We start from the raw sequence: 114833 nt of genomic DNA on the forward strand, positions 1-114833 counted from the left end.
GACATCATAGCCCGTACCGGCGCTGTACTGGTGCATCCATTCGACGACGATCGGGTTATTGCCGGACAGGCTACAGCGGCTAAGGAACTGATTGAAGATGCGGGGCAGGCAACTCCGTTTCAGGTGATCATGGCGCCGGTGGGCGGGGGCGGGTTGCTGAGCGGCACGGCGCTGGCCACGCACTACCTGTCTCCGGGCAGCCGCGTTGTGGCGGGAGAGCCGGCCGGCGCTGCCGATGCGGTGCTGTCGTTTCAGTCCGGAAAGGTCGAGAAGGCTCCGTTTATCGATACGATTGCCGATGGGTTGCTGACCAGCCTGAGCGAGCGGACTTTATCCATTATACGTGCGCATGTATCGGAGATTCTGACCGTGTCCGACGCGGAGATTGTGGCAGCTATGCGGCTGGTCTGGGAGCGGATGAAGATCATCATCGAGCCTTCGTGTGCGGTGCCGCTGGCAGTCGTGCTAAAACACCCAGATCGGTTTGCGGGCCAGAAAATTGGCATCATCCTGACCGGTGGTAATGTGGACCTGGGTAAACTGCCTTTCTGATGCTTACGATCCAGCCCATAGCCTACGAGCAGACCTACCCGCTCCGCCACGAAGTACTCTGGCCCGACAAACCCGTCGAGTACGTTCAGATTGATAACGATGCCGAGGGTTACCACTACGGGGCCTTTCTGGCCGATGAGCTGGTCGCGGTTATTTCGTTGTTTATCGAACCCGGCGAGGGCGGTCCCGTTCGGGCACGGTTTCGCAAATTTGCAACCCGGCCCGACCGCCAGCGGCAGGGAATCGGTACCCAGCTGATGAACCACGTCATTGCCGAAGCCCGGCGCCTGGGGGCGGAAACCCTCTGGTGCGACGCGCGACTCGATGCGGCCGACTTTTACCAGCGTTTTGGTATGGAACCCTACGGCGAAGGTTTTTACAAGGGTGCGATCCCGTACAACAAGTTTTCGCTGATGCTGTACCCGGCGCTCAACCCCTGAAACGGGAACAGGCTGACTTATCTGCCGAACAGTGCAGGATTCCCGGCCGAAAACGGGGGTAAAAACCCAGAATCCGTAACCGGGCCGCTGTATTAATGGTTACTATAGAATGAGTCGGGTAGCAGACATGCCGGTAACTGATCGCCTGCGGGCCCTGGTTAGTTGATTCTATGCTGTCACATGGCTCGTCATCCGTTAATACGTCTTGCTCAACAATGAAAACAACACCCATTTTAATGCTGGGGTTAGCCTCAGCCCTGCTGGCCTGTGGTCAGAAAAAAGAAGAAAACGCGGCTGCCGGGGCCGATACGGTATCCACGGCCAGCACGGACCTGAAACTTCCGGCGCCCTATGCCACCAAATCGGCGGCTCATTTCAGCAACGTGGTTGGCTGGTCGGAAGGCCAGATGCCCAAAGCACCCGCCGGCTTCACCGTGTCAGAATATGCTCGTGATTTCGATAGCCCACGCTGGATCTATGTGGCACCTAATGGCGACATCTTCGTGGCCGAGTCGAAGACGGAGCGTAAGGGAATCAAAACGAAGGTCGTAAACGCCGTTTCGGGGAAAAACAAGTCCGAGCCCGGTGGAGAAAGCCCCAACCGAATCACGATCCTGCGCGATACCAATAAAGATGGTAAGCCCGATCTGCGTCAGGCGTTCGTAACGGGCCTCAACCAGCCATTTGGTATGCTGGTGCTGGGCGATAAATTCTACATAGCCAATACCGATGGGCTGCTGATGTTCCCGTACAAGGCCGGGCAAACTACCCTGACCGGTCAGGGCAAAAAGATACTGGAGCTACCCGCCGGCGGTTATAACAACCACTGGACGCGCAACCTGCTGGCCAGCCTCGATGGCAAGAAGATTTACATATCCGTCGGATCGGGTAGTAACGTAGGCGAAAACGGGATGGAACATGAGGTTCGGCGGGCCAATATTCTGGAGATCAACCCAGACGGCTCAGGGGAGCGTATCTACGCCAGCGGTCTGCGGAACCCGGTTGGTATGGACTGGCAGCCGGGCAACGGCAGTCCGGTGCTGTTTACGGCCGTGAACGAGCGCGACGAACTGGGCGATGATCTGGTGCCTGATTACCTGACGAGCGTAAAAGCCGGTGCTTTTTATGGCTGGCCCTACAGTTACTTCGGCGCCAACGAAGACCCCCGCCGGAAAGGCGAACGGCCCGATCTGGTCGAGAAAACGGTCGTTCCCGATGTGCCGCTGGGCTCGCACACGGCTTCATTGGGACTGGCTTTCTATGACCAGAAAGCCTTCCCGGAACGCTATCACAACGGCGCTTTCATTGGGCAGCATGGCTCCTGGAACCGCTCTGAGTTTTCGGGTTACAAGGTTGTATTCGTTCCCTTCGAAAATGGGAAGCCGGGTAAGCCAGAAGATTTCCTGACGGGTTTCGTGGCCGGTAAAGACAAAGATGTCTATGGCCGTCCGGTTGGGGTTAGTGTACTACCCGACGGGTCGATGCTCGTTGCAGACGATGCCGCCGGCCGCATCTGGCGGGTTGCCGCCGGCCAGTAGGTACTGGCTCATCAGACAAACAGACCGGCCTGTCGACAGTAAGTATGTCGACAGGCCGGTCTGTTTGTAGGGAACGTCAAAGCTGATAGAACAGGCGGAGCCGCGCGCCGAAGGCGGGTTCGCTGGTCCAGTTCATAGTAGCCTGCAACGGTTTGGTTAACAACAGCCCCCCTTGCGCTGCCCAGTGGCCCTGCTGCCATTCAAGGGTGGCGCTGGCCGTATAGGAGCTGATCAGATCGACGGGCAATTTCTTTGTGAACTCGACGGACTCGAAGCCATTGTAGCCCCCAAACATGGGTTTCGGATAGCTGAACGAAACGTGAGCTGTACTCGTCAGATTTAGATAGGTACCCAGCGCCGGGGTCAGCGACAGGTGCTGATTCAGCGGTACCCGATAGCCAATCTGCAATGGAATCTGATACCGGGTGGTTTTCAGGCTGATGCTGTAGATCTCGCGTTTAGGGTCAAAACCCGGCGGGGGAGCGTACTCGTACCGGAAATTACGGCGCGTCTGGTACTTGAAATCTTCGTCGTTGGCGTAGGAACCTACTTTGTAAGTAGACTGCGCCAAACCAAGGCTCAGGGCCCAGCGGTTGGCGAAGACAAACTCCGACACGGCCCCCAGGCTGAAGAGCTGTGGCTGAAGATCCATCCCCACACCCAGCCGAACGTTGACCGCTATCGGATCGACGCGCTGGCTCTCCGGCGCCTGAGCCACTGCCGGTCCCGCTGGCTGGGTTACGGCCGGACGCGTACGCTTGAGCCGACGGCTGAGAAGCCCATTCCAGTCGACCGGTTCCTGTGTAAGAGGGCGGGTATTGACCGGCTGGTAGGCCGTCTCGACGGGAGCCACTGGATCCCCTTCGGCCGACTGGCCCGTGGCTAATGACCCGCCTGGTTCAGCCGTGTTTGTAGCCGCCACCCCGGTCGTGCCCGGTAGGTCGGTCCGGCTGCCGTCGGAGCCGTCGGCTGACGAGGCAGGGTTTCGGGCTGGCGACGAGTTTGCCGACGGACGGGCAGACGCTCGTTCCTGGCTATTTTTACGTTTGGTGGTTAACAGGGTACGTGTAGACGTTGGGTCATACGAGGGTAGGTTAGATTGATCGCTGGTTGACGGGGTCGGTCGATTTTCTGAGCCGCCTACTTCCTGCCGGGCAAGCGGGTCGGCAGACGGGGACTCGGGGGGCAGCGAAGGCGTCGATTGGGGCCGCGATCGGTCAATACCGGCATACCGCTCCGTACCCGGCTGGCTTCGGCCGGCGGGCAGTTCGGTGCCTGGCTGCGCAGGCACCGGCACGTAACGGGTAATGTATACCGTGTCGATCCGTGAGAGAACTGACGAGTGGGCAGACTCACGTCTCGATACAGTGGGGTCGGCGGGCTGGGACTGCGATGCGGTAGGGGGAGCCGCCAGTTTGTCTACAGGCAGGCCCGAGCCGGGTTGCGGCTGCCGAATAGTGGATGACGGCGACTGGCGCAGTTGCGAAACCGCCTGCCGAAGCTGATTGATTTCAGCATGTTGCCAGACACTCAGGGCCAGCAAAACAATAGAGCTGATACTGGCCGCGGCTACCAGCCAGGGCCGGGCATACCAGCCCGCGCCATGCAGGGGCTGAACGGTGCCGGAACCGCCCGGGTCCGATAAGCCGGCCTGTTGCAGCGATGCCTGCATGCGCTGCCAGTCTTTATCTTGAAACTCCGGACGAATACTTTCCAGTTTTCGCCGGATTAGTTCGGTGAATCGGTCAGTTCTCATGAGATCGTATAAGGAGCCTGCGGATTGTTTTTTTCATGGAATGGATAAGCCTGCCGGATCATGTCCTGCAGTTTGTACCGGGCGCGGGCAAAATTGGAGCGCACCGTAGCTTCGTTCTGGTTCAGTATGCCAGCTATTTCGTGCAGGCTGTATCCATCTACTACGTGCATCATAAACACGGTTCGGTGGGTGGGGGTTAACTTCTGAACCAGGGCCAGAATCTCGTCGGCGGCCATCTGATCGACCACATCGTCGTCGAAGGCTACCTGTTCGCTGGTTTCGAGGGATGAATGCTGGTCAAAACGCTGGTTTTTGCGGTAATGGCTGATGGCCGTATTGACCATGATTGTACGAAGCCAGGCTTTGAAAGGCAGCGTCTCATCGAAATTGTCGAGGTGTTGAAAGGCCTTCAGGAAGCCTTCATTCAGCACATCTTCGGCTTCTTCCGTACTGGAGGTGTAGCGCAGGCAGATACTTTTAGCGTAGCCGAAGAACTGTTTAAAGAGCGTCCGCTGCGCCCGTGGATCTTTGGCGCGACAGGCCCGAATGACGCTCAGCAGGTCATTATCGGAGAACGAGGACGATTTTCTGAAGAACAAAGTCAAACCAGGTTATCGTGGACGCAAGGGGGATATCAACAGCAATACGCACCTGGCCGGTGAAGCGTTGCACGGTACTGAATTTTTGTCTTTTTTTTTACCGGATGCCACGTTTTATCCGCTCATCACGTACGGGCGGGTAACGAAATTACTCACTTTGTTATTGTGCGCTAATGAATGTGTTGGTGATTGGTGATGAACACACCTACGGCTACGGACTGCGTTCGGGACAGCTCAGCTACATAAACCAGTTTATCCGGTTTATGGGTCGCTTGGGCAAAGGCGACTCTATATCGGTGGAGGCTTACGCGCATCTTACCATGCCCAGACTGCTCAATGCGCTGAGCCAGCTGCCACTCGGCCGGTATGATCTGATCATACTCCAGCTCGACGAATCGATGCGCCGGGCAGTCGTCGACGAGCCGGGTGAAGCGGGGCAGGCGACCTCCTGTCTGCCAACCTTATACCCACCTGCTTCCCGAAAGCGGTCGCGTTGGAAGAGTGAGCTTCGGGCGTTGGGTAGAAATTTACTGTCCGACGGGCTGAATCGGCTGCGTCGCAGACCGACGGGGCTTTCCAGGTTGCTGACGTTGCTGAAGCCTTACCGGCATACGGTTGTCTTACTGACCCCTTTTCCGCACCAGCAGAGGCTTGTCAACTGGGGGCGCCAGCGGCTGCGACACCGGATGGTTGAACAGGCCAGTCGGGCTGCGTTCAGCCTGTTCGATACAAGCCAGATAATAGGGACAGGAGATGAGTACTTTCTGACTGATGACCCGGAGCATCTGAACGCAGTCAGCCACGAACTGCTGGGCCAGGCCCTGTTCGATTTTTACCAGTCGGCCCCGGCTATCGTTACCATCCAGACGTTTCGGCGTAATAAGCAGTAACCAGGTAAACGGTTTGTACGAGCAAGGGCGCCGGACTGTGGAGTCCGGCGCCCTTGCTCGTATCGGAAGAAGGCACTAGAGCCGTACGGCCATTTCTTCTGGCTTCGTCGTATCGCCGGTTGGGCGACCTTCGGGCTGGGGTAGCGGCCGCTTTTCGCCGTCGGCACCCGTTCCGTCTTTCCGGCGCGAGAGATAGGTGTAAATAACCGGTACAACATACAGGGTCAGCACCAGCGAGAACAACAGCCCACCTACAATAACGATCCCGAGCGGTACCCGGCTTTTAGATGCGGAGCCGAGCGCCAGCGCCAGCGGCAAGGCGCCAAACGCAGCTACGAGGGTTGTCATCAGAATGGGGCGCAGACGCATGGCCGCTGATTCTGTGGCAGCCTCAAACTTGTTCTTGCCGACTAGCCGCTGTTCGTTCGCGAACTCAACAATCAGGATACCGTTCTTGGTAACCAGCCCCACCAGCATAATGATACCGATCTGGCTGAAGATGTTCAGCGTCTGATTAAACATCCAGAGCGAGAACACGGCTCCGGCCAGCGCCAGCGGTACGGTGATCATGATGATAAACGGATCAACGAACGAGTCGAACTGGGCGGCCAGTACCAGATAAACCAGCACCAGTGCCAGGGCAAAGGCGAAAAGGGTGTTGGACGAGCTCTCGGCATAATCGCGCGAAGGGCCTGACAGGGCCGTCTGGAAGCTCTCGTCGAGGGTGCGGGCCGCAATGGCCTGCATGGCCGCTACGCCATCGCCAACGGTTTTGCCGGGGGCGAGTCCGGCCGATACGGTCGCCGATTTGAAGCGGTTGTAGTGGTACACCTGCGGGGGACTGCTGACTTCCTGGAACCGAACGAGGTTATCGAGCTGAATCAGCTCACCCTGATTGGTACGAACGTAGAACGAAGCCAGATCGACGGGGGCGTCGCGGTCAGCGCGGTCAACCTGCCCGATCACCTGATACTGTTTACCGTTCATCAGGAAGTAGGCCAGGCGCCGGTTGCTGAGCGCCAGCTGAAGCGTTTGCGCCACATCCTGAACTGAAACCCCCAGATTGGTCGCTTTTTCGCGGTCGATACTGATGTTCAGCTCGGGTTTGTTAAACTTCAGATCGACGTCGGAGTTCTGAAACGTTGGGTCTTTCTGAACCTCATCGAGGAACGTGGGCAGTTTCTCACGCAGTTTCTCGAAGTTGAGATTCTGAATAACGAACTGCACCGGTAAGCCACCACCCCGGCCTACCTGAATCGTCTGATCCTGGGTGGCAAAGATGCGGGCCTCGCTAAACCGTTTGGTTCCTTTGTTGAGGAAATCGACAATTTCCTGCTGGGAGCGTTTCCGCTCGGTAGGGTCGACCATGTTTACCATCACAAACGAGCTGTTGACGGCCCCGGCGCCTGAGAATCCAGGCGCTACCACGCTAAAGGCCAGCTTCGTTTCCGGCACCGAATCCAGCACGAACTGCATGATCCGGTCGGTGGTGTTGGCCTGAGCCTCGAAACTGGTTCCCTCGGGCGAGGTAATCGACAAGCGCGTGCGGCTACGGTCTTCCAGCGGAGCCAGCTCCGACTTCAGGAGAGAACCCAGTCCGAAGATGAGCAGCAGACAGGCGCCAATCATGACGAAGGCCCAGCCCCGTTTGCCCATAAACGTCGTCAGCGAGCTGCGGTACGACTGATCGAGCCACTGGAAGAAAGGTTCGGTCTTCTTATAGAACCAGGAATCTTTGCCGTGATTCTTGCTGGTCAGTTTCACGCTGAGAACGGGGGTGAGGGTCAGCGAGACGAAGGCCGAAATCAGAACGGCGCCGGCTACGACAATGCCGAACTCGCGGAAAAGCCGACCCACGAACCCTTCCAGGAAGATAATGGGCAGAAACACAATGGCCAGCGTAATCGACGTGGCCAGTACCGCGAAGAATATCTCGTTGGACCCTTCTTTGGCGGCCTGCTTGGTCTCCATACCATCTTCAATCTTCTTGAAGATGTTCTCCGTAACAACGATACCGTCATCCACCACCAGACCGGTGGCCAGAACGATGGCCAGCAACGTCAGTACGTTAATGCTGAAGTCGGCCATGTACATGATGAAGAAAGCCCCGATCAGTGATACCGGTATGTCGATCAGCGGACGGAACGCAATCAGCCAGTCGCGGAAAAAGAAGTAGATGACCAGAACGACCAGGACGAACGAGATCAGCAGGGTTTCGCCCACTTCTTCGATCGCGCGCCGGATAAACGTAGACCGGTCAATACCCAGGCTCACGATAATATCGTCGGGCAGGTCTTTCTTGATCTGGTCGAACCGCTTGTAAAACTCATCGGCAATGCTGACGTAGTTAGCACCCGGCTGCGGAATCAGCACGAGAATAACGCCGACAGCGCCGTTCTGCTTCGAGCTGGTTTCTTCGTTTTCGGCCCCGAGTGTAGCGTAACCCACGTCTTTGAAGCGAATGATCTGGTTGCTGGTCTGCCGAAGGATGAGGTTATTGAAATCATCTTCCGAGACAAGGCGACCCACTGCTTTTACGGTTAGCTCGGTGCTGTTGCCATATACTTTACCGCTGGGCAGCTCAACGTTCTGGGCGTTCAGAGCGGTCTGTATATCCTGGGTAGTCAGTCGGTAGGCCGACAGTTTGATGGGGTCGATCCAGAGCCGCATCGCCTGACGCTTGAGGCCGTAGATATTGGCCTGGCTCACCCCGGGAATGGTCTGAAGCCGCTCCTGAAGTACGTTTTCGGCGTAGTCGGACAGCTGCGTCGGGTTGCGCGTCGTACTCTGCACCGTCATGAAAATGATCGGGTCGGAGTTGGCGTCGGCCTTGGTCACGACCGGGGGAGCGTCGATATCCTGAGGAAGCTGACGCTGCGCCTGGGCCACTTTGTCGCGAACATCGTTAGCGGCCTGTTCCAGATCGGCGTCCAGGTTGAACTCGACGGTGATGGTGCTGGCACCCAGGGCGGAGTTCGACGAGATGGTCCGTATGCCTTCGATGCTGTTCAGCGACTTCTCGATCGGCTCGGTAATCTGCGACTCGATGATATCGGGGTTGGCACCGGTATAGTTGGTCCGCACCGAAATAACGGGCGGGTCAATGGCCGGATATTCCCGAACGCCGAGAAACGTAAAGCCAATAATGCCGAACAGCACAATGACGATGGACATCACCATGGCAAAAACGGGCCGGTTCAGACTAAGTTCAGGAAGACTCATTTGTGGTTGAGATTATGGTTTTGGTCTTCTGGTTTTGAATTGGGTGCACTGGGTTCAGGGTCTGGTTTACCGCGTTGCCACTTTCGGAGCGGTATTGGCAGTCTTGGCCGAACTAGTACTAGGCAGGGTGATGACACGCCCGATCTTAACCGGCGTATCCTGCTTCAAAAACAACAAGCCGGTCGTTGCTACCGTATCGCCCGCCGACAGACCCGACAGAATCTGGATGGCCCCGGCCGTGCGTAATCCGGTCGTGACATCCTTAAACTGGGCTTTTCCATCTTTCACAACCACAACCTGGTTGGTTCGCGTTTGCGGGATGATGGCCTGCGTTGGTACGACCAGACTTTTCTCATTCTGAATGGTTAAGGTAACCCGGGCAAACGTTCCTGGTCGATACGCCAACGTGGTATTGCTGACGCGGGCCCGAATACGCAGGTTCCGGGTTTGCTCTTCCACGCCTGGCTCAATAGCGTATACGATGCCCTGGCTGGGTTGTCTGGCTCCGTCTACTAAAAACGAAATAGCGCTGCCAACCCGTACGGCAGAGCCATATTTTTCAGGAATTGAAAAGTCAAGTTTCAGCGATGATACCTGCTGGAGACGGGCAATCAGGGTGTTGGGCGTAACCACCGCGCCGGAACTGACGTTCCGCAACCCGATCACGCCCGAAAAAGGCGCCCGAATCTCGGTCCGCTGCAAGTTGGCTTTGACCAGTTCAATATCGGCCAGCGACGACCGCAGGTTGGTGGTTACGATGTCGTACTCCTGCTGGCTGATGCCACCCCGGTCCAGTAACTGCTTGTTTCGTTCTTCAGTACGCCGGGCGTTGTCGGCCTGAGCCTGTAGTTTCTGCAGCTGGGCGCGCAGATCAGCGTCGAAGAGTTTTACCAGTAAGGCACCTTTGGCTACGGGTTGGCCCTCGCGGATGTTGAGCTGGGTAATACGGGCCGACAGTTCAGGGTAGATGTCAACCTGTTCGGCAGCGAGCAACGATCCGCTCGATACCACATCTTCGCGCAGGTTCTGGGCAACAACAATGAATCCATTTACGGCGGGGGTAGGGCCTCGTCCGGGGCCGCCCGGGCCGCCTTTGCCGCCATCTTTACCACCACCGGCTCCGCCACCCCCCGGCGCTCCCGATGTGGCTCCGGGAGCCGGGTGTAATACCTTGTTATACACGATAATCCCGCCGAGTACCAGGACGACGAGGCCGATAGCAATCCATCTTTTCACAGGCTAACGTTTTGCAGGGAGGAACTTGATTTTAACGGCACAATGCGCGTTTTTGTTTCTTAACCTACAAAGCTATGACCGTAGATGATTATATCAATCAACAGCCTGCTGATCTACAGCGAATTTTACGCTGGCTTCGGAAAATAATCGTGTCGTCAGACCCGTCTATCCGCGAAAAGATAGCCTGGCAGATCCCTGTCTTTACGTATCGGCAGGTGAACGTATTCTATCTGAATGTGGTGCGTAGCCGACGTGGCATGCCACCCGGTGTCGGTATCGAACTGGGCTTCATGGCCGGGCACCACCTGCCCGATGAGTTGGGCATGCTGATGAGCGCAGGCCGTAAACAGGTTAGGTCGCTGCCGATCCGTGGCGTTGACGACCCGGAGGCTGATATCGTACGGACCTATATACAGGAAGCCCTGCTGTTAATCGAGAATCGGCATGGCGAGTGATGAGAACAACAGGTGCCGCACAAAGGCCAGCAGTTTGCTTTGGTCTTTAGGCTGGCCGAAGTCGGTGAGGGAGGGCAGGTTTTCCATAAAGAACGCCTGGTGGTGGATAGTCTCGATCAGCGAACTGGCCCGCGACCGGGCGTAGGGGTAGCCGGGGCGTAGTTCGAGAATGATACCCGCAATACGACCGACCAGGTCCTTGTACGGTTTGAACAACTGCTGCCGGTTGTCTTCCGTGACGTGTCGGGTCAGGTAGGCTTTGCTGGCTTCGCAGATTACGATATTGTGCAGCGCCCGCAGGTCGATGTCGTCGGTAAGGGGGTTCTCAAGATCGGTTAGCAGCAACAGATGCAGGAGCCGCTCCAGCTTTTCGTGAGGATCGGCCAGGTTGTTGGTCCGAAAAACCAGCTGGAAGTCGAGCCACTGCCAATACCAGGCAACCAGATAAACCAGCAGCCGGTGTTTATTCTCGAAATAGCGATAGATACTGGCTTCCTTGGTACCCATGCGATCGGCCAGCTTCCGGAAGGTGGCATCTTCAAAGCCAATTTCGTCGAACAGTAAGATGCCCTGCCGGACAATCCGCCGACCTAATTCAGACCCTTCCGGATCACGCAAGAAAAGCCGCTCGTTCATGCGGACGTGTACTGAATACTCCATTGATCCGGCTATTTAACCACCTGGACTAAAAATTAAAAGCAAAGTAAGCAGATAACCCTGAATAAGAGTTATGTTTGCAAGGTAGATAGTAATACTATCAAAATAGATATAATTGCTATCTTTTTAAGTAGTTACATACACAAATCTAACCATGAACCGTTTAATTAATCGAACATATATTATCCTGTGTCAAATCAGAAACTGGATTGGTACCAGCCTGCTCTATATATTCTCGGATACGGCCGCTGAGGCCCAGTCGCTGATTGCCGGTATTCCGAGTGCCGATGTAGCTCGCAGAGGTCATGTTGAATATACGCACGAAAGTCAGTGGGCGTCTGAAGCTGGCAAGCTGAAATGGAACAGCTTCAACTTTCTGACCTACGGCATCGCCAAACGGACAGAACTAGCTGTTTCTGTTGTAAATGTGGGGTCGCCGGGAACCGAAAACGTGGCGGTAGGGATTGGTTATAAAACCATCATACCTTTGCAACAGGGAGAGGATGCCGGCTTGTTTCGTGAACGAAAGCTGTCGATCGGGCAAATGGCTTATGTGGCGGTAGGACCTGAACGAAACATTGTTCGCGATCGGGTAGGCGGGTGGCTATACAGCCATGTTAGTACCCGTCTGTCACCTACGCGAACCCGTTTAACAGCGGGCATGAGTTATGGCTCATCGCACGTGTTCGGTTTCAGGAGAGTCAGGATGCAGGGGGTAGGTGGGTTGCCGGAAACCAGCCCCCAGCGGATTCCGTTGACACCCCTGAGCTTTATAGGCGGTATTGAACAGCCCATAACCCGCCACGTTGGTCTGCTGGCTGACTGGATTTCGGGGCGTCACGACATTGCCGCTCTCATCACCGGGGTGCAGCTCAACATTGGTCACCAGGTGCTGATTCTGGCTTACAAACGGGCTAACGATCAGGTTTCAGACACAAATGCATTAGTAACTGAAGTGATGATTCACTTCTAAAACCCAACAGAAATTAAACAATGGCAACTTCAACGTCATCTGATCCAACACCAACACCAACACAACGACTGATCCGGCTGCTCAGTAATGATAAAAAAGACATTGGCTACATCTACCTGTACGCGCTGGTTACGGGACTGATCAGTCTGTCGCTGCCGCTGGGTATCCAGGCCGTATTCAACCTGGTATCGGGTGGGTTAGTCTTCAGCTCGGTTTATTTGCTGATAGGCCTCGTTATTCTGGGGGTACTGTTGTCTGGTTTACTGCTCGTGAGCCAGATGATGCTGGTCGAAGTGCTGCAGCAGCGGGTGTTCGCCAAGGCGGCCTTCGAATTTACCTACCGACTGCCCCGCATCCAGCCCGACGCGTTTGCGGGGTATTATCCGCCCGAGCTGATGAACCGTTTTTTCGATGTGCTGACCATTCAGAAAGGGATGCCCAAGCTGTTGATCGACCTGACAGCTGCTGCGGTGCAGATTCTGTTCGGTATCATTCTGCTGTCGGCCTACCACCCGGTCTTTCTGGCTTTTGGTTTGTTTACCATGCTGGCTATCGTCGGCATTTGCTGGATATACGGGCCGGTCGGGTTGAAAACCAGCCTGAACGAGTCGAAATACAAGTACAAGGTAGTGGCCTGGCTCGAAGATGTAGCCCGTGATCTGCCCATTCACCGGCACCGGACCGATTCGCTGGAAACCATCGACCGAATGGATGAACTGGTGGCGAGCTACGTGACTTACCGGAATCAGCATTTTAGCGTACTGCGCCGGTTCTTTTACAGTGGTGTCGCATTCAAGACCATCGTAACCGGGGGGCTGCTGATTCTGGGGACTACCCTGGTAGTTGGCCGCGAAATGTCGCTTGGGCAGTTTGTTGCCGCCGAGTTGGTGATCGTTCTGATTACGAGCTCGGTCGATAAACTCATGTCAGGCATCGATACCGTATTCGACATGCTGACGGCCGTCGAAAAAATTGGTTACGTAACCGATCTTCCTTTATCTGATTTACACCTTACCGATTAATGAAAACGAAGCAGGGCCGCAGAACGGGGTCAATCAGGTCCCATGAAGTAGCTTGGGATTTTCCCACGACGATTATCGTTACTGGCTTGGTACTCATTATCCACTACGTACAGACACTATGCTAAACATATCGAATCAACGGGTCGATGAAGAACTCTTCAACCACTATCCGCTCAAAACGCTGCGTACCCTGCCCCATACGGACGCCGGCCGCCGGTTAGGCCGTTGGATGGCGTTTATTCTGCTGGTCGGCCTGGCTGTCATGTTTCTGCCCTGGCAGCAGAATATCAACGGAGAAGGTAAGCTAACGGCCCTGACGCCAAAAGATCGTCCGCAGACGGTACAGAATGCCATCGCAGGCCGGATTGAACGCTGGAACGTGCAGGAAGGCCAGTACGTCAAGGCGGGGGATACGCTGCTGGTGATCTCCGAGATCAAGGACGAATACTTTGATCCCAACCTGCCCCAGCGGCTCGACGAGCAACTGGGTGCCAAACAGGGAACCAGTGATGCGACCGTCGCCAAAATTCAGGCGCTCGACAACCAGATTACAGCGCTTCGGGCGGGCCTGAAAGTGAAGCTGGAGGCTGCGCGCAACAAGGTCAAGCAAAGTGAGTTCAAGGTACAGGCCGATCGGGCCGACCTGACGGCCATTCGTAAAAACTACCAGATTGCGCTCGACCGGCTCGATCGTTTCGAGAAAGGGTATAAAAACGGGCTGTTTTCGCTGACCGATCTTGAGTCGCGCCGACTGAAGGTGCAGGAAGACTATGCTAAGGTTGTTTCGCAGGAGAACAAGCTAAATGTCTCGCAGCAGGAGCTCGTCAACGCGCGGCTGGACCTGACAACCATTGAGGCCGATTATCAGGAGAAGCTGGCCAAGGCCGAATCGGACCGAAGTTCGGCGGTGTCCTACCTGGCCGAAGCCGGGGGCGAAATATCCAAACTGCGGAATAAAATCAGTAGTGTCGACGTACGCCGGGGACTGTACATTGTGCGGGCCCCGCAGAACGGCTACGTGGTGCGCTCACTGAAGGCCGGTATCGGCGAGACCATCAAAGAAGGCGAATCCATTGCTACCCTCCAGCCGGACAACCCGGCGCTGGCCGTTGAGCTATACGTGCGGGCTATGGACGTACCCCTGATTCAGCGGGGCCGCACCGTTCGGTTACAGTTCGATGGCTGGCCGGCGATTCAGTTCTCGGGCTGGCCAGCCGTAGCAGTTGGTACGTTTGGTGGCGAAGTGGTCGTAATTGATGCCGTCAGTAGTGTAGGCGGGAAATACCGACTGCTGGTCAGCCCCAAAGTACAGAAGGGCGATCAGCCCTGGCCAAGTCAGCTGCGGGTCGGATCGGGCGTGTATGGTTGGGTCATGCTCGACGACGTACCAGTCTGGTACGAACTCTGGCGTCAGTTAAACGGCTTCCCGCCCAGTTTGCAGGAAGAACCCACCGAGGAGAAAGGAGCTAAAAAATGATGCGTTTGACGTTTCGCTGGCAGTCTTCGGTATTCCGAAGGCTGATGCTGGTGGCCGGTGTCGTGTTCCTGTCAACGGTCCAGGCCGTCTGTCAGCCCGACACAACCGTTTTTCCGGCTCAGGCCTTTTACGAACTTATTCGGCTCCACCACCCCATTGTTAAACAGGCTGGCTTGTTTGGTCAGGAAGCCGAACAGGTACTGATGCAGGCCAGAGGGGCTTTTGACCCGAAATTGAGTACCTATTATGACCGGAAAGAATTTGCCCGGACCCTGTATTACGACCACTGGCAAAATAAGCTGTCGGTTCCCCTGTGGGTGAGCGGCATCGATCTGAACGTGTCGTATGATCGCAACAACGGGAAGTACATCAACCCGCAGGAAACCACCCCGCCATCGGGACTGGCGGGTGTAGGACTGGCGATGCCGATCGGGCAGGCGATGCTGATCGATGCCCGGCGCAACGCCGTTCGTCAGGCCCGGCTGCTCATTAACCTGGCCGAAGCCGATCGGGTCAAGCAGGTCAACAAAACCCTCTTCGACGCGGCAAAGACCTATTGGGAGTGGTTCCTGGCTCATCGGCAACGGCGGTTACTCGTCGAGGGCTATGACCTGGCCGACCGCCGGTTCCGGGCGTTGCGCGAACGGGCACTCCTGGGCGATGCGGCCATGATCGATACGACCGAAGCGCTTATTACCGTGCAGGACCGACTGGTGCAGCGGCAGCAGGCCGAACTGGACGAGCAGAATGCCCGCCTGCGCGTAAATACGTTTCTCTGGAATGCCGAAGGACAACCGGTCGAGTTGCCGGTTACGGCCATTCCGCAGGAGCCCTCGCTGGCCTCTCCGGACGAAAACCTACTCCAGGCGCTACTGGATCAGGCTGCGCAACGCCATCCGGAGCTGCTGAAACTTGACATTAAGAACCAGCAACTAACCCTGGAGGAGCGTTTCCGCCGGGCCATGATTCAGCCCCAGATTCAGCTGAACGCCATGCTGCTCAGCGAAACGCCCCGCATCGATCTGCCCTATAACTGGAGTAGCTATTACGCCTTGCGGCCTCAGAACTATAAAGTAGGCCTCGACTTTGTATTCCCGTTGTTTCTGCGGAAAGAGCGCGGTAAACTGCGCGAAGTGCAGGTGAAAAACCAGCAGGTTGTCCTGGAGCGCCAGCAGACCGGCCGCGATATTACCAATACGGTGCAGTCGGCGTATAACCAGCTGCAAACGCTGCAACAGCAGATTGCCGTTCAGCAGCAGGTGATTGCCAACCAGCAGCGATTGCTGGAGGCTGAGCAGCAGAAATTCGAGATTGGCGAGAGCAGCCTCTTCCTGGTCAACTCCCGCGAGACCAAGCAGATCGACCTGCGCGTAAAGGGCGAGGAGTTGAAAACGAAGTATCAGAAAGCCATCGCCGAGCTGTATTTCGTAGCCGGAACGACCCAGTAATCAGGCACTCATGACGGTCAGCAGTTCGCTGATCATCATGGCCGTAGCGCCCCAAACCCGGTACCCCTGTATCTGGTAGAAAGGCGCATCGACCAGCACCCCCCGGACTTCGATCTGGCTATCCCCGACAATGGTTTCGTCGAGAAGGGTAGCCAGATCAACTTCTACCACCGCTTCCACTTCCCGCGGGTCAGGGTAAAACTCGGGCCGGTGGGGGAGGATGCCTACAACGGGTTGTACGTAGAAGTTGCTGGGGGGGATAAACAGCTCGGTCAGCAACCCCAGCACTTTTACGTCCGAAACCCGGATACCAATCTCTTCCTGAGCTTCGCGCAGGGCCGTACGGGTCAGATTTTCGTCGATGCGCTCCATTCGACCACCCGGAAACGCCATCTGGCCGGCATGAACGCCATCGTACTGGGGGCGCAGGATGAGGGGTAAATAAATAGAATTCTGATAGGGATAAAAACAGATCAGCACCGCGCTCCGCCGGGTACGCTCGTTGGGTTTGATACCGAGCCGAAAGCGGGAGGATGACGCCATCTTGGCGTGAGCCGCTTCGCCGGGTAAAGGTTCCCGCAGTCGTTGCCGAAGGTGTTCGGTAAAGGTATGAAACGTGGTGTCGATCATGTATCTCTGCGGATTACAGCGTTTCGTATTCGGTGGATCAGCTGGCTAACCCACCGTAAACATAAGTCCGTAACCCTATTTATATAGCTTTACTAACTGCTCCGCACACCGTTCGCCATCCATAGCGGCCGAAACGATACCGCCTGCGTAGCCAGCGCCTTCGCCACACGGAAACAGGCGCCGGACATCGACGTGCTCGCAGGAGTCGCGATCACGGGGAATCCGTACGGGCGACGATGTACGACTTTCAACACCAATAACCTGCCCGTTGTTACTCAGATAGCCGCGCATTTTCCGGCCAAAATCGCGTAGTCCCTGCCGAAGGGGCTGCGCAATATGATCGGGCAGCACGTCTGCCATATCGACCGAAGCCAGGCCGGGCTGGTAACTCGTCGGTAGCAGCATGTCGGACACGTGCCCATCTACGAAGTCGGCCACCCGCTGAGCCGGTGCGGTTTGCGATGGTACTCCTTCCGACCGGCTACCCATCCGGCAGGCCCAGCGTTCGAGTTCCTGCTGCAGGGCTAGCCCGGCCAGCGGTCCTTCGTCGTCGTAGGGCTTCAGATCGGCTTCGGTGATTGCGACGACTAAGCCCGAATTGGCATATTTCGAGTCCCGGCGCGAGGGAGACATGCCGTTGACGACCAACTCGCCGGGGGCTGTGGCGGCCGGTACGATAAATCCACCCGGACACATACAAAACGAAAAAACGCCCCGTTCTACCCCGCCATAGCGCGTCTGGGTAACCAGGCTGTACGATGCTGCCGGCAGGTAGTCGCCCCGCTCGGGCCGGTGGTACTGGAACTGGTCGATCAGCGACTGCTGGTGTTCAATCCGCACGCCCATGGCAAATGGTTTGGCTTCGATCCGGACGTCACGCTGCTGCAACAGGTAAAAGATATCCCGGGCCGAATGCCCCGTTGCCAGAATAACCCCGATGCCGTGGAGGTCCTGTCCGTCGGCGGTCACCACGCCACGCAACTCGCCCCCGCTCAGCATGAGATCCGTTACTTTGGTGTCGAAGCGGACCTCGCCCCCGGCGCGGAGAATGGTTTCGCGCAGATCGGCCACCACGTTGGGTAGTTTGTTGGTACCAATGTGCGGATGCGCATCGACCAATATCTGATCCGTTGCGCCGTGCGCGACAAATATTTCGAGTATCCGCCGAACATCGCCCCGTTTGGTTGAGCGGGTGTATAGTTTGCCATCGGAATACGTACCGGCACCGCCTTCGCCAAAACAATAGTTCGACTCGGGGTTGACGATATGGTCTTTGTTGATAGCCGCCAGATCCCGACGGCGGGCGCGTACGTCGCTGCCCCGTTCCAGCACGATGGGTTTTATACCCAGCTCAATCAGGCGTAGCGCAGCGAACAAGCCGGCTGGTCCGGCCCCGACCACAATAGCCTGGGGTGCCTGGCTAACGTCGTGTTGGGGCTTCTGGTACTGAATCAGGGGAGGAGGAGTCACACCGATGTACACCTCGGCGTCGACGTGAACCCGAACCTGCCGGCCGCGGGCATCGACCGATTGCCGGCGTTTGCGCACATGGGCAGGTACATCGGCAGGAAGTCGAAGCGCCCGAAATGCCTGCTCCTGAAAAAGTTGATCGTCGAAAGCCTGTTCCGGATCGAGCGTTAGCGAAAGCTGATGAATCATACGATGAGAAGGCCGGTGTTTATCCGGCAGGAATTGACAAAACTACGCACAAAAAAGGCTGTTGACGGATAACAGGGGCCATTTTGTTTGGGTTCGTTACCGGTAAATTACTTATACAACCCTGGCCGTAAGAAGCGGCCAGGCAGGGCATTCGCGCACTTTTTTAAACTACTGTAAATTAGTAGAGTTATATACGTCAACACGATCGACTCAACGTATGAAACAGATACTTGCCACCTTCGCCTGCGCCTGGCTAATGACCGGGACGGCTCTGGCCCAGCAGCGCACTAATTCTACCGCTACCCAATCATCGGGAACAACAACCAATGTCGGCACCGGCAATACGCTCGAGCAGAACAGCGCGGGCAGCGTAACCACTGGAGCAGCTACCAATGGCTCCGCCAACTCGACCCCGCCCAATTCGGCCAGTACGAACACCAGCAACGGGGCGACAGCAACATCGGGGCTAAATAACACCCTGGAGCAGAACAGCGCGGCAACCGTTACATCGGCCAACGGCCCTACAACAACCACGACGGATGCGCGTAGCAGCACCATGACGGGTGGTACGTCGACCAAAGCCCGCACTAAAAAAGAGAATCTGGTAAACCTGAAGCCTAATAAAGACCCGAAGAAAGACCAGTAAAACGGTTTTATAGGGCCATCAATCACGGAATCGACATGAAACAACTCCTGATCATAGCCGTCTTAGCCGCCCTGCCAACGCTGGTCAACGCCCAGCGGGAAAGTGTAAAAAGCGGTAACAAATACAACAGCGCAGCGGCCCGGGTTCCTGACGCGGAGAAAGAGCGGGTTGCGGCTGAAAAGTTTAACGGTCAGAAACCCGATCGGCCGCAGAAGCCCAAACCCAAATCGGGCAAGCAGCCCGTGCAAGGCTCTACGGAGAACGGAGGCCGGGTAAAGAATCCGACTACTAAAAGCGGGAATCGCTAGTTCCATGGCCTGATGCGAAACGGTATACAACAACCTCTCGGAAGACTGAGAGAAGGACCCGCTTCCTTACCAAGTTGTAACAGCAGCAGAGAAATTGAGCGCACCTGACGATAAGCAAAGCTGTTAATTCTCTTGCGATAGGCCATATACCTAACGAAAAAGGCTTCTGTAAATAGCAGAAGCCTTTTTCGTTGAGCCAGTGAGACGAATCAGCTGACTGGCGGCTAGCTTGGCAAGAGGGCACTAGGTGCTATAAGCAGACATTCTGTGCCAAGCGAGATTAGCTAAACAAATATTATTGATAGTATTACTATCATATTGGTTATTTTTGCTTTCCTTTGTGCGGTAATTTATACGCACATGGAAAAAACACCTATCACAGTTGCTTACGGGGACGGTATTGGTCCCGAAATCATGCAGGCTACCCTCGATATCTTACAGGCTGGCGGTGCTCAACTCGATATCGAGACGATTGAGATTGGCGAGAAAGTGTATCTCAGCGGCAACTCCGCTGGTATAGCTCCTGAGGCTTGGGAGTCGCTTCGGCGCACGAAGGTTTTTTTGAAAGCACCGATTACAACACCCCAGGGCGGAGGCTTCAAGAGCCTGAACGTAACGACGCGTAAAGTGCTCGGTCTGTTTGCCAATGTTCGGCCCTGTGTGGCCTATTCCCCCTTTGTCAGCACCAAGCATCCGGCTATGGATGTGGTTATTGTGCGGGAAAACGAAGAAGATCTGTACGCGGGCATCGAACACCAGCAAACGCAGGAAGTGGTGCAGTGTCTGAAGCTCATCTCACGGCCCGGCACTGAAAAAATCATTCGTTATGCGTTTGAGTATGCCCGCGCTTACGGGCGTAAGAAGGTGACCTGCTTCAGCAAAGACAACATCATGAAGCAGACCGATGGCCTGTTCCATAAGGTTTTTGACGAAGTAGCGGCCGAGTATCCGGAGCTGGAAAACGAACACTGGATCGTTGACATCGGAGCCGCTAAACTGGCCGACACACCGGAAGTATTCGACGTGATTGTCATGCCGAATCTCTACGGGGATATACTATCAGACGTGGCTGCCCAGATTGCGGGCTCGGTCGGTCTGGCCGGTAGCGCGAACATTGGGCAGGAAGTGGCCATGTTCGAAGCCATACACGGATCGGCTCCCCGTCGGGCGGGTCAGAACCTGGCCAACCCATCGGGGCTGTTACTCGGCTCGATCATGATGCTGGTTCATATTGGCCAGAACGAAGCGGCTGAGCGCGTACATAACGCCTGGCTCAAAACGCTGGAAGATGGCATTCATACCTACGATATCTTCGACGCCGGTGTCAGTACCGAAAAAGTAGGTACCCGCGAATTTGCGCAGGCTGTTATTGCCCGGTTGGGCCAAAAACCCCAGCAGCTAACCCCGGTTAGTTACGCGCAGGCTAAAAACGTGAGTTTCAACGTGACGCCGAAACCCCAGGCACCTGTAGCGATCGAAACGGTGGGCGTCGATATCTTCCTTCGCCATACGGATCGGGATCCGAACAAACTCGGTCAGGCCCTCAAAACACATAAAGCGGGCGCTATGAGCCTGTCGATGATCACCAACCGGGGGGTTAAAGTATGGCCGGATGGGTTTGCGGAGACGTTCTGTACGGACCACTGGCGGTGTCGTTTTAAATCGGAGGCTCTGGATCCGTCGTCGTATCAGGACATTCTGGCGCTGCAGCAATCCATCACGGAGGCTGGTTTCGAGATCATCAAAACCGAGAACCTCTGCACCTTCGATGGGCAACCCGTTTTCTCGGCCGGACAGGGAGCATAGCCAGCATCTGGCTGCTAATTAAATACCCAGGTACCCCTATAGACAGACACTATCATGACAGATCAACACGATTTTCAGCTTATTAACGGCCGATTCAGTAGCAATGAGGCCGAGTTATTGATCAGTGAACTGGCTCAGGCCAAAATACAGCACCACATGCGTCGGATTGCCTGGCACGATTATGCCGAAGAGGACATCAAGGCCCTGGAGGTCCGCATCCGCGAAATAGAAACCGACCTGCGCGAAACAATCCGGCTTATCAAGACAACCGCCGGGCCTGAGGGGTCAGTGGATATCGAGGGAGTTATCCGAATGCGTTTCGTTCGTCAGGTGTAGTGCCGATTGGCGCAGGGCCGCGTTGGTCTGAGTCGGTAAACTGATCCGGAAGGTAGTCCCCTTATTCAAGGCAGACTCTACCTCGATCCGACCCTGATGGAGGTCAATGATGCGTCGGGTTAGGGCTAGTCCAATGCCGTGCCCACGGATGGTCAGTACGTTCTCAGAGCGGAAAAACGGCTCGAAGATATGTTGAATGTCGCCGGGTGGAATTCCCTGTCCATGATCACTGATGGTCAGGTGAATTTCGCCCGGCTCGAAAGCAATTCGTACCGATACCTGCTCGTCGGTTGAATACTTGCATCCGTTTTCGAGCAGGTTCTGAAGCGCCGTCTGTAGCAGCGACTCCTCGCCCATGATCACCAGGTCTTCTTCCTGATCGGGCAGGTTTTCGAAGTCGATGTCGATCTGATAGGAAGGCTTTTTCTGGGTCATCTGGCTCTGGGCCTGCCACAATAGCTCATCGATCCGGACGGGCTGGTAACGCAACATAACCGCATCGGCGTTGGCCTGAGCCAGTTCAAGGAGGCCATTGACCAGCCGGATCATGTTCTGCACCTCGTCGAGCAAACCGTCCAGCGCGGCTTCATAATCCGGTGTGGTTCGGGGTTGCAGCCGGGTCACCTCAATCTGGCCCATCATGACCGTCAATGGAGTCCGGAGTTCGTGCGACGCATGTGAAACAAAACTTTTCTGGGTAACGAAGGCTACTTCAAGGCGACTCAGGAGGGCGTTGAAGGTGCGGGCCAGCGCAGCCAGCTCATCTCGCTGACGACCAACACGGAGCCGCTCATGAATGTTGGTGGCAGAGATGGAGTTGACCTGGGCAATAAGCTCAGCAACGGGTCGGAGCGCATCGGTCGCAAACAGATAACCGGCAATGCCGGCGATGATCAGGCTGAGCAGCCACCCCACCACCAGCAAATCGCGTAATCGGTCGAGTTTGCTAAAGCCGTAGCGATCATTGGCCGAGACAAAAATAACGAACGACTGACCCCGGCTATTCTGCGACCGTACGCCAACGGCTTCTATATCGCCCTGTCGGAGGTACTGGGGTTGTCGGGTCGTAATCCGGCGCAGGAGGCCGGGTGAAACCGGAAAGCGGGGGCGCTGGGTGCCTTTGCTGTATAGAACCAGACCCTGGTCGTTGTAAATAGTGATCTGCTCATCAATCATGAACGACAGATCTGTACGGGGAATTTCGCCAACATCTTCCCGTAACTGTATGGTAGTAAATGCGCGTTCCTCGAGTCGCTGCTGAAACTCCTGTTGTCGAAACTGATCGTAGAAATAATAGACTGACCCCGTAAACAGCAGCATGATTAACGCGACCAGAAGCACGAAAAGCAGTGTTAGGCGAGTCCGTATATTCATGGGAATAAAGGCGGGGCAGGGGGAAGTAGCGAAAGAACTGGTGAGTAGACTGGTGCGGCTTTCCTACCCTGGTTCTCCTCTGTTACTCCTCTTTGAGCATGTAGCCCATACCAATTACAGTATGAATTAACTTATGGGGGAAGTCTTTATCGACTTTTTTGCGTAAAAAGTTAACGTAAACGTCGATTACATTCGTGCCGGTATCGAAATGGATATCCCAGACTTTCTCGGCAATATCGACTCTGGAAACCACCCGGCCCCGGTTCCGCATCAGGTAATCGAGCAGGCCAAATTCCTTAGCCGTCAGTTCGATACGTTTGTTGCCCCGGCGTGCTACCTTCTCGTTCAGGTCCAGCTCCAGATCACCTACTTTCAACACGTTTGATTGGGTGCCGGGATCGGTAGCCCGTTTGGTCAGGGCGCGCAGGCGAGCCATCAGTTCCCGAAATTCGAACGGCTTGACCAGGTAGTCGTCGGCCCCGGACTCGAAGCCCGTCAATTTATCATCTACCGAACTCATGGCAGTCAGCATCAGAACCGGCGTCCTGACCTGCTCCTGCCGCAGGGCCTGAACAACGTCATACCCATTCATTTTGGGCAGGTTAACATCCATTACAATAACGTCATACGTATTGTTCAGGGCCATATTTCGACCTACTTGTCCGTCGTAGGCAATGTCTACCTCACAGGATTGCTCTTCCAGTCCTTTTTTTACGAACGAGGCCAACTTTGGCTCGTCCTCAACCATCAGAATCTTCATATCGGCAACATACGCACCTATTTTGTTATTTAAAAATGGCAAACGGTTTTATTTTGAGGTGACGAGTGCAAAAAAACGAATACCCCCAGAAACAAAAAAGCCGCTCCGAAAATCGGGGCGGCTTTCCGCTTCTATCCACACCATTTCAAGACAGGTAACCGATGGTCACCACGTCTTGATGTTCAACCTTCCCTTTGTAAAGGATTGTTATGCTAAAGTAAGCAAATTTCTTCGTAGCGCAAGATCGGTTTGGACATTTTGATTCTGCGTAATGCCCTCAACTACGTTGCGATTTAACTAGTAAACGCTACTACAGCGGTTAAAATTATCTAGCGTAGTAACTTTTGATTTCGGATCCTATAAAGGCTGAAACTGACGCCGGTAGAAGGCATAAAAAATCAGCGGAAAAACGAACAGCGTTAGCAGGGTAGCCGAAATAAGCCCGCCAATAACGACGATAGCGAGCGGTCGAGCCGTTTCTGAACCGATTCCGTGCGATACGGCCGCTGGGATCAGACCAATGCCTGCCATCATGGCCGTCATCACGACGGGTCGTATCCGGGAAATAACCCCCTCCCGGATAGAGGTATTCAGCGACAGGTTGTTTCGGAGGTTCTTCTTGAAGACGGTGATCAAAATGACGCCGTTCTGAATACAGATGCCAAACAAGGCAATGAAGCCGATACCGGCCGATATGCTGAAATTGACATGCGTCACGAGCAGCGCTGCAATACCACCGATAACCGCAAACGGTACGTTGACCAACACCAGTCCGGCGTCTTTCCCGTTGCCGAACAACACAAACAGGATCAGGAAGATACCCAGCAGGCTAATCGGTACTACCTGCTCCAGCCGGTTCGTAGCCCGCTGCTGGTTCTCAAAATCGCCCGCCCATTTAATCGTATAACCGGCTGGTAATGATACGTAGGCGGCTACTTTCTGACGGGCCTCGGCAACGGCGCTGCCCATGTCGCGTCCGCGCACCGAGAATTTAACGGCGCCGTACCGCTGGCCCCCTTCTCTGAAGATAAGGACGGGCCCTGTCTGGGTCGTTACCTTCCCAAGTTCCTGGATAGGAATCATGGCCGTCGACGCGCCCGAGCCGGATTGGGTCGGTACCATAAGCCGCCCAATTTCCTGTTCGTTGGAGCGGAACGGTCGGTCGTACCGGATGCGCAGATCGAACTTCCGCTCGCCCTCATAGATCTGGGTAGCTGCTTTCCCACCAATAGCCATCTCAATGACAGCTTCAGCCTCGGCTTTGTCGACCCCGTAGAGGGCCAGTTTACGTTCATCCAGCTCGACCCGCATTTCGGGCTGCCCAGTTGTCCGAATCACTCCCAGGTCTTCAATGCCCTGAACGGTGGCCAGCCGTTGCTGCACCTCCTGCGACTTACGTTCCAGGATGGTCTGATCCGGACCGAATATTTTAACGGCAATTGAGCCTTTCACGCCCGAAACAGCCTCTTCTACGTTGTCCATAATCTTCTACGTTGTCCATAATTGGCTGCGAAAAACCGAAATTAACGCCCGGAAAAACGCGCAGTTTTTCCTGCATCTTATCAATTAATTCTTCTTTGGTCAGCCCGCTTTTCCATTCATCCTGCGGGTAGATATCGACCAGAAACTCGATGTTGTAAAAGCCGGTGGGGTCGGTTCCGTCGTTGGGTCGGCCGGTCTGCGAAATCACCCCTTTCACTTCCGGAAACTGCTCGAATACATGCCGCATCTGAATACTTTGCTTCACCGACTCCGGCAGCGAAATACTCATGGGCATGGTGGCCCGCACGTAGATGGACCCTTCGTTCAGCTCGGGCAGAAACTCAGTACCCAGCAGGCTGAAACCCGACAAACCGATCACAACCACAAAAGCGGTAACCAGTAGGCTCAGCTTCTTGTGCGCAAAGGTGAAGCCGAACGCCTGGGTGGCATAACGGGTGACAAGATTGACGAACGGGTTGTGCTTCTCACGAACGTTTTTCTTCAGCAGCAGGCTGGTCAGCACCGGCACCAGGGTCAGGGTGAAAAAGAGCGCGCCGAGCAGCGCAAAGCCCAGGGTCCAGGCCAGCGGGCTGAACAGTTTACCTTCTACTTTCTGAAACGAAAAGATGGGGAGCAGACAGGTGATGATAATGAGCTTGGAAAAGAAGATAGCTTTTCCCATCTCGGTGCCCGTTTTGCGAAGCACGCCGAGTTTGGCCAGGCGGTTGAAGCGCGCCATGCCCTGCTCATGGGCCAGCTGATCCAGGGTAACAAAAATACCCTCGACCATGACCACCGCTCCGTCGACGATGATACCGAAGTCGATGGCGCCCATCGACAGCAGATTGGCCGACATACCCTTTAGCCGCAGACACACAAACGCAAACAGCAGCGCCAGCGGAATGACGATAGAAACGGTAATCGTAGTGCGCCAGTCGGCCATAAACAGGAAGACAATGACCGTAACGAATACAATGCCTTCGAGCAGGTTGTGCGTAACGGTATGGGTGGCAAAATGAATGAGCGACTCCCGGTTGTAAAACGTGTTGATTTGTACGTCGGAAGGCAGGATGCTGGTGTTGAGCTCGTTGATTTTGGCTTTTACCCGGTCAATGACTTCGCTGGGGTTCTCGCCCTTGCGCATGACCACGATACACTCTACCACATCGTCGCGTTTGTCGCGTCCGGCCTGACCCAGGCGGGGGAGGGCCGACTCCGATACCTGCGCTACGTTTCGTACGGTGATAGGGGTTCCGTTGACGTTTTTGATGGCAATGTTTTGGATATCATCCTGGTTTCGCAACAGACCAATACCCCGAACCACGTAGGCTTCGGCGTTTTTTTCGATGACATCTCCACCAACGTTGACGTTCGAGTTGGCCACGGCCTGATACAGCTCGAGAGGGGTAATGTGATAATCGATCAGCCGACGCGGGTCGACCGATATTTCGTAGGTTTTTACCTCGCCCCCAAAGCTGACCACATCGGCTACGCCCGGCACGCCCTTCAGCTGCCGGTCAATGACCCAGTCCTGAATGGTTTTTAGCTCGCGGGCGGTGCGGGTGGGTGACTGGAGCGTGTACCGGAAAATCTCACCGGTGGGGCCGTAGGGAGGCTGTACGTCGGGGCGGACGCCTTCGGGCAGGTCGACGCTACCGAGCAGGTTGTTGACCTGCTGGCGCGCAAAGGCATCATCGGCTCCGTCGTCGAACATGATCTTGACAACCGATAAGCCGAAAAGAGAAGTCGAGCGGATATCGGTGCGTTTCTGAACCGGGTTGAGCCCAATCTCGATCGGAATGGTTACGAATTTCTCGACCTCTTCGGCCGAGCGGCCGGGCCATTGAGTAATGAGGGTAATCTGCGTATTGGTAACGTCGGGGAAAGCCTCGATGGGCGTATTCTGATAGCTGATGATACCCGCTATCACCGCCAGGGCCGTCAGGAAAAAAACAAAGAATCTGTTTTTCAGCGAGAACGACAGGATGGATCGAATGAACGTATTCATAGCCAGTGGGCTAAGAGGTGGGAGGCCAAAAGAAAGGCTGGGTTAATTGCCCAGTGCGCTGTAAATCAGGAGTTGATTGGTAGTGACTACCCGATCGCCTACGGCCAGGCCACCCGACAGGTAAGTGGTTGACCCGATGGTTTTGTAAATCGAAATTTCGCGCACGATGGGCTGATTATGCCGGTTGACGGCCACTACGAAATTGCGGTTTTTGTCGAACACCACGGCGCTTGCCGGAATAGCTACCCGCTGGTCATGACCGGCATAGGTAACGTTTACGTTGGCAAACATCTCGGGTTTAAGCGGATAAGGGTTCGGGCCTGTCGGCTGGTTATCGAGCGTGACCCGGATTTTCATCGTTTTGCTCTCCGGGTCGAGCATGTTGAAAATCTTGTCGATTCGCCCCCGAAACACTTTGTCAGGATAGGAGAGGGTCGTAATCGTTGCCCTGTCTCCTTCGTGCACGTTAGCCAGATCGGATTCGTAGACGTTGGCCAGTACCCAGACGTGGTCGAGGTTCGAAATGGTGAACAGGTTCTCGGGGTCATCGGACCGAATTTCCAGGCCGGGTGATGCTGTTTTTTCGACGATAAACCCGCTCATGGGCGCTTTCACGACGTATACTGACCCATTGCCACCCAGAATATGCCGTCGTTCGGCTACCCGGTTTACCTCGCCCCTGGCGGCCTGAAGCTGTTGCTGGCTGGCCACGAGTTCGCGCTGGGAGCTGAGGCCGGCCTGCGCCATATCTTCGGTTACCTGCAGGTTTTTCTGCGCCACTGATAACTGGCCACGAGCCGTAACGCCCTGCTGCTCCAGGTCGGCCAGGTCGCCGGATCGGATCACGGCCAGGGTTTGACCTTTTCGGACAAAATCGCCCAGATCTGCTTTGATCGCGTCAACGTGACCACCAACCAGTGGGAATACTTTGACGACCTGATCCTGATTGACCGTAACCTTACCGGTCAGGTTAAGTTCGTTCCGGGTGGTTTCGAGCTGGGCGGTATCGAAGGTGGCGCTGGCCAGCAGATTGGTTTTGGGGGTAACGGAGGTGGCTTGGGCCGGCGAATCGGAATGACCACAGCTGCTGAGGGCGCCTATGAGCAGGAGACCCGCCAGACTCGCCAGGCCTTTGGAGCCAGGTATCCGGTTCGTCTGATGAGCTAGCCGTACAATCAGGCCAAACGAAAAACGGGTAGCCATGGCCGATTTGGGATCGGCTGTTACGCCGAGCCGGTCAGACAGGCGTAGCGGTCGGCTACAGGGAAGAATAGTGGGGTGTCGTTTCATATCGAATGTCTGTCTTACCTATTCCTGTGTGTTCAGTCAATGCCGAAACGGATTGGTGCCGATGGCGTAGTCCAGTTCCTCGAGGCTTTGCATGCGGTCGTTCTGGAGCTGCGTAACCTGGATCTGGGTGTTTTTGTACGAATCGAAGAAGTCGAGAAACTCAACGACGTCAATATTCTGCTTGCGGTAGTTGATCGTCACGCCGTTGATCAGCCTGCCAAAGTCGCCGGTAAACTGGTTGTCGAAGGTGCGATAGAGCTGCTCGGTCTGTCTGGCTTTGTCGTAGGCCCGCTGTACCTCGCCGTCGACCTGGGCCCGGTAGGCGTTCGACAGGTACTGGCTGCTTTGCGTCCGGATCTGAGCGGCCTGAATATTTCCCTGGTTTCGGTTCAGGACGGGCAGTGAGATACCCACACCTACGCCAACGTAGTTGGGAATGTAGCCAGCGTTTCGGTCATACGTACCCTGTAGGGTCAGGTCCGGTACGGCCAGCGCTTTCTGAAGGGCCAGGTTCTGCTGCTCCTGCCTGGCCAGATCGCGGTAACTTTTCGCGTCGTAGCGATAATGCTCTGCCAGCTGATACAGGGTGTCCAGATTCAGCTGCGATACGTTGAACTGGCTCACCGAGTCGGTTGATACCACCGGGCGGATCACGGTAGCCGGTTTGATGTTTACCAGAATAGCCAGGTCAGACTGAGAGTCAGTAACCTGGCGGAGACGCTGCTGACGTTCGGTGGTCAGGTTGAAGAGGTAGGCTTTCAGGCGGGTCAGGTCCTTGAGCGGAACGTTCCCTTTGTCGAACTGCTGCTGGTAGAGCTGAACCGTTTGCTGCAGGGTGGCGATTTCTTCATCGTATACAGCCAGTAATTGCTGACCGTAGTACAGATCAAGGAAACTGGTATGCAGCTGATAGGTTAACGTACGGAGGAGGTCATAAAAACGGTCAGCAGCCAGGTCGGTACCGGTTTTGGCCAGAGCCAGCTGCTTATTCCGTTTCCCGGCCAGCCTGATCAGCTGCTGAACCTGGATTACCTGCTGGGAGTTTGCTTTGCCGAAGGGTAGTGCTTCATGCGTCAGCTGGTTGTACGGCATCGTCTCGACGTAGACCGACGGATTTACCCGCAGCTGAGCCTGTAACTCATACGCCTTGTTTTCGGGAATCCCCAGCTGGGCAGCCAGCAGGCTCAGATTATGGGCCCTAAACTGATCGTCGGCCTGTTGCAACGTGAGTTGTACTGTATCAGAAGCGGGGAGTTGAGGAGGGACGATCGTCTGCGCCACGAGAACGTGGATGCTGCTGGCTGCAAACACCAGCCAGCAAGCTAGCCACTGTTTGCGCGCCCGAAGCCGGACATATAGGGATGATCTACAAAACATAGCGTTAGTGCTGGTGTGTTTCGTAGCAAATGTCACGGGGCTGTATTAAGGCCCTCTTAAACAAAAATTAAAAGGCTGTTAAATAATGTGACCCGCTGGGGGCCGCATTTGTCATGTCGGGCTATGGCTGCGACCGATCTGGTTCCCAGCGCCCGGTTCTGATAGCCAGAGGCTATAAAGCAAGCGGCCTGCCGGGAATTTCCCGGCAGGCCGCTTTTTCAATAACGTTGAGTAAATCAGGAAGGTGATATTAGTTCACCTTGAAAGAGTCTTTTGTATTCTCGATACCAGACTGAGCATCGTCGGCCAGTTCATCCACTTTGTCGTTGTACTGGCTTTTTACTTTCTCCTTGTTGTATTCTGCCTCAGCCTGACCTTTGTACTGGTTCAGTTGATCTTTGGCTTTATCGGCATACTGGTTTACCTGCGTCTTAGCCTGTTCGTAGCCTTCTTTTACCTGAGCTACGCCTTTTTCCCACTGGTCTTTCAGATCGCCACTGCGTTTGTTGGCTTCTTCGGTCAGTTTCTCGCGGGTTTCTTTACCGCTGCGGGGCGCTGTGAGGATACCGATAACTACGCCAGTAATGATGCCTGTTAAAAAATCACGTGTACTTCTCATTGCTTTATTTGTTTTAGGTGATTGGTAGATGATTACTTCGCTTTCCGTTTTGCCTGAGCGACCAGGTCCTGCGTTTTAGACGAAGCGGAGTCAACGTAATCGTTGTACTGCTCTTTGATACTGTCTAAGCCAGACTGAAGCTGATCCTGCAAATCCTTGAAGAACGAATCTGACTCAGAAGAGATTTTCCGACGAGTATTCTTGCCACTCTCCGGCGCCAGCAGAATGCCTACTACAGCACCAACCGCGAGGCCTATCAGTATTCCGGGTAACGATTTCATTGGCTGTATCTTTAGTGAATGAAACAAATACGCTAAATCACTAGAAAATTTTGTACCACATTGCCGTAAATATAGTAAATAGCTCACTGACAGTATATTAAATAACTACCGTCGTTGAGTATACGGTAGGGTGTTTGAGGAGTATTTTCTACAAGGGCGTCCACGATTTACGCAATTTGGAAAACAACACCCCCATACTTGCCAGTTAGAGAACCATGACCACCACTACACTCGTCCTGCTTGTCTACACCGGTTTTTTGGTGCTGGCTTCATTCATCCACCTCATCCGGCTCGACTACTGGTGGGTTCGTATCTGGGACTTTCCTCACCTGCAGCTTACAGCCCTCACGGTGCTGGGTCTGGTTGCCTGGCTGCTGGCCGATCAGTCGACCCAGTGGCCTCTGACCATTGCCCCAGTGGGTCTGCTGGCCGCCAGCATTTACCAGGGCTGGCTGATTCGGCCATATACGCCCCTCGCTAAAAAGCAGGTCAGGGCGGTAAGGCGTAAGGGCGGGGGGAGCCAGGTGGAAGAAAATACGCTGCGGCTGCTGACGGCGAACGTGTTTATGGAAAACACGCACGTACCAGATGTAAAGCGATTGATCGAGAAACACCAGCCTGATGTCGTGCTGTTACTGGAAACCAACGAAGCCTGGCGCCAGCAGCTGGAGGCTATTGAACAGAACTACCCGCATCGGCTGCTGTGTCCCCTCGAGAATACGTATGGTATGTTGCTGTATTCACGGCTGCCGCTGCATAACCCGCAAATCCGGTTTCTGATTCAGGACGATATTCCGTCCATGTACGTGCAGCTGGAGCTCCCGTCGGGTCAGCAGGTGCATTTCTACGGTGTTCATCCCATGCCTCCCAGCCCTACGGAACACTACCGGTCTACCGAGCGGGATGCGGAGCTGCTGCTGGTGGGTAAAGAATGTCGTAAGCATACAGGGCCAATCGTCGTAGCCGGCGATCTGAACGACGTGGCCTGGTCACATACGACCCGGCTGTTTCAGCGCGTCAGCGGGCTGCTGGACCCGCGGGTAGGGCGGGGTCTGTATAGTACGTTTCATGCGCATTACTTTTTTCTGCGCTGGCCGCTCGATCACGTTTTCGTCTCGCATCATTTCCGGCTCAAGCAGTTGCGCCGGCTACCCAACTGTGGGTCCGACCATTTTCCCATCCTGGTATCGCTTACGTACCAGCCTGATCCGGCCACAGCTACCGAAGAACCGAAACCTGAGGGCGATGACCTGAAAGAAGCACGTGACATCATTGACCGCGCTACCTAATCTGGTCATTGATCATGCCGAGATTAGGTAGCGTGGATTGCTCGGGCAGGGATAAAAAAAATCCCTGCGCTCAACTTGGCGCAGGGATTCCGTACCCACCGTAACTTGTACTTAACCTAAAATGAAACCACCTAAACCTAAACGTTTCAACGTATTAGGAATTCTGTGACCCCAACCCGTAGCTGGCTACCAGGTCGGTATATTTTTAAGGAAACCAAATCTTCACACCCCTCGTCCCTGAATCAGGCGCAGAACAATTGCAATGATTGCAATTACCAGCAAAACGTGGATCAGATTGCCCAGACCAAAGCTGCCGAATCCGATAAAGCCAAGTAGCCAGATAATGATCAGGACTACGGCAATTGTATAAAGAAGGTTTCCCATAACGTTTCGTGAGTAAATCAGAAATTAATATCTCGCACTTGTTATTCCCTCTAGAAAATTCTGTGCCAGCACCGCCCGTTCGCAGCATAAAGTAGAGCCGAAATGGCCTACATGCTTGAAAATGAGTTACTAGGTAGTAAACTTAGCCGCTAACAAGGTCAAATGAGTATAATAATGTCTACCGAAGAAGTGTGGAAAAAAATACACATCTGTAGAACAATCGGGGAAAATAAGCGCACATTGCCACAGTGCGTTACCTCATATGTTATAAGTAGTATTACCTGAAAGAATAAGTTGCTGCAGGTAATAGGCTTGTTAATCAGCCATTAACGCAGAAATTGAATGAAATTAATGGGCGTGCTATCGTTTCGGCACTAAATTTTATATAAAGAGTAGCATAGAAGTTCATAAAATGCTACGTACCGTGGTAAGCACAATGACAGGAGCCAGTGTGGGCCAGCAATACCGACCAGCCGTAATGAATGCAGTGAGTAACGCCAAACGCGTGTTAATAGTCGACGACGAAGCCGACATCTGTTTGTTACTGTCCGGTTTACTTCGTCGGTTGGGTTACCAACCGACCTGTGCCCACTTCATAGAAGAAGGCAGACAGTGCCTGAGCGCACAGCAGTTTGACGCTGTGTTTTTAGACCTAAACCTGCCCGATGGGTTGGGGTTTGATCTGCTGCCGTCTATCAAGCAGGAGCAGGCTGACACCAAGATTATCATGATCAGCGCCTTTGACGGACAGGCCGAACGCAGACGCGCTACCGAGCAGGGAGCCGACTATTTTATAGGCAAACCGTTTACCAGAAGGTCGGTTGAAATGGCTTTGCAAACCATTCAGGTTTGAGTAACTTTGTTCAAGCAGCCAACAACGCTTCGTTATTTCCTGTTAACATAGTTAGCCTTGGGCTGTCTGAGTAAGCTACTGCCTCTTCATGGAGAAAATATTAATCATTGACGATAACAACGACATATGCCTGCTGCTGGAACGGTTTCTTGGCAAACAGGGATATAAAACAGCGTCGGTGCAACGGGGAGAGGACGGGCTCGTTCTGCTTCGTAAGGAATCGTTCGAACTAGTCATCTGCGATTTCAAGCTACCGGATATCGATGGACTGGAGATGCTGCGCCGAATCAAGGTCATGCATCCAACCACGGCCGTGATCATCATTACCGGTTATTCTGACGTACGGGTGGCTGTGCAGACGGTGAAGCACGGTGCCTATGATTACGTAACCAAGCCGCTCTACCCTGACGAAATTCTTTACACCATCAAAGGCGCGCTGGAACGTCGCAGTCAGTCGCTCACCCAGCCAGCTGCAACAACCGCCAGTCCGGCAAAAGCTACTTCCACCAGAGCTGCTGGTAATAAAGGCTCGCTGGCCCCTGATGGTAAACGGTTCATCTTCGGCAAAAGCCGGGTAGCCGAACAACTCCAGAAACATATTGATCTCATTGCCCCCACAGACATGTCGGTTATTATTACCGGCGAGACAGGTACAGGCAAAGAGTTTGTAGCCAACGCCATTCACCTCAAAAGCAAACGGGCCGACAAATCCTTCGTGGCTATCGACTGCGGAGCGTTGAGCAAGGAACTGGCCGGCAGCGAATTGTTTGGCCACGTAAAGGGTGCGTTTACCGGGGCCATGTCCGATAAAGCCGGGAGCTTCGAGTTCGCCAACGGCGGAACCTTATTCCTCGATGAGATCGGCAACCTGTCCTACGACAACCAGATCAAGTTGCTTCGGGTGTTGCAGGAGCGTAAGATTCGGCGCATTGGTAGCAACCAGGATATTGCCGTCGATGTGCGGATTATCGTAGCCACGAATGAAGACCTGCGCGAAGCCGTTCGCCAGGGGCGCTTTCGCGAGGATATTTACCACCGGATCGACGAGTTCGAAATTCATCTGTCGCCCCTGCGCGAACGCAAGGCCGATATTATGATCTTTGCCGAACACTTTCTGGAACTGGCCAACCGGCAGCTCGAAAAGGATATTCTTGGCTTCGATGATGAAGCGAAGGAGAAACTGAAAGAGTACTACTGGCACGGAAACCTTCGAGAACTGCAGAACGTGGTAAAACGGGCTGTACTGCTGACATCGGGAGATTATGTGGAGGCCGATGTACTCCCCCATGAAATAATCACCCCTCAGTATTTTGCCCCCGACGATACCGCAGGCAACGTTCAGGTTTCGTTTGATCCGGCCCGACCGGGTGTGCCCGTTATGAGTCAGTCGGCCGCCAACCTGAAATCAGTGTCGGAAAACGCCGAGCGGGTCGCCATCTTGAAGGTACTTGAGAAAACCGGCTACAATAAAACCAAAGCCGCTGAAGTGCTCAACATCGATCGCAAAACGCTTTACAACAAACTCAAAGCATACGATATTCATCTCTAGCATATAGAGTGTATAAACATAAGAAAGGCCGCCTGAATCTGATTCAGGCGGCCTTTCTTATGGGCAGTTTCTTAGTTGATGCTTACACCTACCGACAGTAACCCTACGCTGTTTTTGGCATTACCCAGCAACGTACGGGCGGCTCCGCTGTTCGCAATCCGCTGTAACCCCTGCTCATAGCGAGCGCCGATAAAGGCTTTACCGAAGTAGATGTTGAGTCCGCCAGCGATACCGTAATCGACCTTGTTGAAGTTATCGCGGTTGATCGCGCTACTGCCGCTCCCGAAATCGCCGTTCGAGTTGATGTTCGAGTTCAGTAGATAGGCTGCGTAAGGGCCGGCCTGGAGTTCAACGGCCTGGCCCAGTTTGAACGTCAGTAATACGGGCAGCTCAGCGTAGTTAAGTCTGAATGTATTACGTCCGTTAAAACCCAGCAGGTTGTAATCGGCAGAAGCACCTTTGGTCGAGTAGAGCAATTCAGGCTGAATGGCCAGAAATTCGCCAAGTGGTGCCTGCGCAAACAAGCCTGCGTGGAATCCGATACGCTCATTTTTGTTGCTGACACCCTGGTTATCGTAAAAAAGTGAGCTTGCGTTCAGCCCCCCTTTGATACCTGTTCTGACCCGGCCCTGGGCGAGGGCGTCAGATGAAGGAAAAACAAGGCTGCCTACAGCCAGGGCTGCAGTAGCTACCAGTAGGTTCATCGACTTTTTCATAACGATCTAGTGATTTACGTGAAGAGCAGGTCCACCATTAACTCAGTTGCACCGACTCATGACGGCTAATATGTCAAAATCGTGCCAAAAGTCTTCTGAATGCATTTGAAGGGCCTATCGTGTTGCATTTTACCACTTTATCGGGGTAGATCGGAAAAAGAGCGGAGCGAAGTACTGACAGCTGTTGCGTAATAATCTCCCCATTTTGTAGAACATAGACAATCCTAATCTGAAATCAGGAAGCACACATCTGTTCATGAGTATCCCTGTTCTATATACGTAAAAAGCTGTCAATCAGGCTAAGTCTGCTGATTCGGTATAAATACTATCCTATGGCAGGATAGGTTACGTTATTTTAATGGATAGTCACTGCCGGGAGTTGGGCAATTTTGCTTAGTTTTGACAAGTATAATGCCGATTGCCAGGCATTATGCGGTACATGTATTATACGTTATCTGGCTGTTGACAGCGCGTATGAAGCTGTTACATTTGTCTGAGCGTATTCTACCTCTTTTTAGAACTACCGTAACGAACTACTTTACCGAATCTATGCACCGTAAGCCTACCAGTATGACTATTCTGATTGCTGACGATGACCATGATGATCGCTTGTTTATGGAGCAGGCGCTGCGTCAGAATGGATTTTCTCAAACGATACAGTTTGTTGAGGACGGTGAAGAGTTGATGGAGTACCTGCGCCACGAAGGTCGCTTCCTCGACCAGAACGTACCCTGGCCCAATCTGCTCATTCTTGATCTGAATATGCCTCGTAAGAACGGATTTCAGGCGCTGGAAGAAATTAAAGACGATCCTAAATTACGTCGCCTGCCGGTAGTTGTGATGACTACTTCGTCGGCCGACGAGGATGTGGTGAAAACGTATAACCTGGGCGTTAACTCATTTGTCACCAAGCCCTTTAACTTCAGCCGCCTGGTCGAGATGGTTGGAGCGCTGAAGACGTACTGGATGGACACGGTTAAGCTACCCTGACAGCTTGGGGCTATCCAGGAGGTCAGCTATTTGGATTGTATATTGTATGAAATTAACACAAACTGGTTCCTGTTAACTACTCACTGTTATGATGCCGGTTGTTGCTCCCCTCGACGTTACCGAAAAGAAGAATGTGATCCGGGTTCTCCTGGTTGAAGATGATGAGGATGATTACATGCTGACCAAGGCCCTGGTTTCGGCCCGGGAAAATGCAAACATCAAACTCGACTGGGTAGAAAGTTATGACCGGGCGCTGTTAGCTATAGAAGCCAATGAGCATGATGTGTATCTGGTCGATTACCGATTGGGCCATCATACGGGCATTGATCTCATCCAGGAAGCCTTTCGCGCCGGCTGCCGTGCCCCCATGATTCTGCTTACCGGGCAGGATGACCTGACGGTCGATCAGTCGGCTCTTGAGCTGGGTGCGGCCGATTACCTGGTAAAGGGACGCATCGACGCTCAGTTGTTGGGGCGTAGTATTCGATACGCCCTTCGCCAGGCCAGCGTTCTGGCCGAAGTAGCCCAGAAAGAAAACAAATACCGGTCGTTATTCGAACGGTCTATCGATGCCATCTTCGTGGCAAATAATGAGTTGCGCTTCCGGGATGCGAACCCGTCGGTAGAACGACTGCTGGGGTACAGCCGTGACGAACTGCGGCTGCTCAATCCCGCGCGGCTCTTTGCCGACCTGAACCACCTGCGCGAGCTGCGATTCAACGTTCGGGAGCATGGCCAGATCAAAGATTATGAAACAACCCTCATCAACCGAAACGGTCGTAAGCGCATCTGCCTGATTTCGGTCTGGGCGGTAGAAGATGTGGTTGGCAAACCCGAGTGGTATCAGGGTATAGTACGCGATATCACCGAGCAGAAGCGGGCGCAGCAGGATCTCATCCTGGCCGAAAAGCTTACCATGACGGGTAAGATTGCCCGGAGCATTGCCCACGAAGTTCGCAACCCGCTGACCAACCTGAGCCTGGCTCTGGAGCAGCTCAAAGATGAACTGGATACCGACAATGAGTACGTAACTATGTTCACCGATATCATCGGGCGTAACGTTGATCGGATTGGCCAGTTGATTACCGAGATGCTCAACTCCTCCAAACCCCGCGAGCTGGACCGTAAAAAGCAGGACTTCAACGCCGTTGTCAAAGCCACACTGCAGCTCATTGCCGACCGGATCAAGCTGAAACGGATGCGCCTGGAGGTATCGCTCGCCCCCGATGATTGCACAGCCCTGCTCGACCGGGATCAGGTAAAAACGGCGCTGCTCAACATACTCGTCAACGCCGTAGAGGCCATGGAAGAAGGCAAAGGTATTCTGTCCATCAAAACGAGTTGTATTGAAGACAACTGGGTTTGTGTGGAAGTGGCCGATAACGGGGGAGGCATCAGCGATGCTGACCGGCAGCGGCTCTTCGATCCGTTCTTTACGGGAAAGTCGGGCGGCATGGGGCTGGGCCTGACCGCTACGCAGAACATCATCAACAGTCACAAAGGCACCATAGAGGTAGATAGCCAGGTAGGGCAGGGAACCACCTTCCGACTGCTCTTCCCGAAGTAAACCGTCGGCAAACCATTCTGAAGTAGATACTGATCTCTTCAACAGAAGCCGCCCGTCAATTCCCCCGGGCGGAGTCGGCTTGTGGCAGTAACCCAGCGATGATACTCGCGCCCGGTCCGGGGTATTCAGGCGATGATCTAATGCTACAGTGTGCTATTCCCATTTGGGATACCAGTTGCGGTTCGACTGAGTCGGTGGGGGTTACCAACAACCTGGGAGGAGAGGGTGACGTGACTTAATCACGCTATAGCTGACTACAACCAATCCTGCCCCTTTATCAGCGAAGACGAAGGGGGGCGAGCCATGCTTAGTTATTGATTCTTGATGCGTTGGCGGGAGTGGGGTAGTGAAAACAGGGCCGGTGGTCTGTTACCAACCGATCGTTTAGCCGTAGACACAGAAAAAGGCCACTTCTCAGTTGGCCTCAGATCTGGTATTTTCCTCGTGTTCGTTGTGCGGAAAAAACTGTTTATGAGACGAAAGGTCAATTAACCGAAATTATTATTTGAAGTCAGATAACTCTCCTCCCATTTGACTCATGCTCATTGGCTTACGCTTGGCATCTAGCCTGAATAAAGTATCTGATAACGCTTTTGCCGTTAAACTCGTTGCCGTGAGTTGAATCTTCCAGCCGCGTTCATCCAGCATAAATTGCAGGGGAGTACCCGGCAGTTTACTGACCGAATTAAAAAGGGTACCCAACGGAATATCAATTGCTCTGGTGATAACGGCCTCCGGCGATGTCTGATTCGAACCTCCTTTAAGTGCTACTTTTTCGGCCGGTAGATTAAGCCAGGTTGTCTTTTGAAGTACTCGATCAACCGTGTAGAACTCCATGCCCTGAAGAGCCTGCTCCGCTAAAAGCTGTTTTTCCTCCTCGTGAGTCATAAACAGGGCAATACTATCGAGTATCCTGTTAATGGGTTTGGTGGACTCGGTATATAGATAAGCCCCCTTATCATTACGGATATAAATATCTTTCATGATGTCAGTTGAATCGAATTTATTGACTCGCCAAATTTCGATCCGCACGGCATTCCCCTTTTTGTACACTATCGTTTGAGTAGGAAAGAGGGGAGGGCCACCAGGTTCTGCCTGGGTAATCGTATCCGCTTTATAGCTGATTACTCCTTCCAGGAAGGGCCTTTGAGCCAACAGGCTGGACAAAAGGCAGAGAACAAGCAGGCAACTAAGGACGATACGTTTTACAAAATTCATGATCTGTTACTCGCTGGCTAAAAGAACTTATGGTAGAAGATTACACGGAGAGTTACCTGCAGGCGGTTTCTGAGATAGCGGTGATTGTTATAAAAGAAGGCGGGTGACAAAGAACATACGCCTTTTGGGGATAGCCTCCTTCCCGATATTGAAAGTAAAAGGTAGAATCGTTTTGAGTTAATACCGCGCCAGACGACCCCTTAAAAGTAAGGCTGTCAAGATTCGCTACCACACAATTCGGACGTAAACCATATAATGAACTTCGCCACTCTTGGCCAATAGGCGTGCCATCTACGATTTGAATCACTACCCCCTCGCAATAGCTGGTAATGTAACGGCCTCTAACGCATAACTGATTAACAGAGGAAGGGTCATGACAACTTAGCAAGGCAAGTAATATGACACTGGCTACGATTCGCATAAGCTACGTTTTAGACGTAGACCTGAAGATGTAGTCGAGAGTTGGAAACGTGCTTTTTTATTAATGAATGATCAAACATTCTTGTAAATGTAGTAACCAATTTCCAGAGTTGACACACTGTATACACACTAAATGGGAGCTACTCTGGGTTGGGCGAACAGTCGACTCAGCAGCGCCTTACTAAACCCTCTAAAGGTTGTTTGGGAAAGAGTGATTAAGACGCTAAAGCCATGCGGGTACCGATCTTATACCCCCACCCCCCCTAAGAGCTTGTTTGGGGAAGGAATTGATGTGAATTCCACTAGCCTGAGGGGCTACCGTTTCACCCCCCAGCCCCCTAAAGGGGGAGCCCATTCGGCGAAGCTAACTCCCCCTTTAGGGGGCTGGGGGGGGGAAACGGTAGCCATTCGAGCCGACTAGCGTCCACAAGTATCTTCCCTAAACTCAGGGGCCAGGTGTAATCTGACTTCCCTAAACAGGCTCTTAATGGTCAACCCGACAAACTAAGGCACACCGTTTTCGCCAGCGCCCTTGCTGACGGAGGGGCGGCAAATGGTTCTGCGCCGTTAAAACCAGTCCGGAGTCACCCGCATGGCGCACCTGTAGTGATGCCAGTATGCCTTCTGGACAGGTGGATTTTCTGCTGATGAACATTGGGTAATTTAATACACACTGACCCGGCAGAATATACACAGTCACTATACCCCTGATTCTGTCTGGAGCGGAAAATGAGTTAACCTATATTTTGTAAACTGCTGACCTTTAATAGTTTGTATTGGTTTACTAATCCTGAAGACCGGCTGGTTCATGTCGTGGCATGATATAGGCACTCTGTTCTGCGAAAAGGTAACTAACATGATGTGGACCGCTACTCACTTCCCAGCCGCAATGCGCTCGCTTAACCCCGGTACCCGGGCGAAAGCTATTGAGATTGCCAACCAGCTTTTGGAACAGGGACAGCTGGATAAACAACAGGTTATTCTGACCAGTGTGAGCGAGGCCCGTCGTCTGGCCCGCCGGCTGCACAGTGATAACGATTCACTGGTGCAGGGCACTCATTCATTCGTTTAACGACCCTAACCTCAATATAGTCATTGCGTTATGATCTGGAAGAAGAACATCTACGACACCCTTACTGGCTGTGCTACCCTCTGTGATTCGTTTGCAACCGAATGCTCACGGCATGAGGACATTGAAAACTGGTACCGGAGTATTTTCCTGAATCTCGATTGTGCCGACATGTGCCGTCAGCTGGCCATGCTTTACGTGCGCGGTTCAGAAAATACTCGTCTGCTGGCCAGCGCCTGCATTGAGGTTTGTGAGAAATGCGCCCAGGAAGTACTCCAGTTTGAAAACGATCGCTGCCAGCAGGTGTACGCCATGTGTCAGCAAACGATTCACTGCTGCGTGAGCATACTGGAGATGAGCGGCCAGACCAGTGCGGTACATCCGGCCACAACCCCCATGTCGCTCTTCTACGGAATCGACCTGCGCGAAACATTATACAACTAATTCGAGTCATATAGGGTAGATAGCAGGCGCTTTACCCGTCAACGCCGGACTCTGAGGAGCCGACGACGCTACCTGATATGACAACCTATTCGCGTTATGGAAACGAAACCACAGAAAAACGATCAACTGGAGAAAGTACGTAAGATGGTTGGCAACATTCGGATTGCCATGATGACAACCGTCGATGAAGAAGGTCATCTGCAAAGTAGGCCAATGGCTGTTTTACAAATGGATGAAGACGGCACACTCTGGTTCTTTACCCAAAAAACGTCGCCCAAAGTAGATCAGATCGAGCAGCACGACAAGCAGGTCAACATTGCCTTTGCCGACGTTAGTGATGCCGATTACGTATCTATCTCGGGTACAGCCGAAGAGCTTCACGACCAGGCCAAGATCGACGAGCTCTGGAATCCGCAGGCCAAGGCCTGGTTTCCCAACGGCAAAGACGATCCGAATCTAACGCTGCTCAAGGTGCATACCCGCATGGCCGAGTATTGGGATTCTAACGACAGCACCATGGTCCGGCTGTTTCAGCAAGCCTCGGCTGCGCTGACAGGAACGACACCCAAAATGGGCGAAAACGAAAAAGTATACAATTAACAGTAACAAAGCGAGCCGAACGGCTGGCCGAAGCAACTGCTTCAGTCGGTCGTTCGGCTCGCTTTGTGTTGCTACCAGGAAGATGATCGTTACTCAGACTGACGAAGGTTGGCGAATTATTAACCAGCAGGCGCACGGGCTGCTGGCTGTACAGGCGGCTATGCACTGGCAGGACGCGAAACGCCCCATCTATTGGGTAGAGACCCTTATTGCCCTGACTGAGCACGACGACGGGCAGGACCCCTGGCAGGGCCGTAACCACCTGACCACGGCTGGCGCCCCTCTCCATTTTCAAATTCTCCAGTACTCGGTAGACCAGTGTCGGAGTATGATCCAGATTGGCCTGCAGAAGAGCCGCTGGAATGCCCTGATGCTGTCGATGCATACGTCTTTCCTGTACGAACCCAAACGGGGGACGGATGCCGCCCTGGACGAGTTCCTGGACCAGCAGGTTGATAACCAGAAAAAGTGGCGCAGGCAGTGCGGAGCCAGTAAAGACGAAGCCCGGTATGCCTACGATTTTGTGCAGTGGTGCGATGCGCTGTCGCTGGTGCTTTGTCTGGATCAGGTGCCGCCCGAAGGCCGACGTTTAGAGGTAAGCGTAGGCCCCGATGGCGTATCGTATTACATCTCACAGCGCCCCGACGAATCGCTTTGCCTCGATCCCTGGCCCTTCGATCAGCCGGAACTAACGGTACACGTCGAAACCTTCCCGCTGAAGCAACTGGTATTCAGCTCGGACGAAGAGCTGTACAACGCTATTCAGGATGCGCCCGTGGCAGTGAAAACCTGGACGTTCAGGCAGTAATCGACCAATGCTGAGCGAGTCTGTCGTTTAAAGGGGGCGTAAATCTGATATTTACCGGCCGATGCCTTAACTTGGGAACGCTATTCCTAAGTCACACTTTTACGTTCGTTCAATAATGCAAACGGTCACGATAAACCGCCGTCGTTTCCTGCAGGGTACGTCAGCGTCGCTTGCTCTTACTACACTGGGTGCCAATAGCCTGGCTTTCTCGACCCCTCCCAAAACGTACCGCGTAGGCCTGATCGGCACGGGCTGGTACGGTAAAAGCGATTTGTTCCGGCTAATCCAGGTCGCCCCGGTCGAGGTGGTGTCACTGTGCGACGTTGATAAAAATCAGCTTTCTCAGGCCGCAAAACTTGTCAGTCAGCGTCAGAAATCGGGACAGACACCCCGGCAGTATGAAGATTATCGGAAGATGCTGGCCGAAAACAAACTCGACATCGTTCTGATCGGCTCGCCTGACCACTGGCACGCGCTTCAGGCTATCGAAGCCATGAAGTCAGGGGCACACGTCTACGTGCAGAAACCCATCAGCGTGGATGTGCTGGAAGGGGAGGCTATGGTAGCCGCTGCGCGGAAATACAACCGGGTTGTACAGGTAGGCACCCAGCGCCGGAGTACCCCCCACCTAATCGATGCCAAGAAAAACGTAGTCGATGCGGGGTTGCTGGGAAAGATATCGCACGTGGAAATGTGCTGCTATTACCACATGAAGGCCAACGGGAACCCGCCGGTAGTGCCTGTCCCGGATTTCCTTAACTATGACCTGTGGACGGGCCCGGCTCCCCTTCGTCCGTACGATGGCCTGCCGCACATTCGCTGGTGGCGCACGTTCATGGAATACGGCAACGGTATCATGGGCGATATGTGCGTACATATGTTCGATGCCGTTCGCTGGATGCTGGGTCTGGGCTGGCCCAATAAGATCAGCTCAACCGGAGGCATCTATGTGCAGACAGAAGGTAAGTCGAACATTGCCGACACGCAAACGGCCGTTTTTGAGTATGACAACCTGAACTGTGTGTGGCAGCACCGGTCCTGGGGAACGCCCGCCAATCCCGACTATCCATGGGCGTTTACGCTCTACGGTGAAAAAGGTACGCTTATGGCCAGCACGATGAGCTACGACTTTGTGCCGCAGGGGAAAGAAGGGCCGGCCAAAATTCATAAAGACGTCGTGTTCGAGAAAGAAAAGTATCCGGAAGACCTTACCGAAGAGCGTATCGAACTGAACGCGGCCCCGGCTACCCGGCAACACATGCTTAATTTCCTGGAAGCGATCGAGACGAACGGCCGCCCCGTAGCCAACATTGACGAGGCTCATATATCGACCGCCAGCTGTATACTGGCCAACATCTCCATGAAGATCGGCCGACCGGTGGTATACGATCCTAAAAAGCACGTTGTCGTGGGCGACAAGGAGGCCACCGCCCTGCTGAAACGACCCTACCGGCAGCCCTGGAAACACCCGTATCAAAGCTAGTTACAACACGTTCGAGTCGATGGCCAGGGCCTTCAGAACAGCCGGGTCACATCAGCAAAAACACCGTTTATAAAATATTCAGCCCATTTTTTGACGGTTCAGCCCGAAAAGCGTCTGAACAGACAGGTTCTTCCACTAGGCCTGTCTGTTTAGATGACTTCCTCTGCTCCTAAAAAAACAGTTCTTGGTACGTTACGAGACCTACTGGCTCAGCTGGTTCCTGTTCTCCTCCGCTGGCTTGGCTTCAGACTACTGTCCCGCTCCGAAACCTACTCATTTCTGGCTAAGTACGTGGTTTCCGAGCAGGCGGGTAATCAGCTGAAGCTACGGAACGTATACGATGCCCTTGAGCCCGATAAACTCATTTTCGCCGAAACCGTAGCGACCAGCGAAACCAGCTTCGTCTGGGATTACCATTGCCCGAATAGCAAAGCCGTTATGTTACCTCTCGGCAGTGTCAGAACCCAGGGGCGGGTACTCTGCACGGATTTCGATGACCTGCGGGGGGTGGTCAAAGCGGCCCTGTTCCCGACCAGGCGAAAAACCGTCCGGGCTAAAGTGCTGATCGCGCCCTGGAGCCACCAGCTCGACGGGGTTCGCTACGGAGGGTATTACGATTTCATGATGCTGGTAGGGGCCAAGCTTTGCCGGATCAGGGAAACCATACCGGCTCAGGTACTGGCCAATGCGGTGGTGGCTTACCCGCTGTTCAACACATCGTACGAACGGGAGTTGCTGACCCTGCTCGGGTTTCGACCGGATCAGATTATCGACAGCCGCCATACCGAAGTGATCGCCGACCGCTGTATTCTGGCTAACAACGGCGACTGGTCTTACCCCAACTCAGCCTCCATTCAGGCGTTGAAGAACCACGTTGAAAAAGCGGTATCGGCTAATGTCCAGCAACCCCAACGGATCTATATCCGCCGGTCGGGTCGCCGTCGGGTCAGCAACGAAGCAGAGCTGATAGCGTTACTGAACGACTATCAGTTTACCATCATCAACGATGAGCCCCGAACCATAGCCGAACAGGTTGCGATCTATTCGAACGCGTCGTTCATCCTGGGCCCACACGGGGCCTCGTTTACGAACCTGATCTGGTGCAAGCCAGGAACCGCTCTCTTCGAGCTGTTTTCGCCCAAGTACGTGGTCGATTATTTCTTCTACCTGTCTGCCTGGGCAGGACTGCGGTACGCGGCTACGTATTCTGGTGCGCTGGACGATGATCGCGATCTCGAAGCTGACGTTCACGTATCTATACCGGCCTTACGAGCCGCCCTTGATCAGCTGTTCGAGCCAGCTTACTAAGAAAAAAGCGGACCGTCTGGTCCGCTTTTTTTGTGTGAAGATGATCACGCCTGGTTATTTCAACCGCAGCAGGATAGACGAGCGTGCTGGTACAACAAACTCTTTCCCGCCTTTGGTTGGCGTGGCATCGGGTTTAACCTGACCGGCGTTCGTATCGACCAGTACTTCCCAGGTGGCGGTTTTCCGCTCCAGCTTGGGCAGGAGGAACGGAATGTCTTCCCAGTAAGCGTTCAGAATCCAGATCAGTTGTTCGTCGCCAATATCCTGACCGTCTTCGGTCTGTTCGTCAACGCGTTTACCGTCAATAAACAGAGCCAGACAGTGGGTGCCCGGATTGTTCAGGTCGTCGCTGGTCATTTCCTGCCCGTCGGGACGGAGGTAGGAGACCTGCTCGTTACCAAAGAACTTTCGGCGACTCAGCAGCGGAATATCCCGGCGCAGGTTTGTCAACGCACTCGAGAAGTCGAACAGCGCCTGCTGCCGATCGTCCCAGTGCCAGTTCATCCAGCTGATTTCGCTGTCCTGGTTATAGCCGTTGTTATTTCCGTGTTGCGTGCGCCCACATTCGTCACCCATCACAATCATGGGGGTACCTTGGCTCAGAAGGAGGGTAGACAGGAAATTACGCTTCTGCCGCTCGCGCAGCTCAATAATGGCCGGATCGTCGGTTGGCCCTTCGGCTCCGCAGTTCCAGCTCAGGTTATCGTTCGAGCCGTCGCGGTTGTCTTCGCCGTTGGCCTCGTTGTGCTTATCGTTATAGCTGACAAGGTCGTTGAGGGTAAACCCGTCGTGGGCCGTAATCAGGTTGACACTATTGGCCGGCGACCGGCCGTCGTTGGCATAGAGGTCGGGGCTACCCAGCAACCGCAGGGCCGTTTCGGCCGCTTTGCCATCGTCGCCTTTCCAGAAACCACGCAGCGCATCGCGGTATTTACCGTTCCATTCTGACCAGCGCACCGGGAATCCTCCTACGTGGTATGAGCCGATGTCCCAGGGTTCGGCAATTAGCTTCACCTGAGTCAGAATAGGGTCCTGCGCCACGGTGTCGAGGAACGACGAAACCCGACCTACTTCTTCGTCTGTCCGGATCAGGGCCGATGCCAGGTCGAAGCGGAAACCGTCGACGTGCATTTCCGTTACCCAGTAACGCAGGCTATCCATGACCAGCTGCAGGGCACGGGGGTGGCTGAGGTTGAACGTATTGCCAGTGCCGGTATAGTCCATGTAATAATCCGGTCGGTCGCCAACCTGGTGATAGTAGGCCCGGTTATCGATACCCTGGAACGACAGCGTTGGCCCCAGCTGATTACCTTCGGCGGTATGGTTGTAAACAACGTCCAGAATGACCTCGATACCGGCGGCATGCAGGTCTTTGACCATCTGTTTGAATTCATTGACCTGCTCGCCGTTCATGCCGGCCGAAGAGTACGTGTTCTGGGGCGCAAAAAAGCCGATGCTGTTGTAGCCCCAGTAGCTCTCGTCGGTGAACTGATGAACGGGCAGCAGCTCGACCGCCGTAACGCCCAGGCGCTTCAGATAGTCGATGCTCTCGGGCGTGGCCAGACCGGCATAAGTACCGCGGAGGGTTTCGTTGATGGTCGGATGCTGGTAGGTGAACCCTTTCACGTGCATCTCGTAAATAACCGACCGATGCATGGGTATGGTTGGTGCGGTATCTTCACCCCAGTCGAAATCTTTATCGTCGACAACCACCGACTTGGGCATGCTCGGGCCGCTGTCTGTACTGCTCATGACCAGGTGCTTGCCTTCTTCGCCTTCGGTCTCTTCGTAATCGTAGCCGAGCCAGTCGTTGTTATGATTCACGGGGGCGTTGATAGCCCGCGCGTACGGATCGAGCAGCAGTTTGTTGGGGTTGAAAAAATGACCCGCCTGCGGATCGTAAGGGCCATCGACGCGGAAGCCGTAGAGCTGCCCGGGTTGCAGGCCGTCGATGTGAATATGCCAGACCAATTCGGTGCGCTCGGTGAGCGGGATCATGGCCGTTTCCCGAGAGGGATCAGCTACGTCGTATAAGCAGAGGTAAACGCCAGTGGCATTCTCGGAGAAAAGGGCAAAGTTGATACCTTCGCCGTCAAACGTGGCTCCCAGCGGATAGGGTTTACCGGGTTTGATTTGATCGGCTGTCGGAGCCGAAACGGTAGATTTATGCTTGCTCATAACGTGTGTAAAGCAGGAATGGTGATAGCGCTGTGTAAAACAGGCTCATCAAATAACTGCCTGATTGAATCGATTGTTTAAGGCCACCCAGTGCCTTTTTCGGGGCTTCTCTACAAATATTGTTAATCAATTGAATTAGTAGACTATATACAAAAAAGCCTGCCCTCAACGAGGGCAGGCTTTCCGATCCCACCATTCACTACACTACCAAGGCCAATCGAGCCATTGAAGCATGGGCCGATTCGATGCTTTGCTTTTGACGCAGCAACAGTTCGCGGGTGCTGGCTACCAGATCCGTTTCCTGCAATACGGCGTTATAATTTTCCAGTGCTTCCTGATCGCCCCGCTGGCATTCCTGCACAGTGGCTTTATCGTCGTTGCTGGCAAAGGTTGATTTAATATTGATCCAGGCCCGGTGCAGATCAGCGGCCAGACTGGTTGTGTTGTCCGGATCGCCACCCAGGGTGCGGATCTCGCGGTCCAGCTCCAGGGCAAACTCACCCCGCTGCCGCGACTGCGCCAGGAACAGGCTTTTCAGCTCCGTATCTTTTACGCTGTCAGCCGCTTCCTGGTAGCCTTTTTCTCCGTCGCGGGTATCTGTAAGGAGTCGATTCAGTTGGTCGAGGACTTCGCCCCGTGTTTCTTTAACATTCATAACGTTTGTGTTGTGTTGGTTGTGTTGAAATGAAAAGGATTCGTAACGTTCGTAGTGTTGAGTAAATCAGAAAGCAATGGGTTCCGTTTTGAGCCGGGTGGTGCCCGCTGAATGAACTGAATGCACCACCCGGCAACAAACCGAAATTTATTTTTTGTCAGGATCGTGGCCCCAGTTCTTCAGGGAATACGCCCAGTTGGAACCAGCTACCTGTTTGGGACGCTGTGCACTATGACGCCGGACATAACTGACCACTTTGCGCATGTGTGCATAATCACTTTCAGAGAGATCGGCCGACTTTTTACCGAGGATGTCGATGATTTTTTCGCCCGACTGGTGGCCGATCGATTCATCATCACCCTCTTTCGTTTGTCCGACCGACTTTGACTCCTCCGTTTTGAGCCACTTTTCGAGTTGTGAAGCCGACATATTGACGACTTCATCGAACTCGCTTTTGATCGCCTTTTTTTCGTCGGTGTCGAGCGTTGCAGTTGCCATGGCCTAGCTCTTTTTAGTGACCTCACTGGCCGATTTTACAATTTTCTTGCTGCCCTGCTCGATCACCAGCGCGGGCTCCTCGGCAGAACCTTTCCGTTTGGTAGTGGTTCCCTGCGTCTTGCGTTCGATGTCTTCCTTATGAACCTCGGCAACTTTTCCTTCGGCTGTGCCTTTGCCGTATTTCCACGTGACTTCGTCGCCTTTTTTTACCGTTGCCATAGCTTCATTCGGGTTAGTCGTTCCGCGTTGTATTACAATCTGTTAGTTGTCCAGCTTGCCGGCTTTGGCATCACGCTGCATCTGCTTGTTAGCAAATACGGCTATGTCAACCCGGCGGTTCTGCCGACGACCTGACTCGGTCGTGTTGTCGGCCACGGGCTGTGCTTCGCCGTAACCCAGTTCATCCAGACGTGACGATTTTACGCCCTGCGTGGCCAGGTAATCACCGACTGCCTTGGCCCGGCGATCAGACAGCTTTTTGTTATAGTCGTCCGAACCGGTTGCGTCGGCATGGCCTTCAATCCGGATGTCCGTGTCTTCGTATTTGTTGAGCGTCTGGGCAAACTCCGTAAGCTGCTGCTTGGTGGCGGCTTTCAACTGGTAAGAGTCAACATCGAACAGGATGTCCGAGCCAAAGGTAATTTTGATCCCCTCGCCCACCCGTTCAATCTGCGCATTGGGTAGTTCGCGTTTCAGCTCCTCAGCCTGTTTGTCCATGCGACGACCAATCACTGCACCGGCGGCTCCACCAACGGTTGCACCGATAATAGCGCCAATGGCAGTGTTCCCTTTCGCGTATTTTTTACCGATAATACCGCCTACCAAAGCACCACCGCCTGCACCGACCGCAGCACCCTTCTGGGTTTTATTCAGGTTACCCTGTGATTTGCAACTCGTAAGCGTATTAGCGGACAAAAGACCAACCGCAGCGAATACGATCAGCGACTTTGTTCCTACTGTTTTAAATTGACGTTTCATTGTAGTGAATACTTGTTGGTACTGACTCCACAGGCCCAAAAGCTGTACCAAGATGCTCTATCGGCTGTGACGATCAGCGGATTAGTAGGATTAACTGGTTGCAGAACAAGTATTTAACCCGTATAAGGATTTTATTTCCAATCAAATGAGTTATATTAATACCAAGTAAAATAGTAGAGTAAACGGGAAGCCAGATGCCTATTCTTGTGGAGTCTGTTCTACACCCGCCCAGCGTTTCTTCTTTTCATTTTTTTCTGTCCTTAGATGGTAACCCTCAAATCAGTTTTGACGCTGATGCTTCTGGGCGTCATGCTTGTTTCAGCCCCTACCGGCTGCCAGACAACCGACCGGACCGACCCGGTAGTCCCTAACCCGCCCCCCGCCCGAACATTGGTCAGCAGTTCGCTGATCGGTGAGTATTCAGTGAGTCAGTTACAAAGCCGGTTTTCGGGGGGGAATGCGCTCTTCAAAGCCTTTATCGTACACGGAATTAAAGCCTACCGGCTCGAATACCAGACGACCAACACCGACGGAAAACCCATAACGGCATCGGGGGCGCTGCTGATCCCGGATGTGCAGACCGCGACTTCGCTGTTGAGCCTGCAGCACGGAACGATTCAGAACGATAGTGAGGCTCCATCCCGCTATGGGTCGAGTAGCGAAGCCTATACGTTTGGATCGGTGTTTGCCTCACAGGGCTATATCATTGCGGCTCCCGACTATATCGGCTATGGCGCATCGAATACGGTTCCGCACCCATACGAGCACAACAAAAGCCTAGCAACGGCTTCGCTCGACATGCTGCGGGCTACCCGCGACTTTCTGGCCGACCAGAAGGTGAACTGGGACAAACGGCTGTATGTGGCGGGCTATTCGGAAGGGGGTTACGCTACGCTGGCTCTGCAGAAGAAGCTGGAAGAAGAAACCGGATCGGAGTTTAATCTGGTAGCGTCCAGCTGCGGAGCGGGCGCTTACGATAAATCGTCGTTCATGCGAGAGATCATCAGTAAGCCGACCAGCGGTGTCGATTACATCAACCGGTTATATCTGCGGGTTTTGCTCACCTATGACCGTATCTATGGCCTCAACCGACCTGCCAGCTATTACTTTAAAGAGCCCTACGCTTCGCGGATAGCCGCTAGTGGTGCTAATACCAGTATCAACGTCAGCATGAATCAGGCGTTTACCGATAGCTTCAAACAGGCTATTACCAACGGTACCGACAAAGAATTCATTGCCGCCGTGCAGGACAACGATATCTACGACTGGAAACCCCGCACCTCAACCCGGCTTTATCATGGCGATGCGGACGATACGGTGTTTTACCTGAACTCAAAGAATGCCTATGAGGCTATGCAGAAGCGGGGGGCTACCGCCGTACAACTGCGTACCATGCGCGGAGCCAACCACGGCACCGGCGTCGTAGAATTCATCACCGGCACCTACGAGTTTTTCCGGAACGTTCAATAGCTCACGAAGGCGAACGATCGGCTGTCTGGCGACCAGCTTGCCACGTTGATCGTGCCCTGACCACCCCTGAACCGGGCCAGTTCTTGAACTGGTCCGGTCTTTTTTTGCCCCAGACTTTTTACCTCGATTAACCGCAGCACAACCTCTTTGTCGGCGGGGTGCGCTGCTTTCTGGTCTTCTACATAGCTAATGAACACAATCCAGCGGCCATCGGGTGAGGGATGCGGAAACCAGTTAGCGTAGGCATCGTCGGTGATCTGTTCGGGCTGGGATCCGTCGGGCCGCATTCGCCAGATCTGCATCCGGCCGGTCCGGTACGAGTTGAAATACAGGTATCGGCCATCGGGCGAATATTCGGGACCATCGTCGAGGCCGGGGCTGGCAGTGAGCCGGGTTTCGGGGCCGCCGGTGATCGGAACGGTATAGATATCGAAATCCGCCTGACCCGTTGGCCCAACAGCCCGTTCGCCGACATAGGCCAGCGTTTTCCCATCCGGCGAGATACCATGCCAGTACGACGGGCCCAGTGGGGTGATTTGGGTTGGCTCGCCACCGCTTATGGGTACCGTATATATTCTGGAGGGCGACTGGCCCGTAGCATCGGTGCGGGTGTTGTCGCTGATGATAAGCGTTTTACCGTCGGGCGTCAGGCCATGATCGTTATTGCAGGCTCTGGCGCTGCCGGTGTCGATCAGTTCCTTTCGTCCGTCGCTCACGGTTACCCGGTACAGGCGCCCGCGCTCGTTGATGATCAGGTGCCTGCCGTCGGGCGTCCAGTTGGGCGCTTCGAACCGCACGCTGTCCTGCCGCACAACCCGTCGGCTTTTCGTGCCCAGGGTGTAGATCTCCAGTTTGCTCAGGACAGGCTGCCGGACCGACTGGGCCACAGCAGCCCCCACCAGACAGGCTGAAAGGCCGATCGTTATGATAAGTTTATGCATAACGGAATAAAGGCCTCAGCAGGGTAACTCTAATCAGTTTACTGTAACAATACTGTACGGAGCCTGGTGAGGCTGGCGCGTTTGGTTACCCACCGGAAGCTGAAAACGATCGTCGTCGTGGATGATCAGCAGCTGATTCCGGTCGAGGGGGGTGAGGTCTTCGGCTTTGTGGTTGAAGTGCAAAGGTTGGCCCTGCGCATCCCGAACCAGAGTGAACGGTTTGTTGCTGAACAGGTCATCGGCCGAAATGCTCCACAGATAAGCGTCCAGTTTGTTTTTGGTTTCCAGCGATGTCAGCAGCCAGAACCGGTTCCGGGCCGGGTCGTATTCCAAGCTCGACAGGCTCAGCGGCTGCGGGAGGGCGGGTTCGGCTTTAGCCGGGTCAAAATCGGCCACCACGCGCCAGTCGTCGGCAAGCCGGATACGATCGCCATTAACCGAATACGATACGGCTACCACCTTATCGACTGGTTTAAAGGAGTCGAACGCTTTGCCGGCTTCGCGAATCCCGAAAAGCAGAAACTGGCTGGTAGCCGCCAGTCCTTCAATCTTAAAGTAGGGAACACCATTGGGGAACTCATCGGTCGCCAGCACGCGTGACAGTTTCTGACGATAGGCGACCGAGGTCCGGCTGGTATCGTCGGGGGCAAGCACGCGGGGCGTCTGCTCGTTGCCCGTACGCCAGTAGAGGATCGTGTTATAGCTGTTCCAGTCGGGGCTACCTTCTTTAACCCGGTCAAAGGCGGTTGTGAGCAAGACAAACTTGCGGTCGGGTGTTTGGGCAAAGTCTTCATACTTCCGACCCGTCGGGTAAGCGGGAGCCATCAGGTAAGCAGGAGCCTGTGTCGAGTCGGACAGGGTAGTGGTGGCTTTTGAAAAGACCGGGCTCAGATTGGCGGGCATGTCTTTATCGTTGGCGACCAGCACGTGATTACCATCATAGGCCACGGCCGAGGCTTCGCACCAGACCGGTTTGCCCTCCAGGGAGGTACCCGGGCTGAAGCAGTTGAGCAACCCTTCGGCGGTTATGGCGGCAGAGGCAGGAGCCTGGGTGAGCGGGCGGCTTGTCTGGCAGGACAGACTGAAAAGCGTTAGGATCAGAAAGGTAGAGGAAAGCCGGTGGTTCATGGTGTGCGGGAGGTTTTGTGGCGCAAACTACGATTATTCCTGCCTGAACACAAAACCAACACCGTGGACGTTATCGATCCGGATGGTAGGAACTTCGGCGAGCCGTTTTCGCAGCCGGGAGATGAAAACATCGAGACTGCGGCCCATGAAATAGTCATCGTCGCCCCAGACCGCGCGTAGCAGTTCATCGCGCCGAATCAGGGTATTGGGGCGTATCAGCAGGTAGGTGAGCACATCAGCCTCGCGGTGGGTGAGGGACTGCTCTTTTCCGTTCACGCACAGCGTCAGGTTGGCGCGGTCGAACCGGAACGCCGGGGCCGAATCCGGTTGGGCGGGTACCGTTGCCGCCCGCTTCAGAAAAACCCTGATCTTCAGGATCAGCTCCTCGATACTAAAGGGTTTGGCCAGGTAGTCGTCGGCGCCCAGCCGGAGCCCTTCTAAGCGGCTGTCTTTGTCGCCCAGCGCACTAAGAAACAGAATTGGAATTTGTGTGTTCAGCGCCCTGATCTGCCGCGCCAGAGTGAAGCCGTCGCTCTGGGGGAGCATGACATCGAGCAGACACAGATCAAACGAGCCAGCCTGAAAAGCCGCCCAGGCATCTGAACCGTTGGTGCAGTGGGTAATGGCAAAGGGGACCATCGAAAGGGTATCCTTCACGACGAAGCCCAGGTTGACATCGTCTTCGACAAATAAAATACGGGCGGGTGTCAAGGCTGCGGAAGGGAAAGAGGGGCGGAGGCTGGGGCCGGGTGGCTGGTCGAACGGCTGCGGGTTCCGGCCCGTTCGCCGATGGTGAACGAGCTGCCCTGCCCCGGCGAACTGCTAAGCGACAGCTGCCAGCGATGAGCCCGCGCTACCTGTTGCACATAATACAACCCAAGGCCAAACCCGGTGGCTGTGGGCGTGTGCCCGGTCGGTACCCTGAAAAACTGGCGAAATACCGCTTTGTGGTAAACCGGATCTATACCGATCCCCGTATCGCTCACCGACCAGATCAGCCGACCCTTATCAATATGCGTATGCAACACAACCGCAGGGGTTGGCTGACTGTACTTGATGGCATTGTCGATCAGATTGGTCAATGCCGTTTCGAGGTGGTACGGATCGGCCCACACCCGCCCCTCGGCCGCCCTGAGGTCGAGCGTGACATAGGGAGCAAAGGTGCTGGCGGCTGCGCGCATCAGGGCGTGGAGGTCAACGTCAGTGCAGCTAAGACGAAAGCCGGTGCGGTTGGTACGGGCTAACTGAAGCACGTTGCTCACCTGTTTCTGCAACCGGAGACTTTCTTCCATCACGATACGGGCGTATTGTTTCAGTCGCGCCGGTTGATCGATGATCAGGTCGGACTGTAGCACATCGGCCGCTATCCGGATGGTCGAGACGGGGGTTTGGAGCTCGTGGGTGATGTTATGGATGAAATCGCGCTGCACTTCCGTCAGCCGCCGTTGCCGGAGTACAACGATCAGCGTATATCCGAAAAAGAGCACAACCAGCAACACCACCAGAGTTGACCACAGCCAGCCACTTAGTTGGCCGGCCACAAACGAGGACTGATTCGGAAAGCGGATGCCGAAGTAGTAGGTATAACGGGGAAAGGTAGGCAGCACCCGCGAGGTCTGACCGGCTTTGCCGTTGGTACTGACATAGGCGCCGTATACCATCCGGTCCGTTTCGCAGTCGTAGATCCCGTACTCATAATCCGTTATCAGATTATGCTGCTGCAGAGATCGCTGAATAAAGGTTTCGAGGGCGACCGGGTCAATGGGCGCGTCGGTATTGACAATAAAATAATCGGCCGACAGCTGCGTAACGGCATACCGGTTCAGGGTAAACTGGTTGAGCCGGGCTACTTCATCGGCTACATCCTGCAGGGCAATGAACGCCGACTGTCGGAACTGCCGCTCCCGCAGGGCGTAGGCACTGCGTACCCAGACCGCCTGCATGACCAGGATGCCAATGATGCTCAAGACAGACAGGACAACAAGCAGTCGAAGCCTATTCATCGGATAAGGGGAAGGCCCGGGTAAAGGGATAAGGTTACCAGGCAAATATATCGATTCGTCGGGCTGTCGCCAATCCGTTAACAACTCATTAACACCTGTTAGGAAGGGCTTAACAGGAAGACAGAAAGACCTGATATAGGTTTGCATCGTCGCTCGGGTGAGCGGCTTTGCATCTATCACTTAATCATATTTCCCAATGAAACGCGTATTAGTTATTATGGTAGGGCTACTGGCCCTGACGGCTTCTGTAGCCATGGTTAGCCGGGCGGCTCTGTTCAACTGGGTCAAAACGGCCCACGACTTCGGGCGCATCGAACAGGGTAAGCCCGTAACGGCTGAATTCCGGTTTACCAACCAGGGCGAACTACCGCTGCTGATTAGCCAGGCGAAAGGGTCCTGCGGCTGCACCGGGGTAGAGTTTCCCAAAGCAGCCGTTATGCCGGGAGCCTCGGGGGTAATTAAAGCGACCTTCAACGCAGCAGCCGTAGGCCAGTTCAGCAAAAGCGTTTTTGTCGAGTCGAATGCCGAAGGCGGAACCATGACGCTGTACGTAAAAGGCGAAGTGCTGAAGGCCGCTCCGTAAAAGCCGGAACGCGCGGACCGAACAAAGAACCAGCCTCCTTTGGCTTGTCTCGTGTTCGCTCCGCGCGCTTTGGTAGGATCGCCGGTGTTAATACTTCATCTCGCCCCGGTCTTTCTCGACAGCTGTCCGTCCTTCTTTCATCCAGACAGGCTCGGGGGCGTCTTTCAGATAGTAGTCGAAGAACTGATACATCCGGATGCTCAGATCCTTGGCGTTGTGGCGCTGGGTCAGGTTATGACCTTCGCCGTTATACACCACCATCCACACGGGTTTGCTGAGCCGGCGCAGGGCCGTAAAAAATTCGATGCCCTGCTGCCAGGGAACGGCCCCGTCGGCGTCGTTATGCATCAGCAGGACCGGAGTCTGAATCCGGTTGGCGTAGAAAAGGGGCGAGTTTTCGAGGTAGTTCATGGGCTTGTCCCAGAGGGTACCACCAATCCGGCTTTGGGTCTTCTCGTACTGGAACTGCCGGACAACCCCCGTTTCGCCCCGTATACCGCCGTAAGCTGAGGTCATGTTGGCCACCGCAGCACCGGCCATGGCCGCCCGGAACAGGTTGGTGCGGGTAATGATGTAGGCTGTCTGGTAGCCCCCCCAACTCTGCCCCTGAATACCCAGCCGGTCGCGGTCTACAAAGCCCCGGTCGAGCAGACTCAGCACCCCGGGAACGATACAGTCGTACGCGTTCGGACCCGGCTGGCCGGTCGTATATACGATGTCGGGTACAAAAACCAGGTAACCGTTCGATACGCAGTAGGGTATGTTGATGGTTGAGCGGCTGGGCGAAGGAACCCGGTAGTCGTTCAGGGTTTCGGCGTTACGTTCGTAGAAATACGTCAGCATCGGGTATTTCTTTTTCGGGTCGAAGCCTTCCGGTTTGAACAACAGCCCTTCCAGCCTGACGCCGTTGGTACCCAGCCAGCTGACCAGTTCTACACTACCCCAGCGAACGCTATCCTGCTGCGGGTTGGTGCGGGTAAGCTGAACTGGTGCGGCAAAGGTGGTATCGGTCCTGTACAGATTGATTGGCTCCTGAAAGTTACCCCGGTAATACGTCATGGTTGGGGCTTGCTTGGCTTTCGACAGCCCGAAATACCGGTGCGGGCTATGGGCCAGCACCCGAATGGTTACCGATCCGGATGCGGGTGGTGTCGCCTGCAGTACGCCATTTTGTTTGTCGCTCTCCCAGATACCGGTTAGCCATAGCGTTTCTTTGGGATTGATGGCTTTCTCGTCGGGATTTGTATCGGCCCGGCGCAACCGGACTTTGTTGGTCCGGCCCCAGCCATTGGTCAAGGTGCGGGGCTTCTCGCGGCCGGTAGGGTCTATCTGCCAGATATCGTACCGGTCGTACAGCCATACGTAGCGGTCGTTGGTGGTCCAGCCCGCCGAGCCGTACGAACCGGGGAGGCTGGGCGTGTCGTGCTCTTCGTCGAAAAATTTGCTGGGTAAACCGCGCGTAAGGTCGATTCGTTTGCCATCGGCCACCGACCAGGCCCGCCAGAGCGAATCACGCTCATCGAACCAGTAGGCATAGGTTCCGCCCGGCGAGAGTCGGGGTTGGGAGGCCATAACGTCGTTGGCGATCCGCTTTTTGTCGCCGGTCTGGGTGTCGATCAGGTACAGATCCGTATGCCCGGGGTCCCAGGACGACTGAACCTGATAAGGCAGGTCGCTCAGACCGAGCAGGTAGCGGGTGTTTACTTTAGGGTCGAACGTAACCGTGGGTACTTCCCGACTGGCCAGCAGCGTGACCCGCGCCGGACCGGCAGGAGTCAGCTCCGCAACCGTCAGGAAACCCCGTTCTTTTTCTTCCTTGAGTCTCTTTTGCTGCATGGGCTGCAGGCGGCTGTCGGTCCAGCTCCAGACGTCCATCCGTACTTTCTCGTCGTCGGGGGTGAGGGTATCTTTGGTCGGTTTGGGCGCAATGGGGGAGGTCGAAAAATACAGCCGGCTCCCGTCGTCCGAGAACTTTGGTTCGCGGTACTCATTCACCGACCACCGGGATGGCAGGGCTTTGGTCAGGGTGTCGGCCAGCACGCGGTAGGGCACTTCGGCCGGGGCCGTTTTGGCGCGCTTTCCTTTCGCCACCGGAGCTGGCGTCAGATTCTTGTAGTAGAGCGAGAACACCCGTACGTCGGCACCGGCACTGTCGGCAGAGGCCATCCAGGCCAGTTGTTTACCGGTTTTGTCTACGGCCAGTCCTTTATACAGCTTGCGCTGCGAACTGCTGTCAACCAGTATGGTTTGGCCGTTCGTGGTGTTGATCATGAACACCCCCGGCGTAAGCGCTGCACCGGCTTTGAGGGAATCGGTAGCGGACTCACGGCTGTAAAAAATAGTCTGGCCATTATCCGACATAACCACGTTGGATACGTAGCGTACCGTTTTGCGGGTTCCGTCTGCCATGTTGAACAGCACCAGGTCGTCTCCTTTGGGCTTTTTGGCCGGGCCGCGCCGGGTCGCTACCGTAGTGGTTGATACGGGCGTAGTTGGCGTCAGCGTGTCTTTCCGGGGCGTTGTGCGGGCTTCGGCTACCAGCTTCGGGGCATTACCGTCCTGCAGGATGGCCAGCCACGACCCTGCGTCCTTCCCAAACATGAACGACTTCACGTTTGGCAGTCGGGTCGATTCGCCGGTCGCCAGATTAAGCACCAACAGGCTGTCCTTGGGCATGTCGTCGGGCTTTTTCTTTTTCAGTTTGGCTTTCCGGGTATCAGCCAGCGGGACTTTCAGTCGCATGATCAGGTACCTGCTGTCGGGGGTAAACTGGGCCATGTAGCCCCGGGCGAAGGCGTAGGCTGGCTTGGCTACTGCCTGGGCCGGTGCGGTAGGTTTCGCCCCGGGCGTCGCGTCTGTCCGGCTGACCTGCAAAAGGCCATCGCCTTCCTGCGGATCGATCTGATAGGCCACCCAGCGGCCGTCGTTACTGAGTTTTTCTGCTCGTATACTTTGCCATCGGTCGTAATCGCTGGCCTTGAGCGGTCGTTTGGGAGACTGTGCCCGGAGCGGAAGAGCCGCTGCCAGACAGAGAGAAGCCGTAATAATTCGGTTCATGTTTTCAGGTTGCTAGAAAGAAAAAACGAATATAACGGATATAGGAAAATATGTACCACTTTATATGTGTATTAACTCGGCTAAACCAACGCCTGAGTCAGCTGCACCGTAATATACCCATATTTTATTTGGGTGCGCGCTCTGAGCCGGCCACTGGATCCAGCCGTTCGAAAAGACGACATTGGGGAAGAATCCTTCCTGCTCCCAGGGCAGATCAGGCGTAAGCAGCGGACCCGCCGAGCGGTCCAGCACCTGGGTGGGGTCGTCTTTGTCCAGCAGCGCCAGCGCCAGGGCGTAGGCATGGGTGGCGTCGGCGCCGTGGTAGCAGACCAGCCAGCCCTCGTCAGTCAGCAACGGCTCCGGGCCGGCTCCGATCTTGGCACCTTCCCAGGCAAAACGGGTGTCGGCCAGGCCCCGGCCCCCAAACAGGAACCGGTGATTGCCCCAGTTGACCCCATCCTCCGATTCGGCCATCCAAACCGAGGGTTTGCCTATTTCCGATACCATCGGGCGGTGGAGCATCACGTACTTACCGTTGATTTGTTTCGGAAACAGAGCCACGTCCTTGTTGGGGGGCGGGAGAATCAGGCCAAGCCGTTCTACGGTTGTAAAATCAGTGGTACGAGCCAGTCCGACGGCGGGTCCGTGCTCCGAAACGGCCGTGTAGGTGATCCAGTACTGATTGTCCAGAAACGTAATTCGGGCATCTTCAATGCCGAACGATTCGTCCATGCGGGCCGGAAACAGAAACGGTTTATCGTCGATATCGAAATGAATCCCGTCGCGGCTCCGGGCCAGCCGTAGGTGGCTGAGCGACGTCAGATACTGCTTGCCGTCGATGGTTACCACCCGGGGGTCATAGTCTCCTTCGGGTTCTTTAAAATGCCTGACAGTCAGGGTCGGAATGCCATCTTTTTCTTCGATGAGTGGTATGGACAGGTACCCTTCCCGGGCCAGGGGGGCTTCGGCCACCCGCAGGAGCATGATCACTTCATCGCCCAATAAACAGGTAGCCGGATTAAACGCGCCGAGAACTTCAAAGCCGTCAATAGCGGGTTTTACATCAATTGTTTGTAAAATTGGCTGATCGAAAAGCCGTTTGAGCTGGTAGTTTTTCATTCGTGAATATAAAGTAACGAGCCAGTAAAAAGACGCAGCCGGGGCCAAAAGCCAACGCTGCGTCCTAACTCGTTCGCTAATTACGGAGGATGCATTGCTATTTCGGGGCCATTTGGTCAAATACTTTTTGTGTCAGTAAAACCTTCCGGCAAAGAGTCGCGTTAAGGCTACTGCAAACCCCATTGACAACCCGCATATCTTTACAATCATGTTACACCATCCCAGTTTTGAACAGGACGACGTACTGATGTTAAATCCCGATCCCGAAACGGCCGCTTTGGACGACGACGACGACGATTTCGACGGAGGAGCCGAATTTGACGAGTTAGGTTCCGGTGCCACCAGTGGCTATGGCGAAGACGACCTCGAAGACATCGATGAGGACTTCGACGACGACCTTAGCGAAGAACTGGATGACGACATTGACGACGATCTCGACGATGACAGTATGGAATAGGGAATCACCTAAAGCACGCTAACTACTCAACACATATGAATCCACAGGAATCACTACAGGACTCAGAAGAAAACCGCGAGGCAGCGGGCAACGGAGGTCCCGACAACACCGCTCCCGATAGCGAAACGCAGTCTGGCGCTGCTAGTGCCGCTGGCGGACGTACCTCCGAAGAAGGCTCCCGGGCCACAAGCGATCCTGCTGAAGGTCGGGACGAATAGGAGACATTGGACAGCCGTAGGTAGCGCACCACCCTCCCGGAAAGGCGCTGCCTACGGCTTGCTCAACACAGCCAGCAAGGTCTGGCATTTCATTTCCGTTTCCTGCCACTCGCGTTCCGGCACCGAATCTTCGGTCAGGCCGGCTCCGGCAATGAGTGTAGCCACGCGACCTTCCAGCTTCATACAGCGGATGTGCACAAACAGATCCGTGGCTGGTTGTTCTTCCGTCGAACCGATATTGACCGGTCCCAGAAAACCAGCGTAGAACTCGCGGTCGTGGGTTTCGTGGCGCCGAATAAAATTGAAGGCCCGATCGCGCGGCATGCCGCAGACGGCCGAGGTCGGATGAAGTAGCCGCAGCATGACGGTGCCCAGCTGGGGGTAATGCACCGCCTGCGTATCGACCGTAAACTGGGTGCCCAGGTGCATCAGATTACCGGCTACAATGGTCTTTGGCCCCTCTTCCAGGTATTCGCGCAGTCGAATTTTCTTAAAGCATTCGATAATATACCGGCTTACCAGCGCCTGTTCCTCAATTTCTTTCTGCGACCACATAGCTTCTGCCGGTCGTTTGGCTACGCCGTTGGCATCGGTTGCCGACTGGGTACCCGCCAGCGAGAGGGTTCTGAAGAGGCCGTCGGCGTTCTGGCTAACCAGCCGTTCAGGGGTGGCGCTCATCCAGATCTGTCCACGTTCGGGTAACGACACGGCCGAAATAAAGGCGGTAGGATAGGTGTCGCACAGTGTATCGAACAGGGCTACCGCGTCGGGGGCCTCCGAGAACTCGACGCGCTTCGTTCGGGACAGCACCACTTTTCGGAATTCACCCCGCTGCATGGCCTCAACGGCCTGAGCAACACGGTGTATGTAGTCTGCCTGCGCGTTAGGGTCGGGGAGGTCGGTTAGCAACAGCGAAGCCGGGCGCTCTGCCGTTGGTTGTTCAGCTACTGCCTGCCAGAAGCGGTTTACGGCCGGATCGTTGGCTGTCTCCACGATTTTACCCCCCTGCTCACCAAACGTTGCGTGAATGTCGGCGCGCAGGAACAGCGTGCGGGCGGGGCTGTCGGGACCGAAGTCGAGGTTGTCGAAGGGACTAATGGCAAATCCGGCGGGTAGTTCTTCCAGATCGACCGATACACGCGGCAATACGGTATCCAGCGAAACGATCAGATGTTTGTCGGCCCGGTTGGGGAGCCGCCAGAGCGCAGCGGGATACCCGAGCGAGAGCGCCGTTTGCCAGAGGTCAGTGGCCGTGGGCTGACTGGTAAGCCAGGATTTTTCAGAAAGTACGGTGTTGATGAGCGGATCAGGTTGCATAGTCAACAGCCGACCGGGCAAAAGATCGGCTGTATGGGTAACAGTTTGTAGACAGGATTTGTGCGTAACCCGGGCAATAAGTTGACAGGTACGACCGCTAGGGGGTAATAATAGCTATAGTCAACCGACTGACGCAGACCGTACGTCCCTGCTCGTCTGTGATGCGGATGTCCCAGACGTGGGTCGAGCGCCCGACGTGAATGGGCGTACACCGACCGTAAACCCAGCCCTCGCGCACCGAGCGGATGTGGTTGGCATTCACTTCTACGCCCACAGCCCGCTGGGTGGCAGGATCATCCAGCATCATGAAGGAAGCCGTACTACCCATCGACTCCGCCAGCACGACCGAGGCTCCGCCGTGCAGGATGCCGAAGGGCTGGTGCGTGCGGGCATCCACCGGCATCCGGGCCAGCAAATAGCCTTCGCCGGCTTCTGTAAACTCAATACCAAGGTGTTTAACAATAGAGTCGGCGTGGGCAAAGGAAAGGTTACTCAGGTCGAAACCAGCTTTCATAATGCAGTGGTTTATTCTTAATTTTGTAGTTGAATACAACTTAAGACAAAGCTAAGGGCTTGCAGCAAAAAACCATTTATTTAATTCGCCACGGCGAAACGGACTACAACCGACGGGGCGTAGTTCAGGGCAGTGGTGTCGACTCGGACCTCAACGACATGGGTCGGGCGCAGGCGATGGCCTTTTTTCAGGCGTATCAGCACGTACCTTTCGACAAAATCTACATCTCCGCGCTGAAGCGTACGTACCAGACGGTTGAGTCGTTTATCGAACTGGGCCTGCCCTACGAAAAGCTACCGGGTCTGAACGAGATCAGCTGGGGCGTTATGGAAGGCCGGGTGCCGGGTAACATCGAAAACGAGTACTACAGCGCACTCATCACGGCCTGGGCGTCGGGTAATACCGCCCTGCCAACCGACGGCGGAGAAAGCCCCGACCAGGTGGTGGTTCGGCAACGGGTGGCTATAGAAGCTATTCTGTCGCATCCGGACGAGAGCACGGTGCTGGTGGCCATGCATGGTCGGGCTATGCGTATCCTGCTCTGCTGGCTTACCAATCAGCCACTGGCCCATATGGATCAGTTCGAGCACAGTAATCTCTGTCTCTATAAGCTTCAGTACAACTACGAGACCGCTGCGTTCACGATCGAACAGGCCAATGATACGGCGCATCTGCTGACGCTGGCCCTGGCGCACTAGGCCTGTTTGCCGATTCCGGTAGTACCAGTGTACGCGCCAGTAATCCGCCAATAGCTCCTTTGGTAATGGGTAGCTGGGTACAGATGCCTTCTTTCTCGTACATTCGCTCATAGTCCGGTAGTGGACGCGACTGACGCATGGGTTTTCCGAAACAGAAAATATATTGGTTTTGTCAGTTATTCGGCTGGACGCTGCTGATTCTGGTCGAATACCTGGCCTACGTGCTTGAAGACGGGTTCGATGCGGATACGCTATACCTGGCCGTTGCCAATATTTTTCTGGGCATCACCCTGACGCATCTGTACCGGCTCATGATCCGGCGCTGGAGCTGGGTACGCCTGCCGTTCGTGCAGCTGGCGCCCCGGGTGCTGCTGTCGGTCTTTGTGCTGGCCCTGATCATGACCATGGTCAACATGCCGTTCGACCAGATTATTATTCCGGATAAGCTGATCGATGAGCCCTGGCCCGTTATCGGCTATATACTGAGCTGGGGTAAGGCCATGCTGGCGTGGGTACTGAGCTATACGGTTTATCATTACGTAGAGCAAACCCGAAACGCCGAAATTGAGAAAATTCTGCTGAAAACAAGCATCCGCGAGACGGAGGCCAAAGTGCTGCGCTCTCAGCTGAATCCTCATTTTGTTTTCAACGCACTCAACAGCATTCGGGCGCTGGTTTACGAAAATCCGGACAAGGCCCAGCAGGGGATCACCCAGCTTTCCAACCTGCTCCGCAACTCATTACTGGCCGACCGCCGAAAAACGGTAGAACTCCGTGAGGAGATGAAAACCGTAGAAGACTACCTGGCGCTCGAAAAAGTACGCTACGAAGACCGGCTGCGCTCCCGCATCGAACTGGATGGCCGAACGCTGTTCTGGCAGGTGCCGCCCATGATGTTGCAGACGCTGGTCGAAAATGCCATCAAACACGGAGTGTCTCAGGCAGTAGGGGGCGGCTTCGTGTCGGTTAGCTCTACCATTAAGGCGGATAAACTTCATATCACGATCCGTAATACCGGCGTGCTGGGCGACCGAACGGCGTCGGGCGGGTTCGGTCTGGCCAATACCGCACAACGACTCGAACTCCTCTACGGGCCCGAAGCTTCGTTTGAGATTGATCAGGAAGACGATGATCCCAGCGAGGGCCCGGTCGTTTGTGCGCATATCAGCATTCCCGCTCAGTCGGAGGGGTTATTCCGGCGAGCCGCTACCGCCAAAATGATGAGCGGAGAGTGAGACGGGCTGCCCGTACGCCTAATTATCATGTGACGTTATATATCTATTCCCCATGAAGACCCTCATTATCGATGACGAGCGCCTGGCTCGTAACGAACTTCGTCGACTGCTTGACAACTTTCCCAAAATTCAGGTCATTGGCGAGGCCGCTGATGCCAATGAAGCGTTACCGATGATCGAAGAACTCGAGCCAGATCTGCTGTTTCTCGATATTCAGATGCCCGGTAAAAACGGATTTGAACTACTTCAGTCGATTGAAGGAAAAACGCCGGAGGTTATTTTTACCACTGCCTACGACGAGTATGCTATCAAAGCGTTTGAGTTCAATGCGCTCGACTACCTGCTTAAACCCGTTGAGCTGGCCCGCTTGTCCGATGCCATCAACCGCATAGAAGAAGAGCAGCACACCACCGACTCAACCGGCACAAACCCGACAAACGGTTCACTCTCCAAGGTACTGGGCGAAAATGATCAGGTGTTCGTGAAGGATGGCGAAAAGTGCTGGTTCGTAAAGCTGGGAAAGGTACGCCTGTTCGAGTCGATGGGTAACTATGTCCGACTGTACTTTGACGATCAGAAACCCCTGGTTCTGAAGTCGCTCAATGCGCTCGAAGATCGGCTAAACCCGAGCACTTTCTTCCGGGCCAACCGGAAACACATCATCAACCTGCAGTGGATCGAAAAGATTGAACCGTGGTTCAGCGGTGGGCTGCTGGTGACCCTGCGCGGGGGCGATAAAATTGAAATCAGCCGGCGTCAGGCTATTCGGTTCAAAGATTTGCTAAGTTTGTAGAGGGAGAGCCGATTCGTTCAATAGATGTACAGTGCTGTTGGCAAACCGCTCGTCAACAACCGGCAAACGCTCCCTGTTTAGTTCATGAAGTACCTGATTACAGCGTTATTCCTTGGATTGCTTTGCCTGTCGCAGGCGTGTCGTACTAAACCGTCTGGTCCTCCCAAACTGAAGCAGCAGCTTTATACGTTTTCGGGAGAAAGCCGCTGCGATACAACCAGTAACCGGGGGGTCAACGTGTCGGTATCCTACGTACTTCTCTCCGATGACGAACCCGGCGCCAGTACCATCAACGGTCAGCTGAGCGATATGGCTGTAAGCAGTGTGACGGACTGGCTCGATAGTGCAACGGTTGCCGCTAATCCGGGTTCTCGCTCTGATCTGAACAAAGCGGCTGCCCTGTTTGCGGCCGATTACCAGAATATGCTTACCGAAATGGGTAGCCTGGGCGGGTGCTGGGAGCTGAAAACGACGGCCGATACGGTTTTCTCGAATGAAAATGTGCTGACGGTCAAAATGGAAACCTACGCCTATACAGGGGGGGCTCATCCGAATTCGAACCAGTCATTTTTCACCTTTAACCGGGAAACAGGGCAGCCACTGAATCTGAGTGACATGGTATCCGATACGGTTGCTCTACTCGGCGTAGTCGAAAAAGCATTTCGGAAACAGCAGCAGCTACTACCTCAGTATAATCTGGAAGAACGGGGGTACTTTCTGCATGACGGTCGGTTTTTCCTGCCCGCTAACGTGGGCCTGAGTCCGAAGGGCATGATCTTCTATTACAACCCCTACGAAATTGCCGCGTACGCCGTGGGCCCGATCGAAGTAACGGTTCCCTACGAACAGCTGAACGGTATTCTGCGCGAAGGCTGGCTGTAACGATACACACGAAAACAGGAGCGCCCCGGTCGACCTATCGACCGGGGCGCTCCTGTATAAAAGAGGCCTGTTAACGATTCATCGAGATCAGGAATTCTTCGTTGTTCCGGGTGCCCTTCATCCGATCGAGGAGGAAGTCCATGCTTTCCATTGGGTTCATATCTGACATGTGCTTACGCAGAATCCAGACCCGTTGCAGGGTTTCCTTATCGAGCAGCAGATCTTCCCGGCGGGTTCCCGAGGCCATCACGTCAACAGCGGGGTAGATGCGTTTGTTAGCCAGTTTGCGGTCCAGCTGAAGCTCCATGTTACCCGTACCTTTAAATTCTTCGAAGATCACCTCGTCCATTTTCGAACCTGTATCGATCAGGGCCGTAGCGATGATCGTCAGCGATCCGCCATTCTCCACGTTCCGGGCTGCGCCGAAGAAACGCTTGGGCCGGTGCAGCGCGTTGGCATCTACACCACCTGACAGGATTTTACCCGACGACGGAACCACGGTGTTGTAAGCCCGCGCCAGACGCGTGATCGAATCGAGCAGGATAACCACATCGTGGCCACATTCAACCATCCGCTTCGCCTTTTCTAGTACCATACTCGACACTTTTACGTGGCGGTCGGCCTGCTCATCAAAGGTCGATGAAATAACTTCGGCATTGACGCTGCGGGCCATGTCGGTTACCTCCTCGGGCCGTTCGTCGATGAGCAGCACGATCAGGTAGACCTCCGGGTGATTCCGGGTAATGGCATTGGCAATCTCTTTCAGCAATACCGTCTTACCTGTTTTCGGCTGCGCGACGATCATACCACGCTGCCCTTTTCCGATAGGAGCAAACAGATCGAGCACCCGCGACGAATAATTCTCGGGCCGGTTGCTGAGGTGAAGCTGCTCCTCGGGGAAAAGCGGAGTCAGGTACTCGAACGGAATACGATCACGAATCTCCTCGGTGGTTTTCCCGTTGACGGTCGTTACCCGCAGCAGGGCAAAGTATTTTTCCCCCTCTTTGGGTGGGCGAATGGCTCCGCGCACCGTGTCGCCGGTTTTCAGGCCGAACAGCTTGATCTGCGAGGGCGATACATAAATATCATCCGGGCTGGCGAGGTAATTGTAGTCAGCCGACCGCAGGAACCCATAGCCACCATCGGACATAATTTCCAGTACCCCTTCGTTATCGATGATACCGTCAAACTCCCGGATGTGCTGGTTGTACTGCCGACGAATGCGATTCTGATACTCCTGCGCTTCGCGGGACGGCTGCGGAACCTGGGGCATCTGCGCCGAAGCAGGCTGATCTGCCTGTTGAACATCCGTAGGCTGGTCGTTGGACTCTTCCGTAACGGGGGCCGCCGGTGCCGACTGCATATTCCCGCTGTTGTCTTCAGAAACAACGGTAGGTGTGATAAACTCGTCTTCCGGTTGAGCGTTGTAGTTTATCGCTGTATCGTCGGCAACAGGTCTTGGTATCCGCGAACGGTGACCGGGGCCTCCTTCGCGCATATTGTCACGACGGCCGCCATCGCGCGGACGGACAGAGCGGTCGGCAGATAAATCGTCACCAGCGGGCCGGTCGCTCCGGTTTTCGAACCGCTGCCGACCGTTAGGATCACGCGGACCGGCGGGTTGTCCGTCGGGGCGTTGCATACGCTGCCGATTCTGGTCGCGCTGTCCACCATCCCGGGCTGCTCCGTCGCGCTGACCGCCATCCCGATTGTTTTCGGGGCGAGTCCGGGTAGGGTCGCCGTTCGCGTTACCAACCCGCTCCCGGGTACGGAGTGGTCGCTCCGACGATCGGGCTTCCGTTGGCGTGCTGGTTGCTGCACTGGTTTCAGCGGCCGTTTGTGGTGGTGCTGCATCGATGGCTGGCTGGGCGCTTTCCAACAATTCCGGCTGGGGTTGCTGTGCTGGCTGGGCATCGGCCGGGAACGTTCCCGGCTCGGCTTCGGCTACAGGGGCTTCGGCGGTTGAGATAGTGGTCTCGCCAGTTTCAGACGTTGGGGGAGGAGTAGGGGCTGCATCGGCATCGCGACGAGTCCGCTGGCGACTTCGGGCTGGTTCTGGCTTAGCTACTGGTTCAGCCGGCTCGGCTGGTGGAGTAGCTTCGGCCGCTGGTGCTGCCTTGGGGCGACGACCACGGCGTGGCGCTTCAATGGCGGCCTCCTCACTTTCCGAAACAGGCGTTTTCGACTGTTCGTCGATGATTCTATAAATTAGTTTTTCTTTGGTGTATCTCGCGATGTCGCGAATACCGAATTGCTCGGCAATGGGTTGAAGCTCAGAAAGAAGCTTCATACTCAATTCTTCTTTGTTGTACATACAGTTCAGGTTAACAGGGAACCTTGGCAGGACCGACCGGACGGTCAGAATAGAAAATGGGGGTTGCTGATACGGAGAAGTAAATGCCCGAAGGGCAGGTGCGCGGGTCGGACGAGTGCCGTAACGAGCTGATTCTTAAAGAACCGGACAAGGTAACCGCAATAAGTTGAGTTAACTGGGCAATGGGGTTAATCTAAAAAAGTGAACGGGAAGTACTCTTACTTTATCCAAACACAAAGGTCCGGTGAGGCCAGACGCGGTGGTTATAGAGACGTTTGGAAAACGGATGGTCTGCCGTAGTACGAGCTGTGCCTCCGAAAAGAGCTACCTGCCGACCAGATTGATGTGGGCAAAGGTAACAAACCGTTCCGATTTTGTCAAGATAACGTCAGCGATCTGAAAATGTTTCCCGATCGGGCTTATTAACTGGTATTTTCCTTAAAAATGCTTAAATCTCCATCCTGCTGTAACGATTGCCTGCATCTCCGTCGTTACCTTTCCCGAACACCTTCCTCAAGACGCTGTTTCGACTGACTAATTTACATGAATCTGGTAATAGACTGGGGCAATTCAACCCTGAAGGCTGGTTGGTTTGAAAGCGCCGGGTTGATGGATGCGGGCCGTTACCACTCGGTCGATGACTTACTGGCCGACGTAGCCCAGCGCCCTTTCGATCACGGCATCGTATCGTCAACGAGCCGGCCTGCCAGCGACATTCGGGAGGGTTTGGGAGCCTTGAGTGACAAGCTGTTAGTGCTGGATGGGTACACACCCGTTCCTATTCGGAAACAGTACGATACACCCTATACGCTGGGAGCCGACCGAATAGCGGCTGCCGTAGGGGCGGTTACGCTTTTTCCGGATCAGCACTGCCTGGTTCTAGACCTGGGTACCTGCCTTACGGCCGATCTGGTCAGTAAAGAGGGTATTTTTGAGGGAGGGCTGATCTCGCCCGGGCTGCGCATGCGGTTTCGGGCTATGCACGAACAAACGGCGCGTTTGCCGTTGCTGGATCTGGAGCAGGGGCTCGTGCTGGATGATCAGCAATGGCCGGCGCTCACGGCAACTAATACGCGGCAGGCTATGATGAGTGGCGTACTGAACGGACTGTCTCTGGAAATGAACGGAATCATCGATTACTACCGGCGCGAACGTCCCGGTTTAGTGGTGGTGTTGTGCGGGGGAGACGGTCCAACCTTTGAAAGTCGTTTGAAACCCCCGATATTTGCAGTATCCGAACTGGTGCTGATTGGATTGAATCGTATTTTACAGTATAATGTTGAAAATTTATAAGCGGATACGCCAGACGTTAACGCATAGTTTGCTGGCCATTGCCGCGACCGCACCAGTGGTTCTGGCGCAGGGATTAGGAAATTCGCCATACTCCGCGCTGGGTCTTGGCGAACAATATACCTCTGGCAACGTCACGAACATGGGTATGGGGGGTATTGGCATCAGTAATGCCAGCCCGTTCTACCTGAATCTACAAAATCCGGCCCTGTTGGCCCGGCGTACACGGTTCACTGTTTTCGAAGTTGGGTTGATGGGCCAATCGAAGTCGCTCACCCAGAATCTGAACGGCAGTACGCAGAGCCAGCGCGATTTCGGTGGCAACCTGGGCTATCTGGCCCTGGCTTTTCCGGCCAACTCACGCTGGAATATGTCGCTGAGCCTGCGCCCGTATACCTACGTCGACTACAGCACCCGGCAGTACCGGCCCATTGGCAGTACGATCTACGAAGCCGAATACAACTATACTGGTCGGGGTGGTCTTAACAAAGCTGCTTTTGCCAGTGGGTTTCGCATCGGTAAAAACATTTATGCCGGTGCCGAAGCGGCCTTTGTATTTGGCAACATCACCAACACTTCGGATTCGCGCGTTCTCATCAACGAAACCAATGTGGGCGTACAGGATACCCGGGTCGCCCGCCTGAACCGGGCCAATTACAGCGATATCGTGTGGAAACTGGGAGCGGCCTGGCGCCCAAAACTCAGCACAAACTGGACCCTGAACCTGGGAGCTACGTACGATCCGCAGACGCGCATCAACGCTACCGAGACCGATATTTACCAGCAAACGACACTGACCGGGCTGGCCATCTCATCGCCCGATACCCTTCGGTACGGAGCCAATGGGCGGGCTACGCTGCCCCAGCAGTTGCATGTCGGGCTAAGTCTGGAGCGCAACAATACATTCCTGGTCGGTATCGACGTCGGATTTCAGAAATGGACCCAGTTCCGAACGGTCAGCGATCAGCCCGGAAACCTAACCGACGGCTTGACCGTAGCCACCGGGCTGGAGTACACCCCTAAAGCAAACTCTACTCGCTATCGGGATCTCATAACTTACCGGGCCGGTTTCCAGTATAATCAGATGCCTTACCGCGTGGCAGGTGAACAAATCAAAGACATCAATGGTAGTGTTGGCATCTCTTTACCCCTCGGCGCCTATTTGGTCAATCACATCACCGTTTCGGTTGTGGGTGGCCAGCGCGGGGTGCTGACGGGCAGTCAGATTCGTGAACAGTACGTCCGTATGGCGTTAGGCTTCTCGCTGAACGACTGGTGGTTCCGGAAGCAGGTAGTCGATTGATACAGCATGAATAGCGTGACAGGTAAAATGGATACCAGAAATGCAGACAAATGGTCTGGATGGACCAGACTGGCTTTCCGGTATCCATTTTACGTTTGCCTGCTGGGAGCCGTATTGCTGCTGGGCTGCGAAGACCCGAAGCCGACCAGGAAGGTATCCCCGTACAAAGGGCCAATCGAAGAGATTAACGACGTCAAACTACTGTATAGCGAAGCGGCCCTGTTGAAAGTCAAGCTGACCACGGCCAAACAGTATCGGTATGCCAACGATAACCGGACTTATCCTAAAGAGGTTAACATCGTTTTCTACGGCCCGGCTGGTGAAGAGGTGACTACCCTACGGTCTGATTCGGGACGGTACAGCAAAGAAAAGAACCTCTATACCGTTATGGGTCATGTTGTTGTAATCAACAAGCAGAAACAGGAAAAGCTGCTGACGCCCGAGCTGAACTGGAATCCGGCAACCAAAAAGGTGTACACCGAAAAGCGGGTGACAGTCATCAGCCAGCTTACCGGCGAAAACCTGTACGGGCTCGGGCTGGATGCCAATCAGGATTTTACGAACTACAGGATCCGTAAGCCAACCGGGGTCTTCAACGTAGAAACGAATCCTGCCTATTAGGGAGCGGACGCAGGAGCCGGGTTCTGCTGCGCGTTGGTTTCGCAGGCTTTTAGTATAGGCGTAACGGCCGTGACACTGGTTAGCCCGGTTTCTTTTCCCCACTCATTATAAATATAGGTGGTAATCTCGGCCACTTCCAGATCGCTGAGCTGTAGCTGAGCCGGCATCGGTCGGTTATACCGCTTTCCGTTCACAACGATTGGGCCATTCAGTCCATACTTGATGAGGCAGATAACTTTGTCCTTGTTGGCGAGATAATCGGACCCAGCAAGGGGCGGGTAGAGCGCTGCAACCCCTTTCCCGTCAGCCTGATGGCAGTTGGCGCAGTTGCTTTTGTACAGCAAGATCCCTTCGGTAATGTATTTCTGCCGCTTTATCTCTTCATCACTCTGGCACGATGCCAGGGTAAGCAGACCCGCCAGCGTAGCATATAAACCCAGCCGTATTGTCATGATTTGTATTCAGCCAATAGCCGGTTTATGTCATTCATCAGTTTATCAACGCCTTCCTGCGTGGTGCCGTCGTAAATACCGCGTATATGCCGTTGCTTATCGACAAGGATAAAAGCTCCGCTGTGTACAACACCACCCGGGGCCGATGAATCCTGTTGGGCGGTGACCATGTAGCTGTTCTGCCCGATGTCATAAATTGTTTCCCGATCGCCGGTTACGAAGAGCCATTGCCGGCCGCTTATGCCCAGGTTGTCGGCAAATTCGCGCAGTACGGCTACGGAATCGTGCGCCGGGTCAATTGTATGAGAAAGCAGCATAACATCCGGGTTGCCTTTAAACGTCTCATAAACCCGCTTCAGCTGTACTTTCATCTTGGGACAGATGGTAGGGCAGCTGGTAAAGAAAAAATCGGCCACGTAGATTTTGTTGGCAACGGCTTTCGCCGTGACCGTATCGCCATACTGGCTGACGAAGGCAAAATCGGGAATAGTCTGGTATACTGAATCGGTTACCGATTTCCCATCTACTACTTTGGTAACGGCTTCCCGCCTACTCAGGATGGGTAGTTTTTCATCCGACTGACTGCACGACAGCACCAGGCCGGCTGCGAGCAGCACCACAGCCATTCTGTTAATTCTTACCCAGAAACGAGCGGGCTTGCTCGATACTCGAATTGACTCTTGTTTTGACTTCATTGATCTGATCTTTTTGCTCCGCCAGGTAACGCAAAGCTTCTTCTGAGGAAAGTGTAGTGAGGGTGTCGCCGTTGTAATGGTTCATCCAGCTCATCATCGAGCTATCGGCATCTGAGAGGTTTTTACGCAGCCGCATGAGTTGTTCCCGGTCTTCGTCGGCCCGTAGCGTGGCCGCTGGTGAACCGGCCTCTCCCAGGCTGTCGATAGCCGTCAGGCGCTGGTTCAACTGTTTCTTCAGCCCCAGGATATCGCTCGTTTTGGGCATCACCTCGTCGTGAATCGCAAAAACTTCATTTTCGGCCTCCCGTACGGCATCGTCATTCGACTGGCAGCTTCCGAGAAAAAGGGTGGCAGTGAGCAGGCCGGTCAATAACACAACACGATTGTGCATAAATTAATTAAGCTAGGTATAATTAAGCTAGGTAGTAGAACTCAGGTAGATTGGCAGGAATTACTATAGACCGACATGACGTATACCGCCCTGTTATCTGACCGTAGCGGTGGCCCGTTGCTTCAACAGTTCGCGGGCGTTTTTGATTGCGCTGGCCGACGGGTTCTTGCCTCCTATCATCTGCGCAATTTCGCTCACTCGCTCATCAAATGACAATCTCCTGATTCGGCTGACGGTCTTGGCGGCTGTATTGTCTTTGTAAACAAAGTAGTGGGCTGTGCCTTGTCCGGCAATCTGGTGCAGGTGGGTAATGGCGATAATCTGGTGGCTGTGGGCCATGTCGCGCATCATATTACCCATCTTGATTGCAATTTCACCCGAGACACCCGTATCGATCTCGTCGAAAATAATGGTTGGCAACGAGCGCTTATTGGCCAGTATGTATTTGATGGCCATCATCAGCCGCGAGAATTCACCACCAGAAGCTACGTTTTTAAGCTGCTGGGGTTTTATACCCTTGTTGGCGCTGAACAGGAAAGTAATCACATCGATCCCCGTTGCGCTGGGCTTGCCAGTCTCGGCCTGGATTTTCAGGGATGCGTTAGGCATGCCCAGATCATGCAGCAAACCATCAATTTCTGCTTCAATCAACTCGAGTACGGCCAGGCGTGCCGCCGACAGGGCGTTAGCGCTCTCCAGCAACTGGGCGCGGGCAGCTTCGGTCTGGGTTTTGGCTTCGGCCAGCTCATCGTCCAGATTCAGCACCTTGCTTACTTTCTGCCCCAGCTCATCACGCAGCCTGATCAAAGCGGTTACGTCGGTAGCCTGGTGCTTGGTTTGCAACTGATACAGTAGGTTCAGCCGCTCCCGAATGGTTTCGGCCCGGGCATCGTCAATTTCGACATTGTCCTGTTCGGTGCTGATTTCATCCGCCAGATCCCGCAGTTCAATCAGGCTACTCTGCGCCCGCTGCTGCAACTGTTCGTACTGATCGGAAAGCTTACTGATGTAGGAGAGATTGCTGACGGTACTCTTGAGAAAATCGATGACCGACTGTTCCGCGTTGTCCAGGTATTCGTAGGCTAGCTGAAGTCTTTCTTTGATCTCTTCGGCATTCTCCAGGATGTTGAGTTCCTGCTCGAGGGCTTCCTGCTCGTCAGGGGTCAGTTGGGCTTTGACCAGTTCTTCGTACAGGAAATTGTTGTAGTCGAACTCTTTCCGCATGGCTGCAGCTTCTGCCTGTAGCTGATCGTAGATGCTCTTTTTGGCGCGGTAGGCCTGGTAGTCAGTGCGGTACTGCCGGAGTAACGTATCGTTCTGGGCGTAGGTGTCGACAATTTCCAGCTGGTAGTCGTTAGAGCCGAGCAGTATGGAATCATGCTGGGAGTGAATATCCATGATCTGGCTCGTAACCCGACGCAGCGTTTCGAGGTTAACGGGGGTATCGTTAACAAAAGCCCTCGATTTGCCACTGACGCCGATTTCCCGACGCACAATACAGCTGTCCGAGAAGTCGAGTTCTTCTTCCTCGAAAATTCGTTCGATAGCATAACCGGCCACGCCGAACGTGCCTTCAATGACACATTTCAGCTCCGGGTTGTAGAGCACTCTGGTATCGGCCCGATTACCCAGCAGCAAGCCAATGGCGCCCAGCATGATAGACTTACCAGCGCCCGTTTCGCCTGTGATGATATTCAGCTCGCGGTCAGGGGCGAGTTCGAGCTCATCGATCAGGGCGTAATTTTTTATCAATAAGTGCGATAGCATAGGTGAGGTTCCTCAAATAGCTAACAATACCAGCCAGCACTCAGTTCTGAGGAAGCCGTACGTCTTGTGCCGATTCCGATGAAAAAATGTAAAGATAATACCCGTTCACTGGCTACTGTAACTCAGCCTGTCAGGTAGCCCGGCGGCTCCCATTACTGGCCGCTGGCAACCAGTTTACGATACACTTCGGTTTTACTGGGGTCGAGATAGGAAAGCAGCTCGAAGCTTCGCTGGCGCTCGGCGGGAGTACCTTCGTACAGAATGTTGAACAACTCCTGCGATTTGGCATCGAAGAACGAATTAATCAGCACCGAATTGGGAAGTTGCAGACCGATGGTCCGAATGGTACCGAGCAGGTCGAGCGTTTGCTTCCGGGCCTGTACGGGATTGGCGGCAAAGGTGTCCAGTCCCAGGCGGTGGTACGTATACAGCCCATCCCGGAACGGCAGCAGCTGCTGGTTCTGCAAGTTCTCGATGAGCCAGTAGCGGTTACGACGGTCACCTCCGGTTTGCCAGGCCGCGTTTGGTGAGCCCTGCTGAGCCAGGTTCGTGATGGCGTACGCGCGCTGAATGAACAGATTACCGCCCTGCCGACTAAATGTGTCATAATCAACGGCCAGTATGACGTTGGCGTAAAAGGCCAGCAGTGAGGTCAGGTCATCGGAAAACTGGTTCTCGCGAAAGAAGACGGGGGTGGTGGGCAGGTAAACGAAATTGAAAGCCCGATCCACGTAGTTGAAAATTGTGGTTTCGTAGCTGGTACCGTATACGGGTCGGGTAACGGTAATCTGGGCGGTAGCTTCGAAAACCCCCTGAGCCAGTGATTTCACCAGGTTTATATTCATGGAACAGTTGATCCGCTCGTTGGGGGCGAACTGGTCGTTTGTCCATCGGCGCGCATTCATGAACTCCGAAATGATTCCCTGTAACTGATTGACGTACGAAAAGTCCGTCTTCTGGGCTGCGAAAAGCTGGTCGGAGTTAATCGTCACCGTACAGTTCAGCTCCTGGGCCCGGGCCGAATTGACCAGAACACCTACTAACAGCAAGGTTTTTAGCAATTTCATATAAAGCTTTTTTCTGACGACCAGAGTCTGATGCGCAATCGGGCTGAAACGGGAAACCTGTCAGACGGTGAGGGCCGGCTGCGAACCGAGCTTCTCAAGCACAATCTGTAACAAATCCTGCGCCACGTCTTCTTTGGATTTCAAGGCAAATTCACGCACTTGTTCGTCCCTGTCAATAACGGTAATTTTATTGGTATCGTGTCCAAAACCAGCCCCCGAATCCCGCAGTGAATTTAGCACAATCCAGTCGAGGTTTTTGGCATGGAGTTTCTTGAGCGCGTTCTCCTGTTCATTATTCGTTTCCAGCGCGAACCCCATCATCAACTGACCTTCCCGTTTTTGCTGACCCAGAGAAGCGGCAATGTCAACGGTTTTAACGAGTTCAATGGCGAACTGAGCTTCCTTCTTTTTGATCTTCTGATCAGCGGGGTGGGCCGGCGTATAATCGGCCACGGCGGCATTGAGAATCGTGATATCAGCCTGGCTAAAAGCGGCCTGTGTGGCGCTGAACATATCCTGGGCCGACCGCACGTCGATGCGCCGAATGGCGGGGTGGGGCAGAGGCAGGCTGGTAGGGCCGCTGACCAGGGTAACCAGTGCCCCAGCCTGCGCAAAGGCCGCTGCAATCGCGTACCCCATTTTGCCGGTAGAATGGTTACTGATATACCGCACCGGGTCGATAGGCTCCTGCGTGGGGCCAGCCGTAATCAGCACCTGTTTCCCGGTCAGGCTAGCCGTGGTGCTTTTGGCCCAGAACGTTTCCAGGACCTGTACAATGGCTTCGGGTTCGGCCAGGCGCCCTTCGCCCACCAGGCCACTGGCCAGTTCACCGTATTCAGCTCGTATGATGTGATTGCCGAATGACTCGAGCCGATGCAGGTTCCCGACCGTAGCCGGATGCCGGTACATGTCGAGGTCCATAGCCGGAGCGAAGAAGACGGGGCATTTTGCCGACAGATACACTGCCGACAGCAGGTCGTTGCAAATCGCATAGGCACAGCGGGCCAGGGTGTGGGCCGAAGCGGGTGCAATCACTACGGCGTCGGCCCAGAGGCCAAGCTCCACGTGATTGTTCCACTGCCCGTCTTCTGTATGGGCGAAAGCCGACAGTACGGGACGCTTCGATAAAGTAGCCAGCGTCAGCGGTGTGATGAATGTTTTGGCCGACTCGGTCATGACGACCTGCACGTCGGCCCCGGCCTTGACTAGCAGGCGAACAAGAAGCGCCGATTTATAGGCCGAAATACTGCCCGAAACACCTAAAAGAACTCGTTTACCGGCTAATACCATAGACATGATTACGTTAGCTGAACCGCCAGAACCGGCGCGGTTCGGGGCATGCGTCCAAACCAAAAAAACCGCACGGCATCTGGACCGTGCGGTTACTTGTATAGACCAGACGAAGACTACTGCGCTTCTTCGTCGTTATAACGCCAGTATACTTTACCCTCCAGAAATTCGTCGGTAGCGATCGATGTTGGCTTGGGCATACGCTCGTAGAATTTCGAAATCTCGATCTGCTCACGGTTCTCGAATACCTCTTCCAGATTATCGACGGCCGAAACGAATTCTGACAATTTGTTGCTCAGCTCTTCTTTGTTCTTAGACGAGATCTGCCGGGCGCGCTTCGAGATAATCGACACCGACTCGTACAGGTTCCCCGTCTGGGCGGCAATCTTGTCGTTGTCGCGGGTGATGATAGATTGATTGGTTGCCATAATTTTCAGTGTTACTGTTTTCTGCCTTCGGTTTGATCATCAGGCCGTTTCAGCAAGGATCTGTAAACGGCTCGTGTGCCCGAAAGCAATTATTGATTAGCCGCCGTGACCTTAGCTGGCCGACTGGCATCGGGCTGCGCATTTTGTTTTTCTTTTTCGCGTTCCTGTTCCAGCTTCGTCAGGCGCTCCAACTCTTTTTGGCTGGTTTCATACATTTTTTCCGACTCTTTCAGGAAGCGGCTCTTGGGGTATTTGTCAACAAACTCCTGATAATAATTGATTGCTTCCTGATAACGTTCCTTCTGTTTGGTCTCCAGGCTGTTCTGAGCCAGGCTGAACTCCGCGTCAACTTTCAGAAAGGCGAGTTCTTCGTTGTATTGCGAATCCGGAAACTCTTTCTGGAAGTTGTTGATCGCAATGACCGACGACTTGTACGAAGCAATGTTGAAACCGCTGGTTTTGTAATACAGTTTGGCTTTCTCGTAGGCTTTACGTTCCAGCTTTTGCCGTAACTCCAGAATCATGCGGGTACAGTCGTCGCGGTATTTGCTGTCAGGATAAGCATTAATAAAATCCTGCAGAGCCGAGGTAGCTGTCAGCGTGTTCGACTGGTCGAGGTTGAACTGGGGCGTATCTTTGTACAGGGAGAAAGCGTACATATACATCGCTTCCTGGGCGTACTCCGAGCGGGCAAAGGTTTCGTAGAATTTCTTGAACAGCGTAGCGCTAAGCAGATACTGCTGCTGATGATATTGGGTATAGGCGTAGTAGAACTGAGCCATCTCCGACTCGGTGCTTCCCTTCAGAACCGGAATGAGTTCTTCAAACAATAGCCCCGCCCGGTACCAGTCTTCTTTCTTATAATATTCTACCGCTCCTTTGTACTTCTCATCATCGGTCCCGTTCTTCTGTAGTTTCGAGAATGGACTACACGAACCCAGCACAAACACAATCCACGTTCCCAGCAGAACCTTTACAAAATGACTTTGTTGCATACGAAGGCAAAGATACAAAAAAAACAGAGGCTACACCGTTTTAACGACGATGCAGCCTGGATAGTGCCGTGCCGGTCAAGTCTGTTATGACGATTGACCGTTAATTTGTGTTAAAGAAATCTGGCTTCTTTCGGCTTCAATGTAAGCACGTTACTTATTGATGGCGAACCAGCAGGCGTTTGGTGGCCACTTTTCTGCCGTCTACCGATAGTTGATACAGATAATAACCGGTGGGTAGGTTGCGGGTACCGATGCGTAGTTTACGTTCTCCCTGCTCCAGGTTGTATTCGCCAACCGGCGCCCCCAGCACGTTCACCATGACAAGGCGGGCATCGCCCGGCGCCGTAAACTGATAATCAATTTCGGCCGCATCATCAGCGGGGTTTGGATAAGCGTTGGAAACGGAAATTTTCTCGTTGGCAAACAACCGGTCTTCTGCCTTGATTTCAGATCCTGCCAGTGGCCGCGCATCCGCAGATGCAATCGATCCCGTTTCTGAGGCCGAAGAGCGACCATTCGCCGACTTGGTCATGGGTTTAGTCATCAGCAAGGTGCGGTAGTGCTCGTTGATCGGCGTATTTTTCTGGAGGTGTACGGACCGATCCAGGCCAACCGTTGCGGGGTTAGGCACGAGCGAGAAGCGCCGTGACAACACCGGTTTTGAGGCTATTCGTGATGTCGTCGGGGTTCGGCCCAGTTCAAGCCGGCTGCCTTTTCGGGCGTCCGAATCCCGCTGAGCGACCTGCGCTCTGAGCGGGACTGTAGCCAAAAGCAAGCCCGACAACACACTCATAAGTATAAATTGTTTCATCAAGTTCGAATTCAGGTATACTCCTATTCACCACAAACGTATTCACGGAAAAAGACAAAGTCAACGACGTACTGTCTAAAAAATTGTTAAAACCATTAATTTATACTCCTTTGAACGAGTTTCTTAGCTAAAGGTTTAGTTGGTGACTTTGTTTTTAGTGTTTTTCTAGCGGGTGGCTGCTCGGCAGGCGGAGTCTCCAGCCACAGGACCTGTGCCTTGGTCGGCTTTTCGGCATCGCGCCATCGGAAGCCATCGAGTTCTTTGGCATCGTCGGTAATTTCTTTCGGCGGAATCAGCTGAGCGTCGGGCTGGCCGTAAAATCGAATGCGCCCTACTTTGTTGTCGGCAAATTCAATGTTCATGCGGCTACACTCAACGTGGTTCAGCCCAATCATCCGGTTCTTTTCATCCACAGCGTAATAAATACTCTGCCCGTTGCCCTCAACAACGACTCGTTCCAGAGCGGTCTGTTCGCGTACGGGTGCCGTCGCTGACGCGGGTGCTGTGTTATTTGCCAATACGCGCTGCCCTACGGTTTTCGTTGCAGTGGGTGTACTGGTTCGGGAAGCAATAGCCGAGGCCAGCGCAGTCGTCGACTTACCGGCTGTTGTTACCGGCGGGGCATCGACAACAGGCTTGGTTGTAAAATAGGCCGTAATAGTGCGTCCTTTTACCTGGTTGAAATTCTGAAGTGTATCGAGCGAAACCACGAACGATTTCGTTTTCATAAACATGGTGCTGATGCGATTATCTTTTAGCAGGGCCCGCATGGAGTCGGCCTCCATCTGGTACTTGTTCTGGCTCCAGACGATGGGCTTTTTGTAGAAATAGATGGTAGAGTCGGCGGTGTTGTAGATCAGCGAATCACACTTGCTCTGCAGGTCTGACTTATACACGAACACATTTTTCTGCCCCATGAGCCGACGGGTGTTGGTGACTTTATCATCGAAGGAGAACAGCGTATCGGCCCGCAGATAGAGCGTATCTTTGGTTTCTTCGTTGGCCAGGCTTTTGGCTACTGGCTTGCCCGTTACCCGCGACACCCCGGCTTTGCCGTTATAGCGAACATGCTCGCCGGTAATTACCGCCTTCCGGTCTTTGGCTACCATGATGACATTCCCCTTGGCAATTCCCAGTTCAGACACGTTATCATAATAGAGCGAATCACCCGTGAGTCGGTATTTAGGCGTTTCGACCGTGGCCCGTCGCTGAAAGTTGGAGATGCCGGAGGTTGTATTGTACTGACCTTCCCTGGCTGTCAGAACACCATCCTTGTTCGTAATTCGGGTCGGTCCCTGAAACGTCGCGATCCGACTGAGCGAATTATAGAGCAGCGAGTCGGCCGTTAACGTACCTTTGGGGTTGACGAGCTTAACATTCTGTCGAAAGGTAAAAAGCTTGCTGCGGGTATCGTAATAGCCTTCGCGACTGGTCAGCACGTTCTCTTTATCAACAATCCGGCCGGGCGTGGGATAGTGAGCGATACCCGAAATCATATCGTAGTCGAGCTGACCCGTGGTGAGCGTCATCTTGCGGTCGCGCATGGTCACGCGGCCACGCAGATTCGCCTGTCGGGTATTGCCGTAGTAGAACATGGTATCACCCCGTACGCTGATAGTATCGCCCTGGATGAGCCGAACGTTACCGTACGCTTCGATAACGTTTGTAGTTACGTTCTGAATCGCCAGGTTGCAGTACATGAGAATGCCTTTCTGTCGAAAGCGAACATTGTTGTATATTTTTCGGACAACCTGGCCCGGAACGTTTACCCCAACCAGGCTGTCGGCACCGGGTAACAACTCAACCTTATCCGTTGCTCCGGTCGACATGGGAGGACGGCCCACCTGAGCCAGCGCATCCACTGAACTGAACAGGCTGACAACAATACCCAGAAGCAACAAACAATACGTACGCATACTTACCATAACGACAAAACTACGGCAACCAGCCGAAGCCGGATGTTTAGGGAGCGATTTTTAAACTATATTAACGAAAACAAGCTCATTGCCCCGCCCAATGCCGTATTGCTGGCCGTGAGTGGTGGACTCGACTCGATGGTGATGGCTCATCTGTTTCACCAGTCGGGTTTGCCGTTTGCCGTGGCCCATGTTAATTTTGGTTTACGGGGGGCTGAGTCAGACGCTGATGCTGCTTTTGTAGAAAACAGTGCGCAGGCATACGGGGTTCCGTTCCATCTGACACGGGTCGATACCGCTACCATTGCGGCCGGGCGCGGTATGTCTATCCAGATGGCCGCCCGCGATCTTCGCTATAGCTGGTTTACGGAACTCGTTCGCCAGCATGGGTATACAGCCGTGGCTACCGCTCACCATCAGAACGATGTCCTGGAAACGATCCTGCTGAATCTGACGAGGGGTACCGGCCTAGCGGGGCTGCGCGGGATTTTGCCCCGACAGGGAGAGGTGATCCGGCCGTTGCTGTTTGCCACTCGCGATGAACTCGCTGCCTATGCCCACGAAGCGTCTACACCCTACCGGGAGGATAGCTCCAATGCCGATGATAAATATGCTCGTAATCGTATTCGGCATCGGGTGGTACCGGTTCTGACGGAGCTGAACCCGGCCTTGCTGACCGAGACCTTACCGCGCAGCCTGGAAAAACTCCGCGCTGCCGAGCGTCTGCTGGAACACCAGCTGGCCCAAAGCTGGCAGGCCGTTGCTGAGCAGCAGGCTGACCGGATCTGGCTTCCCGCTCATAAACTGATTGACGTACGCGAGTCTGCTTTCCAGTTGGGCGAATGGCTCAGCTCCTATGGATTCAGGGCTGATCAGGTAAACGCCATGCTGGCCTGCCTCAGCCAGGCTACGGGTCAGGTATTCCAGTCGGCTAGCCACCGGGTCGTTCACGATCGGTTAGCGTCAGGACAAACGGGTTTGTCACTGGAGCCACTGAGCCGGCTGGACGAGTACGCGATTGCACTGCATGACTGGCCCGTAGCCCCGATAGAGGTTGCCGAACAGTTTGAACTGGTAGTCGAACTCGTCGAGCGGACGGACGGATTTTCAATACCTGCCGACCCATCGGTAGCCTGCCTGGATGCCGACCAGCTGCGGTTTCCGCTGACCGTACGTCCCTGGCATCTCGGAGACCGGATTCAGCCATTGGGGATGAAGGGAACAAAACTAATTAGCGATCTCCTGAACAGTAATAAGCTGCCCCGCCTGGAGCGGGAACGCATCGCGGTGCTGGTATCAGATTCCGAAATAGCCTGGGTGATTGGGCATCGGATCAGTCACCGATTCCGGATAACGGAACAGACCCGGCGGATCGCACAATTTAATTGGCGTCAGAAGTGACGATTGCCCCGAATGGTCGTTCTAAAAATTGTACTTTTAATGTTCGTTATGGGCTGGTTTCGCTAACAACCACTGCTCTTTATACCGTTTGGAAATTCTGGCATTTATTTTGATAGTATCAGTCAAAAGCCCATCTTAATTAACGAAAATATACTCATGAACCGATTTATACGGGTTTTGCTGTTTGCAGGACTGGCCTTTTGGAGCCTGAACAGTCAGGCGCAAAGCGCGCGGTTGCGGGCAGCAAACAAGCAGTTCGATAACTATAGTTACGTCAGCGCAGTACGGGCCTATGAGGAGTTTTTACGGGCCGATAAGAAGAAAGAGCCTGCTGAAACCCGCGAGGCCATGACCAAGCTGGGCTACAGCTACCGCAAGCTGCAGGATATGCGTAATGCCGAACGCGTATACGGCGATCTGGTAAAAGAATATACCGACCTCGATAGTGAAGTGTACCTGTACTACGCACAGGCTCTGGCGGCCAACGGAAAATACCGCGATTCGCAGAAGATGTACAGCCAGTACGGCGAAAAACAGGCGCAGGACCTGCGTGGCCGTCGATTTACGGTTTCTTACATGGATATGGGGCGATTCTACCAGGACTCGTCGTCGTATCGTTTGTATGACTTGCCAATCAACTCCAGACAGGCCGATTTCAGTCCGATGTATTACAAGAACGGACTTGTTTTCGTGTCGGCGCGTGACGAGTCAGGGGCGGTGAAACGGGTGTTCAACTGGAACCAGACGCCCTTCCTGGATCTGTATTTTCATCCTGATACCAACCAGCTGCGTGTACCGGGCTCGGTGGTAACCCGAACAACGGGGGCTGCCGTACTGGGTGGAGGTGGAGACGGTAAAGCACCAACCACCGAGGTGATAGAGGAGCCGCAGAAGCTGACTAAAGCCGAGATATTCAGCAAGACCCTGAACACCAAGTACCACGAGGGGCCGATGACGTTCACCAAAGATCAGAACTTTATCGTCTTTACCCGGAACAACACCAGCAAAGGAAAATCTGGAAAAAGCTCAGACGGGGTAAAGAAACTGAAATTGTATTCTTCTGTGAACAAGGGTGGTAAGTGGGTTGATATTAAGGAGTTACCCTTTAACAGTAGCGAGTATTCCGTGGGCCACCCGGCATTCTCGCCAGACAATACAAAACTGTATTTCGCATCCGACATGCCCGGTGGATTCGGGGGTACTGACATCTACGTCGTTGAATTCAATCCCAGTAGTGGCGAGTGGGGCACCCCCGTCAATATGGGTAAGGAGATCAATACCGAGGGGAACGAGATGTTTCCGTTTGCCGACGAAGGCGGAAACCTTTATTTCTCATCGGACGGCCATGAAGGATTAGGTGGACTTGACGTATTCTATGCTGAACTCCGCGATGGTGTGGCCTACAAAGGGGTTCAGAACGCCGGCGCACCGATCAACTCCGAAAAAGATGATTTTGGGTTCATTACAGACCGGACCCGGACCAGTGGCTATTTCAGCAGCAACCGTAAAAAAGGCGTTAGCGACGACGATATCTATGCGTTCCGCCGTACGTGTAAACAGCTAAACATCCTGGTCTTCGATGCTAAAACGGGATCCCCGCTCGAAAACGCGGATGTTCGTATCCTGCGCAATGGCGTCAACCAGGATCTGCGGATTACCAACATAGAAGGCCGTACGGATCTGTGCATCGATACGAACACCGAATACGAGTTTAAGGCCATCAAAGAAGGGTTCGCCATGAACAGTGCCCGGTATTCGACAATGACCCAGTCGCCCCGAGCCGTGATGGAAATCAAAATCTATCTCGAACGCTCTGAGAACACGATTGTGAAGGGGGTGGTCAAGACCGAGGTGAACCAGCAGCCGGCTCCCGGGGTGAAAGTAACGCTGCGTAACGACAAGGATAAGTCGGAGCAAACGGTCATTACCGGTCCTGACGGCGGATACGAGTTTAATACCAAGCCCAACGCTCCGTATACCATTACGGCCCAGAAAGAACGCTACGCTACCAAGAAAACGCAGTACACGACGAAAGCGAAACGCAACGCAAAAGTCATTACCGATTCGCTCGGTCTGTATGGGGTTGGCGACGTGTTCCAGCTGAAAAACATCTATTATGATCTCAATAAGTTCTTCATCCGTCCTGATGCGGCACGCGAGCTCGATCACGTACTGGCCATTCTGAAAGAGTATCCGCAGATGCAGATCGAGCTGCGGTCCCATACCGACGCCCGGGCTACCGATACCTACAACATTCGGTTGTCAGAGAACCGGGCGCGGGCGGCCATGGATTATCTGGTTGCGCGGGGTATAGCCGCCAGCCGGTTAATGGCCCGCGGCTATGGCGAAGCTGAAATTCTGAACGGCTGCGTCGATGGCGTGAACTGTACGGAAAGCGAGCACCAGCAAAACCGACGAACCGAGTTCAAAGTACTGGCCGTGCAATAACGCAGTAACCAGAGACAATCTATACACGGGGTCCGCAAGCCCATCAGCCGGTTCGTCTGATGGGCTTGCGGACCCCATCGCTATTGGCAGGCTCAGTAAACACTTCTTTCGCCTGAGCGGTTAGGTCTGGTAAACTCAACAGCATGCGATTCAGGGATAAAGTGTGTATTGTTACCGGGGCAACCTCGGGTATTGGCCGGGCCACGGCCGAACGGATGGGCGAAGAGGGTGGAAAAGTGCTGGTGATCGGGCGCGACGAAGCGGATGGTCAGCAAGTTGTCGATACGATTGCAGGCAAAGGGGGCGAAGCTCGATTCGTTGCGGCTGATGTATCCGATCCGGAGGCCGTTGAGTCGGCGGTTCAGCAGGCCGTTTCGGCCTGGGGGCGGGTAGACGTGCTGGTCAATAATGCCGCTATGATGACGTTTACGCCCATCGTAGATCTGTCGCTGGAAGACTGGGATAAGGTGATGAACACCAACCTGCGCTCGGTATTCCTGTTCTGCAAGTATTGCATTCCGCATATGCAGGGAGGGGCCATTGTTAACATCAGCTCGGTACATGCCCACGAGACCACACCCAACGTTATTCCTTACGCTACGAGCAAGGGAGGGATGGAGGCTTTCACCCAGGGTGTTTCCCAGGAGTACGACCGGACCAGGGTGCGGATAAACTGCATAGCGCCCGGAGCCATCGATACGCCCATGCTCTGGGACAACCCAAACGTGAAAAATGGCCAGGAGAAAGTAGACCGCGCCAACGTGGGTCAGCCTGAAGATATCGCATCGGCGGTATGCTATCTGGCCTCCGACGAAGCCCGGTTTATCCATGGCACTACGCTGGTTGTAGACGGAGGTACCCTTAAAAAACTTTAAGACCAGCGCACAATACGCGCGGTAACGGAAAGCTGGCCGACATGCCTCATGGTATGCTCGGCCGCGTGTACGTATAACCCGATGAGGGTAGACGGAAGCTGCGCCCGGCCAACGCCCCGTACTTCGGTCAGGGTGCTTTGATCGGTTCGCCTGAGTTGCAGCAGCGCTTCGTCAACCTGCTGGTTAAACCGACGGACCAGGTCGACAGTCGTCAGAAATGACCCGGTTGGCGTGCTCTCCATCGACAAATCATTCAACTGACTCGATGACAGCTGCTCCCCCCGTGCGTACGTAAACATGCGGTCGAGAACGCCCGAAAGGTGCTGTAGATGAAAGCCTACCGAAGCGACGTTTCCGGGCTGCTCGCGCAGGAGCGCATCCGGGAAGCCGTCCATAAGCGAGTTGACTTCTTCGCGAGCCTGCAGCAGGGCATGAGCAACGGGCTGCAACAGGGCTGGCATATCGGGTAGAGGCCCGCGGAGCCAGACTTCAAGTTGGTTGAGAGGAATCATGGTTTTCATAACGTAGAGGCCCGATGACCTGACTCAAATGACGGTGCCGCCATCGGCATAGAACAAACTACCCGTGCTATAAGAAGAAGCATCGGCGGCCAGAAATAAGGCTAAGGGGCTGATTTCATCGGTTGTCCCCATGCGGGCAATGGGTAACCGTTTGGTAAAGTGGTCCAGGATCTTTTCGTCCTGCCAGAGCGCCTGGCTGAATTTGGTCCTGATCAGACCCGGACAAATGGCGTTGACGCGTATCCCATCCGGGCCCCATTCTTTGGCCAGCACCTTGGTCAGCATGTTGAGGCTGGCTTTGCTGACGCTGTACATGCCCAGACCCGGATCGGGTGTGTGGCCGGCAATGCTGCTCATCATAATGATACTGCCCCCGCCCCGGGCTTTCATGCTCGGGTAACACAGTTTACTCAATTCGAAGGGGGCTTTGACGTTAGCCTGCATAATCTTGTCGAAGGCGGCTCCGTCGCAGTCGAGCGAGGGGCCGAAGACGGGGTTCGAGGCTGCGTTGTTTACCAGTATGTCTATGCCGCCGTAGGTAGATATGGTCTTTTCTACCAGTTGCCCCAGCTGACTCATATCGCCCACATGGGCCGCCACGCCGGTGGCTTCGCCCCCCTGGGCTCTGATGTCCTCGGCAAGGGCGTCACAGGCGTCCTGCTTCCGGCTGCTGACGATGACGTGAGCGCCAAATCTGGCGTATAAACGTGCTATGTCTTCGCCGATTCCTTTGCTGGCTCCGGTAATGATGGCTACTTTATCGGTCAGGTCGAAGATGGCTTTTTCAGTAAGATGAGGTTGGGTTTGCATGGGTACCTAAGGTGAAGGGTTGGGTGGGACGTGCCCTATTTTTCGAAGAAACAGACTGTGCCGCCGACCCAGTCTTTGTTTTTGTTGAAATTGACCCCGATCATCTCACCCCGGCTCAGGCGGGCCAGGTTCGTGAGCAGGGTAGGACGTGCGTCGCCCTTAGGCCAGATAAAGAGCATCCGTATTTCGCATTTCACCAGCCCATCGGGCGATTGGATAACGGGGTCGTAGGTTACCTTGTGTTGCAGAAGGTACCCGGCACGCTGGTCGGCCGGTATAGACGCCAGATCGTCGGGGGTTATGTTGATCTTGACGCCACTGCCTGCAAAGGAGAATAGCGGTTTCAATACATAATTCTCCAGGTCTGCCGGATACTCATTTAAGTCTGACAGGTAATGGCTGGCCGGAATAAATGGACTTTTGAGCAGAGGTAGGGTGTACTTGCTGATCCGGAAGAACCAGTTGGGGTGGCCGACCCACTCAACATGGACGTCGTCAGTGAGCTTGAAATCCGTTTGAAGGTCCGGGAAATTGCGCAGGTCGTCGAAAATCAGTCTGTTATAGATGCGACGGATCGGGACCATCCGGCCGTCACGCTCGTAGAGAAGCTGTCGCCCTTCCTTGCGGATTTTGGTCAGACATACGGCCTTCACCCCAATCGCTTTTTCGGTCAGCGCAAAATCGACGCGTGTCTTTTGTTTTTCCGGGAATATTTCGAGCAGAATCACCTCCTCCGGGTTGCAGTTGCCCACGATCAGCTGCCGGAGCGCCTGCGTGTATTCGTCGTTTGTGGCAACCGAAAACAGGTGCGAGAGTTCGTCTGGTACGGGGTAATAGGCGCGGAACTGACTGGCCAGATAGGGCTGAAAAGCATACAGAGACGGAAAGCCCTGCAGTTCGATCAGCTGGGGAGTTAGTTCACCCTGCTCGTCACGGCAAACCGCAAAGTCGACCGCCAGAAACTGGGTGTGTGCGCCCGGACCATCGAGGGGCTCATGGGGAACCCGCGCTTCGTTCGGAATGGCTCCTTCGGTCTGTTCGCGAAAGCTGGGCTGAGTAATGCCATCGACGATGTCGTCACAAGCCCTAAGAAGCTTGTTGGTCAGTACCCGGGGAACGAAAATGGGCGTTTCGGCCACACGGAAGTCCAGCTGACCAGGAAAATCCGATTCGATTTGAGCTAAGAAAGCCCGGTATTTTTCCGGGCTGAAGGCTTGGTTAAAGGCTATACGGGCGGAGTGAATCATCGGTATGTCAATTCATGACAAAGTAGAGTAGCCAAAACAAGCCAGCTGGCTGGCTTGTTTTGAGCCTTAGTTCAGCTAGTTGATAACCAGTTCCTGAGTGGCTGCCTGCGAACGAACGGCCTGACGGATGAAGCCCGGCAGAATAACCGACTCGGTCAGGGCAATCTTGTTGGGATCCTGCAGGTAGGTCATCATTTCGTCGTACTTCGCCTGGCCGAAATTGGCTACGATCTGCTTTCGCTTTTCGTCAGACAGGAAGTACCGGAGCATCCCCTCGTCGTCGGCTTCGGGGTGAAACTGAGTTCCTACAATTTCGGGCGAGAACCGGATGCCCATCAGCGCCCGGGGAAGTTTTACATGGGGTCTGATTTTTTCCAGGCAGAGAATACTGGCGCCCATATCTTCGATACGCTCCAGATCGGGTTTCAGAACCTGGTAGTCGCGCGAGTCAACGGCGTAGAACGGTTCGGGCAACCCGGCAAAAACGGGATCGCTGGTGCCTTCGTCGGTTTTATGGATCGGGAAAATTCCGAACGAGGTCGATTTACGGCGGCTCAGTTCGCCCAGATTCAGATGTCTGGTCACGAGCTGGAACGAATGACAGATCAGGAACACATGCTTTTTGCGTTCGTTCTGACGGTTCCAGTCGAAAAGCTGATCAATCAGTTGGAAGTAGGGCTGCTCCCAGGCTTCTTCAGACGGGAGTGGGCTACCCGGGCCGCCAGACGAGATGTACAGGTCGTAATCCAGACCCGGTATTTCGTTATTGCCCCGAACGTTAAAGATATCGAAGGCCAGTTCAGTATGATCGTTTCCCTGCACGGTACGGATCGCGTGCAAAATACAACGCATCCCCTCATTGGGATGGTTGTTATTCATGTCCAGAACGGCAATTTTCATCGGATAAACTGTAAAATGAAGACTAAATACTGGCGCCAGGCTATGGGCCAAAAAAAGGGGGTAAGCCGCTTCTCAGCCCGCTGGCCAGGAGCCTTGTACGTGTCAATATCAACTACCTGATTCCGTAAGAAGTTTCCGAGACAATGTAATCGACCACCTGTTTAAGATCGCCGGTTTCCTGGAAAACAGCCAGTTGACGGTCGGCTCCCGTACCCATCTCCAGGATTTTAAGCACGTATTCACATTCGGCCCGACTACCCAGTTCGTCGACCACGTCGTCAATAAAAGCGAGCAGTTCGTGGATCAGCTGATGAGTGGGTACTTCTTCCTGTTTGCCGAAATCAATCAGCTTTCCTTCAATGCCATACCGGGCTGCGCGCCATTTATTTTCGTTGATCAGAATGCGCCGGTAGGGCCGGAAATTCAGATTCTGACCCATCAGCTTATGAATTTTGGCAACCAGCGCCTGCATGATAGCCGCCAGGCAGATGGTCTCATCGACCCGCATCGGCACGTCACAGATCCGGAACTCGATGGTGTCGAAAAAAGGATGAAGCCGGATGTCCCACCAGATCTTTTTACCATTGTCGATACAGCCGGTTTTGACCAGCAGGTTGATATACTCGTCGTACTCGGCCGCCGATGCGAAAAAGTCCGGAATGCCCGTGCGCGGAAACTTGTCGAATACTTTAGAGCGGTACGATTTGAAGCCGGTATTTCGCCCCCGCCAGAAAGGCGAACTGGTCGACAGGGCGTAGATATGAGGCAGAAAGTACCGCACGGCGTTCATGATCTGAATCCCCTCGTTCCGGCTTTGAATGCCTACGTGGACGTGGAGACCGAAAATCAGGTTGGAACGAGCCACGTCGCGCATTTCTTCGATAAGCCGGTCGTAGCGTTCATTAGGGGTAATGAGCTGACTTTGCCAGTCCGAAAACGGATGGGTGCCGGCCGCTGCTACCTTGAGGTTCTGCTTCTCGGCCAGTTCAATAATCTCCTGACGCAGATACGTTACTTCCTGCCGGGCCTCGTGGATGTTGTGACAGATGTTAGTGCCTACTTCTACCACGGCCTGGTGCATCTCTGCTTTTACGCGCTCCTGAAGTATGATTTTGCCACCCTCTACCAGCTTGGACATGTGTGACCGGAGCTCGCGGGTTTCTGGGTCTATCGTCTGAAATTCTTCTTCGATTCCAAGGGTAAATTCAGGCATTTGTGCGTTGGGTTTGAAAGGATCAGATTATCATGTAAGACTGGAAACGAAGAGGTAAGATAATAGTTTTTCAAAACCGAATCATACCGGCTGTGTTTTTATGATAAATAGAAATGGATTATGAAAACGGAGCGGGAAAAAAAACTGATCACCAAATACTGGCTCTACGGCGGAAGCGGGGCCATGCTACTGGGCACTGGTCTGGCGGTGCTGTTACATGGTTCAAAGATGAAAGAGGTAGGCGAAGATCCCTGGTTCTGGGTCAGTACCGGTGGTTTCGCCCTGATTATGTCGGGGCTGAGTTTTATTGGCGACGCCAACCGGTTCAGAACCATGGCTGATGTCCTGAAAGAGCTTGACCAGCGGGCCGCAGCTCAGCAATAGAGATCCGACGGGACCAGTTGCTCAAACACGGCTACATAAAAAGAGGACCGGTAGTCATGCCGGTCCTCTTTTTATGTAGCCGTGTCGACCGATCAGTGGTGTTCCAACAAGACGGTTTCTTCTACTTCTACCAGCCCGTTGTGGTTGATGGTTGTGAGCCGCACGGGCAGTGTTTCGTTTATCCGGAGCGGGTCGTACCGGGCCACTACCCGAACGTAGTTCTCGGTGAAGCCCTGCATGAATCCATCTTCCACATCTTCTTCGAACAGGACCGTTGCCTCGCGGCCCAGCTGTGACTCATAGAAGGCCCGGCGCATTTTTTCGGAGAGGATGTGAAGCATCCGGCTTCGATCAGCCCGAACGTGGCCGGGAACCACCGGTTTGATGCTCAACGCGGTGGTATTGGGGCGTTCAGAGTAGGTAAATACATGTAGATAGGAAACCGGCAGTTCGGTCAGGAACTGATAGGTTTCCAGAAACAGCTCTTCCGTTTCGCCGGGGTGCCCCACAATAACGTCGACGCCAATACAGGCATGGGGCATGAGCTCTTTGATTCGCGCCACGCGGTCGGCGTACAGGTCGCGTTTGTAACGCCGGCGCATCAGGCCGAGTACCCGATTGCTGCCCGACTGCAGCGGCACGTGAAAATGCGGCACAAATCGCTTCGACGAGGCAACAAACGCAATTATATCGTCGGTCAGCAGGTTTGGTTCGATACTCGAAATGCGGAACCGCTCGATGCCGTCTACGTCATCGAGTGCCCGGATCAGATCCAGGAAGGTTTCCTGCCGATCGGGTCCGCCAGACAGGCCGAAATCGCCAATGTTTACCCCCGTCAGAACGATTTCTTTGACCCCCCGTGCGGCAATGTCGCGGGCCGATGCCACGACATTGGCAATTGTATCGGACCGGCTCCTGCCCCGCGCCAGTGGAATGGTACAGTACGAACAGGGGTAATCGCAGCCATCCTGCACCTTCAGAAACGTACGGGTGCGGTCGTTGAGCGAATAGCTGGCGTGGTAATCGATGGCGTGTTCGATCGGGGAGTTGAAGATCCGGGCCGACTGCCCGTCCGGTACTTTCACGAACGTAGGCATCAGTTCATGCAACCGAAATTTCTCGGCTGCGCCCAGTACCGCATCGACGCCCGGAATGGCAGCAATTTCCTGTGGCTTCAACTGAGCGTAACAACCCAGGATAGCTATGTAGCCATCGGGGTTGATTTTCTGAGCCTCGCGAACAATCTTCCGGCACTTCTTGTCGGCATTATCCGTAACGGAGCAGGTATTTACAATAAAGATGTCGGGCTGCTGATTAAACTCAACCCGTTGGTACCCCTGTTGCTCCATCATCCGGGCCAGGGTCGACGTTTCCGAGAAGTTCAGCTTGCAGCCAAGCGTATAGAAAGCTACTTTTTTCACGATCAGTGGTATATCCTGCAAAAGTACAAAAAAACGCCCGGACGGGTTCCGCGTCAGCCGCTAATGAATGGCGTCGAATGGCAGGTTGTTGGATCGGATATTTTTACCTGTATAGGTTACCGTGATGCAGCAAACAGGGTTGAAAAATAGAGTTGTCTGCGCTGAAAAGTTGTAGGAACGGTAGAAAGAGGTTGTACTGATGGGCAAAGATTTTTAATGAAAAATATGGCTGTTTACTGCACTGAACGAATTAAAATTATAATATTTCCACAAAAACAGTTGAAAATATGGCTTTTGCCTCCGAGGGCTTTTATAATTTATGGTGAAGCGCGCTTATATTTGCTAAACGTATCGTAACAAAACCCAAACAATTCATTCCACCTGTACAATCATGGCAAAGTCGAAGTTAGAGTACATTTGGCTCGATGGCTATAAGCCCACCCAAAGTCTGCGTTCCAAAACAAAAATCGAAGGCGATTTCTCCGGCAAACTAGAAGATTGCCCGATGTGGTCGTTTGACGGTTCTTCGACCGAGCAGGCCGAAGGCGGTTCTTCAGACTGTCTGCTGAAACCGGTATTCATCTGCCCTGACCCACAACGTAAGAATGGTTATCTGGTGATGTGCGAAGTACTGAACGCCGACGGAACCCCCCACGTAACCAACGGTCGCGCTACGATCCAGGACGACGATAACGATTTCTGGTTCGGTTTCGAACAGGAGTATTTCCTGTGGGACATGGCCATCGATAAGCCACTGGGTTTCCCGGCCGAGGGTTTCCCCAAACGGCCACAGGGTCCTTATTACTGCTCGGTAGGTGCACAAAACGCCTATGGCCGTAATATTGTCGAAGAACATCTCGACGCCTGCCTGGAGGCTGGTCTGAACGTAGAAGGTATCAACGCCGAAGTAGCAACGGGTCAGTGGGAATTCCAGATTTTTGCCAAAGGTGCCAAAGACGCCGGGGATCAGATCTGGGTAGCCCGTTACCTCCTGGAGCGTATCGGCGAAAAATATAACGTATCGATCAACTGGCACTGCAAGCCGCTGGGCGATACCGACTGGAACGGATCGGGTATGCACGCCAACTTCTCCAACACGACGCTTCGTACGGCGGGCAGCAAGGAAGTATACGACAAAATCTGTAGCGGATTCGGTCGTACGCCCGAGATCATCAAAGCCTGCATCGATGTATACGGTGCCGATAACCACCTGCGCCTGACCGGCAAGCACGAAACCCAGTCGATCGATCAGTTCTCGTTCGGGGTGTCGGACCGGGGTGCTTCGATCCGTATTCCTATCGCTACGGTAGAGCGCGGCTGGAAAGGCTGGCTCGAAGATCGCCGGCCCAACTCGGCTGCTGATCCGTACAAAGTGGCAGCGGTAATCATCAAAACCGTTAAGGCGGCCGACGTTCTGGAAACGGCTTAATTGGCTTTTGTGTAGTTTAGATAAGCCCGGCTGCTTTGGTAGCCGGGCTTTTTTATGGGCCAGGTTGTAATCTGGGCTGAACGCATGTATGTTTGATAAACCATTTCATTCCCAAACCGCCCTGACTGTACTATGTCCAATTATCGGTTCAAAGCCCTTGAAATTGCTCAGAGCCGCCAGGCCGTGGCTGTTGCCGCCCCGACCGAGCGCGTAGGTGATTTTTTTGGTTCCAATACATTTAACAATGAGGTGATGCGGGCGCTGCTGTCGCCCGAAGCTTATCTGAAAGTTACCGAAGCCATCCAGACCAACGGCGCTATCGACCGGGCCATTGCCGACGAAGTGGCCGGTGCTATGAAATCGTGGGCAACGTCGAAAGGGGCTACGCACTACACCCACTGGTTTCAGCCCCTGACGGGCGAAACGGCCGAAAAGCACGATGCTTTTTTCGATATAACCGCCGATGGCAAGGCGATGGAGAAGTTTAAAGGCAGCGCGCTGGTGCAGCAGGAACCCGACGCGTCGTCGTTTCCGAGTGGTGGCCTGCGCAATACGTTCGAAGCGCGGGGCTATACCGGCTGGGACCCCAGCTCCCCGGCTTTTCTGATGGATAACGGCGCGGGTGGTAAAACGCTTTGTATTCCGTCAGTCTTCATCGCTTACACGGGTGAGGCCCTCGATTACAAAACCCCGCTGCTCAAAGCCTTGAATGCGCTCGATAAAGCGGCTACCGCCGTTTGCCAGTACTTTGACCGGAGCATTACCAAGGTGACACCAACGCTGGGGCCGGAACAGGAATACTTCGTTGTAGACCGCGCCCTTTTCTACGCCCGCCCGGATCTGGTGCTGGCCGGTCGTACCGTTTTTGGTCATCAGCCCGCCCGGGGGCAGCAGCTCGACGACCATTATTTCGGCTCGATACCGCCCCGGATCAACGCGTTCATGGTCGACTTCGAGTTTGAGTCCATGAAGCTGGGCATGCCCGTCCGGACGCGGCATAATGAAGTGGCACCGGGGCAGTTTGAGGTGGCCCCGACGTTTGAGGAAGTCAACCTGGCTGTCGACCATAACGCGCTGCTGATGGATCTGATGGAGAAAATTGCTGAGAAGCACAACCTGAAGGTCCTGTTCCATGAAAAGCCGTTTGCCGGCATCAACGGCTCGGGTAAGCACAACAACTGGTCGATGGGAACCAATACCGGCGTGAACCTGCTGTCACCCACTACCAAGCCGAAAGAAAACCTCCGCTTTCTGACGTTCCTGGTCAATGTGGTGAAAGCGGTTCATGACAATGCCGACCTGCTGCGGGCCAGCATTGCATCGGCGGGTAACGAGTATCGCCTGGGCGCTAACGAGGCTCCCCCGGCTATCGTCTCTATTTTTCTGGGCGAAACGCTGACCCGGGCGTTGGAAGATCTTGAGACAAAAAACGAAATCTCGCTCAACAAAGGCGACAACGTCTACTACAAACTGGGCCTGAACCGGATTCCGAGCCTGATGCGCGACAATACCGACCGTAACCGTACCTCGCCCTTTGCCTTTACCGGCAACAAATTCGAGTTTCGGGCGGTGGGCAGCTCGGCCAACTCAGCCTCGACCATGACGGTGCTGAACGCTATAGTAGCCGATCAGCTCAACCAGTTCAGAACCGAACTCGACGGTCGACTGGCGCGGGGTGAGAAGAAAGAGCTGGCCATCGTTGATATTCTGAAAGAGTATTACGCCAACGCCAAACGGATTCTGTTCGAAGGCAACGGCTATTCCGACGAGTGGGTAGCGGAGGCTGCCCGGCGGGGCCTGTCGAATATCAAATCATCGCCCGATGCGCTGGCCGTCTACGTTCAGCCCGAGTCACTGGCGCTGTTTGAGCGTACGGGGGTGCTGAGCCATGCGGAAGTCGAATCGAGGTACGAGATCGAACTGGAAAAATACATCAAAACGGTTCAGATCGAGTCGCGGGTAATGGGCGACCTGGCCATGAACCACGTTGTGTCGACGGTCCTGAAATACCAGAACAAGCTGGCCGAAACGGCCCGTCATCTGACGGAGCTGGGCATGACCGCCGAAGCCGAGCCCATCAAGGACATACTGCGCGAACTGTCGGCGCGGGTTATCGTGATCAAGAAGGGCGTAGAGGCAATGATCGAAAGCCGTAAGAAAGCCAACAACATAGCCGATACCGTTGAACGCGCCCGGCTATACGGCACCGAGGTGAAAGACTATTTCGACCTTATCAGGTATGAAGTCGATAAACTCGAACAGGTCGTCGATGACGAAGACTGGCCCCTGGTGAAGTACCGGGAGTTGCTGTTTGTTAAATAAATCAGGAAAGCCAACGCATGGGTACGGCGGCTCGCTGTACCAGCGTTTATACCATACCGTAAAGCCGGGTACTTATGAAAAAGAAACGGACGATTACCATCTACAGTGATCTGGGCGAACCCTATGAGCGAATGCTCGAACAGGGATTACAAGAGACGCCCGAAGAGCGCTATCGGCGTTTTTTTGTCATGCAATCACGGCTCTGGGCAATTAAGGGGCGTCCGTATAACGGTAAGAGGACTATCAGCGTGAGTAAACCAGCATGGATCTAGAAAATGAAGAGTTCAAGCTGTTCGTGGAGCAGGCTGAGCGAAATGAGCTTCGTTATCTGATCATTGGTGGATTTGCCATGTATCTCAACGGCTTATCCCGAAATACTGAAGATGTTGATGTGTGGATTGAGCCAACAGGTATCAACGGACAACGATTTGTAAGCACATTACTGGATATGGGTTATACAAAGGAAGAGCTTGAGCAGGTTGAAGCGCTCGATTTTACGCAGCCCCAGGTATTCGGATTAAACAATTACATTGATATATTGACCGTAGTGCATCGAAAATTTGATTTTGAGGATTGCTTTTTACGTTCGCGAACCGTTAGAAATCAATATGGATATACCGTTCGGTTTCTCCATTTGAATGATTTACGAGAGCAGAAAGTAGTTGCCCAACGTCCGCAGGATCTACGGGATATTATTATGATCGATGACTTTCTGGAAAGGCTCAAACGCCGAACTGACTAGCTGGATTAGCTAGTCAGTTTTCTGGCGAACGGTCCCTGGCTGGGTGCTTTCCAGGCTGTCTACCTCGCTGAAGGCGTGGTGCATCTGGGTCCGGTCAAAAGCCCGTTCGTGGTTGGCCAGCCAGATCGTGGCTACCCCGTTGCCGATGAAGTTAGTGATACTGCGGGCTTCTGACATGAACCGGTCTACGCCCAGCAGCAGGGCCAGCCCTTCTACCGGTATAACCTGAATAGCGGTCAGGGTACTGGCCAGCACAACAAAGCCACTGCCGGTCACGCCGGCCGCCCCTTTCGAGGTCACCATCAGGATGCCGATAATGGTCAGCATCTGGTTCAGGGTCAGTTCAATGCCGAATACCTGCGCCAGAAAAATCGTTGCCATAGACAGGTAAATGGTCGTGCCATCGAGGTTGAACGAATAGCCGGCCGGCACGACCAGCCCCACTACGGACTTGGCACAGCCCATTCGCTCTAGCTTCTCCATCAGCGATGGCAGCGCGGCTTCCGATGAGGAGGTGCCGAGAACGATGAGCAGCTCCTGACGAACATACCGGAGGTAGTCGAGCAGGTTGACGCGGGCGGTGCGGAGTATGAACCAGAGCACCCCGAATATAAAGAGCGCCATGGTCGTATAAACGGTCAGCATCAGCTTGCCGAGGGGCAGGAGCGTAGCCAGTCCATATTTGCCGATCGTATAAGCCATTCCCCCGAACGCGCCGATGGGAGCTAGCTTCATGACCATATGGAGGGCCCTGAAGATGTATTTGGATAAGCGATTCATACCGGCAACGATGGCATCCCGGCCCGAATAACGGCTTAGTACGACCCCCGTCAGTATGGCCAGTACCAGCACCTGAAGGGTAACGTTATCCAGGAAAAACTGCCACCAGCTGAACGCACCGGCGCTTTTTGTGTATTTGCTGATGTCTCCGCCCGCCACAGCCGAGGTCATAACCCCATCCCCCGGCCGGATGATATTGGCGACCAGCACCCCGATCAGGAGCGCTACGGTAGTAACAACCTCGAAATATAGCAGAGCCTTGGCGCCTACTTTTCCCACCTTCTTGAGGTCGCCCATGCTGACAATACCGAGCGTGATGGTCAGGAAAATAATCGGGCTGATGAAGAGCTTGACGGTACTGATAAACAACCCGCTCAGGAACTCGCTCAACGTAGCGCCCAGGGATAGTTCCTGTCCCATAAATCGACCTTTGATGGGGGCGTCGAGTACCGGCAGGAGGGCGATGTCGGGCCGGAAATGGCCAAGCAGAATACCGGCCGTAATAGCCGTCAGTACCCAAAACGTGAGGTTGGTCAGGAGCTTCTTCATACGATTGTAACAGCCAATATAAGAAGAAGCGCGGTAGGAAGGCGCGAAAGCGACAATGAGTGCATGAATGAACAGGCCACTTCTCTCTGTTCATTCATGCACTCATTGCTCGTTAGTTCAGGGTAGCGTCAACGTTGATGGTTGTGTTGAACAGCTTGGAGATAGGGCAGTTTTTCTCGGCATGCTCAACCAACTCGTCGAATTTTTCTTTCTCAAGGCCCGGAACGCTGGCCGTGAGTTTCAGCGTAGAGCTGCTAATGCTACCGTCTTCGAGGGTTACGGTGCACTGGACGTCGAGCGAGTCTGCGGCAAAACCTGCCTGTTGAATATTGAAGGCCAGCTGCATGGCAAAACAGCCCGCATGAGCAGCCGCTACCAGTTCTTCCGGGTTGGTACCCACGCCATCGGCGAAGCGGGTGTTGAACGAGTACTGGGTCTGGTTCAGTACCGTGCTGGCGGTGCTGAGCGTGCCTTTTCCATCTTTGCCGGTGCCGGTCCAGTGGGCAGTGGCATTACGTTTGATCTGCATGTGGTAGCGTGTTTGGGTTACAGGCTAAATAACTCGCTAAGAGCGATGGTGTTTTTCGGCGGGTTTGTTTTTGCCGGAAAATGTCTGACTAATCAGCGTCTTACGATCTTAAAGCCAATGGCACGCCCATAGCCCGAACCCATGGCCAGTTTGATCCAGCACATGGCCAGCTGCTCCAATAAACCAATGGCATCGGTCCCGCCCAGATCATAGCAATCGGTAAAACCAATGTCGATAGCCAGCTGTCGGGCCGTGGCTTTGGCAGCGTCGCTGTTGCCGGCCATGAACATATCGATGCCCTGCTCCCCGTAAACCGGGTTGAGCATGTTTTCATAACCCGTCGTGTTGAAACACTTGACGACATCGGTGGTGGCGGTATGGGCTAGTATGGCCTCGGTCGTGGTGCTGAAGCCGGTGAGACCTGCCCCGCGACCCGTGTTCATGGCATCGATGATGACTTTGCCACTGGTGTCGCCGAGTTCGTTCACCACCTCCAGGGTCTTAGCCGCCGGGGTTGCCAGTACGACGACTTCGCTCTGCTGAACGGCCAACAGGATACTCATGAAGCGGTCGTGTCCAATCTGGTTAGCCAGATTGATCGATTTGTCGGAGAGCGGAAACTGGGCCCCGATCAGCACCGTGTGGCCGACCTGAACGAAGCGCTGGGCGAGGGCACCGCCAACATGACCGGCGCCGATAATTGCAATTCGCATATGGGAAACGATAAAGAGAAAAAATTAACAGGAAGAGCGGCCAGCTACTATCATTCTCCCAGTGCGGCAACGATAGCCCGGGCTGTTTCGGCCCCGCTGAAGTTCTGCTGACCGGTAATCAGGTTACCATCCCGGATGGCAAACCCACGCCATAAACCCGCCTGTACGTAGTTGGCGCCGATTTTCTTTAACTCGTCTTCTATGCGCCACGGCATCAGATGGGTGTCCTGCGGGAGAATGCCATATGCCCAGACCGCCTGATCGGCATAATCTTCTTCCACGTTGGCAAAGCCCGTTACGGTTTTGCCGGTAGCCAGGTAGGCACCATTGCTGAGTTTGGCGTAGCGCAGAACCGCCACCCCGTGGCAGAGTGCGGCTGTTACCTTACCGCTTTCATAAAACGCCACAAACTTCTGATGCAGGTCGGTAGCGGTTTCGAAGGAGAACATGGGCGACTGTCCACCCGCCACGACGAGGGCATCAAAATCGGCTACCTCCAGGTCGCTAATGGGCCGGGTCGAATCGATTAATGCCCGCAGTTTGGGAGTGTGCATAAATCCCTGCGAAATGAGGTCACCTGCCGAGTAGCCACTCGGGTCGTTGGGATCGCTCATGGCGTCAGCCTGGCAGGGGCCGCCATTTGGACTGAATACCTCCACGGTGTAGCCTTTCTCCGTAAATTCGTGGTAGGGGTGGGCCAGCTCGCTCCACCAGAAACCGACGGGCCAGCCGGTAGTGGTCGATACGGCCGGATTGGCAATGACGATGGCAACGCGCTTCGGGCGTTCGGCATAAACACGGTTGGGATCTTTTAAGCTCATGACAGAGGATCTGGTTGTTGCTTCGGTTAAAACGTACCACAAATGTGCTGGCAAACAGGAGGATTGTCCAGTTAGGTACTTTTTTGTGCCATACTCTCTTTTTGGAGAGTGACTAACTAAGCTGACACAACATCTGCCCTACGGACAGCGCGGTAATCTGGTAGCAGGTAGTGTTTCGGAGTTGAATAAGATGGGGGAGTTGGTAAGCTTCGTCAGCCGGGATTGTTTACCGACGTACATTGGGACCGAAATCGCTGGTGCCCTACTCCATGATGGACTCGGCCCCGTTCAGGTTTAAAGTAGATACTGTTGATACTCAAATTAATACCGATATGCCCGACTTTGTTGACGACGGACGTGTGTATTACAATCCGGTCGAGTACGCCATGCACCAGATTGGCGGTACCTGGAAAATGCCGATTTTGTGGCGGCTCAGCAAAAAAGCAGTGTTGCGGTATGGTGATCTGAAAAAATATTTGCCCCATATCTCCCACAAGATGCTGACCACGCAACTGCGGGAGCTGGAGACGCATGGCTTCGTAACGCGGACAGTATACCCGGTGGTGCCGCCCAAGGTGGAGTACCGGCTTACCGAAAAAGGCCAGCGTGCCATTCCGGTTATCGACACCATTCGTCAGTACGGTATGGGCCTTATGCGTGAGGCCGGGATCGACCCCGACTTGGTGTTTCAAAAACCCGAGCATTAACCGAATTCATATGATTCAGATCGACGCTTTTCTGCGCGACCTTACGCGCTTACCCCATCGGGGCGCGGCTACCCACTACGAAACCGAAGCGGCCCGGCTGTTACAGGATCAGTTGACCGAGATGGGAGCCAGCGTCCGCACCGAAGCGTTTCAGACACCCCGTACGTATGTCACGGTCGTATACTGGATTATTGGCGGTATCCTGACCGGGCTGGCGCTGGTACCGGTAACCGGCGTAGCGGTGGGTCTGGTCTGGTATTTTGTATGGATGGCCTATCGGTATTTCAACTGGCGCTACTCGTTCATAACGCGCTTCCCGGGGCAGGGTACGGCGCGTAATGTGATAGGCCACTGGCCCGCCCAGACCGACCCGGCCGATACGAAAAAGGTGATTCTGATGGCCCATTACGATACCGCGCCGGTCTCGCTGCTCTACGGACCCAAACAGCAGGCCGGTTTCCGAACGTCGCTGATCGTCTCGCTGGGGCTGATGGTCATAGCCGCTATGCTGGCCACCGCCGAGGCAATGGGTACTGGGCTGCCCTATGTTACTTACCTACGCTATGCACTTATGGCTTATTTTGTCACACAGGCTGGGGTCGGTACGGCGGGGTACTGGCTGAAAGGATACACCAACGGAGCCAGCGACAACGCAACGGGCGTAGCTGCGGCCCTTGTTACCGCCGAACAGCTTCGACAGCAGAACCTGCCCAATCTGGATATTGAAGTCGTTCTGACCAGCGCCGAAGAAGCCGGTATGATTGGAGCTTATCACTACGTGGAGGCTCATAAACGTACCTGGAATCGGAAACAGACGCTGGCCATCAATTTTGATACGCTGGGGGCCGGGCAGTTAACCGTCGTGGAGCAGACGGGAACGGTAGAGGTTATCCGGTACGACAACCCGGCTACAGAACGGGCCCGCGAGCTGATCAACACCGATGCCTTTCGGGAGCGGGTACAGGTGGGCGAGTGGCATACCGCCGACTTCGACAGCGTCTGGTTCGTCAGAAACCGGATACCGGTCGTGGCACTGTGCGCGCTGGATCCGTCGGGACAAATGCCCCGGATTCATCAACCCGAAGATACCGTCGAGGCCGTCGATCTGAAGCCCGTTTACCAGGCGATCGATTTTGCGGGAGCACTCGTTACGGGCTGGGCCACTGAAACCATACCGTTGTCGGCCTGATGCGTTCTCCTGCTCAGACCAGTGGCTGGTTTATTGACGGCCGGACGGCTTCTGCCACTGTCGATTCATTCATTACTCACTATTAAGTTTTACTTTTGCCGCATGGCTAACTACAAGAACGAAGGGTACGACCCCGAAGAAATCAGTGCGCTGAAAGAGCAGTGCCGACAGGAAGGTAAATCGTTTATTTACGTTGAAGACGACGATCTGGACGTGCTGGAATCCGGCGAATGCGTTCATATTCAGTTTCCTGGCCAATATCAGGCCCAGGAGGTGATTTACGACGCACTGGTGTACACGCTGCGGCTGCACCATAGCAGCCTGGTGTACGAAATGGCCGTAGAGCAGGTGCGGAAGACCTATCCGGAATACGTACCACCCGAAGATCGGAGTGCTGGCTACACGATCTCGCCCGAGATGGAGGAAGAGGCTGAAACGGCGCTTACCGAAATCATCGAGGAAATCGAAGAAACCGAAACGGTGAAAGTTCAGGAGCACGTGGAGATCGATACCGAGACGGATTATGGTATCGCGCTGGACGTTTGTCTGAACGTAGAAGAAATCACCGACGAGGTCATCGAAGAGTTCGTACGGAACTATAAAGCCAACGCCTTGCATCTGGACAACACCCTGTACTCCTTCACGAGCGAGGGCGAAGAATAACCTGACGGACAGGTATCGGTTCGCCGTTTTCAGGCCTGCTGACTAGGGTGAACCGATACCTGTACACCGAAACCTCTATACTCATGGCCTTTTCCGGTACAGCTACTTACGTTGCCACCCGCGAGTTGAGCATGGCGGTCAATGCAGCTGTTCAACTTCAGAAGCCATTGCTCATCAAAGGCGAACCGGGCACGGGCAAAACCCTGCTGGCCTATGAGATTGCGCAGTCGCTGGGTAAGCCGCTGTACACCTGGCACGTCAAGTCGACCACCTCGGCTCAGCAGGGGCTGTATGAGTACGATGCGGTATCGCGGTTGCGCGATTCACAGCTCGGCGACGGATCGAACCGGGTAGGGGACCTCGCCCATTACATCCGGAAAGGAAAGCTCTGGCAGGCTTTCGAGTCGGAAGAGCAGGCGGTACTGCTGATTGACGAAATCGACAAGGCCGATATTGAGTTTCCCAACGATCTGCTGCTGGAACTGGACCGCATGGAGTTTTACTGCTACGAACTGCAGCAGACCATCAAAGCCCGGCACCGGCCTATCGTTATCATCACCTCCAACAATGAGAAAGAGCTACCCGATGCGTTTCTGCGCCGGTGTTTCTTCCACTTTATCCGGTTTCCGGATCGCGAAACGATGGAGCAGATTGTAGGAGTTCATTATCCCGACCTGCCTCAGGAGCTGATGACCAAAGCGATGTCGGTATTCTACAGCATTCGGGATGTGAGAGCGCTGAAAAAGAAACCATCGACGAGTGAGCTGATCGACTGGATACGGCTGCTGCTGGTGGCGGGCGTTACCCACGATGATTTGAACGACCTCGACGCCCTGAACGAACTGCCGCCGTATCTGGGAGCCCTGCTGAAAAACGAACAGGATACCGATCTGATGACCGCCCTTCGCCGAAAAGGGGGGCGGCCTTATTGATCCGGGAATTTATTGGTATGCCGGTAGCGACCGAAAAACCAGTGTGCCCACCAGCCCGTTACGGGAGCCTATTCAAGACAACCGCATGTTTCTGGACTTCTTTCTACTCCTTCGTCGTCACGCATTGCCGGTAACCCTGTCGGAGTACCTGACGCTGTTGTCGGTGATGCGGAGCCAGGTGGGCGGTACTTCGATCGAGGAGTTTTACTACCTGAGCAAAACCACCCTGATTAAACACGAACAGCACCTCGACCTGTTCGACCGGCTTTTTGGCGAGTACGTAACGGCTAAGCCATCGGCCCCGGCTGCCAGCCTCCCTCCGTCACCACCCGACTGGCTGCGCGACGGTCTGGACAGTCAGCTAACCGACGAAGACCGGCAGGCGCTCGAAACCACAGGTGGTATCGATGCGCTTTGGCAGCAGCTGCTCGAGCTGATGAACCAGCCCGATCAACCCAATACGACCTGGGCGCAACCCGGACAGGGCGGAGCGGGTGGCAATGAGGATAGGGGCCTGCCGGGAAACGGTGCTCCCCAATCGCCCGATCAGAAGAATCCATCGGGAGGTAACCGAACCGCGCCCAAGGTATGGGAGCAGCGCGCGTATAAAAATCTCGACGACCAGATCGAGCTCAATACCCGGAACCTGAAAATGGCGCTCCGCCGGCTCCGCATTCTGACCCGCGAGGGCCTGAACGACGAACTGGACATTGATGGCACCATCAGCGGGACGAGCCGCAACGGCGGATATCTGGACATCCGGATGCAGCCCTCGCGCAAAAACCAGGTTAAAGTGCTGATGTTATTCGATGTGGGCGGATCGATGGATGAGCACATCGACCTGTGTTCGCAGCTTTTCTCGGCTGCCCGTTACCAGTTCAAACACCTGGAGTTTCTGTATTTTCACAACTGCGTTTATGAAACGCTCTGGAAAGATAACCAGCGCCGTCGTGAGCGGGTGCCGACCTGGGAGGTGCTTCATAAATACAACCGGCAGTACAACGTGATTTTTGTAGGCGATGCGGCCATGGCACCCTACGAACTAACCACCCCCAGGGGCAGCGTGGAGCACTACAACGAAGAAGCCGGTATCGTCTGGCTCGATCGGTTCAAGGCTCAATATCCGCATCTGGTCTGGCTCAATCCCAACCTGGCCGCTTACTGGAAGTACAGTCATAGTACGGCCCTGATTCGGGAATGGTCGGGCAACCGAATGTTTCCGCTTTCGCTCAACGGGCTCGAACAGGCCATGAAAAGCCTGAAAAATCCTAAGATTACGTTTACTGATTAACTACGTTCATGCAACAACCCGATTCGCTGAATCAGGTGGCCGAGTTCCACCGTACTTTTCATGCCCCCGTTTTAGAAACCCCCCAGATTCCGTCGCCCGCCCGCTGCCAGCTGCGCGTATCGCTGCTGGCCGAAGAACTCGATGAACTCCGGGAAGCAATCGAAGCCAACGACATCGTGGCGGTAGCCGATGCACTCTGCGATTTGCAGTATGTGCTGTCGGGAGCGGTGCTGGAGTTTGGGCTGGGTCATTCGTTCAAAACCCTGTTCGACGAAGTACAACGATCTAACATGAGTAAAGCCTGCCTGACGGTAGAGGAGGCCGAAGCCACCGTGGCTCAGTACACCGCCAAAGGGGTCGCCTGTCATTATGTGGAGTCTGACGGCAAGTTTCTGGTCTACCGCGACGCCGACCACAAGACGTTGAAAAGTGTCAATTATTCACCCGCCGATCTGTTGTCAATCGTTAACGCGCACTAAGTCCGGCAGGCGTCTCCAGCCGGTTTAGGGTAAGACGCCCGATGTTTTATGGAAAACTACACCTTTACTGCCGTTGACCGGTTTCTGCGATACGTCCGGATCGACACCCAGTCGGACCCACAATCGACAACGAATCCCAGTACCGAAAAACAGAAGGACCTGAGCCGGTTGCTGGTTCAGGAGTTGCTGGACATGGGCGTTACCGATGTCGAGCTGGATGAATGGGGCTATGTATACGCGACCATCCCGGCTACTACCGACAAAGCAAACGTGCCGACGATCTGCTTCTGCTCGCACGTCGATACGTCGCCTGATGTGACGGGGGCTGGTGTGAAGCCGATTATCCACGAACGCTGGAACGGCGCCGATATTAGCCTGCCCGACCGGGCAAACCCCGCCGATCCGGCGCAGGTTATCCGGGTTGCCGATCACCCGGATCTCCTGGATCAGATTGGGAACGATATCATTACCGCCAGCGGCACGACCCTGCTGGGGGCCGACAACAAAGCGGGCGTGGCCGAGATCATGGATGCCGCCCACTACCTGCTTACCCACCCCGGGGTCAAACACGGGCGAATCCGGCTGCTGTTCACGCCTGACGAAGAAGTGGGACGGGGCACCGAAAAAGTTGATATTCAGAAGCTGGGCGCTGATTTTGGCTATACCATCGATGGGGAGAGCCTGGGTACGCTGGAAGATGAGACGTTCTCGGCCGATGCGGTCCGGATTCAGATTCAGGGTGTCAGTACGCACCCCGGCTTTGCGAAGGGCAAACTCGAAAATGCCCTGAAGATTGCGGCCGACCTGCTGGCCAGCCTGCCCAAAGAAGCCCTGTCGCCCGAAACGACCGACGAGAAGGACGGGTTTGTTCACCCCACCCGGCTGGAGGGCAACCAGGATCAGGCGGTGCTGGAGTTCATTATCCGCGACTTTACCGAAGCCGGTCTGCACGAGAAGGAAACGTATCTGCAAAACCAGCTCAACGATGTGCTGGCCAGTTATCCCGGCTCCAAAGCAGATTTTGTCGTAAAGCAACAATACCGGAACATGAAAGAAGTGCTGGATCAGCATCCGGCGGTTGTCGATCATGCACTCGAAGCTATCCGCCGGGCGGGCTTATCGGCCAGGCGCCGAAGCATTCGGGGCGGCACGGATGGCTCGCGACTGTCATTCATGGGGCTGCCCTGTCCGAACATTTTCGCCGGTGAACATGCGTTTCATTCGCGGCAGGAGTGGGTATCGGTTCAGGATATGCAGAAGGCGGTAGAGGTGATTGTCAACGTGGCCCGGGTTTGGGAAGAACGGGCCTGATTCGGTCATCGTTAAACGGGCAAGCTATCGACTCAGGAATAACCAACTGCCGGGATAGCTTGGCCCGTTTGTTAGCAGTAGTGCCGCCACCGCATAAACCTGTTGCCGAACTACAGACTACGGGCCATAAACCCGCCTGACGCGTCTCAAATTATAACCTGACGCGTCTCAAATTATTCCTGAGTCGATACGGAGCCTGCCACCAGCCACCTTTGAGCCATCGTTCAGCGCAGTACGTCGGTCAACGTCGACCCCCCAACCGCTGAGCCTCCAAGCTCATGGTACGCTATCTCTATCTCATCGTTCTGGCCATTCTGTCCGTACCGGCCGTTGCCCAGACCTTAACGGGTGTCATTCGGGAGTCGAATGCCCAGCCGGCTTCCTTTGCCGCCCTGAAACTCATGCGCACTGCCGATTCCAGCTTTGCCGGGGGAACGATGGCTGACGAAAAAGGGCTGTACGCGTTTAAAAATGTAGCCGACGGCAGCTACCGTATTCAGGCGTCGCTGGTTGGCATGAACACCGTAACGAGCCGGGTCATACAGGTGCAGGCCGGCCAGTCGGCAGTTGTCGACACGCTTACGTTTCGGCCGCTCAGCCAGACCCTGACGACCGTAACGGTGCGGGCTCAGAAATCCTATATCGAACAGCAGACCGACAAAACGGTACTCAACGTAGCGGCTGACGCTACGGCTCAGGGAAAAACGGCTTATGAGTTACTGCAACAGGCCCCTGGAGTCGTGATCGATCCGAACGACAATGTCAGAATGGCGGGCAAGCAGGGGGCTACCGTCTTCATCGACGGGAAGCCGACGAACCTATCGGCCACGGATCTGGCTAACCTGCTCAAATCAACGCCCGCGTCGACCATCGAAAAAATTGAGTTGATCACCAATCCGTCGGCGCGCTACGATGCGCAGGGTGGGGCCGGCATCATCAATATCAAATTTCGGCGCGACAAAAGCCTGGGGCTGAACGGAAATGCATCGGGTGGCTATGGGCAAAGCGACCACCACCGGGCCAACGCAGCCGTCGATCTGAACTACCGGGCCAAACGGCTGAACCTGTTCGGAAACCTCTCGGGGACCGACAACTTTCAGATCACGAATGTTCGGCTGGATCGGACGGCGGGAGGGCTCCAGTTTCGGCAGCGGGGGTACGACTCGGACGGAACCCGGGCGCTTGTCTATAAAACCGGTGCCGATTACTTTATCGGTAGTCGTCACACGCTGGGGCTGATTATTTCGGGCAATACGGCATCGAACCGGTTCGGTACCTACACGACAACCGATATAGTCAGCAACCAGAGCCGCCCGGATTCCAGCGTGGCCAACCAGGTCAACAACCCGAGCCGGTTTAGCCGGGTCAATGGCGCCTTCAATTACCGCTATACCGATACGCTGGGCCTGGTTGTCAATCTGGACGCCGACCTGACCCGCTTCAGTAACGTATCGCCCAGTACCATCATCAGCGATTACGTCAACGCCAATCGGGAGCCGCTGTTTCGCCGGCAGAACCGCTTCGATGCCAGTACCGGCATTACGATTATTACGTTGAAAGGGGATCTGGAAAAAGAATGGAAAACCCAGCGCCTGAAACTGGAAACCGGCTTCAAGCATACCGACGTAGCTACGGATAACGAACTGCTGGTCTTCTCAGGACCGGAGAATACGCCCGATATCAACCGCACGAATCGCTTTACCTATCGAGAGATCGTCAGCGCGGTGTACACATCGCTGAACCGGTCGTTCGGCAAGAAATGGACGGTACAGACGGGGCTGCGCGCTGAACACGCCACGGTGCGGGGGCGCTCTACGGATTTGCGCTCGTCGGGCAGTCTGGAGCGGCCCGATACCACCTACCTGAATCTGTTTCCAACGGCTTTTGTGCAGTACCAGGCGACGGAGAAGAGCCTCTTTGCGGCCAATTACGGCCGGCGGATCGGTCGGCCCAACTACCAGGACCTGAACCCGTTCATCTACCAGCTGGACCCGTATACCAGCCAGCGCGGTAATCCCTATCTCCGTCCGTCCTATACGCATAATGCCGAGCTGAGTTACACGTACAAGTGGGCGACGACGGTAAAAATCGCCTACAGCAAGACTAACGATTTCGCGACGGATGTGATTCGTCAGGAGGGCATCACGGGTTATCAGACCGTTGCAAACGTGGGCCGGACGGATGCGCTGAACGTCTCGTTCAGTACCCCGCTGCCCATTACCAAGTGGTGGAATGGGTACGTCTACGCCGGGGCTACCTGGAATCGCTTTCGGGGCAATCTGTCGGTCAGTGAACCGTTTGATCAGCGCGCTTTTGCCTTCGATGGCTACATGCAGCACGCGTTCACGCTATCACCGGTCTGGTCGACCCAGGTGTCAGGTTTCTGGAGTGCACCCACCACGCAGACGGTGTACCAGATTGGAGGACTCGGGGCAATTAACCTAAGCGTTCAGAAAAAAGTCTGGGAAGGCCGGGGTAAGCTGACCCTCAGCCTAGACGATGTACTGAACACCATGCGCTGGAAACAATCGGCCAACTTTAGCCTGGACCCGGCGAGTCCCCAGCAGTTTGTGATCGACAGGAAGTGGGAAAGTCGGCGGGTAAGTCTCCGGTTTGCCTACCGTTTCGGGAGTAACGACATCAAATCGGCCCGTGAGCGCGAAACCGGCACCGACGCCAACCGCATCAAAACGAAGGGCAACCTGTAGAGACGCGACCCGTCGCGTCTCGCGGCCCGGCCCTTGCGTCTCACCCCTCGCCACCCATTGCATTGCCCGCGTCTCACACACCATCCCCAATTCTATCCCCCGCCAATCTCATTCTATCAGACTTTAAAAAAATAAACCCCATGAAGACAATTGCCCTACTCCTTATGCTAAGCCTGTCGGGTGGTGTAACCCGATCGCAAACGGCATCTGTCGTGACCTTATCATTCAAAAACAACGGTCTGCTACCCCGGGAGTTCCGGTTTCTGGAGCGGCATACGGCCAATAAGTACCCTAATGTCTTTACCGCTTATCTGTTGCCGGGTCAGTTGCATACCGTCAGGCTGAGGGTCGGTACCACGTTATCGCTGGTAACCCAGGCCGAGATCAACGCCACCATGCAGGGGCAAGTCGTTCCGGGCAAACCGCTGCTGGTGGTACAGCCCGACGATGCGGGCAAGACAGTAAAGCTGATTCAAAACCAATAAAAACCCCTATACACCATGAAAACGCTACCATTCCTGCTTATTATCTGTTGCCTGGCTAAATGCCCCGTTTCCGCACAACAGTCGTCGGTGCTGCCTGCGGCAACCGGATCGACCGAACGGGTATCCTTCGTCCTTAAAAATACCCTGGGTTATCATCGGATGTTCAGGGCGGAGGGGCCGGGCATTGCCTATGGCTTTACCATGAACCGGAACGAGTCGACACCCAAAAACTGGCCGGTGGGAACCAGTTTATATTACAGCCAGGATGGCGAGACTAACGGCAGCTACATCCTGACGGTGACGGCCAGCGATGCAGGCAAAACGCTGGGTACCGGTCCGGTGGGTGGGCGAAAAGCAATTGATCGGGGCAAAAGCGGTATTACCTTTCAACTGCGAAACAGCAGCCTGCTGCCCCGAAAGATAACCCTGGTCAGTTATAGCCCCGGCGACCCTGGAAACGGAACTACCGGCTTTGTCATAGGGCCTCGGGGGAGTCGGACGGTAACGTTTCCGGCCGGTACCCGGCTGTACCTGGCCACCAGCCAGCAGGTAGATCGGGTGATGGGTGGCAACCGGATCGACACCGATAAGCCGTTTCTGGTGGTTGACAAAGAGTATGCCGGTAAGACGTTCCAGCTCGAGTAGGCGTGGCAGCTAAGTACGTTCCGCCCAGCCCACAGAGTATTACAAAACAGCTGGAAACACTGTATATTGGTCACGTCGGCTACCGAACGCTAGCCCCAACCTATTCCCGTCAATGACTTTTTACTTTTCTGCCTATTCAACCCCCTTACTGTTTGGATTTGTCCAGGGATGGGTATACGCCATCCTGTTATGGATACGGGGCCGACGCGAAGAACGCCTGTCCGACATCCTGCTCGGATGGGTGCTGGTTGGGTGCAGCCTTAATATCTGGGAATACATGCTGGGCTTTGGCGGCATTGAGGTGCTATGGCGTGAACTGGAGTTTTTTCCGCGCACGCTGGGTTATCTGTTCCCTGTGTTGTGTTATTTCTATCTGAAGAGTCAGGTAAATGCCGAGTTTCGGTTTAGCCGCCGGGATCTCTGGCACGCCGTTCCCTTTTTGGTCTTCGTCGTCTATCATGTCAGCGTCTTTGCCATGGGGCCCGCGTTCGTAAGCGAGTGGGAGAAGACAGTACATTACCCGTATCTGGATACGGCAGAGTTTGTCATCGGTATCGGTATCGACATTCTTTATCTCTACTGGGCGCTGCAACTGTACCGGCAATACCACTCGTGGATCAAGAACCAGTTTTCGGAAATCGATACGATCAGCTTTCGGTGGTTTCGCAACTTTATGATCGCCATGGCCGTCACGTCGCTGTTTAACCTGGTCATGACGCTGATCAGCCTAGCGTTCAATCTGAATTTCTGGCAGGACTGGTGGGATGAGCTGGCTGGTGTGGCGCTGATCTACTACGTGAGCATAGAAGGCTACGCCCAGGTGCAGGTGGCTCGCCGGCTCACGTTTCGGAACGAAACTGTACCCGTACAAGTCCCAGACCCGGTTTTGGTAGCCGCCGATGCAATGCCGATATCGACACCCGCTTCTGAAGCGCCTGACACGCCAGAGGACCGAACGGCACCATTACTGCCCCCGGACTTGTCTGAGCGTCTGGCCAACCTGCTGAACTATATGGCGACCGAGAAGCCCTACCTTGACCCCGACCTGTCGCTGGCTGATCTGGCTCGCCGGCTGCATACCAACCCCGTCTTACTCTCGCAGGTAATTAACACGGGGACGGGAAAAAACTTCAATGACTTTGTCAACGAATACCGCGTCGATGAGTTCAAGCGCCAGGTTCGTGACCCCGCCACTACGCATCTGAGTTTTCTCGGACTGGCTCTAAACTGTGGATTTAATTCCAAAGCCACCTTCAATCGGGCGTTCCGGAAGTTTACGGGTACCTCACCGGGCGAGTTTCTGAACGAGCTGAAAAAGGTGGCCTAGCCGACGCTATGGTCGACCTGCGCCGATATGGCCGTTGACGATGATTCGAAAACAATCTACTAAATTGGTAGGTTGATCTAGGACATCAAACTCAACGCGCATGGAATCTCAAGTTGAACTCGACGGACCAGTCGGAACCAGTGCCGGATCGCCTTACGACCTAACGCACGACGTAGCGGGGCTCAAGACGCTCATGGTCAATGTATATTTTATTGGCGAGCCGGGTCAGGGCAACCCCTGGGTACTTGTCGACGCTGGTTTGCCGGGTTATACGGGTCAAATCAAAAAGAAAGCCGAGCGCTTATTTGGGGTTGGTACGCAGCCCGAAGCGATTGTGCTCACACACGGTCACTTCGATCATACGGGCTCACTGAAAAGCTTGCTGAAGATATGGAACGTACCGGTGTACGCGCACAAGCTTGAATTACCGTACCTGACAGGAAAATCGAGCTACCCACCACCCGATCCGGCTATTGGCGGAGGCTTCATGTCCTACAGTTCATTCATTTTCCCAATTGGTCCCGATGATTTTGGCGACCGGGTCAGCGCTATTCCCGACAATGGCCTGCTTCCGGAGTTGCCCGGCTGGCGGGTCATTCATACACCCGGCCACGCGCCCGGTCATGTTTCGCTCTTCCGCGACAGCGATCGTACGCTCATCGTGGGTGATGCTTTCGTGACTACCAATCAGAACTCGGCTGTTGCGGTGGCGCAGCAGAAAAAGGAAATACATGGTCCACCTGCCTACTTCACCTGCGACTGGGAAGCGGCCCGGCAGTCGGTTCAGAAGCTGGTAGCGCTGAACCCGCGGGCGGTGGGTACGGGGCATGGCGTTGCCGTGAGCGGCCTTGATCTGGAGCTGGGCCTCAGCCGCCTGTCTCATAATTTCGATGAGTTGTCGATCCCGTCAGAAGGCCGATACGTCCGCCAGGCCGCGGTGACTGATGAATCGGGCATTCGTGATATGCCAGCGCCAACGTCTTACACCGTGGCCAAAGCCATCGGCTGGGGTATGCTGGCCGGTATTCTCCTGGTCGCCTTATGGCCGAGCGAGTCATCAGACGATTGATATTGATTGCCCCGGCCTTCAGGCCGGGGTTGTTTGTATTTCTCGTCTCCCGGTCTAAAGACCGGGGCTAGCCATTGATAGAACACACCAGGGTTTTGCATTGAGCTAAGCACATGATTAGCCCCGGTCTTCAGGCCGGGGTTGTTTTATATCCGATTGCCCCAGCCTGAAGGCCGGGGCTAGTCATTGATAGAACACACCAGGGTTTTGCATTGAGCTAAGCACATGACTAGCCCCGGCCTTCAGGCTGGGGTTGTTTTATATCCTATTGCCCCGGCCAGGGTTGTGTGTATTTGTTCTTCAGGCCGGCAAAATCAATTTCAACCGGGGTTTCGATAGGCAGGCCTGGCGGGGGAAGGCTGACGATCCGGGATAGAATGTTTAGTTTTGCGGATTAGCATACGCAGGAATGTCCCAGAAGAAACCTAAATTTTATGTAGTCTGGCAGGGCCGGAAACCCGGCGTATATGACAGCTGGGACGAGGCCAAAGTGCAGACAGACGGGTTCGCCAAACCGTTGTTCAAATCGTTCGACAGCAAAGCTGCCGCCCTCAAGGCATTTGGTGATAAACCCCACAAACATATAGGACAGGGTCCCAAACCCGCTGGAAAACAGGGGAAGCTCGATGGGCTCGTGGGGTTGCCTATTGAGGATAGTCTGGTTGTCGATGCCGCCTGGAACACGGCCACCGGCGATATGGAATATCAGGGCATCTACCTGGCTACGCGCCAGAAGCTGTTTTTGAAAGGACCTTACCCTGACGGCACCAACAATATTGGTGAGTTTTTGGCCATTGTACATGCCCTGGCGCTGTTGCACCAGAAAAACAGCAACATACCGGTCTATTCCGATTCCAGAACGGCGATCAGCTGGGTGAAAAAGAAGAAGGCCAATACCAAGCTGGATGAAACAGCCCGCAACGCCGAGCTCTTCGATCTGATCGACCGGGCCGAGACCTGGCTACAGACCCATCGGTATGCCAATCCGGTATTAAAGTGGGAAACAACCGTCTGGGGAGAAAACCCGGCGGATTTCGGCCGCAAATAATGTTTGCCTTCAAGGAGTTCACTATCCACCAGGAGCGGGCAGCTATGAAAGTCTGCACCGATGCCTGCGTGCTGGGCGCTTACGCGGATGTCGGCACGGGAGACACCCGGGTGCTGGATATCGGCACCGGTACTGGCCTGCTGGCCCTCATGGCCGCCCAGCGGAACCCGGCCGCCAGAGTCGATGCGGTAGAAATCGACGATAAAGCGTTCGGTCAGGCCAGCGATAACGCCGAAGCTAGTCCCTTTGCTGACCGGGTACGCGTATGGCA

Annotated in this window: 106 protein-coding genes and 1 pseudogene (2 of these 107 cut by a window edge); 56 read left to right on the forward strand and 51 right to left on the reverse strand. The window is 54.4% G+C overall.

Annotation, left to right across the window (positions count from 1 at the left end; translation table 11 throughout):
* The 3 genes from B1C80_RS18425 to B1C80_RS18435 form a co-directional block, all read left to right on the forward strand.
* On the forward strand, positions 1–552 hold the 3' portion of the coding sequence (locus B1C80_RS18425) for a threonine/serine dehydratase (protein ID WP_077922680.1). 396 nt of this gene lie to the left of the window's left edge; 552 of the gene's 948 nt are visible here — the last part of the coding sequence; its start codon lies off the left edge, out of view; the stop codon is at positions 550–552.
* Positions 552–992 (forward strand): GNAT family N-acetyltransferase, encoded by a 441-nt coding sequence (locus B1C80_RS18430; RefSeq protein ID WP_077922681.1) that lies wholly within the window; start codon positions 552–554, stop codon positions 990–992. The genes B1C80_RS18425 and B1C80_RS18430 overlap by 1 nt, the downstream gene beginning before the upstream one ends.
* 215 nt (positions 993–1207) lie before the next feature.
* Positions 1208–2530, forward strand: coding sequence for a sorbosone dehydrogenase family protein (locus B1C80_RS18435; RefSeq protein ID WP_077922682.1), 1323 nt, complete (start codon positions 1208–1210; stop codon positions 2528–2530).
* A 76-nt stretch (positions 2531–2606) separates the two neighbouring features.
* Here the strand turns inward: B1C80_RS18435 and B1C80_RS18440 are convergent, their stop codons facing one another.
* The gene (locus B1C80_RS18440) at positions 2607–4286 is read right to left on the reverse strand and encodes a hypothetical protein (RefSeq protein ID WP_077922683.1); all 1680 of its coding nucleotides are present in this window, start codon (positions 4284–4286) and stop codon (positions 2607–2609) included.
* Positions 4283–4885, reverse strand: a complete 603-nt coding sequence (locus B1C80_RS18445; RefSeq protein WP_077922684.1) for an RNA polymerase sigma factor — start codon at positions 4883–4885, stop codon at positions 4283–4285. Before B1C80_RS18445 ends, B1C80_RS18440 begins: the two co-directional genes overlap by 4 nt.
* A gap of 173 nt (positions 4886–5058) precedes the next feature.
* Here B1C80_RS18445 and B1C80_RS18450 point away from each other — a divergent pair, with 173 nt between their 5' ends.
* On the forward strand, positions 5059–5775 hold the full coding sequence (locus B1C80_RS18450) for a hypothetical protein (RefSeq protein ID WP_077922685.1): 717 nt from the start codon (positions 5059–5061) through the stop codon (positions 5773–5775).
* 75 nt (positions 5776–5850) lie between these two features.
* On the opposite strand, the gene B1C80_RS18455 is transcribed toward B1C80_RS18450, so the two are convergent.
* Complete coding sequence (locus B1C80_RS18455) at positions 5851–8997, reverse strand: efflux RND transporter permease subunit (protein ID WP_077922686.1); 3147 nt, start codon at positions 8995–8997, stop codon at positions 5851–5853.
* 66 nt (positions 8998–9063) lie between these two features.
* On the reverse strand, positions 9064–10233 hold the full coding sequence (locus tag B1C80_RS18460) for an efflux RND transporter periplasmic adaptor subunit (protein ID WP_077922687.1): 1170 nt from the start codon (positions 10231–10233) through the stop codon (positions 9064–9066).
* 74 nt (positions 10234–10307) lie between these two features.
* On the opposite strand from B1C80_RS18460, the gene B1C80_RS18465 reads away from it, so the two are divergent.
* Positions 10308–10688 (forward strand): DUF1801 domain-containing protein, encoded by a 381-nt coding sequence (locus tag B1C80_RS18465; protein WP_077922688.1) that lies wholly within the window; start codon positions 10308–10310, stop codon positions 10686–10688.
* Here B1C80_RS18465 and B1C80_RS18470 read toward each other — a convergent pair.
* Positions 10662–11348, reverse strand: coding sequence for a TetR/AcrR family transcriptional regulator (locus B1C80_RS18470; protein ID WP_077922689.1), 687 nt, complete (start codon positions 11346–11348; stop codon positions 10662–10664). The genes B1C80_RS18465 and B1C80_RS18470 overlap by 27 nt on opposite strands.
* A 151-nt stretch (positions 11349–11499) precedes the next feature.
* Between B1C80_RS18470 and B1C80_RS18475 the strand changes: the two genes are divergently transcribed.
* The 4 genes from B1C80_RS18475 (at position 11500) to B1C80_RS18490 (ending at position 16265) form a co-directional block, all read left to right on the forward strand.
* Entirely contained in the window at positions 11500–12318 is an 819-nt protein-coding gene (locus B1C80_RS18475) for a hypothetical protein (RefSeq protein WP_077922690.1), read from the forward strand.
* Positions 12319–12338: 20 nt separating this feature from the next.
* Entirely contained in the window at positions 12339–13340 is a 1002-nt protein-coding gene (locus tag B1C80_RS18480; RefSeq protein WP_077922691.1) for an ABC transporter transmembrane domain-containing protein, read from the forward strand.
* A 118-nt stretch (positions 13341–13458) separates the two neighbouring features.
* Entirely contained in the window at positions 13459–14817 is a 1359-nt protein-coding gene (locus B1C80_RS18485) for an HlyD family secretion protein (protein WP_077922692.1), read from the forward strand.
* Positions 14814–16265, forward strand: coding sequence for a TolC family protein (locus tag B1C80_RS18490; protein WP_236648831.1), 1452 nt, complete (start codon positions 14814–14816; stop codon positions 16263–16265). The genes B1C80_RS18485 and B1C80_RS18490 overlap by 4 nt, the downstream gene beginning before the upstream one ends.
* On the opposite strand, the gene B1C80_RS18495 is transcribed toward B1C80_RS18490, so the two are convergent.
* Positions 16266–16895 (reverse strand): CoA pyrophosphatase, encoded by a 630-nt coding sequence (locus tag B1C80_RS18495; protein ID WP_077922694.1) that lies wholly within the window; start codon positions 16893–16895, stop codon positions 16266–16268. It lies immediately after the preceding gene.
* Between the two features lie 75 nt (positions 16896–16970).
* Positions 16971–18554, reverse strand: coding sequence for an NAD(P)/FAD-dependent oxidoreductase (locus B1C80_RS18500; RefSeq protein ID WP_077922695.1), 1584 nt, complete (start codon positions 18552–18554; stop codon positions 16971–16973).
* A gap of 217 nt (positions 18555–18771) precedes the next feature.
* Between B1C80_RS18500 and B1C80_RS18505 the strand changes: the two genes are divergently transcribed.
* From B1C80_RS18505 to B1C80_RS18520, 4 genes are all read left to right on the forward strand, one after another.
* A complete protein-coding gene (locus B1C80_RS18505; RefSeq protein ID WP_139361683.1) occupies positions 18772–19200 on the forward strand; it encodes a hypothetical protein in 429 nt (142 codons plus the stop codon).
* Positions 19201–19235: 35 nt separating this feature from the next.
* A complete protein-coding gene (locus B1C80_RS18510; RefSeq protein ID WP_077922697.1) occupies positions 19236–19508 on the forward strand; it encodes a hypothetical protein in 273 nt (90 codons plus the stop codon).
* Positions 19509–19868: 360 nt separating this feature from the next.
* Positions 19869–21314, forward strand: a complete 1446-nt coding sequence (locus B1C80_RS18515; protein WP_077922866.1) for an NADP-dependent isocitrate dehydrogenase — start codon at positions 19869–19871, stop codon at positions 21312–21314.
* A gap of 54 nt (positions 21315–21368) precedes the next feature.
* Positions 21369–21650 (forward strand): hypothetical protein, encoded by a 282-nt coding sequence (locus B1C80_RS18520; protein WP_077922698.1) that lies wholly within the window; start codon positions 21369–21371, stop codon positions 21648–21650.
* On the opposite strand, the gene B1C80_RS18525 is transcribed toward B1C80_RS18520, so the two are convergent.
* From B1C80_RS18525 to B1C80_RS18555, 7 genes and pseudogenes are all read right to left on the reverse strand, one after another.
* Entirely contained in the window at positions 21600–23024 is a 1425-nt protein-coding gene (locus tag B1C80_RS18525; protein WP_077922699.1) for a cell wall metabolism sensor histidine kinase WalK, read from the reverse strand. The two genes, B1C80_RS18520 and B1C80_RS18525, sit on opposite strands and share 51 nt — an antisense overlap.
* An 82-nt stretch (positions 23025–23106) precedes the next feature.
* On the reverse strand, positions 23107–23784 hold the full coding sequence (locus B1C80_RS18530; protein WP_077922700.1) for a response regulator transcription factor: 678 nt from the start codon (positions 23782–23784) through the stop codon (positions 23107–23109).
* A 357-nt stretch (positions 23785–24141) separates the two neighbouring features.
* Positions 24142–27274: pseudogene (locus B1C80_RS18535) on the reverse strand (efflux RND transporter permease subunit).
* A gap of 42 nt (positions 27275–27316) precedes the next feature.
* Positions 27317–28564 (reverse strand): efflux RND transporter periplasmic adaptor subunit, encoded by a 1248-nt coding sequence (locus B1C80_RS18540; protein WP_077922701.1) that lies wholly within the window; start codon positions 28562–28564, stop codon positions 27317–27319.
* Positions 28565–28600: 36 nt separating this feature from the next.
* Positions 28601–29941, reverse strand: a complete 1341-nt coding sequence (locus B1C80_RS18545) for a TolC family protein (protein ID WP_077922702.1) — start codon at positions 29939–29941, stop codon at positions 28601–28603.
* A gap of 250 nt (positions 29942–30191) precedes the next feature.
* A complete protein-coding gene (locus B1C80_RS18550; RefSeq protein ID WP_077922703.1) occupies positions 30192–30560 on the reverse strand; it encodes a YtxH domain-containing protein in 369 nt (122 codons plus the stop codon).
* A 32-nt stretch (positions 30561–30592) separates the two neighbouring features.
* Positions 30593–30841 (reverse strand): YtxH domain-containing protein, encoded by a 249-nt coding sequence (locus B1C80_RS18555; RefSeq protein WP_077922704.1) that lies wholly within the window; start codon positions 30839–30841, stop codon positions 30593–30595.
* A 215-nt stretch (positions 30842–31056) separates the two neighbouring features.
* Between B1C80_RS18555 and B1C80_RS18560 the strand changes: the two genes are divergently transcribed.
* On the forward strand, positions 31057–32130 hold the full coding sequence (locus tag B1C80_RS18560; protein ID WP_077922705.1) for an endonuclease/exonuclease/phosphatase family protein: 1074 nt from the start codon (positions 31057–31059) through the stop codon (positions 32128–32130).
* A gap of 222 nt (positions 32131–32352) precedes the next feature.
* Here the strand turns inward: B1C80_RS18560 and B1C80_RS28165 are convergent, their stop codons facing one another.
* The gene (locus B1C80_RS28165; protein WP_129601427.1) at positions 32353–32514 is read right to left on the reverse strand and encodes a lmo0937 family membrane protein; all 162 of its coding nucleotides are present in this window, start codon (positions 32512–32514) and stop codon (positions 32353–32355) included.
* A gap of 478 nt (positions 32515–32992) precedes the next feature.
* On the opposite strand from B1C80_RS28165, the gene B1C80_RS18565 reads away from it, so the two are divergent.
* Both B1C80_RS18565 and B1C80_RS18570 read left to right on the forward strand, forming a co-directional pair.
* Positions 32993–33367 (forward strand): response regulator transcription factor, encoded by a 375-nt coding sequence (locus B1C80_RS18565; protein ID WP_077922706.1) that lies wholly within the window; start codon positions 32993–32995, stop codon positions 33365–33367.
* 88 nt (positions 33368–33455) lie between these two features.
* Entirely contained in the window at positions 33456–34916 is a 1461-nt protein-coding gene (locus B1C80_RS18570; protein WP_077922707.1) for a sigma-54 dependent transcriptional regulator, read from the forward strand.
* Between the two features lie 71 nt (positions 34917–34987).
* On the opposite strand, the gene B1C80_RS18575 is transcribed toward B1C80_RS18570, so the two are convergent.
* On the reverse strand, positions 34988–35632 hold the full coding sequence (locus tag B1C80_RS18575) for a porin family protein (RefSeq protein ID WP_077922708.1): 645 nt from the start codon (positions 35630–35632) through the stop codon (positions 34988–34990).
* Positions 35633–36202: 570 nt separating this feature from the next.
* Here B1C80_RS18575 and B1C80_RS18580 point away from each other — a divergent pair.
* On the forward strand, positions 36203–36622 hold the full coding sequence (locus B1C80_RS18580) for a response regulator (RefSeq protein ID WP_077922867.1): 420 nt from the start codon (positions 36203–36205) through the stop codon (positions 36620–36622).
* Positions 36623–36710: 88 nt separating this feature from the next.
* Positions 36711–38189: a hybrid sensor histidine kinase/response regulator gene (locus B1C80_RS18585; RefSeq protein ID WP_077922709.1), complete on the forward strand. Its 1479-nt coding sequence runs from the start codon at positions 36711–36713 to the stop codon at positions 38187–38189.
* 501 nt (positions 38190–38690) lie between these two features.
* Here the strand turns inward: B1C80_RS18585 and B1C80_RS18590 are convergent.
* Positions 38691–39407: a hypothetical protein gene (locus B1C80_RS18590; protein WP_077922710.1), complete on the reverse strand. Its 717-nt coding sequence runs from the start codon at positions 39405–39407 to the stop codon at positions 38691–38693.
* Between the two features lie 1309 nt (positions 39408–40716).
* Between B1C80_RS18590 and B1C80_RS18595 the strand changes: the two genes are divergently transcribed.
* The 6 genes from B1C80_RS18595 to B1C80_RS18620 all read left to right on the forward strand — a co-directional run bounded on the left by B1C80_RS18595 (position 40717) and on the right by B1C80_RS18620 (position 45539).
* Entirely contained in the window at positions 40717–40899 is a 183-nt protein-coding gene (locus B1C80_RS18595; protein ID WP_236648832.1) for a hypothetical protein, read from the forward strand.
* A gap of 30 nt (positions 40900–40929) precedes the next feature.
* A complete protein-coding gene (locus B1C80_RS18600; protein ID WP_077922712.1) occupies positions 40930–41340 on the forward strand; it encodes a four-helix bundle copper-binding protein in 411 nt (136 codons plus the stop codon).
* Positions 41341–41436: 96 nt separating this feature from the next.
* Positions 41437–41940: a pyridoxamine 5'-phosphate oxidase family protein gene (locus B1C80_RS18605; RefSeq protein ID WP_077922713.1), complete on the forward strand. Its 504-nt coding sequence runs from the start codon at positions 41437–41439 to the stop codon at positions 41938–41940.
* 82 nt (positions 41941–42022) lie between these two features.
* Positions 42023–42748, forward strand: coding sequence for a DUF3891 family protein (locus B1C80_RS18610; protein WP_077922714.1), 726 nt, complete (start codon positions 42023–42025; stop codon positions 42746–42748).
* 115 nt (positions 42749–42863) lie between these two features.
* The gene (locus tag B1C80_RS18615; RefSeq protein WP_077922715.1) at positions 42864–44231 is read left to right on the forward strand and encodes a Gfo/Idh/MocA family protein; all 1368 of its coding nucleotides are present in this window, start codon (positions 42864–42866) and stop codon (positions 44229–44231) included.
* 153 nt (positions 44232–44384) lie between these two features.
* Complete coding sequence (locus B1C80_RS18620) at positions 44385–45539, forward strand: DUF563 domain-containing protein (RefSeq protein ID WP_077922716.1); 1155 nt, start codon at positions 44385–44387, stop codon at positions 45537–45539.
* A 54-nt stretch (positions 45540–45593) separates the two neighbouring features.
* Here B1C80_RS18620 and glgX read toward each other — a convergent pair whose 3' ends face one another.
* From glgX to B1C80_RS18645, 5 genes are all read right to left on the reverse strand, one after another.
* Positions 45594–47717, reverse strand: a complete 2124-nt coding sequence (gene glgX, locus B1C80_RS18625) for a glycogen debranching protein GlgX (RefSeq protein WP_077922717.1) — start codon at positions 47715–47717, stop codon at positions 45594–45596.
* Positions 47718–47916: 199 nt separating this feature from the next.
* Positions 47917–48372, reverse strand: a complete 456-nt coding sequence (locus B1C80_RS18630; protein WP_077922718.1) for a PA2169 family four-helix-bundle protein — start codon at positions 48370–48372, stop codon at positions 47917–47919.
* Positions 48373–48519: 147 nt separating this feature from the next.
* Entirely contained in the window at positions 48520–48870 is a 351-nt protein-coding gene (locus tag B1C80_RS18635; protein ID WP_077922719.1) for a DUF3140 domain-containing protein, read from the reverse strand.
* 3 nt (positions 48871–48873) lie between these two features.
* Positions 48874–49089 carry a DUF2945 domain-containing protein gene (locus tag B1C80_RS18640; protein ID WP_077922720.1) on the reverse strand — a complete coding sequence of 72 codons (216 nt, stop codon included), beginning with the start codon at positions 49087–49089 and terminating at the stop codon, positions 48874–48876.
* A 42-nt stretch (positions 49090–49131) separates the two neighbouring features.
* On the reverse strand, positions 49132–49848 hold the full coding sequence (locus tag B1C80_RS18645; RefSeq protein WP_077922721.1) for an OmpA family protein: 717 nt from the start codon (positions 49846–49848) through the stop codon (positions 49132–49134).
* A 294-nt stretch (positions 49849–50142) separates the two neighbouring features.
* Here B1C80_RS18645 and B1C80_RS18650 point away from each other — a divergent pair, with 294 nt between their 5' ends.
* Positions 50143–51318, forward strand: coding sequence for a S9 family peptidase (locus tag B1C80_RS18650; protein WP_236648842.1), 1176 nt, complete (start codon positions 50143–50145; stop codon positions 51316–51318).
* On the opposite strand, the gene B1C80_RS18655 is transcribed toward B1C80_RS18650, so the two are convergent.
* Genes B1C80_RS18655 through B1C80_RS18670 form a run of 4 tightly spaced genes read right to left on the reverse strand, consistent with a single transcriptional unit; the run spans position 51312 to position 55390 of the window.
* Positions 51312–52259 carry a TolB family protein gene (locus B1C80_RS18655; RefSeq protein ID WP_077922723.1) on the reverse strand — a complete coding sequence of 316 codons (948 nt, stop codon included), beginning with the start codon at positions 52257–52259 and terminating at the stop codon, positions 51312–51314. The genes B1C80_RS18650 and B1C80_RS18655 overlap by 7 nt on opposite strands.
* Positions 52260–52292: 33 nt before the next feature.
* Complete coding sequence (locus B1C80_RS18660) at positions 52293–53387, reverse strand: hypothetical protein (RefSeq protein ID WP_077922724.1); 1095 nt, start codon at positions 53385–53387, stop codon at positions 52293–52295.
* Between the two features lie 33 nt (positions 53388–53420).
* Positions 53421–54098, reverse strand: coding sequence for a response regulator transcription factor (locus B1C80_RS18665; protein ID WP_077922725.1), 678 nt, complete (start codon positions 54096–54098; stop codon positions 53421–53423).
* Positions 54095–55390 (reverse strand): sensor histidine kinase KdpD, encoded by a 1296-nt coding sequence (locus tag B1C80_RS18670; protein WP_077922726.1) that lies wholly within the window; start codon positions 55388–55390, stop codon positions 54095–54097. Before B1C80_RS18670 ends, B1C80_RS18665 begins: the two co-directional genes overlap by 4 nt.
* A gap of 196 nt (positions 55391–55586) precedes the next feature.
* Here B1C80_RS18670 and B1C80_RS18675 point away from each other — a divergent pair, with 196 nt between their 5' ends.
* A complete protein-coding gene (locus B1C80_RS18675) occupies positions 55587–55973 on the forward strand; it encodes a DUF1573 domain-containing protein (RefSeq protein WP_077922727.1) in 387 nt (128 codons plus the stop codon).
* Between the two features lie 87 nt (positions 55974–56060).
* Here B1C80_RS18675 and B1C80_RS18680 read toward each other — a convergent pair whose 3' ends face one another.
* The gene (locus B1C80_RS18680) at positions 56061–59030 is read right to left on the reverse strand and encodes a prolyl oligopeptidase family serine peptidase (RefSeq protein ID WP_077922728.1); all 2970 of its coding nucleotides are present in this window, start codon (positions 59028–59030) and stop codon (positions 56061–56063) included.
* A gap of 60 nt (positions 59031–59090) precedes the next feature.
* Positions 59091–60149 carry a glycoside hydrolase family 130 protein gene (locus B1C80_RS18685; RefSeq protein ID WP_077922729.1) on the reverse strand — a complete coding sequence of 353 codons (1059 nt, stop codon included), beginning with the start codon at positions 60147–60149 and terminating at the stop codon, positions 59091–59093.
* Positions 60150–60357: 208 nt separating this feature from the next.
* Between B1C80_RS18685 and B1C80_RS18690 the strand changes: the two genes are divergently transcribed.
* Both B1C80_RS18690 and B1C80_RS18695 read left to right on the forward strand, forming a co-directional pair.
* A complete protein-coding gene (locus B1C80_RS18690; protein ID WP_077922730.1) occupies positions 60358–60606 on the forward strand; it encodes an adhesin in 249 nt (82 codons plus the stop codon).
* A 35-nt stretch (positions 60607–60641) separates the two neighbouring features.
* The gene (locus tag B1C80_RS18695; RefSeq protein WP_077922731.1) at positions 60642–60824 is read left to right on the forward strand and encodes a hypothetical protein; all 183 of its coding nucleotides are present in this window, start codon (positions 60642–60644) and stop codon (positions 60822–60824) included.
* A 51-nt stretch (positions 60825–60875) separates the two neighbouring features.
* Here B1C80_RS18695 and B1C80_RS18700 read toward each other — a convergent pair whose 3' ends face one another.
* Both B1C80_RS18700 and B1C80_RS18705 read right to left on the reverse strand, forming a co-directional pair.
* Positions 60876–62141, reverse strand: coding sequence for a chorismate-binding protein (locus B1C80_RS18700; RefSeq protein WP_077922732.1), 1266 nt, complete (start codon positions 62139–62141; stop codon positions 60876–60878).
* Between the two features lie 97 nt (positions 62142–62238).
* Complete coding sequence (locus tag B1C80_RS18705) at positions 62239–62655, reverse strand: hotdog fold thioesterase (protein ID WP_077922733.1); 417 nt, start codon at positions 62653–62655, stop codon at positions 62239–62241.
* Positions 62656–62714: 59 nt separating this feature from the next.
* Between B1C80_RS18705 and B1C80_RS18710 the strand changes: the two genes are divergently transcribed.
* From B1C80_RS18710 to B1C80_RS18725, 4 genes are all read left to right on the forward strand, one after another.
* Complete coding sequence (locus tag B1C80_RS18710) at positions 62715–63353, forward strand: histidine phosphatase family protein (RefSeq protein ID WP_077922734.1); 639 nt, start codon at positions 62715–62717, stop codon at positions 63351–63353.
* Between the two features lie 137 nt (positions 63354–63490).
* On the forward strand, positions 63491–64588 hold the full coding sequence (locus B1C80_RS18715; RefSeq protein ID WP_077922735.1) for a sensor histidine kinase: 1098 nt from the start codon (positions 63491–63493) through the stop codon (positions 64586–64588).
* Positions 64589–64640: 52 nt separating this feature from the next.
* Positions 64641–65381: a LytTR family DNA-binding domain-containing protein gene (locus tag B1C80_RS18720; RefSeq protein WP_077922736.1), complete on the forward strand. Its 741-nt coding sequence runs from the start codon at positions 64641–64643 to the stop codon at positions 65379–65381.
* Positions 65382–65465: 84 nt separating this feature from the next.
* Positions 65466–66263 (forward strand): DUF3298 and DUF4163 domain-containing protein, encoded by a 798-nt coding sequence (locus tag B1C80_RS18725; protein ID WP_077922737.1) that lies wholly within the window; start codon positions 65466–65468, stop codon positions 66261–66263.
* Positions 66264–66333: 70 nt separating this feature from the next.
* Here the strand turns inward: B1C80_RS18725 and rho are convergent, their stop codons facing one another.
* A complete protein-coding gene (rho, locus tag B1C80_RS18730) occupies positions 66334–68577 on the reverse strand; it encodes a transcription termination factor Rho (protein WP_077922738.1) in 2244 nt (747 codons plus the stop codon).
* A gap of 543 nt (positions 68578–69120) precedes the next feature.
* Here rho and B1C80_RS18735 point away from each other — a divergent pair.
* Genes B1C80_RS18735 through lptC form a run of 3 tightly spaced genes read left to right on the forward strand, consistent with a single transcriptional unit; the run spans position 69121 to position 71791 of the window.
* Complete coding sequence (locus B1C80_RS18735) at positions 69121–69870, forward strand: type III pantothenate kinase (protein WP_077922739.1); 750 nt, start codon at positions 69121–69123, stop codon at positions 69868–69870.
* Positions 69854–71170, forward strand: coding sequence for a hypothetical protein (locus tag B1C80_RS18740; protein ID WP_236648833.1), 1317 nt, complete (start codon positions 69854–69856; stop codon positions 71168–71170). The genes B1C80_RS18735 and B1C80_RS18740 overlap by 17 nt, the downstream gene beginning before the upstream one ends.
* 6 nt (positions 71171–71176) lie before the next feature.
* Positions 71177–71791, forward strand: a complete 615-nt coding sequence (gene lptC / locus B1C80_RS18745; protein ID WP_236648834.1) for an LPS export ABC transporter periplasmic protein LptC — start codon at positions 71177–71179, stop codon at positions 71789–71791.
* Here lptC and B1C80_RS18750 read toward each other — a convergent pair.
* The 10 genes from B1C80_RS18750 to B1C80_RS18795 all read right to left on the reverse strand — a co-directional run bounded on the left by B1C80_RS18750 (position 71788) and on the right by B1C80_RS18795 (position 81603).
* On the reverse strand, positions 71788–72243 hold the full coding sequence (locus B1C80_RS18750) for a cytochrome c (RefSeq protein WP_077922741.1): 456 nt from the start codon (positions 72241–72243) through the stop codon (positions 71788–71790). The two genes, lptC and B1C80_RS18750, sit on opposite strands and share 4 nt — an antisense overlap.
* Positions 72240–72869, reverse strand: coding sequence for an SCO family protein (locus B1C80_RS18755; protein WP_139361684.1), 630 nt, complete (start codon positions 72867–72869; stop codon positions 72240–72242). Before B1C80_RS18755 ends, B1C80_RS18750 begins: the two co-directional genes overlap by 4 nt.
* 4 nt (positions 72870–72873) lie before the next feature.
* On the reverse strand, positions 72874–73329 hold the full coding sequence (locus B1C80_RS18760; RefSeq protein ID WP_077922743.1) for a viral A-type inclusion protein: 456 nt from the start codon (positions 73327–73329) through the stop codon (positions 72874–72876).
* A 93-nt stretch (positions 73330–73422) separates the two neighbouring features.
* The gene (recN, locus tag B1C80_RS18765; protein ID WP_077922744.1) at positions 73423–75096 is read right to left on the reverse strand and encodes a DNA repair protein RecN; all 1674 of its coding nucleotides are present in this window, start codon (positions 75094–75096) and stop codon (positions 73423–73425) included.
* A 152-nt stretch (positions 75097–75248) separates the two neighbouring features.
* Positions 75249–76163, reverse strand: a complete 915-nt coding sequence (locus B1C80_RS18770; protein ID WP_077922745.1) for a DUF4835 family protein — start codon at positions 76161–76163, stop codon at positions 75249–75251.
* A 60-nt stretch (positions 76164–76223) separates the two neighbouring features.
* Positions 76224–77453, reverse strand: a complete 1230-nt coding sequence (gene coaBC / locus B1C80_RS18775; protein ID WP_077922746.1) for a bifunctional phosphopantothenoylcysteine decarboxylase/phosphopantothenate--cysteine ligase CoaBC — start codon at positions 77451–77453, stop codon at positions 76224–76226.
* A gap of 116 nt (positions 77454–77569) precedes the next feature.
* Entirely contained in the window at positions 77570–77881 is a 312-nt protein-coding gene (locus B1C80_RS18780) for a DNA-directed RNA polymerase subunit omega (RefSeq protein WP_077922747.1), read from the reverse strand.
* Positions 77882–77970: 89 nt separating this feature from the next.
* Complete coding sequence (locus B1C80_RS18785) at positions 77971–78876, reverse strand: outer membrane protein assembly factor BamD (protein WP_077922748.1); 906 nt, start codon at positions 78874–78876, stop codon at positions 77971–77973.
* Between the two features lie 154 nt (positions 78877–79030).
* Positions 79031–79687, reverse strand: coding sequence for a T9SS type A sorting domain-containing protein (locus B1C80_RS18790; RefSeq protein ID WP_077922749.1), 657 nt, complete (start codon positions 79685–79687; stop codon positions 79031–79033).
* A gap of 95 nt (positions 79688–79782) precedes the next feature.
* Positions 79783–81603, reverse strand: coding sequence for an OstA-like protein (locus tag B1C80_RS18795; RefSeq protein WP_369822711.1), 1821 nt, complete (start codon positions 81601–81603; stop codon positions 79783–79785).
* Between the two features lie 42 nt (positions 81604–81645).
* Here B1C80_RS18795 and tilS point away from each other — a divergent pair, with 42 nt between their 5' ends.
* The 3 genes from tilS (at position 81646) to B1C80_RS18810 (ending at position 86327) form a co-directional block, all read left to right on the forward strand.
* A complete protein-coding gene (tilS, locus tag B1C80_RS18800; protein ID WP_077922751.1) occupies positions 81646–83004 on the forward strand; it encodes a tRNA lysidine(34) synthetase TilS in 1359 nt (452 codons plus the stop codon).
* Positions 83005–83160: 156 nt separating this feature from the next.
* Positions 83161–85452: an OmpA family protein gene (locus B1C80_RS18805; protein WP_077922752.1), complete on the forward strand. Its 2292-nt coding sequence runs from the start codon at positions 83161–83163 to the stop codon at positions 85450–85452.
* A 143-nt stretch (positions 85453–85595) separates the two neighbouring features.
* Positions 85596–86327, forward strand: a complete 732-nt coding sequence (locus B1C80_RS18810) for an SDR family NAD(P)-dependent oxidoreductase (protein ID WP_077922753.1) — start codon at positions 85596–85598, stop codon at positions 86325–86327.
* Here the strand turns inward: B1C80_RS18810 and B1C80_RS18815 are convergent.
* The 5 genes from B1C80_RS18815 to B1C80_RS18835 all read right to left on the reverse strand — a co-directional run bounded on the left by B1C80_RS18815 (position 86324) and on the right by B1C80_RS18835 (position 91018).
* On the reverse strand, positions 86324–86839 hold the full coding sequence (locus B1C80_RS18815) for a DinB family protein (RefSeq protein WP_077922869.1): 516 nt from the start codon (positions 86837–86839) through the stop codon (positions 86324–86326). The two genes, B1C80_RS18810 and B1C80_RS18815, sit on opposite strands and share 4 nt — an antisense overlap.
* Before the next feature lie 33 nt (positions 86840–86872).
* Positions 86873–87658, reverse strand: a complete 786-nt coding sequence (locus B1C80_RS18820) for a glucose 1-dehydrogenase (protein WP_077922754.1) — start codon at positions 87656–87658, stop codon at positions 86873–86875.
* A 35-nt stretch (positions 87659–87693) separates the two neighbouring features.
* On the reverse strand, positions 87694–88905 hold the full coding sequence (locus tag B1C80_RS18825; protein WP_077922755.1) for a hypothetical protein: 1212 nt from the start codon (positions 88903–88905) through the stop codon (positions 87694–87696).
* A 75-nt stretch (positions 88906–88980) separates the two neighbouring features.
* Positions 88981–89805 carry a type 1 glutamine amidotransferase gene (locus B1C80_RS18830; protein ID WP_077922756.1) on the reverse strand — a complete coding sequence of 275 codons (825 nt, stop codon included), beginning with the start codon at positions 89803–89805 and terminating at the stop codon, positions 88981–88983.
* Positions 89806–89917: 112 nt separating this feature from the next.
* Complete coding sequence (locus B1C80_RS18835; RefSeq protein ID WP_077922757.1) at positions 89918–91018, reverse strand: carboxylate-amine ligase; 1101 nt, start codon at positions 91016–91018, stop codon at positions 89918–89920.
* Between the two features lie 120 nt (positions 91019–91138).
* Between B1C80_RS18835 and B1C80_RS18840 the strand changes: the two genes are divergently transcribed.
* A complete protein-coding gene (locus tag B1C80_RS18840) occupies positions 91139–91402 on the forward strand; it encodes a hypothetical protein (RefSeq protein WP_077922758.1) in 264 nt (87 codons plus the stop codon).
* A gap of 92 nt (positions 91403–91494) precedes the next feature.
* Here the strand turns inward: B1C80_RS18840 and mtaB are convergent, their stop codons facing one another.
* Positions 91495–92823: a tRNA (N(6)-L-threonylcarbamoyladenosine(37)-C(2))-methylthiotransferase MtaB gene (gene mtaB, locus B1C80_RS18845; RefSeq protein WP_077922870.1), complete on the reverse strand. Its 1329-nt coding sequence runs from the start codon at positions 92821–92823 to the stop codon at positions 91495–91497.
* A 391-nt stretch (positions 92824–93214) separates the two neighbouring features.
* On the opposite strand from mtaB, the gene B1C80_RS18850 reads away from it, so the two are divergent.
* From B1C80_RS18850 to B1C80_RS18865, 3 genes are all read left to right on the forward strand, one after another.
* Positions 93215–94252, forward strand: coding sequence for a glutamine synthetase beta-grasp domain-containing protein (locus tag B1C80_RS18850; RefSeq protein ID WP_077922759.1), 1038 nt, complete (start codon positions 93215–93217; stop codon positions 94250–94252).
* Positions 94253–94384: 132 nt separating this feature from the next.
* Entirely contained in the window at positions 94385–96574 is a 2190-nt protein-coding gene (locus B1C80_RS18855) for a glutamine synthetase III (protein ID WP_077922760.1), read from the forward strand.
* Between the two features lie 262 nt (positions 96575–96836).
* Entirely contained in the window at positions 96837–97316 is a 480-nt protein-coding gene (locus B1C80_RS18865) for a DUF6036 family nucleotidyltransferase (protein ID WP_077922762.1), read from the forward strand.
* A gap of 9 nt (positions 97317–97325) precedes the next feature.
* Here B1C80_RS18865 and B1C80_RS18870 read toward each other — a convergent pair whose 3' ends face one another.
* The 4 genes from B1C80_RS18870 to B1C80_RS18885 form a co-directional block, all read right to left on the reverse strand.
* On the reverse strand, positions 97326–98645 hold the full coding sequence (locus B1C80_RS18870; protein WP_077922763.1) for a cation:dicarboxylate symporter family transporter: 1320 nt from the start codon (positions 98643–98645) through the stop codon (positions 97326–97328).
* Positions 98646–98757: 112 nt separating this feature from the next.
* Positions 98758–99174, reverse strand: a complete 417-nt coding sequence (locus B1C80_RS18875) for an OsmC family protein (RefSeq protein ID WP_077922764.1) — start codon at positions 99172–99174, stop codon at positions 98758–98760.
* 92 nt (positions 99175–99266) lie between these two features.
* Positions 99267–99887 carry an NADPH-dependent F420 reductase gene (locus B1C80_RS18880; protein ID WP_077922765.1) on the reverse strand — a complete coding sequence of 207 codons (621 nt, stop codon included), beginning with the start codon at positions 99885–99887 and terminating at the stop codon, positions 99267–99269.
* A 50-nt stretch (positions 99888–99937) separates the two neighbouring features.
* On the reverse strand, positions 99938–100708 hold the full coding sequence (locus B1C80_RS18885; protein ID WP_077922766.1) for a type 1 glutamine amidotransferase domain-containing protein: 771 nt from the start codon (positions 100706–100708) through the stop codon (positions 99938–99940).
* A 332-nt stretch (positions 100709–101040) separates the two neighbouring features.
* Between B1C80_RS18885 and B1C80_RS18890 the strand changes: the two genes are divergently transcribed.
* From B1C80_RS18890 to B1C80_RS18955, 14 genes are all read left to right on the forward strand, one after another.
* Positions 101041–101415, forward strand: coding sequence for a helix-turn-helix domain-containing protein (locus B1C80_RS18890; RefSeq protein ID WP_077922871.1), 375 nt, complete (start codon positions 101041–101043; stop codon positions 101413–101415).
* Positions 101416–101425: 10 nt separating this feature from the next.
* Positions 101426–102604, forward strand: coding sequence for a M28 family metallopeptidase (locus B1C80_RS18895; RefSeq protein ID WP_077922767.1), 1179 nt, complete (start codon positions 101426–101428; stop codon positions 102602–102604).
* Positions 102605–102706: 102 nt separating this feature from the next.
* Positions 102707–103267, forward strand: a complete 561-nt coding sequence (locus tag B1C80_RS18900) for a hypothetical protein (protein ID WP_077922768.1) — start codon at positions 102707–102709, stop codon at positions 103265–103267.
* Between the two features lie 83 nt (positions 103268–103350).
* Positions 103351–104199: a MoxR family ATPase gene (locus B1C80_RS18905; protein ID WP_077922769.1), complete on the forward strand. Its 849-nt coding sequence runs from the start codon at positions 103351–103353 to the stop codon at positions 104197–104199.
* A gap of 85 nt (positions 104200–104284) precedes the next feature.
* Positions 104285–105490, forward strand: coding sequence for a VWA domain-containing protein (locus tag B1C80_RS18910; RefSeq protein ID WP_077922770.1), 1206 nt, complete (start codon positions 104285–104287; stop codon positions 105488–105490).
* A gap of 8 nt (positions 105491–105498) precedes the next feature.
* Positions 105499–105969 carry a nucleoside triphosphate pyrophosphohydrolase family protein gene (locus tag B1C80_RS18915; protein ID WP_077922771.1) on the forward strand — a complete coding sequence of 157 codons (471 nt, stop codon included), beginning with the start codon at positions 105499–105501 and terminating at the stop codon, positions 105967–105969.
* A gap of 48 nt (positions 105970–106017) precedes the next feature.
* Positions 106018–107280, forward strand: coding sequence for a peptidase T (gene pepT, locus B1C80_RS18920; RefSeq protein ID WP_077922772.1), 1263 nt, complete (start codon positions 106018–106020; stop codon positions 107278–107280).
* Between the two features lie 278 nt (positions 107281–107558).
* A complete protein-coding gene (locus tag B1C80_RS18925) occupies positions 107559–109988 on the forward strand; it encodes a TonB-dependent receptor domain-containing protein (protein WP_077922773.1) in 2430 nt (809 codons plus the stop codon).
* Positions 109989–110128: 140 nt separating this feature from the next.
* Positions 110129–110473 carry a hypothetical protein gene (locus tag B1C80_RS18930; RefSeq protein WP_139361685.1) on the forward strand — a complete coding sequence of 115 codons (345 nt, stop codon included), beginning with the start codon at positions 110129–110131 and terminating at the stop codon, positions 110471–110473.
* A 15-nt stretch (positions 110474–110488) separates the two neighbouring features.
* On the forward strand, positions 110489–111118 hold the full coding sequence (locus tag B1C80_RS18935) for a hypothetical protein (RefSeq protein ID WP_077922775.1): 630 nt from the start codon (positions 110489–110491) through the stop codon (positions 111116–111118).
* 112 nt (positions 111119–111230) lie between these two features.
* Positions 111231–112445, forward strand: coding sequence for an AraC family transcriptional regulator (locus B1C80_RS18940; RefSeq protein ID WP_077922776.1), 1215 nt, complete (start codon positions 111231–111233; stop codon positions 112443–112445).
* A 100-nt stretch (positions 112446–112545) separates the two neighbouring features.
* Positions 112546–113514, forward strand: coding sequence for an MBL fold metallo-hydrolase (locus tag B1C80_RS18945; RefSeq protein ID WP_077922777.1), 969 nt, complete (start codon positions 112546–112548; stop codon positions 113512–113514).
* 409 nt (positions 113515–113923) lie between these two features.
* A complete protein-coding gene (locus tag B1C80_RS18950) occupies positions 113924–114562 on the forward strand; it encodes a viroplasmin family protein (protein WP_077922778.1) in 639 nt (212 codons plus the stop codon).
* On the forward strand, positions 114562–114833 hold the start of the coding sequence (locus B1C80_RS18955; RefSeq protein ID WP_077922779.1) for a tRNA1(Val) (adenine(37)-N6)-methyltransferase. It continues 433 nt past the right edge of the window; the window shows 272 of its 705 coding nt (coding positions 1–272); the start codon lies at positions 114562–114564; its stop codon lies beyond the right edge, outside the window. Before B1C80_RS18950 ends, B1C80_RS18955 begins: the two co-directional genes overlap by 1 nt.

It is taken from the genome of Spirosoma sp. 209 (genome assembly GCF_002006735.1).
Classification (GTDB): Bacteria; Bacteroidota; Bacteroidia; order Cytophagales; family Spirosomataceae; genus Spirosoma; species Spirosoma sordidisoli.

What these genes read in the sequence shown, in the direction of transcription:
- B1C80_RS18525 (WP_077922699.1), bottom strand. Translation starts at nt 23,024, where the DNA reads ATGAATATACGGACTCGCCTAACACTGCTTTTCGTGCTTCTGGTCGCG.
- B1C80_RS18560 (WP_077922705.1), top strand. Translation starts at nt 31,057, where the DNA reads ATGACCACCACTACACTCGTCCTGCTTGTCTACACCGGTTTTTTGGTG.
- B1C80_RS18590 (WP_077922710.1), bottom strand. Translation starts at nt 39,407, where the DNA reads ATGAATTTTGTAAAACGTATCGTCCTTAGTTGCCTGCTTGTTCTCTGC.
- B1C80_RS18810 (WP_077922753.1), top strand. Translation starts at nt 85,596, where the DNA reads ATGCGATTCAGGGATAAAGTGTGTATTGTTACCGGGGCAACCTCGGGT.
- B1C80_RS18610 (WP_077922714.1), top strand. Translation starts at nt 42,023, where the DNA reads ATGATCGTTACTCAGACTGACGAAGGTTGGCGAATTATTAACCAGCAG.
- B1C80_RS18475 (WP_077922690.1), top strand. Translation starts at nt 11,500, where the DNA reads ATGAACCGTTTAATTAATCGAACATATATTATCCTGTGTCAAATCAGA.
- B1C80_RS18825 (WP_077922755.1), bottom strand. Translation starts at nt 88,905, where the DNA reads ATGATTCACTCCGCCCGTATAGCCTTTAACCAAGCCTTCAGCCCGGAA.
- B1C80_RS18645 (WP_077922721.1), bottom strand. Translation starts at nt 49,848, where the DNA reads ATGAAACGTCAATTTAAAACAGTAGGAACAAAGTCGCTGATCGTATTC.
- B1C80_RS18925 (WP_077922773.1), top strand. Translation starts at nt 107,559, where the DNA reads ATGGTACGCTATCTCTATCTCATCGTTCTGGCCATTCTGTCCGTACCG.
- B1C80_RS18620 (WP_077922716.1), top strand. Translation starts at nt 44,385, where the DNA reads ATGACTTCCTCTGCTCCTAAAAAAACAGTTCTTGGTACGTTACGAGAC.
- B1C80_RS18470 (WP_077922689.1), bottom strand. Translation starts at nt 11,348, where the DNA reads ATGGAGTATTCAGTACACGTCCGCATGAACGAGCGGCTTTTCTTGCGT.
- B1C80_RS18510 (WP_077922697.1), top strand. Translation starts at nt 19,236, where the DNA reads ATGAAACAACTCCTGATCATAGCCGTCTTAGCCGCCCTGCCAACGCTG.
- B1C80_RS18950 (WP_077922778.1), top strand. Translation starts at nt 113,924, where the DNA reads ATGTCCCAGAAGAAACCTAAATTTTATGTAGTCTGGCAGGGCCGGAAA.
- B1C80_RS18550 (WP_077922703.1), bottom strand. Translation starts at nt 30,560, where the DNA reads ATGAGAAGTACACGTGATTTTTTAACAGGCATCATTACTGGCGTAGTT.
- B1C80_RS18700 (WP_077922732.1), bottom strand. Translation starts at nt 62,141, where the DNA reads ATGCAACCTGATCCGCTCATCAACACCGTACTTTCTGAAAAATCCTGG.
- B1C80_RS18570 (WP_077922707.1), top strand. Translation starts at nt 33,456, where the DNA reads ATGGAGAAAATATTAATCATTGACGATAACAACGACATATGCCTGCTG.
- B1C80_RS18735 (WP_077922739.1), top strand. Translation starts at nt 69,121, where the DNA reads ATGAATCTGGTAATAGACTGGGGCAATTCAACCCTGAAGGCTGGTTGG.
- B1C80_RS18630 (WP_077922718.1), bottom strand. Translation starts at nt 48,372, where the DNA reads ATGAATGTTAAAGAAACACGGGGCGAAGTCCTCGACCAACTGAATCGA.
- B1C80_RS18740 (WP_236648833.1), top strand. Translation starts at nt 69,854, where the DNA reads ATGTTGAAAATTTATAAGCGGATACGCCAGACGTTAACGCATAGTTTG.
- B1C80_RS18780 (WP_077922747.1), bottom strand. Translation starts at nt 77,881, where the DNA reads ATGGCAACCAATCAATCTATCATCACCCGCGACAACGACAAGATTGCC.
- B1C80_RS18680 (WP_077922728.1), bottom strand. Translation starts at nt 59,030, where the DNA reads ATGAACCGAATTATTACGGCTTCTCTCTGTCTGGCAGCGGCTCTTCCG.
- B1C80_RS18600 (WP_077922712.1), top strand. Translation starts at nt 40,930, where the DNA reads ATGATCTGGAAGAAGAACATCTACGACACCCTTACTGGCTGTGCTACC.
- B1C80_RS18945 (WP_077922777.1), top strand. Translation starts at nt 112,546, where the DNA reads ATGGAATCTCAAGTTGAACTCGACGGACCAGTCGGAACCAGTGCCGGA.
- B1C80_RS18455 (WP_077922686.1), bottom strand. Translation starts at nt 8,997, where the DNA reads ATGAGTCTTCCTGAACTTAGTCTGAACCGGCCCGTTTTTGCCATGGTG.
- coaBC (WP_077922746.1), bottom strand. Translation starts at nt 77,453, where the DNA reads ATGGTATTAGCCGGTAAACGAGTTCTTTTAGGTGTTTCGGGCAGTATT.
- B1C80_RS18830 (WP_077922756.1), bottom strand. Translation starts at nt 89,805, where the DNA reads ATGAAAATTGCCGTTCTGGACATGAATAACAACCATCCCAATGAGGGG.
- B1C80_RS18855 (WP_077922760.1), top strand. Translation starts at nt 94,385, where the DNA reads ATGTCCAATTATCGGTTCAAAGCCCTTGAAATTGCTCAGAGCCGCCAG.
- B1C80_RS18720 (WP_077922736.1), top strand. Translation starts at nt 64,641, where the DNA reads ATGAAGACCCTCATTATCGATGACGAGCGCCTGGCTCGTAACGAACTT.
- B1C80_RS18905 (WP_077922769.1), top strand. Translation starts at nt 103,351, where the DNA reads ATGGCCTTTTCCGGTACAGCTACTTACGTTGCCACCCGCGAGTTGAGC.
- B1C80_RS18760 (WP_077922743.1), bottom strand. Translation starts at nt 73,329, where the DNA reads ATGCACAATCGTGTTGTGTTATTGACCGGCCTGCTCACTGCCACCCTT.
- B1C80_RS18595 (WP_236648832.1), top strand. Translation starts at nt 40,717, where the DNA reads ATGCGCTCGCTTAACCCCGGTACCCGGGCGAAAGCTATTGAGATTGCC.
- B1C80_RS18895 (WP_077922767.1), top strand. Translation starts at nt 101,426, where the DNA reads ATGATTCAGATCGACGCTTTTCTGCGCGACCTTACGCGCTTACCCCAT.
- B1C80_RS18935 (WP_077922775.1), top strand. Translation starts at nt 110,489, where the DNA reads ATGAAAACGCTACCATTCCTGCTTATTATCTGTTGCCTGGCTAAATGC.
- B1C80_RS18650 (WP_236648842.1), top strand. Translation starts at nt 50,143, where the DNA reads ATGCTTCTGGGCGTCATGCTTGTTTCAGCCCCTACCGGCTGCCAGACA.
- B1C80_RS18900 (WP_077922768.1), top strand. Translation starts at nt 102,707, where the DNA reads ATGGCTAACTACAAGAACGAAGGGTACGACCCCGAAGAAATCAGTGCG.
- B1C80_RS18530 (WP_077922700.1), bottom strand. Translation starts at nt 23,784, where the DNA reads ATGAAGATTCTGATGGTTGAGGACGAGCCAAAGTTGGCCTCGTTCGTA.
- B1C80_RS18490 (WP_236648831.1), top strand. Translation starts at nt 14,814, where the DNA reads ATGATGCGTTTGACGTTTCGCTGGCAGTCTTCGGTATTCCGAAGGCTG.
- B1C80_RS18605 (WP_077922713.1), top strand. Translation starts at nt 41,437, where the DNA reads ATGGAAACGAAACCACAGAAAAACGATCAACTGGAGAAAGTACGTAAG.
- B1C80_RS18690 (WP_077922730.1), top strand. Translation starts at nt 60,358, where the DNA reads ATGTTACACCATCCCAGTTTTGAACAGGACGACGTACTGATGTTAAAT.
- B1C80_RS18705 (WP_077922733.1), bottom strand. Translation starts at nt 62,655, where the DNA reads ATGAAAGCTGGTTTCGACCTGAGTAACCTTTCCTTTGCCCACGCCGAC.
- B1C80_RS18835 (WP_077922757.1), bottom strand. Translation starts at nt 91,018, where the DNA reads ATGCCTGAATTTACCCTTGGAATCGAAGAAGAATTTCAGACGATAGAC.
- B1C80_RS18575 (WP_077922708.1), bottom strand. Translation starts at nt 35,632, where the DNA reads ATGAAAAAGTCGATGAACCTACTGGTAGCTACTGCAGCCCTGGCTGTA.
- B1C80_RS18545 (WP_077922702.1), bottom strand. Translation starts at nt 29,941, where the DNA reads ATGTTTTGTAGATCATCCCTATATGTCCGGCTTCGGGCGCGCAAACAG.
- B1C80_RS18495 (WP_077922694.1), bottom strand. Translation starts at nt 16,895, where the DNA reads ATGATCGACACCACGTTTCATACCTTTACCGAACACCTTCGGCAACGA.
- B1C80_RS18500 (WP_077922695.1), bottom strand. Translation starts at nt 18,554, where the DNA reads ATGATTCATCAGCTTTCGCTAACGCTCGATCCGGAACAGGCTTTCGAC.
- B1C80_RS18675 (WP_077922727.1), top strand. Translation starts at nt 55,587, where the DNA reads ATGAAACGCGTATTAGTTATTATGGTAGGGCTACTGGCCCTGACGGCT.
- B1C80_RS18785 (WP_077922748.1), bottom strand. Translation starts at nt 78,876, where the DNA reads ATGCAACAAAGTCATTTTGTAAAGGTTCTGCTGGGAACGTGGATTGTG.
- B1C80_RS18870 (WP_077922763.1), bottom strand. Translation starts at nt 98,645, where the DNA reads ATGAAGAAGCTCCTGACCAACCTCACGTTTTGGGTACTGACGGCTATT.
- B1C80_RS18615 (WP_077922715.1), top strand. Translation starts at nt 42,864, where the DNA reads ATGCAAACGGTCACGATAAACCGCCGTCGTTTCCTGCAGGGTACGTCA.
- B1C80_RS18540 (WP_077922701.1), bottom strand. Translation starts at nt 28,564, where the DNA reads ATGAAACGACACCCCACTATTCTTCCCTGTAGCCGACCGCTACGCCTG.
- B1C80_RS18805 (WP_077922752.1), top strand. Translation starts at nt 83,161, where the DNA reads ATGAACCGATTTATACGGGTTTTGCTGTTTGCAGGACTGGCCTTTTGG.
- B1C80_RS18875 (WP_077922764.1), bottom strand. Translation starts at nt 99,174, where the DNA reads ATGCAGATCAAACGTAATGCCACTGCCCACTGGACCGGCACCGGCAAA.
- B1C80_RS18755 (WP_139361684.1), bottom strand. Translation starts at nt 72,869, where the DNA reads ATGGCTGTGGTGCTGCTCGCAGCCGGCCTGGTGCTGTCGTGCAGTCAG.
- B1C80_RS18480 (WP_077922691.1), top strand. Translation starts at nt 12,339, where the DNA reads ATGGCAACTTCAACGTCATCTGATCCAACACCAACACCAACACAACGA.
- lptC (WP_236648834.1), top strand. Translation starts at nt 71,177, where the DNA reads ATGAATAGCGTGACAGGTAAAATGGATACCAGAAATGCAGACAAATGG.
- tilS (WP_077922751.1), top strand. Translation starts at nt 81,646, where the DNA reads ATGTTTAGGGAGCGATTTTTAAACTATATTAACGAAAACAAGCTCATT.
- recN (WP_077922744.1), bottom strand. Translation starts at nt 75,096, where the DNA reads ATGCTATCGCACTTATTGATAAAAAATTACGCCCTGATCGATGAGCTC.
- B1C80_RS18520 (WP_077922698.1), top strand. Translation starts at nt 21,369, where the DNA reads ATGACAGATCAACACGATTTTCAGCTTATTAACGGCCGATTCAGTAGC.
- B1C80_RS18790 (WP_077922749.1), bottom strand. Translation starts at nt 79,687, where the DNA reads ATGAAACAATTTATACTTATGAGTGTGTTGTCGGGCTTGCTTTTGGCT.
- B1C80_RS28165 (WP_129601427.1), bottom strand. Translation starts at nt 32,514, where the DNA reads ATGGGAAACCTTCTTTATACAATTGCCGTAGTCCTGATCATTATCTGG.
- B1C80_RS18715 (WP_077922735.1), top strand. Translation starts at nt 63,491, where the DNA reads ATGGGTTTTCCGAAACAGAAAATATATTGGTTTTGTCAGTTATTCGGC.
- B1C80_RS18435 (WP_077922682.1), top strand. Translation starts at nt 1,208, where the DNA reads ATGAAAACAACACCCATTTTAATGCTGGGGTTAGCCTCAGCCCTGCTG.
- B1C80_RS18515 (WP_077922866.1), top strand. Translation starts at nt 19,869, where the DNA reads ATGGAAAAAACACCTATCACAGTTGCTTACGGGGACGGTATTGGTCCC.
- B1C80_RS18865 (WP_077922762.1), top strand. Translation starts at nt 96,837, where the DNA reads ATGGATCTAGAAAATGAAGAGTTCAAGCTGTTCGTGGAGCAGGCTGAG.
- B1C80_RS18750 (WP_077922741.1), bottom strand. Translation starts at nt 72,243, where the DNA reads ATGACAATACGGCTGGGTTTATATGCTACGCTGGCGGGTCTGCTTACC.
- B1C80_RS18635 (WP_077922719.1), bottom strand. Translation starts at nt 48,870, where the DNA reads ATGGCAACTGCAACGCTCGACACCGACGAAAAAAAGGCGATCAAAAGC.
- B1C80_RS18655 (WP_077922723.1), bottom strand. Translation starts at nt 52,259, where the DNA reads ATGCATAAACTTATCATAACGATCGGCCTTTCAGCCTGTCTGGTGGGG.
- B1C80_RS18725 (WP_077922737.1), top strand. Translation starts at nt 65,466, where the DNA reads ATGAAGTACCTGATTACAGCGTTATTCCTTGGATTGCTTTGCCTGTCG.
- B1C80_RS18840 (WP_077922758.1), top strand. Translation starts at nt 91,139, where the DNA reads ATGAAAACGGAGCGGGAAAAAAAACTGATCACCAAATACTGGCTCTAC.
- B1C80_RS18450 (WP_077922685.1), top strand. Translation starts at nt 5,059, where the DNA reads ATGAATGTGTTGGTGATTGGTGATGAACACACCTACGGCTACGGACTG.
- B1C80_RS18485 (WP_077922692.1), top strand. Translation starts at nt 13,459, where the DNA reads ATGCTAAACATATCGAATCAACGGGTCGATGAAGAACTCTTCAACCAC.
- B1C80_RS18430 (WP_077922681.1), top strand. Translation starts at nt 552, where the DNA reads ATGCTTACGATCCAGCCCATAGCCTACGAGCAGACCTACCCGCTCCGC.
- B1C80_RS18685 (WP_077922729.1), bottom strand. Translation starts at nt 60,149, where the DNA reads ATGAAAAACTACCAGCTCAAACGGCTTTTCGATCAGCCAATTTTACAA.
- glgX (WP_077922717.1), bottom strand. Translation starts at nt 47,717, where the DNA reads ATGAGCAAGCATAAATCTACCGTTTCGGCTCCGACAGCCGATCAAATC.
- B1C80_RS18580 (WP_077922867.1), top strand. Translation starts at nt 36,203, where the DNA reads ATGACTATTCTGATTGCTGACGATGACCATGATGATCGCTTGTTTATG.
- B1C80_RS18930 (WP_139361685.1), top strand. Translation starts at nt 110,129, where the DNA reads ATGAAGACAATTGCCCTACTCCTTATGCTAAGCCTGTCGGGTGGTGTA.
- B1C80_RS18890 (WP_077922871.1), top strand. Translation starts at nt 101,041, where the DNA reads ATGCCCGACTTTGTTGACGACGGACGTGTGTATTACAATCCGGTCGAG.
- B1C80_RS18465 (WP_077922688.1), top strand. Translation starts at nt 10,308, where the DNA reads ATGACCGTAGATGATTATATCAATCAACAGCCTGCTGATCTACAGCGA.
- B1C80_RS18565 (WP_077922706.1), top strand. Translation starts at nt 32,993, where the DNA reads ATGAATGCAGTGAGTAACGCCAAACGCGTGTTAATAGTCGACGACGAA.
- B1C80_RS18885 (WP_077922766.1), bottom strand. Translation starts at nt 100,708, where the DNA reads ATGAGCTTAAAAGATCCCAACCGTGTTTATGCCGAACGCCCGAAGCGC.
- B1C80_RS18940 (WP_077922776.1), top strand. Translation starts at nt 111,231, where the DNA reads ATGACTTTTTACTTTTCTGCCTATTCAACCCCCTTACTGTTTGGATTT.
- pepT (WP_077922772.1), top strand. Translation starts at nt 106,018, where the DNA reads ATGGAAAACTACACCTTTACTGCCGTTGACCGGTTTCTGCGATACGTC.
- B1C80_RS18795 (WP_369822711.1), bottom strand. Translation starts at nt 81,603, where the DNA reads ATGCGTACGTATTGTTTGTTGCTTCTGGGTATTGTTGTCAGCCTGTTC.
- B1C80_RS18585 (WP_077922709.1), top strand. Translation starts at nt 36,711, where the DNA reads ATGATGCCGGTTGTTGCTCCCCTCGACGTTACCGAAAAGAAGAATGTG.
- B1C80_RS18555 (WP_077922704.1), bottom strand. Translation starts at nt 30,841, where the DNA reads ATGAAATCGTTACCCGGAATACTGATAGGCCTCGCGGTTGGTGCTGTA.
- B1C80_RS18850 (WP_077922759.1), top strand. Translation starts at nt 93,215, where the DNA reads ATGGCAAAGTCGAAGTTAGAGTACATTTGGCTCGATGGCTATAAGCCC.
- B1C80_RS18815 (WP_077922869.1), bottom strand. Translation starts at nt 86,839, where the DNA reads ATGATTCCTCTCAACCAACTTGAAGTCTGGCTCCGCGGGCCTCTACCC.
- B1C80_RS18660 (WP_077922724.1), bottom strand. Translation starts at nt 53,387, where the DNA reads ATGAACCACCGGCTTTCCTCTACCTTTCTGATCCTAACGCTTTTCAGT.
- B1C80_RS18695 (WP_077922731.1), top strand. Translation starts at nt 60,642, where the DNA reads ATGAATCCACAGGAATCACTACAGGACTCAGAAGAAAACCGCGAGGCA.
- rho (WP_077922738.1), bottom strand. Translation starts at nt 68,577, where the DNA reads ATGTACAACAAAGAAGAATTGAGTATGAAGCTTCTTTCTGAGCTTCAA.
- B1C80_RS18640 (WP_077922720.1), bottom strand. Translation starts at nt 49,089, where the DNA reads ATGGCAACGGTAAAAAAAGGCGACGAAGTCACGTGGAAATACGGCAAA.
- B1C80_RS18880 (WP_077922765.1), bottom strand. Translation starts at nt 99,887, where the DNA reads ATGCGAATTGCAATTATCGGCGCCGGTCATGTTGGCGGTGCCCTCGCC.
- B1C80_RS18910 (WP_077922770.1), top strand. Translation starts at nt 104,285, where the DNA reads ATGTTTCTGGACTTCTTTCTACTCCTTCGTCGTCACGCATTGCCGGTA.
- B1C80_RS18670 (WP_077922726.1), bottom strand. Translation starts at nt 55,390, where the DNA reads ATGAATAGGCTTCGACTGCTTGTTGTCCTGTCTGTCTTGAGCATCATT.
- B1C80_RS18915 (WP_077922771.1), top strand. Translation starts at nt 105,499, where the DNA reads ATGCAACAACCCGATTCGCTGAATCAGGTGGCCGAGTTCCACCGTACT.
- B1C80_RS18505 (WP_139361683.1), top strand. Translation starts at nt 18,772, where the DNA reads ATGAAACAGATACTTGCCACCTTCGCCTGCGCCTGGCTAATGACCGGG.
- B1C80_RS18820 (WP_077922754.1), bottom strand. Translation starts at nt 87,658, where the DNA reads ATGCAAACCCAACCTCATCTTACTGAAAAAGCCATCTTCGACCTGACC.
- B1C80_RS18440 (WP_077922683.1), bottom strand. Translation starts at nt 4,286, where the DNA reads ATGAGAACTGACCGATTCACCGAACTAATCCGGCGAAAACTGGAAAGT.
- B1C80_RS18770 (WP_077922745.1), bottom strand. Translation starts at nt 76,163, where the DNA reads ATGAAATTGCTAAAAACCTTGCTGTTAGTAGGTGTTCTGGTCAATTCG.